Annotated in this window: 111 protein-coding genes and 1 pseudogene (2 of these 112 cut by a window edge); 48 read left to right on the top strand and 64 right to left on the bottom strand. The window is 60.8% G+C overall.

Annotation, left to right across the window (positions count from 1 at the left end; translation table 11 throughout):
• The 4 genes from V9L13_RS25570 to V9L13_RS25555 all read right to left on the bottom strand — a co-directional run.
• Window positions 1–572, bottom strand: partial view of an HlyD family secretion protein gene (locus tag V9L13_RS25570; RefSeq protein WP_338800856.1) — the 5' portion only. It extends 295 nt beyond the left edge of the window; only the first 572 of its 867 coding nucleotides appear in the window; the start codon lies at window positions 570–572; its stop codon lies beyond the left edge, outside the window.
• 10 nt (window positions 573–582) lie between these two features.
• Window positions 583–783: a DUF1656 domain-containing protein gene (locus V9L13_RS25565; RefSeq protein WP_003221811.1), complete on the bottom strand. Its 201-nt coding sequence runs from the start codon at window positions 781–783 to the stop codon at window positions 583–585.
• Window positions 773–2,965 (bottom strand): FUSC family protein, encoded by a 2,193-nt coding sequence (locus V9L13_RS25560; RefSeq protein WP_338800855.1) that lies wholly within the window; start codon window positions 2,963–2,965, stop codon window positions 773–775. Before V9L13_RS25560 ends, V9L13_RS25565 begins: the two co-directional genes overlap by 11 nt.
• 171 nt (window positions 2,966–3,136) lie before the next feature.
• On the bottom strand, window positions 3,137–4,636 hold the full coding sequence (locus V9L13_RS25555) for an efflux transporter outer membrane subunit (RefSeq protein WP_338800854.1): 1,500 nt from the start codon (window positions 4,634–4,636) through the stop codon (window positions 3,137–3,139).
• A 274-nt stretch (window positions 4,637–4,910) separates the two neighbouring features.
• Here V9L13_RS25555 and V9L13_RS25550 point away from each other — a divergent pair, with 274 nt between their 5' ends.
• From V9L13_RS25550 to V9L13_RS25540, 3 genes are all read left to right on the top strand, one after another.
• The gene (locus V9L13_RS25550; RefSeq protein WP_045122300.1) at window positions 4,911–5,879 is read left to right on the top strand and encodes a LysR family transcriptional regulator; all 969 of its coding nucleotides are present in this window, start codon (window positions 4,911–4,913) and stop codon (window positions 5,877–5,879) included.
• 861 nt (window positions 5,880–6,740) lie between these two features.
• A complete protein-coding gene (locus V9L13_RS25545; RefSeq protein WP_338800853.1) occupies window positions 6,741–7,715 on the top strand; it encodes a D-glycerate dehydrogenase in 975 nt (324 codons plus the stop codon).
• 149 nt (window positions 7,716–7,864) lie between these two features.
• Entirely contained in the window at window positions 7,865–8,374 is a 510-nt protein-coding gene (locus tag V9L13_RS25540) for a DUF2165 domain-containing protein (RefSeq protein WP_338800852.1), read from the top strand.
• Window positions 8,375–8,398: 24 nt separating this feature from the next.
• Here the strand turns inward: V9L13_RS25540 and V9L13_RS25535 are convergent, their stop codons facing one another.
• Entirely contained in the window at window positions 8,399–9,301 is a 903-nt protein-coding gene (locus V9L13_RS25535; protein WP_338800851.1) for a DMT family transporter, read from the bottom strand.
• Between the two features lie 254 nt (window positions 9,302–9,555).
• On the opposite strand from V9L13_RS25535, the gene V9L13_RS25530 reads away from it, so the two are divergent.
• A complete protein-coding gene (locus V9L13_RS25530; RefSeq protein ID WP_338800850.1) occupies window positions 9,556–10,431 on the top strand; it encodes an AraC family transcriptional regulator in 876 nt (291 codons plus the stop codon).
• A 143-nt stretch (window positions 10,432–10,574) separates the two neighbouring features.
• Here the strand turns inward: V9L13_RS25530 and V9L13_RS25525 are convergent, their stop codons facing one another.
• The 6 genes from V9L13_RS25525 to V9L13_RS25500 all read right to left on the bottom strand — a co-directional run bounded on the left by V9L13_RS25525 (window position 10,575) and on the right by V9L13_RS25500 (window position 16,989).
• Window positions 10,575–13,004 (bottom strand): TonB-dependent receptor, encoded by a 2,430-nt coding sequence (locus V9L13_RS25525; RefSeq protein ID WP_338800849.1) that lies wholly within the window; start codon window positions 13,002–13,004, stop codon window positions 10,575–10,577.
• Window positions 13,005–13,217: 213 nt separating this feature from the next.
• Window positions 13,218–14,207: a FecR family protein gene (locus V9L13_RS25520; RefSeq protein ID WP_338800848.1), complete on the bottom strand. Its 990-nt coding sequence runs from the start codon at window positions 14,205–14,207 to the stop codon at window positions 13,218–13,220.
• Window positions 14,204–14,770 carry an RNA polymerase sigma factor gene (locus tag V9L13_RS25515; protein ID WP_003221797.1) on the bottom strand — a complete coding sequence of 189 codons (567 nt, stop codon included), beginning with the start codon at window positions 14,768–14,770 and terminating at the stop codon, window positions 14,204–14,206. Before V9L13_RS25515 ends, V9L13_RS25520 begins: the two co-directional genes overlap by 4 nt.
• 1 nt (window position 14,771) lies before the next feature.
• Window positions 14,772–15,098, bottom strand: coding sequence for a DUF3325 domain-containing protein (locus tag V9L13_RS25510; protein WP_103485828.1), 327 nt, complete (start codon window positions 15,096–15,098; stop codon window positions 14,772–14,774).
• Window positions 15,098–16,687, bottom strand: a complete 1,590-nt coding sequence (locus V9L13_RS25505; RefSeq protein ID WP_338800847.1) for a PepSY-associated TM helix domain-containing protein — start codon at window positions 16,685–16,687, stop codon at window positions 15,098–15,100. The genes V9L13_RS25510 and V9L13_RS25505 overlap by 1 nt, the downstream gene beginning before the upstream one ends.
• Entirely contained in the window at window positions 16,684–16,989 is a 306-nt protein-coding gene (locus V9L13_RS25500; protein ID WP_095139564.1) for a DUF3649 domain-containing protein, read from the bottom strand. Before V9L13_RS25500 ends, V9L13_RS25505 begins: the two co-directional genes overlap by 4 nt.
• A 179-nt stretch (window positions 16,990–17,168) precedes the next feature.
• Here V9L13_RS25500 and V9L13_RS25495 point away from each other — a divergent pair, with 179 nt between their 5' ends.
• The 3 genes from V9L13_RS25495 (at window position 17,169) to fecA (ending at window position 21,061) form a co-directional block, all read left to right on the top strand.
• Entirely contained in the window at window positions 17,169–17,657 is a 489-nt protein-coding gene (locus V9L13_RS25495) for a sigma-70 family RNA polymerase sigma factor (RefSeq protein WP_103485826.1), read from the top strand.
• Window positions 17,654–18,586 carry a DUF4880 domain-containing protein gene (locus tag V9L13_RS25490; protein WP_338800846.1) on the top strand — a complete coding sequence of 311 codons (933 nt, stop codon included), beginning with the start codon at window positions 17,654–17,656 and terminating at the stop codon, window positions 18,584–18,586. The genes V9L13_RS25495 and V9L13_RS25490 overlap by 4 nt, the downstream gene beginning before the upstream one ends.
• A 144-nt stretch (window positions 18,587–18,730) precedes the next feature.
• Complete coding sequence (fecA, locus tag V9L13_RS25485) at window positions 18,731–21,061, top strand: TonB-dependent Fe(3+) dicitrate receptor FecA (RefSeq protein WP_338800845.1); 2,331 nt, start codon at window positions 18,731–18,733, stop codon at window positions 21,059–21,061.
• A gap of 212 nt (window positions 21,062–21,273) precedes the next feature.
• Here fecA and V9L13_RS25480 read toward each other — a convergent pair whose 3' ends face one another.
• Together V9L13_RS25480 and V9L13_RS25475 are read right to left on the bottom strand one after the other, a co-directional pair.
• Window positions 21,274–21,678 (bottom strand): HPF/RaiA family ribosome-associated protein, encoded by a 405-nt coding sequence (locus tag V9L13_RS25480; protein ID WP_007968091.1) that lies wholly within the window; start codon window positions 21,676–21,678, stop codon window positions 21,274–21,276.
• Between the two features lie 200 nt (window positions 21,679–21,878).
• A complete protein-coding gene (locus V9L13_RS25475; protein WP_103369604.1) occupies window positions 21,879–22,826 on the bottom strand; it encodes a LysR substrate-binding domain-containing protein in 948 nt (315 codons plus the stop codon).
• Between the two features lie 135 nt (window positions 22,827–22,961).
• Between V9L13_RS25475 and V9L13_RS25470 the strand changes: the two genes are divergently transcribed.
• The 3 genes from V9L13_RS25470 to V9L13_RS25460 all read left to right on the top strand — a co-directional run bounded on the left by V9L13_RS25470 (window position 22,962) and on the right by V9L13_RS25460 (window position 26,359).
• Window positions 22,962–24,338: an L-serine ammonia-lyase gene (locus V9L13_RS25470; protein ID WP_201135770.1), complete on the top strand. Its 1,377-nt coding sequence runs from the start codon at window positions 22,962–22,964 to the stop codon at window positions 24,336–24,338.
• Window positions 24,339–24,424: 86 nt separating this feature from the next.
• Window positions 24,425–25,726, top strand: coding sequence for an HAAAP family serine/threonine permease (locus V9L13_RS25465; protein WP_338800844.1), 1,302 nt, complete (start codon window positions 24,425–24,427; stop codon window positions 25,724–25,726).
• Window positions 25,727–26,041: 315 nt separating this feature from the next.
• Entirely contained in the window at window positions 26,042–26,359 is a 318-nt protein-coding gene (locus V9L13_RS25460; RefSeq protein WP_003221777.1) for a DUF3509 domain-containing protein, read from the top strand.
• Here the strand turns inward: V9L13_RS25460 and V9L13_RS25455 are convergent.
• On the bottom strand, window positions 26,356–26,856 hold the full coding sequence (locus V9L13_RS25455; RefSeq protein ID WP_003221775.1) for a phosphate-starvation-inducible PsiE family protein: 501 nt from the start codon (window positions 26,854–26,856) through the stop codon (window positions 26,356–26,358). The genes V9L13_RS25460 and V9L13_RS25455 overlap by 4 nt on opposite strands.
• Window positions 26,857–27,182: 326 nt before the next feature.
• On the opposite strand from V9L13_RS25455, the pseudogene V9L13_RS25450 reads away from it, so the two are divergent.
• A pseudogene (locus V9L13_RS25450) lies at window positions 27,183–27,440 on the top strand (YebG family protein); the annotation flags it as partial.
• A 172-nt stretch (window positions 27,441–27,612) separates the two neighbouring features.
• Here V9L13_RS25450 and V9L13_RS25445 read toward each other — a convergent pair.
• Window positions 27,613–28,632, bottom strand: coding sequence for a Glu/Leu/Phe/Val dehydrogenase dimerization domain-containing protein (locus V9L13_RS25445; RefSeq protein ID WP_003221772.1), 1,020 nt, complete (start codon window positions 28,630–28,632; stop codon window positions 27,613–27,615).
• Window positions 28,633–28,804: 172 nt separating this feature from the next.
• On the opposite strand from V9L13_RS25445, the gene V9L13_RS25440 reads away from it, so the two are divergent.
• Window positions 28,805–29,608 (top strand): transglutaminase family protein, encoded by an 804-nt coding sequence (locus V9L13_RS25440; protein ID WP_338800843.1) that lies wholly within the window; start codon window positions 28,805–28,807, stop codon window positions 29,606–29,608.
• A gap of 54 nt (window positions 29,609–29,662) precedes the next feature.
• Here V9L13_RS25440 and V9L13_RS25435 read toward each other — a convergent pair whose 3' ends face one another.
• The 4 genes from V9L13_RS25435 to hmgA all read right to left on the bottom strand — a co-directional run bounded on the left by V9L13_RS25435 (window position 29,663) and on the right by hmgA (window position 34,440).
• Window positions 29,663–31,033 (bottom strand): aromatic acid/H+ symport family MFS transporter, encoded by a 1,371-nt coding sequence (locus tag V9L13_RS25435; RefSeq protein ID WP_338800842.1) that lies wholly within the window; start codon window positions 31,031–31,033, stop codon window positions 29,663–29,665.
• Window positions 31,034–31,179: 146 nt separating this feature from the next.
• Entirely contained in the window at window positions 31,180–31,815 is a 636-nt protein-coding gene (gene maiA / locus V9L13_RS25430; protein ID WP_201135773.1) for a maleylacetoacetate isomerase, read from the bottom strand.
• A gap of 12 nt (window positions 31,816–31,827) precedes the next feature.
• Entirely contained in the window at window positions 31,828–33,132 is a 1,305-nt protein-coding gene (fahA, locus tag V9L13_RS25425; protein WP_003221764.1) for a fumarylacetoacetase, read from the bottom strand.
• Between the two features lie 3 nt (window positions 33,133–33,135).
• A complete protein-coding gene (hmgA, locus tag V9L13_RS25420) occupies window positions 33,136–34,440 on the bottom strand; it encodes a homogentisate 1,2-dioxygenase (RefSeq protein WP_338800841.1) in 1,305 nt (434 codons plus the stop codon).
• 164 nt (window positions 34,441–34,604) lie between these two features.
• Here hmgA and V9L13_RS25415 point away from each other — a divergent pair, with 164 nt between their 5' ends.
• Window positions 34,605–35,399, top strand: coding sequence for an IclR family transcriptional regulator (locus tag V9L13_RS25415; RefSeq protein ID WP_103521452.1), 795 nt, complete (start codon window positions 34,605–34,607; stop codon window positions 35,397–35,399).
• 24 nt (window positions 35,400–35,423) lie between these two features.
• Here the strand turns inward: V9L13_RS25415 and V9L13_RS25410 are convergent, their stop codons facing one another.
• The 6 genes from V9L13_RS25410 to V9L13_RS25385 all read right to left on the bottom strand — a co-directional run bounded on the left by V9L13_RS25410 (window position 35,424) and on the right by V9L13_RS25385 (window position 42,784).
• Window positions 35,424–37,820 (bottom strand): DUF6543 domain-containing protein, encoded by a 2,397-nt coding sequence (locus tag V9L13_RS25410; RefSeq protein WP_338800840.1) that lies wholly within the window; start codon window positions 37,818–37,820, stop codon window positions 35,424–35,426.
• Between the two features lie 971 nt (window positions 37,821–38,791).
• The gene (locus tag V9L13_RS25405) at window positions 38,792–39,703 is read right to left on the bottom strand and encodes an SDR family oxidoreductase (RefSeq protein ID WP_338800839.1); all 912 of its coding nucleotides are present in this window, start codon (window positions 39,701–39,703) and stop codon (window positions 38,792–38,794) included.
• Window positions 39,704–39,905: 202 nt separating this feature from the next.
• On the bottom strand, window positions 39,906–40,808 hold the full coding sequence (locus V9L13_RS25400) for an alpha/beta hydrolase (RefSeq protein ID WP_338800838.1): 903 nt from the start codon (window positions 40,806–40,808) through the stop codon (window positions 39,906–39,908).
• Window positions 40,808–41,590: a class II aldolase/adducin family protein gene (locus tag V9L13_RS25395; RefSeq protein ID WP_338800837.1), complete on the bottom strand. Its 783-nt coding sequence runs from the start codon at window positions 41,588–41,590 to the stop codon at window positions 40,808–40,810. Before V9L13_RS25395 ends, V9L13_RS25400 begins: the two co-directional genes overlap by 1 nt.
• A 131-nt stretch (window positions 41,591–41,721) precedes the next feature.
• Window positions 41,722–42,408 (bottom strand): LrgB family protein, encoded by a 687-nt coding sequence (locus V9L13_RS25390; RefSeq protein WP_103485812.1) that lies wholly within the window; start codon window positions 42,406–42,408, stop codon window positions 41,722–41,724.
• Window positions 42,398–42,784: a CidA/LrgA family protein gene (locus V9L13_RS25385; RefSeq protein ID WP_007968058.1), complete on the bottom strand. Its 387-nt coding sequence runs from the start codon at window positions 42,782–42,784 to the stop codon at window positions 42,398–42,400. Before V9L13_RS25385 ends, V9L13_RS25390 begins: the two co-directional genes overlap by 11 nt.
• 94 nt (window positions 42,785–42,878) lie before the next feature.
• On the opposite strand from V9L13_RS25385, the gene V9L13_RS25380 reads away from it, so the two are divergent.
• Window positions 42,879–43,766 (top strand): LysR family transcriptional regulator, encoded by an 888-nt coding sequence (locus V9L13_RS25380; RefSeq protein ID WP_045122297.1) that lies wholly within the window; start codon window positions 42,879–42,881, stop codon window positions 43,764–43,766.
• Here V9L13_RS25380 and V9L13_RS25375 read toward each other — a convergent pair.
• Window positions 43,756–44,211, bottom strand: a complete 456-nt coding sequence (locus V9L13_RS25375) for a flavodoxin (RefSeq protein WP_338800836.1) — start codon at window positions 44,209–44,211, stop codon at window positions 43,756–43,758. The genes V9L13_RS25380 and V9L13_RS25375 overlap by 11 nt on opposite strands.
• A 153-nt stretch (window positions 44,212–44,364) precedes the next feature.
• On the opposite strand from V9L13_RS25375, the gene V9L13_RS25370 reads away from it, so the two are divergent.
• Window positions 44,365–44,841, top strand: coding sequence for a PAS domain-containing protein (locus tag V9L13_RS25370; RefSeq protein ID WP_338800835.1), 477 nt, complete (start codon window positions 44,365–44,367; stop codon window positions 44,839–44,841).
• A gap of 55 nt (window positions 44,842–44,896) precedes the next feature.
• Window positions 44,897–45,502, top strand: a complete 606-nt coding sequence (locus V9L13_RS25365) for a hypothetical protein (protein ID WP_003221742.1) — start codon at window positions 44,897–44,899, stop codon at window positions 45,500–45,502.
• 3 nt (window positions 45,503–45,505) lie between these two features.
• Here V9L13_RS25365 and V9L13_RS25360 read toward each other — a convergent pair whose 3' ends face one another.
• Window positions 45,506–46,465 (bottom strand): MerR family transcriptional regulator, encoded by a 960-nt coding sequence (locus V9L13_RS25360; RefSeq protein ID WP_338800834.1) that lies wholly within the window; start codon window positions 46,463–46,465, stop codon window positions 45,506–45,508.
• A gap of 210 nt (window positions 46,466–46,675) precedes the next feature.
• Between V9L13_RS25360 and V9L13_RS25355 the strand changes: the two genes are divergently transcribed.
• The 6 genes from V9L13_RS25355 to V9L13_RS25330 all read left to right on the top strand — a co-directional run bounded on the left by V9L13_RS25355 (window position 46,676) and on the right by V9L13_RS25330 (window position 49,785).
• Window positions 46,676–47,245: a hypothetical protein gene (locus V9L13_RS25355; RefSeq protein ID WP_003221739.1), complete on the top strand. Its 570-nt coding sequence runs from the start codon at window positions 46,676–46,678 to the stop codon at window positions 47,243–47,245.
• A gap of 179 nt (window positions 47,246–47,424) precedes the next feature.
• Window positions 47,425–48,135 (top strand): dihydromonapterin reductase, encoded by a 711-nt coding sequence (folM, locus tag V9L13_RS25350; protein ID WP_338800833.1) that lies wholly within the window; start codon window positions 47,425–47,427, stop codon window positions 48,133–48,135.
• A gap of 21 nt (window positions 48,136–48,156) precedes the next feature.
• Window positions 48,157–48,717: a GTP cyclohydrolase I FolE gene (folE, locus tag V9L13_RS25345; RefSeq protein ID WP_003221735.1), complete on the top strand. Its 561-nt coding sequence runs from the start codon at window positions 48,157–48,159 to the stop codon at window positions 48,715–48,717.
• The gene (gene folX, locus V9L13_RS25340) at window positions 48,718–49,089 is read left to right on the top strand and encodes a dihydroneopterin triphosphate 2'-epimerase (protein WP_003221732.1); all 372 of its coding nucleotides are present in this window, start codon (window positions 48,718–48,720) and stop codon (window positions 49,087–49,089) included.
• A 68-nt stretch (window positions 49,090–49,157) separates the two neighbouring features.
• Window positions 49,158–49,454 carry a DUF1244 domain-containing protein gene (locus V9L13_RS25335; protein WP_003221730.1) on the top strand — a complete coding sequence of 99 codons (297 nt, stop codon included), beginning with the start codon at window positions 49,158–49,160 and terminating at the stop codon, window positions 49,452–49,454.
• The gene (locus V9L13_RS25330; RefSeq protein WP_003221728.1) at window positions 49,447–49,785 is read left to right on the top strand and encodes a HopJ type III effector protein; all 339 of its coding nucleotides are present in this window, start codon (window positions 49,447–49,449) and stop codon (window positions 49,783–49,785) included. Before V9L13_RS25335 ends, V9L13_RS25330 begins: the two co-directional genes overlap by 8 nt.
• A 181-nt stretch (window positions 49,786–49,966) precedes the next feature.
• On the opposite strand, the gene trxB is transcribed toward V9L13_RS25330, so the two are convergent.
• Window positions 49,967–50,929 (bottom strand): thioredoxin-disulfide reductase, encoded by a 963-nt coding sequence (gene trxB, locus V9L13_RS25325; RefSeq protein ID WP_003221727.1) that lies wholly within the window; start codon window positions 50,927–50,929, stop codon window positions 49,967–49,969.
• Window positions 50,930–51,240: 311 nt separating this feature from the next.
• Between trxB and cysZ the strand changes: the two genes are divergently transcribed.
• Window positions 51,241–51,993, top strand: coding sequence for a sulfate transporter CysZ (gene cysZ, locus V9L13_RS25320; RefSeq protein ID WP_007968036.1), 753 nt, complete (start codon window positions 51,241–51,243; stop codon window positions 51,991–51,993).
• A 53-nt stretch (window positions 51,994–52,046) separates the two neighbouring features.
• Window positions 52,047–53,246: a glycosyltransferase family 1 protein gene (locus V9L13_RS25315; protein ID WP_338800832.1), complete on the top strand. Its 1,200-nt coding sequence runs from the start codon at window positions 52,047–52,049 to the stop codon at window positions 53,244–53,246.
• Between the two features lie 326 nt (window positions 53,247–53,572).
• Here V9L13_RS25315 and V9L13_RS25310 read toward each other — a convergent pair whose 3' ends face one another.
• The 3 genes from V9L13_RS25310 to V9L13_RS25300 all read right to left on the bottom strand — a co-directional run bounded on the left by V9L13_RS25310 (window position 53,573) and on the right by V9L13_RS25300 (window position 55,910).
• Window positions 53,573–54,676 carry an NADH:flavin oxidoreductase gene (locus V9L13_RS25310; protein ID WP_338800831.1) on the bottom strand — a complete coding sequence of 368 codons (1,104 nt, stop codon included), beginning with the start codon at window positions 54,674–54,676 and terminating at the stop codon, window positions 53,573–53,575.
• A gap of 141 nt (window positions 54,677–54,817) precedes the next feature.
• Window positions 54,818–55,300 carry a glutathione peroxidase gene (locus tag V9L13_RS25305; RefSeq protein WP_103486179.1) on the bottom strand — a complete coding sequence of 161 codons (483 nt, stop codon included), beginning with the start codon at window positions 55,298–55,300 and terminating at the stop codon, window positions 54,818–54,820.
• Between the two features lie 124 nt (window positions 55,301–55,424).
• Complete coding sequence (locus V9L13_RS25300) at window positions 55,425–55,910, bottom strand: peptidylprolyl isomerase (protein WP_003221719.1); 486 nt, start codon at window positions 55,908–55,910, stop codon at window positions 55,425–55,427.
• On the opposite strand from V9L13_RS25300, the gene V9L13_RS25295 reads away from it, so the two are divergent.
• The 3 genes from V9L13_RS25295 to V9L13_RS25285 are packed head-to-tail and all read left to right on the top strand — an operon-like array spanning window position 55,879 to window position 59,271.
• Window positions 55,879–56,205, top strand: a complete 327-nt coding sequence (locus V9L13_RS25295) for a DUF3565 domain-containing protein (protein ID WP_103486182.1) — start codon at window positions 55,879–55,881, stop codon at window positions 56,203–56,205. The two genes, V9L13_RS25300 and V9L13_RS25295, sit on opposite strands and share 32 nt — an antisense overlap.
• A 60-nt stretch (window positions 56,206–56,265) precedes the next feature.
• Window positions 56,266–58,365 (top strand): phosphate acetyltransferase, encoded by a 2,100-nt coding sequence (gene pta / locus V9L13_RS25290; RefSeq protein ID WP_338800830.1) that lies wholly within the window; start codon window positions 56,266–56,268, stop codon window positions 58,363–58,365.
• Window positions 58,366–59,271, top strand: coding sequence for an acyltransferase (locus V9L13_RS25285; protein WP_003221717.1), 906 nt, complete (start codon window positions 58,366–58,368; stop codon window positions 59,269–59,271).
• Window positions 59,272–59,944: 673 nt separating this feature from the next.
• Here V9L13_RS25285 and cysN read toward each other — a convergent pair.
• The 3 genes from cysN to V9L13_RS25270 all read right to left on the bottom strand — a co-directional run bounded on the left by cysN (window position 59,945) and on the right by V9L13_RS25270 (window position 63,785).
• Window positions 59,945–61,843, bottom strand: a complete 1,899-nt coding sequence (cysN, locus tag V9L13_RS25280; RefSeq protein ID WP_338800829.1) for a sulfate adenylyltransferase subunit CysN — start codon at window positions 61,841–61,843, stop codon at window positions 59,945–59,947.
• A 9-nt stretch (window positions 61,844–61,852) separates the two neighbouring features.
• Complete coding sequence (cysD, locus tag V9L13_RS25275) at window positions 61,853–62,770, bottom strand: sulfate adenylyltransferase subunit CysD (protein ID WP_003221715.1); 918 nt, start codon at window positions 62,768–62,770, stop codon at window positions 61,853–61,855.
• Window positions 62,771–63,026: 256 nt separating this feature from the next.
• A complete protein-coding gene (locus tag V9L13_RS25270; protein ID WP_003221714.1) occupies window positions 63,027–63,785 on the bottom strand; it encodes a Nif3-like dinuclear metal center hexameric protein in 759 nt (252 codons plus the stop codon).
• Window positions 63,786–63,888: 103 nt separating this feature from the next.
• Here V9L13_RS25270 and algW point away from each other — a divergent pair, with 103 nt between their 5' ends.
• Window positions 63,889–65,043: a Do family serine endopeptidase AlgW gene (gene algW / locus V9L13_RS25265; RefSeq protein WP_045122296.1), complete on the top strand. Its 1,155-nt coding sequence runs from the start codon at window positions 63,889–63,891 to the stop codon at window positions 65,041–65,043.
• A 122-nt stretch (window positions 65,044–65,165) separates the two neighbouring features.
• Here the strand turns inward: algW and hisC are convergent, their stop codons facing one another.
• From hisC to V9L13_RS25215, 10 genes are all read right to left on the bottom strand, one after another.
• Window positions 65,166–66,218 (bottom strand): histidinol-phosphate transaminase, encoded by a 1,053-nt coding sequence (gene hisC / locus V9L13_RS25260; protein ID WP_338800828.1) that lies wholly within the window; start codon window positions 66,216–66,218, stop codon window positions 65,166–65,168.
• Window positions 66,219–66,220: 2 nt separating this feature from the next.
• A complete protein-coding gene (gene hisD, locus V9L13_RS25255) occupies window positions 66,221–67,558 on the bottom strand; it encodes a histidinol dehydrogenase (protein WP_003221712.1) in 1,338 nt (445 codons plus the stop codon).
• Between the two features lie 125 nt (window positions 67,559–67,683).
• Window positions 67,684–68,319, bottom strand: a complete 636-nt coding sequence (hisG, locus tag V9L13_RS25250; RefSeq protein WP_003221711.1) for an ATP phosphoribosyltransferase — start codon at window positions 68,317–68,319, stop codon at window positions 67,684–67,686.
• A gap of 126 nt (window positions 68,320–68,445) precedes the next feature.
• On the bottom strand, window positions 68,446–69,711 hold the full coding sequence (murA, locus tag V9L13_RS25245; protein ID WP_045122295.1) for a UDP-N-acetylglucosamine 1-carboxyvinyltransferase: 1,266 nt from the start codon (window positions 69,709–69,711) through the stop codon (window positions 68,446–68,448).
• A 22-nt stretch (window positions 69,712–69,733) separates the two neighbouring features.
• Window positions 69,734–69,973, bottom strand: coding sequence for a BolA family protein (locus tag V9L13_RS25240; RefSeq protein ID WP_003221710.1), 240 nt, complete (start codon window positions 69,971–69,973; stop codon window positions 69,734–69,736).
• 116 nt (window positions 69,974–70,089) lie between these two features.
• Window positions 70,090–70,395 carry an STAS domain-containing protein gene (locus tag V9L13_RS25235; protein ID WP_338800827.1) on the bottom strand — a complete coding sequence of 102 codons (306 nt, stop codon included), beginning with the start codon at window positions 70,393–70,395 and terminating at the stop codon, window positions 70,090–70,092.
• Complete coding sequence (locus tag V9L13_RS25230) at window positions 70,392–71,045, bottom strand: ABC transporter substrate-binding protein (protein WP_226500637.1); 654 nt, start codon at window positions 71,043–71,045, stop codon at window positions 70,392–70,394. Before V9L13_RS25230 ends, V9L13_RS25235 begins: the two co-directional genes overlap by 4 nt.
• An 11-nt stretch (window positions 71,046–71,056) precedes the next feature.
• Complete coding sequence (gene mlaD / locus V9L13_RS25225; protein WP_007967220.1) at window positions 71,057–71,524, bottom strand: outer membrane lipid asymmetry maintenance protein MlaD; 468 nt, start codon at window positions 71,522–71,524, stop codon at window positions 71,057–71,059.
• Window positions 71,524–72,321: a lipid asymmetry maintenance ABC transporter permease subunit MlaE gene (mlaE, locus tag V9L13_RS25220; protein WP_003221704.1), complete on the bottom strand. Its 798-nt coding sequence runs from the start codon at window positions 72,319–72,321 to the stop codon at window positions 71,524–71,526. The genes mlaD and mlaE overlap by 1 nt, the downstream gene beginning before the upstream one ends.
• Window positions 72,321–73,130, bottom strand: coding sequence for an ATP-binding cassette domain-containing protein (locus tag V9L13_RS25215; protein ID WP_003221703.1), 810 nt, complete (start codon window positions 73,128–73,130; stop codon window positions 72,321–72,323). Before V9L13_RS25215 ends, mlaE begins: the two co-directional genes overlap by 1 nt.
• Before the next feature lie 275 nt (window positions 73,131–73,405).
• Between V9L13_RS25215 and V9L13_RS25210 the strand changes: the two genes are divergently transcribed.
• The 10 genes from V9L13_RS25210 (at window position 73,406) to V9L13_RS25165 (ending at window position 80,435) form a co-directional block, all read left to right on the top strand.
• Complete coding sequence (locus V9L13_RS25210) at window positions 73,406–74,380, top strand: KpsF/GutQ family sugar-phosphate isomerase (RefSeq protein WP_103520210.1); 975 nt, start codon at window positions 73,406–73,408, stop codon at window positions 74,378–74,380.
• Window positions 74,380–74,904, top strand: a complete 525-nt coding sequence (locus V9L13_RS25205; protein ID WP_003221699.1) for an HAD family hydrolase — start codon at window positions 74,380–74,382, stop codon at window positions 74,902–74,904. Before V9L13_RS25210 ends, V9L13_RS25205 begins: the two co-directional genes overlap by 1 nt.
• Window positions 74,905–74,912: 8 nt before the next feature.
• Entirely contained in the window at window positions 74,913–75,485 is a 573-nt protein-coding gene (gene lptC / locus V9L13_RS25200; protein ID WP_103485944.1) for an LPS export ABC transporter periplasmic protein LptC, read from the top strand.
• Entirely contained in the window at window positions 75,472–76,020 is a 549-nt protein-coding gene (lptA, locus tag V9L13_RS25195) for a lipopolysaccharide transport periplasmic protein LptA (RefSeq protein WP_201135789.1), read from the top strand. Before lptC ends, lptA begins: the two co-directional genes overlap by 14 nt.
• On the top strand, window positions 76,020–76,745 hold the full coding sequence (lptB, locus tag V9L13_RS25190) for an LPS export ABC transporter ATP-binding protein (protein WP_003221693.1): 726 nt from the start codon (window positions 76,020–76,022) through the stop codon (window positions 76,743–76,745). The genes lptA and lptB overlap by 1 nt, the downstream gene beginning before the upstream one ends.
• Before the next feature lie 186 nt (window positions 76,746–76,931).
• Window positions 76,932–78,425: an RNA polymerase factor sigma-54 gene (locus tag V9L13_RS25185; protein WP_201135790.1), complete on the top strand. Its 1,494-nt coding sequence runs from the start codon at window positions 76,932–76,934 to the stop codon at window positions 78,423–78,425.
• Window positions 78,426–78,498: 73 nt separating this feature from the next.
• Window positions 78,499–78,807 (top strand): ribosome-associated translation inhibitor RaiA, encoded by a 309-nt coding sequence (raiA, locus tag V9L13_RS25180; protein WP_003221690.1) that lies wholly within the window; start codon window positions 78,499–78,501, stop codon window positions 78,805–78,807.
• A gap of 12 nt (window positions 78,808–78,819) precedes the next feature.
• A complete protein-coding gene (gene ptsN / locus V9L13_RS25175; protein ID WP_003221688.1) occupies window positions 78,820–79,284 on the top strand; it encodes a PTS IIA-like nitrogen regulatory protein PtsN in 465 nt (154 codons plus the stop codon).
• A 2-nt stretch (window positions 79,285–79,286) separates the two neighbouring features.
• Window positions 79,287–80,144, top strand: a complete 858-nt coding sequence (gene rapZ, locus V9L13_RS25170) for an RNase adapter RapZ (protein ID WP_226500639.1) — start codon at window positions 79,287–79,289, stop codon at window positions 80,142–80,144.
• Window positions 80,145–80,159: 15 nt separating this feature from the next.
• Window positions 80,160–80,435, top strand: coding sequence for an HPr family phosphocarrier protein (locus V9L13_RS25165; protein WP_226500640.1), 276 nt, complete (start codon window positions 80,160–80,162; stop codon window positions 80,433–80,435).
• A 37-nt stretch (window positions 80,436–80,472) separates the two neighbouring features.
• Here V9L13_RS25165 and V9L13_RS25160 read toward each other — a convergent pair whose 3' ends face one another.
• The 6 genes from V9L13_RS25160 to pmbA form a co-directional block, all read right to left on the bottom strand.
• Window positions 80,473–81,366, bottom strand: coding sequence for a ZIP family metal transporter (locus V9L13_RS25160; RefSeq protein WP_103485941.1), 894 nt, complete (start codon window positions 81,364–81,366; stop codon window positions 80,473–80,475).
• Between the two features lie 30 nt (window positions 81,367–81,396).
• Window positions 81,397–82,008, bottom strand: coding sequence for a superoxide dismutase (locus tag V9L13_RS25155; protein WP_103521622.1), 612 nt, complete (start codon window positions 82,006–82,008; stop codon window positions 81,397–81,399).
• Window position 82,009: 1 nt separating this feature from the next.
• A complete protein-coding gene (locus V9L13_RS25150) occupies window positions 82,010–82,450 on the bottom strand; it encodes a hypothetical protein (RefSeq protein WP_003221677.1) in 441 nt (146 codons plus the stop codon).
• Window positions 82,451–82,477: 27 nt separating this feature from the next.
• Window positions 82,478–83,854 carry a class II fumarate hydratase gene (locus V9L13_RS25145; RefSeq protein WP_338800826.1) on the bottom strand — a complete coding sequence of 459 codons (1,377 nt, stop codon included), beginning with the start codon at window positions 83,852–83,854 and terminating at the stop codon, window positions 82,478–82,480.
• Window positions 83,835–84,242, bottom strand: a complete 408-nt coding sequence (locus V9L13_RS25140; RefSeq protein ID WP_103521624.1) for a FagA protein — start codon at window positions 84,240–84,242, stop codon at window positions 83,835–83,837. The genes V9L13_RS25145 and V9L13_RS25140 overlap by 20 nt, the downstream gene beginning before the upstream one ends.
• Window positions 84,243–84,490: 248 nt before the next feature.
• Window positions 84,491–85,843: a metalloprotease PmbA gene (gene pmbA, locus V9L13_RS25135; RefSeq protein ID WP_193774873.1), complete on the bottom strand. Its 1,353-nt coding sequence runs from the start codon at window positions 85,841–85,843 to the stop codon at window positions 84,491–84,493.
• Between the two features lie 102 nt (window positions 85,844–85,945).
• Here pmbA and yjgA point away from each other — a divergent pair, with 102 nt between their 5' ends.
• Window positions 85,946–86,470, top strand: coding sequence for a ribosome biogenesis factor YjgA (yjgA, locus tag V9L13_RS25130; protein WP_003221672.1), 525 nt, complete (start codon window positions 85,946–85,948; stop codon window positions 86,468–86,470).
• Between the two features lie 51 nt (window positions 86,471–86,521).
• On the opposite strand, the gene tldD is transcribed toward yjgA, so the two are convergent.
• The 8 genes from tldD to mreB form a co-directional block, all read right to left on the bottom strand.
• Window positions 86,522–87,964 carry a metalloprotease TldD gene (tldD, locus tag V9L13_RS25125; RefSeq protein ID WP_007961588.1) on the bottom strand — a complete coding sequence of 481 codons (1,443 nt, stop codon included), beginning with the start codon at window positions 87,962–87,964 and terminating at the stop codon, window positions 86,522–86,524.
• A gap of 4 nt (window positions 87,965–87,968) precedes the next feature.
• On the bottom strand, window positions 87,969–88,829 hold the full coding sequence (locus V9L13_RS25120) for a carbon-nitrogen hydrolase family protein (RefSeq protein WP_003221670.1): 861 nt from the start codon (window positions 88,827–88,829) through the stop codon (window positions 87,969–87,971).
• A gap of 58 nt (window positions 88,830–88,887) precedes the next feature.
• Entirely contained in the window at window positions 88,888–92,691 is a 3,804-nt protein-coding gene (locus tag V9L13_RS25115) for a YhdP family protein (RefSeq protein ID WP_338800825.1), read from the bottom strand.
• 75 nt (window positions 92,692–92,766) lie between these two features.
• Window positions 92,767–94,224 (bottom strand): ribonuclease G, encoded by a 1,458-nt coding sequence (gene rng, locus V9L13_RS25110; RefSeq protein ID WP_025109471.1) that lies wholly within the window; start codon window positions 94,222–94,224, stop codon window positions 92,767–92,769.
• A gap of 58 nt (window positions 94,225–94,282) precedes the next feature.
• The gene (locus V9L13_RS25105; RefSeq protein WP_338800824.1) at window positions 94,283–94,879 is read right to left on the bottom strand and encodes a Maf family protein; all 597 of its coding nucleotides are present in this window, start codon (window positions 94,877–94,879) and stop codon (window positions 94,283–94,285) included.
• Between the two features lie 44 nt (window positions 94,880–94,923).
• Entirely contained in the window at window positions 94,924–95,415 is a 492-nt protein-coding gene (gene mreD, locus V9L13_RS25100; protein ID WP_003221660.1) for a rod shape-determining protein MreD, read from the bottom strand.
• The gene (mreC, locus tag V9L13_RS25095) at window positions 95,415–96,539 is read right to left on the bottom strand and encodes a rod shape-determining protein MreC (RefSeq protein ID WP_080593219.1); all 1,125 of its coding nucleotides are present in this window, start codon (window positions 96,537–96,539) and stop codon (window positions 95,415–95,417) included. Before mreC ends, mreD begins: the two co-directional genes overlap by 1 nt.
• Before the next feature lie 141 nt (window positions 96,540–96,680).
• Window positions 96,681–97,718 carry a rod shape-determining protein MreB gene (mreB, locus tag V9L13_RS25090; RefSeq protein WP_002555108.1) on the bottom strand — a complete coding sequence of 346 codons (1,038 nt, stop codon included), beginning with the start codon at window positions 97,716–97,718 and terminating at the stop codon, window positions 96,681–96,683.
• A gap of 211 nt (window positions 97,719–97,929) precedes the next feature.
• Between mreB and gatC the strand changes: the two genes are divergently transcribed.
• The 6 genes from gatC to V9L13_RS25060 all read left to right on the top strand — a co-directional run bounded on the left by gatC (window position 97,930) and on the right by V9L13_RS25060 (window position 103,193).
• Entirely contained in the window at window positions 97,930–98,217 is a 288-nt protein-coding gene (gene gatC, locus V9L13_RS25085) for an Asp-tRNA(Asn)/Glu-tRNA(Gln) amidotransferase subunit GatC (protein ID WP_003221657.1), read from the top strand.
• Between the two features lie 16 nt (window positions 98,218–98,233).
• A complete protein-coding gene (gatA, locus tag V9L13_RS25080) occupies window positions 98,234–99,685 on the top strand; it encodes an Asp-tRNA(Asn)/Glu-tRNA(Gln) amidotransferase subunit GatA (protein ID WP_003221655.1) in 1,452 nt (483 codons plus the stop codon).
• A 10-nt stretch (window positions 99,686–99,695) separates the two neighbouring features.
• A complete protein-coding gene (gene gatB / locus V9L13_RS25075) occupies window positions 99,696–101,141 on the top strand; it encodes an Asp-tRNA(Asn)/Glu-tRNA(Gln) amidotransferase subunit GatB (protein ID WP_103521629.1) in 1,446 nt (481 codons plus the stop codon).
• A gap of 192 nt (window positions 101,142–101,333) precedes the next feature.
• On the top strand, window positions 101,334–101,708 hold the full coding sequence (locus V9L13_RS25070; RefSeq protein ID WP_003221651.1) for a septal ring lytic transglycosylase RlpA family protein: 375 nt from the start codon (window positions 101,334–101,336) through the stop codon (window positions 101,706–101,708).
• 46 nt (window positions 101,709–101,754) lie between these two features.
• On the top strand, window positions 101,755–102,816 hold the full coding sequence (locus tag V9L13_RS25065) for a calcium/sodium antiporter (RefSeq protein ID WP_003221649.1): 1,062 nt from the start codon (window positions 101,755–101,757) through the stop codon (window positions 102,814–102,816).
• Window positions 102,813–103,193 carry a carboxymuconolactone decarboxylase family protein gene (locus V9L13_RS25060; protein WP_027610831.1) on the top strand — a complete coding sequence of 127 codons (381 nt, stop codon included), beginning with the start codon at window positions 102,813–102,815 and terminating at the stop codon, window positions 103,191–103,193. The genes V9L13_RS25065 and V9L13_RS25060 overlap by 4 nt, the downstream gene beginning before the upstream one ends.
• A gap of 134 nt (window positions 103,194–103,327) precedes the next feature.
• Here V9L13_RS25060 and V9L13_RS25055 read toward each other — a convergent pair whose 3' ends face one another.
• The 5 genes from V9L13_RS25055 to kdgD all read right to left on the bottom strand — a co-directional run bounded on the left by V9L13_RS25055 (window position 103,328) and on the right by kdgD (window position 110,007).
• Window positions 103,328–104,269, bottom strand: a complete 942-nt coding sequence (locus tag V9L13_RS25055; protein WP_103485933.1) for an AEC family transporter — start codon at window positions 104,267–104,269, stop codon at window positions 103,328–103,330.
• A gap of 233 nt (window positions 104,270–104,502) precedes the next feature.
• Window positions 104,503–106,056 (bottom strand): galactarate dehydratase, encoded by a 1,554-nt coding sequence (garD, locus tag V9L13_RS25050; protein ID WP_338800823.1) that lies wholly within the window; start codon window positions 106,054–106,056, stop codon window positions 104,503–104,505.
• 11 nt (window positions 106,057–106,067) lie between these two features.
• Window positions 106,068–107,432: an MFS transporter gene (locus tag V9L13_RS25045; RefSeq protein ID WP_003221643.1), complete on the bottom strand. Its 1,365-nt coding sequence runs from the start codon at window positions 107,430–107,432 to the stop codon at window positions 106,068–106,070.
• A 158-nt stretch (window positions 107,433–107,590) separates the two neighbouring features.
• The gene (locus tag V9L13_RS25040) at window positions 107,591–109,036 is read right to left on the bottom strand and encodes an aldehyde dehydrogenase family protein (RefSeq protein ID WP_338800822.1); all 1,446 of its coding nucleotides are present in this window, start codon (window positions 109,034–109,036) and stop codon (window positions 107,591–107,593) included.
• A gap of 59 nt (window positions 109,037–109,095) precedes the next feature.
• Window positions 109,096–110,007: a 5-dehydro-4-deoxyglucarate dehydratase gene (gene kdgD / locus V9L13_RS25035; RefSeq protein ID WP_338800821.1), complete on the bottom strand. Its 912-nt coding sequence runs from the start codon at window positions 110,005–110,007 to the stop codon at window positions 109,096–109,098.
• A 237-nt stretch (window positions 110,008–110,244) separates the two neighbouring features.
• Here kdgD and V9L13_RS25030 point away from each other — a divergent pair, with 237 nt between their 5' ends.
• The 3 genes from V9L13_RS25030 to V9L13_RS25020 all read left to right on the top strand — a co-directional run bounded on the left by V9L13_RS25030 (window position 110,245) and on the right by V9L13_RS25020 (window position 112,369).
• On the top strand, window positions 110,245–111,549 hold the full coding sequence (locus V9L13_RS25030) for a phospholipase (protein ID WP_338800820.1): 1,305 nt from the start codon (window positions 110,245–110,247) through the stop codon (window positions 111,547–111,549).
• Between the two features lie 11 nt (window positions 111,550–111,560).
• The gene (locus tag V9L13_RS25025; protein WP_103485928.1) at window positions 111,561–111,749 is read left to right on the top strand and encodes a hypothetical protein; all 189 of its coding nucleotides are present in this window, start codon (window positions 111,561–111,563) and stop codon (window positions 111,747–111,749) included.
• A gap of 266 nt (window positions 111,750–112,015) precedes the next feature.
• A complete protein-coding gene (locus tag V9L13_RS25020; RefSeq protein WP_338800819.1) occupies window positions 112,016–112,369 on the top strand; it encodes a hypothetical protein in 354 nt (117 codons plus the stop codon).
• Window positions 112,370–112,373: 4 nt separating this feature from the next.
• Here the strand turns inward: V9L13_RS25020 and V9L13_RS25015 are convergent, their stop codons facing one another.
• Window positions 112,374–112,507 carry the 3' end of a FadR/GntR family transcriptional regulator gene (locus tag V9L13_RS25015; RefSeq protein ID WP_103485926.1) on the bottom strand. The gene runs 613 nt beyond the window's last position, so the window shows 134 of its 747 coding nt (coding positions 614–747); its start codon lies beyond the right edge, outside the window; its stop codon occupies window positions 112,374–112,376.

The raw sequence follows: 112,507 nt of genomic DNA, 5'->3' as shown, positions 1-112,507 counted from the left end.
CCGTAGACCCAGAACGAGTTCATGTCGACCACGGCCATTTTCGCTTCGCCGATGCGCGCGTAGTCGCCGCGATGCACGTTGAGGTTGGTCACGTAGCCGTCCACCGCCGCACGCACTTCGGTGCGTTTGAGGTTGAGTTCGGCGGCTTCCAGTTGGGCTTGTGCGTGTTGATAGTCGGCCTGCGCGGCGTCGGCGATGTTGCTGGCGTCGTCGCGGTTTTCCTTGGAGATCACCAGATTGTCGAGGTCAGCGCGGCGATGGGCGTTGACCTTGCGCATCTCCCACGTCGACTTGCGCGAAGCCACCAGCGACTGCGCCTGCTTCACCGCGAGACGGTAGTGCTCGGGGTCGATCTGCATCAGCAGGTCACCCTTCTTCACCAACTGGTTGTCGCGCACCGGTACGTCGACCACTTCCCCGGTGACGTCGGCGGCGACGTTGATGATGTCCGCCCGCACCCGGCCGTCACGGGTCCACGGGGTATTCATGTAGTGCTCCCACAGGGTCCGGCCGATCCACAGCGCCAGGGCCAGCACCAGCAGGGTCGCGAGCAGGCTGAAAAACTTTTTCATCAGAACGTTCTCAACGGTAGACAGTCAGCGCCATCGCGCCGAACAGACAGGTAAACAGACTCAGGCGCAGCAGCGCCGGGTGCCAGAAAAAACGGTACAGGTCGAACCCCGAGAGGAACCGGTCCAGCGCCCAGGCCAGCGCCGCAGCGACAAAAAACATCAGGGTCATGGTCGGCATGTACACGCCGTGGAAGGCGATTTCACGAGGCATGGGCAAGTCCTTCGGGCTTGGCGACGGCGTAGGCAGCGAGTGGTGATTGCGGGTCGAGCAACGAGGTGCGGATGAAGTGCAGATAGCTCTTCACCCGACGCAACGCGGACGTGTCGAAGTGCGGCGCGAACGGCTCGTCGGTCGCGGCGACCCGACTGATCGCGTGATCGACCGCCACCAGCGCGCGTTCCAGGTTGCTCGGGTTCGGTTGCAGAAACAGTCGCACCAGCGCCCGGCCCATCACGCGGATCGCCTGCCGCCACGGCTGCGATTCGGCGTACGCCGGGTGCACCGGGAGGATCGCCTGTTCCTTGCGCAACTCGATGATCGCGTGGCCGACTTCGAGCACCACGAACATCCAGCGCAGCAGGTTCTTCTGCACGGTCGGCTGCCCGGCGGCTAGACCATAAGCCTGATGCAGCAAATCGCGGGTACGGCTCTCGAAACTCGACGCCAGGCCCTTGAGTTTGCCGCTGATCGCGTAGACAACCTGGCCGCGCAGATCCTGCTCCAGGCGCTTCCACAACCAGCGGCTGTTGGGCGGCAGAATGATTGCGCCGGCAGCGGCGCAGACCAGCATGCCCATGACCATGGCGATGTAGTCGTTGATGAAGGTGTAGGGGTTGTAAATGGTCAGGTTGTCCGGCACCGAACCGGTGCTGAAGAAGATCAACAAACCGAGACCGACACCTGCGTATTGCGGTCGCGAAGCGAGGAACGAGCCGAGCACGATGACTGGCGCGAGCATCACGCACAGCAGCGGAAAACCGTCGATCCACGGAAAGATGAAAAACATCTCGACGAAGCCGATCAGCGCCCCGAGAAACGTGCCGCAGGCCATTTGAAAAGCCATGCGTTTCGGATTCGGCGTGGCGGCGGACAGGCCCACGGTCGCGGCAGCAATCAGGGTCATGGTCGCACCGCTCGGCCACGCGGTGGCGACCCAATAGCTGCCCAGCACCATCAGGATGAACGAGGCGCGAATCCCCGAGGCCGCCGCGGCCCACCAGTTGGTTTGCGGGGTGAACGGCTCGTCCCAGCGCTCACGCTCGTGGCGGTGATCGGCCAGCGAGGCGTGGGTCTGTGCATAACTGTGCAAGTCATCGACGAAGCGATAGAGCAGTTCGTACGCGGTGTGAAAATCCAGTTGCTCGGCGTCGCTAGGGTCAGTCTCCTGAAAGGTTGCACGCAGGCTGCGCACCCGCGCCGGCAGGCCTTCCTTGTACGTCGCAAGTGCCGTCGCCAGGCGTGCGGCGTCCGGGCTGGTGAGGGCGCGGCCACTGAAGCCGTCGAGCACTTCGGCCAGATCCTGCAGGCCCGGTCTGATCGCCGCCACCACGTGTTCTTCGTCGTTCACGCGCAAGCGTTCGAGCAACTGATGCAGGGCGTTGAAGCGGGTGGTGATGCCCATGAACTCGCTGTTCAAACGACTGAGGCGACCGTTGCGCCGACGCATGTGCGGGTCTTCGAAAACGGTCACGCTGCGCAGCCCTTCGAGGCCCACGGCTTCGGCAATGAAACGCACATTGCTCGCTTCGAACGACTCGGCTTTGCTGCGTCCGCGCAGGCCATCGGTGACGAACAACGCGAACACGCCGAAGCGCTGATACAGGGCGTTACGCATCGCCGCGCTGGCGGTTTGCGGCAGGATCGCGGCGCTGACCACCGTCGAGCAGAGAATCCCCAGCGAGATCTCCAGCACCCGCCAGACGGCGGCCATGAATGCACCGTCCGGATGCGCCAGCGCGGGCAGTCCGACCATCGCCGCGGTGTAGCCGGCGAGGACAAAACCGTAGGCGCGGAAGTTACGGCAACGCGCCGCACCCGCCGAGCAGATACCGACCCAGATCGCCAGCGAACCGAGGAACAGTTCGGTGTTCTGCGCGAACAGCGAGATCAGCGTAACCATCATCGCCGACCCGGCCAGGGTGCCGAGGAAACGATAGAAACTCTTGGCGAACACATGGCCGCTTTGCGGCTGCATGACGATGAACACGGTGATCATCGCCGTACGCGGCTGCGGCAACTCCAGGCGCATCGCCAGCCACAGCGTGAGGAACGCGGCGAGCAATACCTTGAAGATGTAGACCCAGGTCACGCCATCGCTGCGCGCCCAGTCAAACAAACCCCGACGCCATTCCAGGGAGTAGAGCCAGCGTAGAGGTGCGGGCAAGGGAGTCATTTGGTCTTGCTCAATAAATGAAGAAAAAGTCTGTGGATCACGCAATTCCTGTGGCGAGGGAGCTTGCTCCCGCTTGAGTGCGCAGCGCTCACAAGATCTTTGGGGCAGCTGCGCAGCCCAGCGGGAGCAAGCTCCCTCGCCACAGGTTTGCGCATGCCGTCGGGATTGTGTTCACCGCAGCAGGGCCGGGGTTTTCGGGGCTGCTGTTTGCTCCGCAGTGGGCACGTCATTGCCAGCCCCGAGGCCACCACCCAACGCCGTCACCAACTCCGCATGCGCACTCAACCGCGCCGCCTGCACCTGCTGCTGCACTTGCTGTTGCTTGAACAGCAAGGTCTGCGCATTGAGCACGTTGAGGTAATCGGTGAGGCCACGCTGATAGGCGATCATCGCGATGTCGTAAGTCTTCTGCGCAGTGGCCACCGACTCGGCGGCGAAGGCTTGCTGTTTGTCCATCGACTCGCGGCGGATCAACTGGTCGGAGATGTTCTTCAGTGCATTGATCAGGGTCTGGTTGTAATGCGCCACGGCGATGTCATACCCGGCGGACGCTTCGCCCAACTCGCTGCGCAAACGCCCACCGTCGAAGATCGGCAGCGAGATCGCCGGGCCGACGTTGTAGTTGAGCTTCTTGCCAGTCAAAAACTCTAGCGCCCCGCCACCGGTCGCCATGTAGCCGAGGCTGCCGACCAGATCGACGTTGGGATAGAAACCGGCGTGCGCGACATCGATCCCGCGTGCCTGCGCCGCCACTTGCCAGCGACTGGCAACCACGTCCGGGCGCTGACCGAGCAACTCGGCAGGCAATGCCGACGGCAGTTTCAATGCTGCCCCCAGCGCCAGCGTCGGCCGCTGCAACTGCGCACCCGCGCCTGGGCCTTTACCGGCCAGTGCGGCGATCTGGTTGCGGCTGAGGGCGATTGCTTCGTCCAGCGCATCGAGTTGCCGATGGGTTTCCGGCAGCGGCGTTTCGGCCTGACTGACTTCAAAGTGCGTGCCGATTCCGCCGTTCAGGCGCTTCTGCGCCAGCTCGAGAATCTGCTGTTGCTGCTTGAGCGTCGCGGCGACGATGTCGCGCTGGGCGTAATGCAGCGACAGTTCGATGTAGGCGCGCACGAGGTTGTTCTGCAATTCCAGCTGCGCCAGCCGCGCTTCGGCGGCGCTCATGTGCGCCAGATCCACCGCGCGTTCGCTGGCATTGCTTTCCCGCCCCCAGAGGTCGAGGGCGTAGCTGAAGCCCAGCGCGGCATTGTTGTCCCAGGTGGTGGTGTTGGCCAGCTCGCCCGGGCCGTAGAACTGGTCGGTCGGCCAGTTGTGGCGCTTGAGCGTTGACTCACCATTGATCTGCAACGACTCGGCGGCCTCGGCGACACCGGCCAGCGCCTTGGCCTGCCGCACCCGAGCAGCGGCCATGGCCATGGTCGGACTGCCCTGCACGGCGAGGTCGATCCAGCGATTGAGTTGCGGGTCGCCGTAGGCTTGCCACCATTGTGCGGTGGGCCAGTTGGCGTCTTTGGCGGCGTGGGCGATGGCGTCGTCAGTGGCCAGAGCGTCGGCTTCCAATGCCTTGCTATGCGGGGCAATTCCTTGCGTTGAGATGCAGCCGCTGAGACCCAGGGTAAAAGCCAGAACACTGAGCGGCAAAAGCGCTCTGTTGATGCGACGCGGCACAGCTGCGAATTCCTGAAAAAGGGGAAGAACCGAGGCCCTGTGGGAGCGGGCTTGCTCGCGAAAGCGCTCTGTCAGAAGACGCCGCGTTGAAGATGAAATCGCTTTCGCGAGCAAGCCCGTTCCCACAACGGCGCAATTCTAGGTGGGCGCCTTGGTGGCGATAAGCTGGGATTCCTGTGAATCTTTGTTACCGTTAACGAGATAATCCCTTGGTCGGGGGTCTCAGCCCCTGAAACTTCGTGTCACAATTTGCCATCTCCCTTGAGAGCACCCCATGGACACATTGCAAAACATGCGCGCCTTCAGTTGTGTGGCCGAAGCCGGCAGCTTCACCGCCGCCGCCGTGCAACTCGACACCACCACGGCCAACGTCTCGCGCGCGGTCTCCAACCTGGAAGCCCACCTGCAAACCCGCCTGCTCAATCGCACGACCCGGCGCATCGCCCTGACCGAGGCCGGCAAGCGCTACCTGCTGCGCTGCGAGCAGATCCTGGCCTATGTCGAAGAAGCCGAAGCCGAGGCCAGCGAAGCCCACGCCCGCCCCGCCGGCCAGCTGAAAGTGCACACCATGACCGGCATCGGCCAGCACTTCGTGATCGACGCCATCGCCCGCTACCGCAAGACCCACCCGGACGTGACCTTCGACCTGACCATGGCCAACCGCGTGCCGGACCTGCTCGACGAAGGCTACGACGTGTCCATCGTGCTGGCCCGCGAACTGCCGGACTCGGGCTTCGTTTCGCAACGCCTGGGCATCACCTACAGCATCGTCTGCGCCTCTCCGGCCTACGTGAAAGCCAACGGCTGCGCGCAAAAACCCAGCGACCTGCTGAACCACGCCTGCCTGCGTCTGGTGAGCCCGGTGATCCCCCTGGAAAAATGGGCCTTCGACGGCCCCGAAGGCCAGGAAATGGTCACCATCAACAGCTCGCCCTTCCTGGTGAACTCCGCCGACGCGATGAAAACCGCAATCATCAGCGGCATGGGCGTCGGCGTCCTGCCGGTCTACGCCGCCATCGAAGGCCTGCGCAACGGCACCCTGGTGCGCGTCATGCCCAACTACCGCTCGCAGGAACTCAACCTGTATGCGATCTACCCTTCACGGCAATACCTGGATGCGAAGATCAAGACGTGGGTCGAGTATTTGCGCGGGTCGCTGCCGGAGATATTGGCGGCGCATCAGGCGGAACTGGCGGCTTATGAATTGAGTGGCAGCCTGGCGGGTGCTCGGGTGGCGACCTGAAATTGGCGTCCATCAGACGGCGACGACGTTGTGTACGTTTACGACAGCTCGCGTCGATTGCCCCCTCGCCAGTGGAGTCGCAGGCCTCGGCAAGTCAGGACCAGCGACATTGCTGCTGACGTCGATCCGCCACAGCAGACTACGATTCTGGCGATTCAGCAAATCATCACGCTGGCTGAACTGGCGGTGAATCGGGTGCTGGATAATGTGGAAATCACCCAATCTGCGGCACACAGCTGAGCCATAGTGGGAGCGGGCTTGCTCGCGAAAGCGTCAGCACATCAAACACTTGCGGTGACTGACGCACCGCTTTCGCGAGCAAGCCCGCTCCCACAGGGAGATTGGGGGGAATGAGTTAGAGACTGGTCGGCTGTCAGGCCGCCATCGCTGGCAAGCCAGCTCGCACAGAAAAGCAAAGCAGTCCAGACAGACCGCATGCTTTTCACCACTCAAATGGCCGAGTGTCAGCTCGCCGAAAGCTCTTGATCTTGCCGTGCCGGCCCCATCGGCAGGCTGAGTGGAGGGGTTTATCCGGGGGTAGGCGCGCAGCGCCATGCGGCGAAGCCGCATACATCGAGAGGAGGTGCAGCGAAGCAAACCGGAGGCGATGCCCCCGGATGAACCCCGCAACGAAGGAACCCGAGCCTAAGCGAGGGCCGTACGCCGGGGCCCAGCGTTTTGGTTACTTTTTGGCGTCTGAAAAAGTGACTCGCCGTAAGGGCGAAACCGCCAGCCGCGACACCCGAAGCAACGGATAAACACCCCAAACCCCAAGAGCATGGTCGGCCCAAAGGCCGCCAAGACAACCCAAAACAGAAATGTTAGCGTGCTTGGCAATCAAGACAGCCGAGCCCAAGCCCGATGAAAAAAACAGTCCTGGCCTTCAGCCGCATCACCCCGCCCATGATCGAACGCCTCCAGCAAGAGTTCGACGTCATCGTCCCCAACCCCAAGAACGGCGACATCAACGCCCAGTTCAACGAAGCCCTCCCCCACGCCCACGGCCTGATCGGCGTCGGCCGCAAACTCGGCAAGGCCCAACTCGAAACCGCGACAAAACTGGAAGTGGTCTCAAGCGTGTCGGTCGGCTACGACAACTACGACCTCGCCTACTTCAATGAACGCGGAATCATGCTCACCAACACCCCGGACGTGCTCACCGAAAGCACCGCCGACCTCGCCTTCGCCCTGATCATGAGCAGCGCCCGCCGCGTCGCCGAACTCGATGCCTGGACCAAGGCCGGACAGTGGCAGGCCAGTGTCAGCGCCCCGCTGTTCGGCTGCGACGTGCACGGCAAGACCCTGGGCATCGTCGGCATGGGCAACATCGGCGCCGCCGTCGCCCGCCGCGGACGCCTGGGCTTCAACATGCCGATCCTCTACAGCGGCAACAGTCGCAAGACTGAGTTGGAACAGCAACTCGGCGCACAGTTTCGCAGCCTCGACCAACTGCTGGCCGAAGCCGACTTCGTCTGCCTGGTAGTACCGCTCAGCGACAAGACCCGTCACCTGATCAGCCACCGCGAACTGGCGCTGATGAAACCGGGTGCGATCCTGGTCAACATCTCCCGTGGCCCGGTGGTCGACGAGCCGGCATTGATCGAAGCCCTGCAAAACAACCGCATCCGCGGCGCCGGTCTGGACGTCTACGAGAAAGAACCGCTGGCCGAGTCGCCGCTGTTTCAGCTGAAAAACGCAGTGACATTGCCGCACATCGGCTCCGCTACGAATGAAACCCGCGAAGCCATGGCCAATCGCGCAATGGCCAATTTGCGCAGCGCTTTGCTCGGCGAGCGTCCACAGGATCTGGTGAACCCACAGGTCTGGCGCGGTTAAAAAACATCGGGCAAGTATCAAAAGATACTTGCCCGACAAGTTTTTCCCCGCACATGTTTTGAAATTCAACCCTGCACCGAAATAAAAACACCCGCTATAAACTCTCCTGACTTGTCGACTTCTCGATAAACATCATGGAGAACACTCACTTGAACACTCTGACCACGGATAAAATCATCCGCTTCAGCAAAGTCATACTGATGAGCTATATCAGTTTTTTTGGCTTGCTGGTGATGTACAGCAACTTCACTGACTATGCTTCAAACTATGAGTATGTCGGGCATGTTCTGAGCATGGACACCACCCAACACAACCTCAGCATCCGCTATCGTGCGATCACTTCCCCCATGCTTCACCACCGGATCTACTGGCTCATTATCACGCTGGAAGTGACCTACACCGCTTTTTGCCTGTTAGGCACTTATCATCTGTTGAAAAACATAAATGCTTCGAAAGAAAAATTTCACGAAGCAAAGCGGTTTTCAATCATCGGTTTATTGATCGCGCTGTTTATCTACTACTTGTGCCTGCAAGTAATCGGCGTTGAATGGTTTGACATGGATACTTCACAAACCTGGAACGCCAAGGACTGGGCCCGACACATTGTCGACGTCATATTTCCGCTGCTGATTTATATCGTCATAAGAGTCGAGCGCTGAAACAGCGCCCGACTCAATTCACCATCAGGCCAACTTTCCCTGAGCCGGCACCTGTATTGCACGAGGTCTGCGGAACACCAGAACGTTTCCGAGCATGACCAACACCAGTCCGACCAGCGCCGGCGCAGTCCATTGATACCCTTCGGCAAACGCCGAAACGTTCAACGCCACCACCGGGAACAGCACCGTGCAATAGGCTGCGCGCTCCGGGCCCATGCGCCCGACCAGCGTCAGGTAGGCGGTGAAGCCAATCACCGAACCCGGGATCACCAGATACAGTAACGCCCCGATGTAACGCGGCGACCAGTCCATGTCGAACGGAATCCCTTTGACCAGGCACCACACCGACAACATCGCCGCGCCGTAGGCCATGCCCCAGGCATTGGTGGTCAACGGTTTCAGACCGGCCTTCTGCTGCAGGCTCGAGAGCATGTTGCCCGCAGAGAAACACAGGGTGCCGCACAGCGCCAGACCAAGCCCGAGCAACGTTTCCGGGCTGGCGTGATGGCCAGCCAGTTCCGGCCAGAACAGCATCCCCAGACCGAACAGGCCGAGCGCGCCACCCATCAGCACGTTACGGGCGATGCGCTGACCGAAGAATACCCGTGCATTGAGTGCGTTCCACAAAGTGGCCGTGGAAAACACCACCGCGACCAGTCCGCTGGGAATCCACTGGCTGGCCGTCAGGAAACACATGAAGTTGACGCAAAACAGGCACAACCCCTGCGCCACGCAAATCAGATGCCCGCGCCGATTCATCGGTTGCAGTCGCCGACTGAGCAGCAGCAATACGAACAGCACCAACGCAGCGAGGCCAAAGCGATAGACGATCGACACCGGAATCGCCACCACACCGAGTTGCCATTTCAGGGCAATCCAGGTGGTGCCCCAGATCAGCACGGTCAGCAGATACAGCGAAAGGTTCATGACGAGACTCCTGAGGACACGGGACACTTCGTGGCGAGCGAGCTTGCTCGCGCTGGGCTGCGAAGCGGCCCCGTTCATGAGTGCTGCGCACTCAGCGGGAGCAAGCTCCCTCGCCACAGGTTTTACGTTTAACAGCGATTCAGGGTGCGGCAGCAAGGGTCGGGGCGCTTGCAGATTCTTGCGCTTTTGTCGCCCGACAGGCTGGCAGCGCGACGTCTACGGAGTAGGATGCAAGGCGTTGGAGAGAACCGAACATGGCCGCTATCGATACCCTGCAAGTCTTTCAAGCCCTCAACCGCTCGCCGAACGCACGCCTTGTGCACAGCGCCGAGCTCGGTGACGGCTTGTCTGCGGCCCTGTGGACCAACCACCACGACGCCCAGGAATACGAAGCGCCGAGCCATCACACCCTGTCCTGCTACATCGCCGGCGGCACCGGCACTTTTCGTCGCGGGCAACCGGGGCACAAGGGTGGGCCGGACAAGCTGTGCATCCTGCCGGCGGATCACGAATCCGGCTGGGTGATCAACGGTGATATCCGCCTCGCTCACCTGTATTTCAGCGCCGAACAATTTGCCCTCGGTTGCGTCACGCTGCTTGATCGCGAGCCGCGGGAGATGCAACTGCGCGAGCAGACCTTTCTGGAGGATCCGCAGCAGGCGCGACGTTTTCGCCAGTTACTGACGCTGAATTGGGAAGAGCCTGCCGAGCGCGTGCTGACCAGCAGCATTGCCCATGAATTGATCAGCCATACCTTGCTCAGCCAGGTCGGCGCCCGTCAGGGGGTGCGCCTCAAGGGTGGACTGGCGCCGCATCAGCGTCGGCAGTTGGTCGAGTTCATCGACAGTCAGTTGGCCGAGCCGATCAGCCTCGGACAACTGGCCGGATTGTGTGCGCTGTCGGAATACCACTTTGCCCGAATGTTTCGCGTGAGCTTTGGTTTGCCGCCGCATCAGTACGTGCTGGCGCGACGCTTGAGCCGGGCGCGGGAGTTGTTGCGCGGGACGGCGTTGCCGTTGGGGGAGATTGCGCTGGCGTGCGGGTTTGCCAGTGCCAGTCATTTCACCAACCGGTTTCGGCAGGTATTGGGTGGGACGCCGGGGGAATATCGACAGGCGTTTTTGCGCTAGAGGCGGGATTTTTATTGCCTGTTCGGGCCTCTTCGCGAGCAAGCCCGCTCCTACAAGGTCTGCGGCCGTTCAAGACGTTTGTGTCCGACCGGGGAACCTGTGGGAGCGGGCTTGCTCGCGAAGAACGATGACGCGGTTGCGGATCAGAATTCCAATGTGCTCGACAACGAAATCTGCCGCGAATCGCCCATCGACACAAAGAACCGGCTCGCCGCCGAGGTGTAGTAGGTGCGGTCGAACAGGTTCTTCACGTTGAGCTGAAACTTGACCTTCTGTCCTTCAAGTTTCGTGTCGTAAGTGGCGAACGCATCGGCCACGGTGTAGCTCGGCAGGTCGAAATCATTTACCGCGTTGCCCGCGCGCTCGCCGACATACCGCGCCCCGGCACCGACCCGCAGTTGATCGCCACCCATCACACTGCCGAAGTCATACACCGCCGACAACGAGCCGCTGTTCTTCGCCACGTTTTGCAGACGATTGCCTTTGTAGTCCGGGTCTTCGGTGACCTCGGCATCGGTGTAGGCATAGGCGCCGATCAGGCTCCAGCGGTCGGTCAGCTGGCCGGTCAGGTCCAGTTCCAGACCACGGGAACGCACCTCGCCCGCCGCGCTGTAAATAGTGGTCGGGCCTTCAGAATTGGCCACCAGCACGTTGCGTTTCTTGATGTCGAACAGCGCGATATTGCCGGTGATGCGTCCCGGCATATCCAGGCGCGCACCCAGCTCCCAAGACTTGGCTTCCTCCGGCGCGATGCTGCCGTCGAGCACGGTGCTGCTGCCGCTGAGCGGGGCAATGGTCGAGTTGGGTTTGAACGATTCGGTGTAGCTGCCGTAGAACGACAACTCGTCGGTGTAGCGATACACCAGACCGGCGCGCGGTACGAATTTCTGCCCGTTGCTGTCGGTGTTGGCCTTGAACGGCACGCCTTTGCCGGCGTACTGGTCGTACTCCTGGAAACGCCCGCCGGCGACCAGAATCCACTGGTCATTGAGGTGGATCGAGTCCTGCAGGAACACCGAATCGCTGCGCAGCAGATCGGTCTGCGCACTGTCCGCCGGGCTGACGGTGGTGCCTTCGACTTCGCGACCGTAGACCGGGTTGACGTAGCTGAAGGTGCTCAGGCTTTTCTGGCGGATCAGGTCGGCGCGGTAGATCTTGCGGTACTCGTCGTCGACGCCGAACACCAGGTCATGTTGCATGCCCAGCACGTTGACCTTGCCTTCAAGGCTGGCGGTGGTGAAACGGTCGGTGCTGATCGCGCCTTGGGTGCCGTCCATGCTGCGGGTCAGCGTGCCTTTTTTGGTGTCGATGGCGGTCACGCGCACCTGGCTGGCGTCGTAGGTTTCGCGGTTCCAGCTGTAGCCGAAGTGGGCTTTCCAGTCGTCGTTGAGTTCGTGGTCGGCCTCGAAGTGGTACAGGTCGGAACGACCTTCCATGTCGTTGAACGGCTCGTCCAGACGCTCGTTGCGCGAGATCTCCAGCGGATGGTTGGTGCGCGGATCGATCAGCGTGCCACGGTCGAACGGCGTGAGAAACTCGCGGTGTTCGTAGGAGAACAGCAGCTTGGTACGCTCGCCATACCAGGCCAGCGATGGCGCGATCAACGTTTCGCGATGGGTGCCGAAGTTGCGCCAGTAATCTTCGTCTTCGTGATCCAGCACCATGCGATAAGCGAGGCCGGAATCGCCCAGCGCACCGGTACTGTCGAAGCTGCCGCCGCTGCCATTCTTGCCGTCGCCGTAGGTCGAGCCGCGCAGGGTCAAAGCGTTGTATTGGATCAGTTCCGGCTTCTTGCTGACCAGATTGACCACGCCGCCCGGGTCCTGAATCCCGTACAGCAGTGAGGCCGGGCCCTTGAGCACTTCGACACGATCAACGGTCTCGTTCATCCCGCGCCCCTGCACGATCGGCATGCCGTCGCGCATGATCGAGCCGTTGCGGTTGTCGCCAAAGCCGCGAATCATCACCGAATCCTGAGTGCTGCCCAAGGTATTGGCCTGGGTAATGCCGCTGATATTGGCCAGCGCATCGTCGAGATTGCGCGGGGTCTGATCGCGAATGACCTGAGCCGGGATCACGTTGACGGTCTGCGGGATTTCCTGCAGCGAAGCCGAGGAGCGCATCACCGAACTGGTTTGCGGCGGCTGGTAGCTCATCGACTCGTCGCGCATCGAGGTGATGGTGGTGGCGCCGAGATTGAGGGCGCCCGCGGTGGGTTGCGGCTCGAGCGCGAAGGTGTGGCTGTCGGTGCGGCGAAAGGTCATGCCGGAGCCGCTGAGCAAGCGTTGCAGCGCCTGTTCGGCACTCATCTGGCCGCTGACCGCCGGGGCGTTGAGGCCGTACGGCGCTTCATCGGTGTAGACCACGCTTTGCCCGGTGATACGGCTGAAGTCGCTCAGGGCCTGGGGCAGCGGTTTGGCGCTCAGGGAAAAACTGAACTGCTTTTGCGCCGGGCTGCTGACGGGTTCAGCGGCGAGCGCCACGCTCATCGGCAACAGCGCCAATGCGCAAAAACTCAATGCCGAAACACCCAACCACTGTTTGACCGAACCCGATTTTGCCCTGGACTTCATTGCTCAATGACCTGTGTAGAACCGCAACGGATGCGAATGACTCGCAGTTTCAGTCACTACACGGATGGGCCTGTGGTTTACCTCACCACAATTTTGAAAATATTTTTCGGGAGCAGCGTCGGTAGTTCCGACGCCTTCGCGAGCAAGCCCGCTCCCACATCTGGAATACATTCCCCTGTGGGAGCGGGCTTGCTCGCGAAGAGGCCAGTAGACCTAGCGCAAAATAATCAGATGCCCCAACACTTGATGCTGCTCAAACCCCATCACCCCTTGCAGCGAACTCAACACAGCCTGCGGATCCCTGCTCGGAAAACTGCCGCTGACCTTGCGCGCCGCCAGCTCATCGTTGAGTACAACGATCCGCCCCGGGTAATAGCGCCGCAAATCCTGCACCACATCGGCCAGTGACGCCTTGTAATAATTCAGCCAGCCCTGACGCCAAGCCAGTTGCGCTTCGCTGTCCACCGCGTGCAGTTTTTCCGCAGTGCCCTGCCCGTAGGCCACTTGCTGGCCGGCCGTCAGAATCTGCTGCGGCGCGTCGCGATCCGCCGTCACGCCGACGCGTCCGGACAATACTGTGACTTGCGCGCCACCGGGTTGCAGACGCACTTCGAATTGCGTGCCGAGTACCCGCGCCTGACCTTTCTCGGCCTCGACCACGAACGGCTCGCCGGTATGCGTGACACTGAAAAACCCGGCACCGCGACGCAGTTGCACATGCCGCTCGCCCTGGCTGAAATCCACGGCGATGGCGCTGTCGGCATCCAGCGTGACTTGCGATTGATCGGCCAGCGTCACGGTGCGGATCTCGCCCGGCGCCGAAACGTAATCGGCGCCCAGATCATCGACCCAGCGCTGCGGCTGCCAGCCCGTGCCGAGACTGATCATCAGCATCAGACACGCGGCCATCGCCAGCGCGCCCGACCAGCGCACAAGCGCTGAGCGACGCGGGCGATCCATCGCATTGAGGTAACCCTGCAACGCAAACGCATCTTCATCGGCCAGGGTGCGCGCCGGACTTTCGCTTAGCTCCCACAGCACTTGCGCCTGCGCGTAGGCCTCGGCGTGGGCCGGGTCGGCGCGCAGCCACTGGCTGAAGGTCAGTTGATCGCCGCTGCTCGGGCGGTCATGCAGAAGACTCAGCCAAGCGAGTGCGGCCTGTTCCTGAGTCGGCGTCGGAGTGACGCGGTCGGTGTGATTCACGGTGCTTTCCCTGGCAAACGTGGCGCGGGTTCGCGCAGGCTGGCCTTGCAGGCCTCGAGGGCGCGCATCATATGTTTTTCCACGGCGCTTTGGGACAAGCCCATGGCCTTGGCGATGTCCGCGTACTTGCGACCGTGGATGCGATTGAGCAAAAAGATCTGCCGAGTGCGTTCGGGCAAGGCGCGCAACGCCGCTTCGACATGGCGCAGATCATTGCCTGCTTCGAGCGCAGCTTGCGGTTCACTGCCGTGGCTGTCCGGCGCGTCCGGTTGCCAGCCCTCATTGACCCGCACCCGCGTACCTTCGCTGCGCAAATGATCGATGGCGATGTTGCCGGCGCAACGCAAAAGATAGGTACTGAGCTCTTCGACCTGCACCAGTGGCCGACGCCAGAAACGCAGGAACAGATCCTGCACCAGATCTGCCGCCGTGGCCCGGCAGCCGACGCGCCGGTTCACCAGCGCTTCCATCTGCGAGCGCTGCGACAGGAACACCTGGAGAAAATGCGCACGCGCGCCGTGTGGCTCGTCGTCGCGGGATTCCGGAGGATGACCGATCAACATGTCAGCACTGCGCCCAGGCGGCGACCGGGCTTGCCAGCAGACTCAAAGCGGCCAGCACCAAGGCCAGTTTCGGTCGATACGGCATCAGCAGTACCAACGCCAGCGCACTGCACATCAGCACCGCGAACCAGTCGACCAGACCCAAGCCCCACCCGTTGGCAGCCACGGTGGCCCAGAGTGACAGGCCCAGCATGAGCCAACCGAAGAGTTTCAGACCCCGACCACGCCGGGCTGAAGGTTTGCGCCCCAGCAGTTCGTCGTGATGCCGTGGCATCGACAGGCACAACGCGGTGAATCCGGCATAGCACAGCAGCAACGCCAGCAGCATCAGTTCGTCCCCTGCTCGAGCGTGATTGGCCGCGCCCTTTCGCGGGGCGTTTTTTTCACTCGCACACTATGCCCGGCGCGCTGCATCTTCCAGGCGGCCCACGTCAAAAACAGACCGGCGCCGAGACAGGTCAGGTCGAAACCGGCCAGCGCCCAGTCACCTTGTGCCAGCGTGACGCCGAGGTGATGCGAAGTGGTCAACGCATTGAGCAACGGCACCGTGACGAACAGCAGCGCTGCCAGCACCAGTTGTTCGACCCAAGCCTTGCGCCCAGGCCTGAGCAGTGCGTGCACCACGCTCAAGCCCCAGGCGATGAAGAAGGCGTTCACCTCCCAATCGGCCCGCCCATCGAGACTCGACGGCAACAGACGATTGCTCCAGAAGAACACCGCAACCGCGTTGACCAATCCCGCCATGCTGGCAATGTTCAGCACTTCGACCAGCCGTAACTCGAACGGCATCACGCCACTTTTTGCGTGCTTGAGCTGACGCTTGCCGAGCCAGATCACCAGCCCGGTGCCGATCATCGCCGTAGCGGCCAGGCCGCAGAGGAAGTACAGCCAGCGCAGTACCGGACCGGCGAACCGGCCGATGTGCAAACCGTAAAAACTCCCGGCAATCGCCATCGGCAGCGGCTTGTCCGCTGTGGCGCCGAGCAACTGCCCGGTCACGCCATTGAAGGTCACATCGCTACCGTACTCGTAGGTGATCTTGTCGGAACTGGCACGGGAAAACTGCACAGAGGCATTGGCATCGCCGGGGTTAGTGACCGTCACCCGTGTCGCGTGGCCGCCGACCCAGTGCTCACTGGCGCGCGTCATTAGCGCAGCCATCGGCGGCAATGTCGCTGGCTGGCCGGCGCGCTCCGGCAGCGGCGTTTCAGGAAATACTTCATCGTAGAACGCACCGAGGTTGTTGCCGTAAGTCGCCAGAATGCTCGCCGGCATAACCATCGCCATGAAAATCACCAGGCTGCTGTAGGTGATCATCAGGTGGAACGGCAAAACCAGCACACCCACGGCGTTGTGGCCGTCGAGCCAAGTGCGCTGGCCCTTGCGTGGGCGGAAGGTGAAGAAATCCTTGAAGATTTTCTTGTGGGTGATGATGCCAGTGATCAACGCGATGAACATCACCATCGCCGCACTGGTCGCCAGCCAGCGGCCCCACGGATAGGGCATTTGCAGCTGGAAATGGAAACGGTAGAAGAATTCGCCGCCCATGCTTTCCCGGGGTTCTACTTCGGCTCCGGTTTGCGCGTCGAGCGTCTTTTCAGTGAACTTGCCGCGCTTGCCAGGGCTGGCCGGAGTGTCTTGCCAACTGACGGAAAGGCCGGGTTCGCGGGCGCTGGGCAGGCCGATCCGCCAGCGTGAAGCATTCGGCGCCCGTTGTTGCAGATAGTTTTGCGCCAGCGTCAGGCTCGCTTCGGCGTTGAGCGGGCGCAAAGGGATTTCCGGCTGCATCCAGTGCGTGGTTTCGTCCTTGAAATAGGCCAGTGTCCCGGTCAGGAAAATCGCAAACAGCAGCCAGCCGAACACCAGTCCCGTCCAGGTGTGCAGCCAGGCCATCGACTGGCGAAAGCCCTCTTTCATGCGAAGCCCAAGCCCCGTGCGGCCCCGGACACCGTCGCCAGAATCACGCTCGGCACCAGCAATCCGACCCACGCCGACCATGCCGTGCGACAAGCGAAACACCACAGCACCGCAACCAGATAGACCAGAAAGGAAATGGTCATGCCCGTCACTACAGCTTCGGCGCGGCTCAACGGCAACCACATCGTCAGAGCCACGCTGGCCAGCGCCGCGACCAGATAGCCGCCGAACACCGCCGCCAGCACCCGCGAGGTGACGGCCAGACGATAAGACATGGGAAGTGAGGCGAGTTTGCCTTTCATGTTTCGACCCTGAAACGAAAAAACGTCCGACCGACGAGGCCGGACCAACAGGCGAGCAATATTAATGATAAATATTCTCATACGCAAAAGCATCTGATTGCCGGACACCCTCGCCCGCCCCTACAATGCGAACAGTTCTTGTTCTCTAACGCATCGATCATGCGCCCGGAGTAATACCGTTGCCGTCCGCCCATCCCGTCGAATCGCTCTACCAAGACCACCACAGCTGGCTCACCGGCTGGTTGCGGCGCAAACTCGGCTGCCCGGACAGCGCAGCGGATCTGGCGCAAGACACGTTCATTCGCGTGCTCAGCGCCCGCGAACCCGCGGTGATCATCGAACCGCGCGCCTTTCTCACCACCCTCGCCAAACGCGTGCTGTTCAATCATTACCGTCGTCAGGATCTGGAACGCGCCTACCTCGACACCCTGGCGCAGATGCCGGAAATGCTCGCGCCATCGGAAGAAGACAAAGCGATCATCCTGCAAACCCTGATTGAGCTGGACCAATTGCTCGATGGTTTGCCGCGACCGGTCAAACGCGCGTTTTTGTTGGCGCAGGTCGATGGCCTGACCTATCCGCAGATTGCCGCCGAGCTGGGCATCTCGGTGGCCACCGTCAAACGTCACCTGCAAAAAGCCGCCCTGCGCTGCTACTTCGCCCTGTGAACCGCGTTCCGGATTTTTCTGCGCAAGTGGCCGAACAGGCCGTGCACTGGCTGATGGAAATGCAGCAAGGCACGCTCTCCCCGCGTCAGCAACAGGCCTGGCAACACTGGCTGGACGCCCACAGCGAACATCGTCGGGCGTGGGAGCACATGCAGCGGGTCAACCAGCGCTTGCGCGGTGTGGCTTCGCCATTGGCGCATGCCGCGTTGAACGGGCCGAAGTCTTCCAGTCGACGTCAGACCCTCAAGTTGCTGCTGCTTCTGGGTGCCGGTTCCGCCGTCACCTGGGGCATGCGTGAGCACAATCCGCTGCCGACGCTGCTCGCCGATTACCGCAGCCCGGTGGGGGAGCGCCGCAAAGTTACGCTGGGTGCGGGCAGTCATTTGCAGCTCAACACCGCGAGCGCAGCGGACGTGGACAGCACGCAACGGCTGATTCGTCTGCTGGAAGGCGAGATTCTGCTCAGCACCGTACAAGCGTTCGAAGTGCGCACGGCACAAGGGCTGTTGAAAACCGCTGCTGCCCGGCTCAACGTCCGGCAATTTGCCGATCGCACGCAGGTGGCGCTATTCGAAGGCCAGGTCGAATTGACCCGCCCCGGGCGCGAGCCGATGTGGTTGCCCGTTGCCCGTCAGCTGAGTTTCAGCGCCACCTCGGTCAGCGCAGCCCAGCCACTGGACGCCAACAGCGGCGCCTGGGCCGACGGCATGCTGATCGCCGCGCACATGCGCCTGGGCGACTTCCTTGAAGAGCTCGGCCGCTACCGTCGCGGCCAGTTGCATTGCGCTGCGAAAGTGGCCGACCTGCTGATCTCCGGGACTTATCCACTGGACGACAGCGAACGGATTCTTGATCTGCTGCAAATCAGTCTGCCGGTGACCGTGCGGCGCTTTACCCGCTATTGGGTCAGCGTCGAGGCGCGGGTTTAACAGAAAACTGTGGCGAGGGAGCTTGCTCCCTCGCTACAAAATCAGTCATTCAAAAAAATATTCGTAAACCGTGAGCCGTTTTTCAGATCTGGCGTGACAGAGAAGGAAAGCCCCCTTGATTCAACCTTCTCAGGATCAACCTTCATGCACCCCACTCGCCTCACGCCGCTGGCCCGCAGTCTGCGCAACCTCGTACTGGGCGCCAGCCTGAGCTTCAGCGCCCTGCCGGTCATGGCTGCCGAAACCAAGGTTTACCACATCGCCCCGTCGTCACTGGAAAACGCCCTCAACCAGTTTGGTCGTGAAGCCGGCGTGCTGATTTCCTTCGGCTCGCAGATCACCAGCGGCGTGCAAAGCCGTGGCCTCGAAGGCAGCTACAGCGCCGAACAAGGTCTCGATGCGCTGCTCGAAGGCACCGGCCTGCAAGCCCGCGCCGAGGGCAACAATGCCTTCAGCCTGCAACCGGTCGGCGACACAGCGCTGGAGCTGGACACCTCGAAAGTCGTCGGCGACTGGCTCGGCGATGCGGCGCAGGTCAACGTCTTCGAGCATCCGGGCGCCCGCGATGTGATCCGCCGCGAAGACTTCGAACGTCAGGGTGCGACCCAGGCCCGCGATGTGCTCAACCGCATCCCCGGGGTCAACGCTCCGGAAAACAACGGCACCGGCAGCCACGACATGGCGCTGAACTTCGGCATTCGCGGCCTCAATCCGCGCCTGGCCGCGCGCTCGACCGTACTGATGGACGGCATTCCCGTACCGTTCGCACCGTACGGTCAGCCGCAGTTATCGTTTGCGCCGATCAGCATGGGCAACATGGATGCCGTGGACGTGGTGCGTGGCGGCGGCGCCGTGCGTTACGGCCCGCAGAACGTCGGTGGCGTGGTCAACTTCGTGACCCGCGCCATTCCCGACGCGCCGACGGTCAAGGGTGGTTTCCAGACGGAAACCAGCCCGTCGTCGAGTCACGATGGCTTCAAGACCAGCGCCAACCTGCTGGCCGGCGGCACCAACGAAAATGGTCTGGGCGGCGCGCTGCTGTACTCCGGCACCCGTGGCGGCGACTGGCGTGAACACAGCGACAGCGAAATCGACGACCTGATCCTCAAGGGCAAATACCAACTCGACGAGGCCAACAGCTTCAACGCCATGGCCCAGTATTACGAAGGCAAGGCCGATATGCCCGGCGGCCTCAGCGTTGCCGATTACGACGCCGATCCGTATCAGTCGACACGCCTGAAAGATCAGTTCTGGGGCCGTCGGACGATGTTCAACTTCGGCTATCGCTATCAGGAAGATCGCCGCGAATTCACCGCCAACACTTTCTTCACCAAAACCCTGCGCAGCGGTTATCTGGATCAGGGCTCGTTCCTCTCGCTGTCGCCGCGCGAGTATTGGGTGCGCGGTTTCGAAACCCGTTTCGCCCAAGGCTTCGACCTCGGCCCGACCAGCCACGAAGTCGGCGTCGGCTACCGCTACATCAACGAGGCCGGCCACGAATTGCGCTATCGCACGCCGATCAGCAGCAACCAATACCCGACCACCGACAGCCGCAACGACCGCGATACCCGCGGCGGCACCGAAGCCAATGCGTTCTTCGTCGACGATCGCATCGACATCGGCAAATGGACCATCACCCCGGGCATGCGCTACGAGATGATCGAGTCGCAGCAGACCAACAACCTGACCGACGTCAAATACAAGGGCGACTACAACACCGCGCTGCCAGCGCTGAACGTGCTGTATCACCTGAGCGACAGCTGGAATCTGTACGCCAACACCGAAGGTTCATTCGGCAGCGTGCAGTACAGTCAGATGCCCAACCGCGTGAGCAGCGGCGAAGTGAAACCGGAGAAGGCGCGCACCTGGGAACTCGGCACCCGTTATGACAACGGCGCACTGCGCGCGGAGATCGGTGCGTTCCTGATCAACTTCGACAACCAGTACGAAAGCAACCAGACCAACGACTCGGTGATCGCCCGTGGCGAGACCCGTCATCAGGGCATCGAGACCAGCGTCAACTACGCGCTGGATGACTTGAGCCCGGCACTGGCCGGATTCGATGTGTACGCCACTTACGCTTATGTTGATGCGACCATCCGCGAAGACGGACCGAACAAGGGCAATCGCGTGCCGTTCTCCTCGAAACACAAAGGCACGATAGGCGTCGGTTACACCGAAGGGCCGTGGAAGCTCAACGTCGACAGCAGCTTCCAGAGCAACCAGTTCGCCGACAACGCCAACACCTCGAAAGAAAGCGCCGACGGCAGCACCGGCAAGATCCCCGGCTACATGCTGTTCAGCAGCCGCGCCGGTTACGACTTCGGCCCGCAGTTGTCGGATCTGAACGTGGCGGTGGGGGTGAAGAACATCTTCAACACCCAGTACTTCACCCGCTCGTTCGATGACAACAACAAGGGCAAGTACGTGGGTGAACCGCGTACGGTATATGTACAAACGTCTGTGGCTTTCTAAAAAAAGTGGCGAGGGAGCTTGCTCCCGCTCGGCTGCGAAGCAGACGTAAATCCTGCTAATGCGGTCTGGCTGTTGAACGCCTTTGCAGGTTTTGGGGCCGCTTCGCAGCCCAGCGGGAGCAAGCTCCCTCGCCACACTGTTCAGCAACACAAACAAAAACGGGCCTGCTTGCGCAGGCCCGTTCTCATTGGGTGGCTTGAAAAATCAGCGCATCAACTGTTGATCGCTGCCTGTTCGTTCTCCAGAAACTCTTCTTCCAGCAATGCGTCATTCGCCTTGCTGAATGGCACGATGGCGGCGCGGGGTTTGCCTCGCAGTTTGCCAAACAGGTGCTCCAGCGCGTGTTCCAGTTTTTCGGCTGCACCGTCGATCGCCTGTTCCAGCGAATCGGCCTTATGGGTGACGGAAATCGGTTGATGGCCTTTTGGCCGCGCTTCCAGTTGGCAGCGCAAGTCATGGGGACCTGGTTTGTCGCCGTTCTCGTCGCTCAGGTGGACTTCGACACGGGTCAGGTCTTCTTCATAACGGTCGAGCGTGCTCTCAATAGTTGTACGTACCCACTCCTCCAGTCGTTTACTGCTTTGAATATGGTTATCGCTGTTGACTTGGATTTGCATAGTTCATCCCTTATTTCAGCTAGCTCGCGAGAGGCCTCGAATTGAATTTCCTGACCTCTTGGTTACAACAATCGGCCCGACCGGCGAACATTTCAACCCCTGAAAAAAGATAAATATTCATTCGCAAAAAAAGCCGGACAACCGGGCAAGTCACTGGTAAGGTCGGGAGTTGGGTTGCCTCGCTACCCAGCAAGATTTGGTCACAATTGCCCGTCATTCAACGGGTGCAAGCTGCGGAAAATCCCCGCCTCCTCCACCAGCCAGTCATGCACCGCGCGCACGCCCGGATGGCTCAACGCCCCCGGCGCATACAGCAGCACGTAGCGTTTGTGGTTGGGCACCGACAGGCCGAACGGCACAATCAGCGTCCCACGCTCCAGCTCATCGTTGAGCAGCGTGCGCCGGGCAATTGCCACACCCATACCGGCGATCGCCGCTTCGATCGTCAAATGATTGCGATTGAACGTGTGCCCACGCCGCACGTCGGCGCCCTCGAAGCCAATCGCATTCAGATAGAACTCCCATTCCGCATATTCATAACTGCCGCGCCACGCGGTGATGTCGTGCAACAACGGAAAATGCACCAGGTCCACCGGCCCATGCAGCGGCGGACGTCCACGCAACAGGCTCGGCGCGCACACCGGGAAAATCTGTTCGTCGAGCAAGGCTGTGGATAACAGCCCCGGATAGCTGCCGTCATTCAGGTCAATCGCCAGATCAAAATCGCCCTCATGCAACGGCACGCTGCTGTCCTCGGCCACCAGGCGCAATTGGATGTCCGGATAGCGCTGTTGCAGACGCGGCAAACGCGGGGTCAGCCATTTGCTGAGGAACGATGGAATCGAACGCACCCGCAGAATCCCGCTGATCATCCCGGCATCCAGACGGCGCAATTCAGCATCGATGCTGCCATAGGCCTCGTTGACCGTGATGGCCAGTCGCTGGCCTTCCGCACTCAACTCGACACCCCGCGCTCGTCGATGGAAAAGGCGAAAACCCAGACGCTCTTCCAATTGGCGAATCTGCTGGCTGACCGCCCCCGGAGTGATGTGCAGCTCTTCCGCACAACGGGTGAACGACAGGTGCCGCGCGGCACAGGAAAACACCTGCAGCCAGACGTAGGTCTGGGCATGCAATTGACGACTCATCGTTTAGTCCTGCTAAAGGCTTTCTTAGGAAGTTTCGTTGGTCACGTAAGACCGAGATAGGCAGTATCGCCGACATTGCGCTTGTCCTACAAAAAATGGCAGCGATTCCTACTCCATTGCTTGTAAGGGTTTAGCATGGCTATCAGTGTTTTCGATCTATTCAAAGTCGGCATCGGTCCGTCCAGTTCCCACACCGTCGGCCCGATGCGCGCCGCCGCAACCTTCGCCCAGGCGCTGATCGACCAACGGTTGCTCAACGATGTGCGTCGCGTGGAAATCCGCTTGTACGGTTCGCTGTCGGCCACCGGTGTCGGCCACGCCACCGACCGCGCCACGGTCATGGGCCTGATGGGCGAATGGCCGGACAGCATCGATCCGGCGACCATCGACCCACGCATCCAGCAACTGCGCGAAACTGGTCTGCTGTCTCTGGCCGGTCACAGAGAAATTTCCTTCAACTGGCAGCGCGATCTCCTGCTGCTGGACGAAAGCCTGCCCTACCACCCCAACGCCATGTCGCTGACAGCCTTCGGCGAAAGCGCCGAGCTGTTCACGCAGACGTACTACTCGATTGGCGGCGGTTTCATCATCGAAGCCGCGGAAGCCGAGTCCGGTGTGGCACCGGCCGGCGACGTGGTGCTGCCGTACGATTTTTCCAGCGCGGCCGAACTGCTGAGCCTGTGCAAGCAGCACAACTTGCGCGTGTCGGAACTGATGATGGCCAACGAACGGGCCTGGCGCAGCGACGCTGAAATCCGTAACGGCCTGCTGCACATCTGGTCGGTGATGCGCGAGTGTGTCGAGCAAGGCCTGCGTCACGAAGGCATTCTGCCCGGTGGGCTGAACGTGCCGCGCCGCGCCGCGAAATTGCACCGCAGCCTGCTGGAAATCGGCAAGCCTAACGTGATCAGTTCGACGCTGTCGGCGATGGAGTGGGTCAACCTGTTCGCCCTCGCCGTCAACGAAGAGAACGCCGCCGGCGGACGCATGGTCACCGCGCCGACCAATGGCGCGGCCGGGATCATTCCGGCGGTGCTGCACTACTACATGAAATTCAATCCGGACGCGTCTGACGATGATGTGGTCGCTTTCTTCATGGGCGCCGCCGCCGTCGGCATTCTGTGTAAGAAAAATGCCTCGATCTCCGGCGCCGAAGTCGGCTGTCAGGGCGAAGTCGGTTCGGCCTGCGCCATGGCCGCAGCGGGCCTCGCTGAAGTGCTCGGCGCGACCCCGGAGCAACTGGAAAACGCCGCCGAAATCGGCCTGGAACACAATCTCGGCCTGACCTGCGACCCGGTCGGCGGCCTGGTGCAGGTGCCGTGCATCGAGCGCAACGCCATCGCCGCCGTGAAGGCGATCAACGCCACACAAATGGCCCTGCGCGGCGACGGCAAACACTTCATTTCTCTCGACCGGGTGATCCGCACCATGCGTGATACCGGCGCCGACATGCACGACAAATACAAAGAGACTTCACGGGGCGGCCTGGCCGTGAGCTGGGTGGAATGCTGACGCGCATTCCCTGAGCGCCCCGGCAGGCCGACACCCGCGGCCTGCCAACCGTGAGCCCGAGCAAAAATAATAACGAGGCAAAAACGATGACCGATGTACGTACACCTGCTGCCGAAAATCCCGCTGTAGATCGCACAAGCAAAACCGAAATTGCCCACAAGGGCTGGAGCAAATCCGACACCACCTGGATGCTCGGTCTGTACGGCACCGCCATCGGTGCCGGCACCTTGTTCCTGCCGATCAATGCCGGTGTCGGCGGTTTCTGGCCGTTGCTGATTCTGGCGCTACTGGCGTTCCCGATGACTTTCTTCGCCCACCGCGGCCTGACCCGCTTCGTGCTGTCCGGGCGTTCGGGCGACATCACCGAAGTCGTCGAAGAACACTTCGGCATCGGTGCCGGCAAGCTGATCACCCTGCTGTACTTCTTCGCGATCTTCCCGATTCTGCTGGTGTACAGCGTGGCGCTGACCAACACCCTGAGCAGTTTTCTCGAACACCAATTGCACATCACCCCGCCACCCCGGGCGATCCTGTCGCTGGCGCTGATCCTCGGCCTGATGGCCATCGTGCGTTGCGGGCAGAACGTGATCGTCAAAGCCATGAGCGTGCTGGTCTATCCGTTCGTCGCCGCGCTGCTGTTGCTCGGCCTCAGCCTGATCCCGAATTGGAACGGTGCGTTCTTCGCCAGTGCCAAGGAGGCGATGCCGCTGTCGACGTTCCTCAAGACGATGTGGCTCGCGATCCCGGTGATGGTGTTCTCGTTCAACCACTCGCCAATCATCTCTGCGTTCGCGGTTGACCAGAAGCAACGCTACGGCGCCGAGGCCGAACGCAAAAGCAGCGGTATCCTCGCCATGGCCCACGGGATGATGGTGGTGACGGTGATGTTCTTCTGCTTCAGCTGCGTGCTGGCGCTGTCGCCGGCGGATCTGGCAGCGGCGAAGGCGCAGAACATTTCGATCCTGTCGTACCTGGCCAACCACTTCCAGACCCCGGTCATCGCTTACGCCGCGCCGCTGATCGCGCTGGTGGCGATCACCAAATCCTTCCTCGGCCACTACATCGGCGCCAGCGAAGGCTTTCAGGGCATGATCGTCAAGAGCCTACGCGGTCGTGGCAAGGTGATGTCGGCGAGCTGGCTGAACCGTGCGACCGCGCTGTTCATGATCCTCAGTTGCTGGGCCGTTGCGACCTTCAACCCGAGCATTCTGGGCATGATCGAAACCCTCGGCGGACCGGTGATTGCCTGCCTGTTGTTCCTGATGCCGATGTACGCCATCCGCCGCGTGCCAGCCTTGCGCCAGTATTCGGGTCAGGCGTCCAACGTGTTCGTGGTGCTGATCGGCCTGATTGCACTGTCGGCGATCATCTATTCGGTTCTGCCCTGAAACGGGCCACAAATGACAAAGGCGAGCCGTATGCTCGCCTTTTTTGTGCCGTATCCATTGTCCAACAATTTTCCCGGCACAGCCCTTGCTATGACCTGTGCAGGAGCTGTGTAGGAGCTGTCGAGTGCAACGAGGCTGCGATCTTTTGATCTTCATGACCGAAGTCAAAACAGCGCAGATCAAAAGATCGCAGCCTTCGGCAGCTCCTACAAAACGCAACACCACAGGCCACGGAATGGCCGATGGTCCGGTATGGCGAACCAACCCGATCACGGCCGGTCAACAACTGCACGTTCAATCAGGCGGTGACGCATCATGGACAACCCTTTTCAGATCATTACCGATGCCTTCGCGCCGGACTATCAGATCAACCTGAGCATTCAGGGACTGGACGGCAGCATCATGCTGACCCTGTCCAACAACGGCCGGATCGTCGCCAAAAGGATGATCAGCGCCGAACAGCGCAACGATCCTGTAAGGCTCAAACGGCTGGTGCAAAGCATTCAGTTCGGCATCGCCATCGAACAGGGCCACAGCGCCATGGCGATCCTTGAAGCGATGACCAGCGGCGACGGGCTGCCCCCGCCACCGCAACAGAGCACCGGCCAGCCTCGGCCGTCGCTGGGACTTTAAAGCTCGCCCTTCTCGATCTCGGGGTGCTCACCGGAACCGGCGCCGAGCTTGCGTTGTGGTTTCTCGATCTTCACCGACGGAAATTGCGACGAGGCGTAACGCACCACCAGGATCGAGAACGCCAGCAGCAGAATGCCTCCGCACAGGTAGATGATGCCCATGTCCGGCGGGTTGTGGTGCGAGACGTTGGAGATCAGCAGGCGCGTCAACGCAGTGATCGCCACGTAGATCAGGAAGCGCACCGGCATGTGGTTGGTCTTGAAATAAATCCCGACCATCGCCCCCAGTTCCAGATAGATGAACAGCAACAGAATGTCATCGATCTTGATGTGACCTTCTTCGAGCATGCCGAGAAATTCCATCACCGCCGCCCACGCGGTCACCGCACCAATGGCAAACAGTGCCAGGTAGTGGAAGGTCTCGACGAACAGGTTGCCCAGGGACTCGGCCAGTTGATGCACGTTTTGCCGCAGTTTCTCGGCCCAGTTTATTTTCACGATGATGTTCCTTAGCCCGACTCGGGCGGATGATGCGTGTTGGACGTGACGGTTTTCTGCACGTCTTGAGTTACATGCAGAAAAGAGGCCACGCCATCATGGCGAGCCAGCACCAAACCCGCGCCGTGGCGTTTGGTCGCAGACCCGAGCAATTGTGGCAGCGAGCCTGCTCGCGAATGGCCGCACTGCGATCCCACTGACAAATCCCGAATCCGGTCTACATTGAAAAGCCACTACCCAAAGCGCAGGGATTCGCTTATCCTTTCGCTGTATATAAATACAGTAGTCGCTAAGACAACTAAATGTGAAGGCATGTGAGGTGGTGAATGGCCGTCGAAGTGGTATACCGCAGCAGCCGAGATCTGGAGCGCTTGTTCATGGATAAAGCCGAAGCTGACCGTCATGACAAAATGCTCGAACTGGCCGAGATGCTGTCCGAAGTGTTGCAAAAAGCCGTTCCGTCGCTGAACGAGCAGCAGGTTGAAGAAGTCGGAATCTACATGGCGAAGAACCGCGATGTATTTGCCAAGGCGTTCAAGAGCCAGCCTGATGCGCTGTCGGAGCTGATCAATGCATCGGCAGAAGTCGTCGAAAAAGCCGAAGTGGCCGAGCCGGAAGAGGCTCCAGTGAAGCCGGTTAAAGCGGCGAAAGCTGCCAAGTAACAACGTTTGAATCGAAAAGATCGCAGCCTGCGCCAGCTCCTGCATTGGAATACGTTTCCTGTAGGGGCTGGCGCAGGCTGCGATCTTTTGCTTTTCAGCGATACAAGACTTTCTCTGCCAATTCATCCGCTACCCGCGCCGGCGAACGCTTCTCGGCCTGCGCATGGGCGAATACTTCGGTCAGCCGCGAACTGATCTTCGACAGGTGCGCAGTAATCGTCCCCAACTCTTCGCCGCGATGCTTGAGCGAGACATAAATCAACCCGCCCGCGTTGATCACGTAATCCGGTGCATAGAGAATCCCGCGCCGCTCCAGTTGATCGGCCACGTCCAGATGCGTCAGTTGATTGTTGGCCGAGCCAGCCACCGCCGAGCAGCGAAGTTGCGTCACCGTATGGCTGTTGAGCACGCCACCGAGCCCGCACGGCGCAAGGATGTCGCAGGGGGTGCTGAGCAACGCGTCGTTGGCGATCGGATGCGCGTTGAGTTGCTCCATCGCCAGTTGCACCTTGCCGTGATCGATGTCGCTGACCAGCAATTCGGCCCCTGCCGCATGCAGCTGCTCGGCCAGTGCATAACCGACGTTGCCCAGACCTTGAATTGCCACGCGCAAACCTTCGAGGTTGTCGCTGCCCAGCCGCGCCATGGCGGTAGCGCGAATCCCGGTAAACACGCCCATCGCCGCATGCGGTGCCGGATCGCCGGCCGAGGTGGTGCTGGTGACATGCTGCGTCTGCTGGGCGATGCAATCCATGTCAGCCACCGAAGTGCCGCTGTCGATGGCGGTGATGTAGCGACCGTCGAGCTGATCGATGCAACGGCCAAACGCTTCGAACAGCGCGGCGCGGTTTTCCACATGCGCCGGGCGCACGATCACCGCCACTCCGCCGCCCTGATCGAGCCCGGCCAGTGCCGCCTTGTAGCTCATGCCCTGCGCCAGGCGAATGGCGTCCTCGACCGCGGATTCGTCGTTGGGATAGGCAAGATAACGGCATCCGCCCAGGGCAGGGCCGAGGCGACTGTTATGAATGGCAATGACCGCCTTCAACCCGGTGATCGGGTCAACGCTGAGGTGCAGCGATTCCAGGCGAGTGCTTTGCATGAGAGCGAACATCGGCAGGCTCCCGAATCACTTCTGGTAGACGCCAGTATAGGCTTGCGCCCAAAAATTGCTGAAGCGCACCGGAATAAGCGCCAGCGGCAACGGTGACTTTGCGGCATAACCTGACCGGTACTGGACGAATGGCGCGGACGGGGCTAAAACGAGGCATTCCCCGGAGATTGCAATGAGCCCGCGCCAACGTTTTTTCGAGTGTCTGCACCGTTCACCGCCCGCGTTGTTCGACGCGGCGCTGTGGATGGCTGCCGAGCACGAAAAAGGCCTCGATGTCGAAGCGCTGCAGCAAGACTTCAAGGAGCTGCAGCAGCGCGTCAGCTACGGCTTGCCGATGCTGCCGGTCAGCGAACTGGCGCAGCCATTGCTGCGGCGGATGAATGACCTGGGGTTCGCCCAGGACGATTTTCTGCCGCTACGCCCGCAGGTCGCGTTGTTGCACAAAGTGTTGCAGACCCGTCGCGGCCAGCCACTGACCCTGTCCTTGATTGCCTTGGAACTGGCGCGCCGTCTGGAAATCCCGCTGGTCGGGGTCAACTTCCCCGGGCATTTCCTGCTGCGGGTACCCGGTGCCGATCACCTGCTCGACCCGTGTGGTGGCCGGCGTCTGTATCCCAACGATTGTCGCGAGTTGTTGCAGCGTCAGTACGGCGCGCACCTCAAACTCAAAGCCGATCATCTCGCCACCGCCACCCCGCAGCAAATGCTCCAGCGCCTGTCACGCAATCTGCGTCAGTTGCATCTGGCCCATGAGGATTACATCGCCGCATTGATCGACGCTGAACGCGTACTGGAACTGGGCACCGCCAGCGCTGCCGATTATCTGGCCCGCGCCAGCCTGTACCAACGCCTCGACTGCCCGAACGCCGAGCGCTTCGATCTGGAACATGCGCTGCTGCTCAGTGACGATCCGGTGCAGCGCCTGCGCCTGACTGAACGGCTTGGGCACCTGCCCCCAAACTCCGTCGTGCACTAAACGCTTTTTGTAGAAGTGAGCCTGCTCGCGATACAGGCGCCGCCGTTTTTTCTGTCAGACCGCGTTATCGTTCTTCGCGAGCAAGCCCGCTCCCACAGGGGGTTGTGTGGCGTCCGAGGGTGAGCGCACCTGGATGATCAGCAGTGCCGCGATGACCGCCGGAATCGCGCAGAAGAAGAAAATCTGCGCCACCGGGATGTGCATCGCCAGCAGCATGCTGCCGAACAGCGGCCCGAGGATCGAACCGAAGCGCCCTACTCCCAACGCCCAGCCAGTGCCTGTGGCCCGCACATGGGCCGGGTAGAAGTTACTGGCGAAGGCGTTCAGCGTCAGTTGGCCGCCGATGATGCAGAACCCGGCGGCAAACACGCAGGCCACCAGATAGCGTGGATTGTCGTGGTTCAAACCCAACAGAATCGTGCACAGCGCCGCCCCGGCCAACACCGCGCAGAGCAAGCGCACCTTGCGTTGCAAACGGTCGGCAAACCAGGCCATGCACACCGCGCCCAAGGTGCCGGCGAACAGGAACATCGAGGTCACCAGGTTGGCTTCATTGAGTTTCAGGCCGCTTTCCAGCAACAGCGTCGGCAGCCAGCTGATCATGAAATACAGCAGAATCAGGCTGACAAAAAACGTCGCCCAGATCAGCAGGGTCGGTCGCGCATAACCGTTGCGGAACAACTCGACCACCGTCAGTTTGCTGCCCTGCTCGCGCTCGTTCTGTTCGAGCGAGGCGGCCGGCGGTTGCCAGTCCGGCAGCATCCGCGCGGTGACTTTGCGCAGCCGCGCATAGGGCGGTGCGTCACGCAGTAACCGTGGCAGCGATTCGGGCAGCATCCACCACAGGAACGGGAACAGCAGCAGCGGCGTGACGCCACCGGCGAGGAACACCGCTTGCCAGCCAAAGCGGTCGATGAAGCCTGCGGCGACAAAACCACCCGCCGCACCGCCAAACGAAAACCCACAAGCGGCCAGTGTCACCATCAATGTGCGCAGACGCGGCGGTGAGTATTCCGACATCAAGGCCATGGCACTGGGCATCGCCCCGCCCATGCCGATGCCGCAGATGAAGCGCGCGATCATCAGGGTATTCAGCGAATCGGCGAACACCATCAGCACTGTCAGGCTGGCGTAGATCAGCACACAGGCGAGCAGGATCCGTCGTACGCCGAAGCGATCGGCCAGCGGCGTCACCGCGAGCGAACCTAGGGTCAGACCCAACAGGTTGGCGCTGAAAACCGGCCCGAACGCGGCTTTTTCCAGGCCCCAGTCCTGGGCCAAGGCCGGCACCACGTAACCGAGCACCTGAGCGTCATAGCCGTCGGTGACCAGCAGCAAGGCGAGCAGGATCAGGAGCAACCACTGATAGCGGGACACAGGACGGGCGTCGAGTGCCGCGCGGAAGCTGGCAATCTGGTTGTGCATCGCAAGGTACCTGTTTTGTTTTTATGATTTTTTAGGTGCAACACGGACTACAGGTGGGAGCGGGCTTGCTCGCGAAAGCGGTGTGTCAGTCAACATCCCCGTAGCTGACACTCCGCTTTCGCGAGCAAGCCCGCTCCCACAGGGTCTTACGGTGTATCCGGCTGGTTGGCCGGATGCGCCTTGATGAACGCCGGATGCTCAGCCGCCAACGCCGCCACCCGCCGAATCCGCGGATAAGCCTCGAGCGAAACACCGAACCGCTCCGCCGCATACAACTGCGGGATCAGATAAACGTCAGCCACACACGGCCACTCGCCGAAACAGAAACCGCTGTCACCGATCAATTGCTCGACGGTCGCCAGCCCCTGACTGATCCAGTGCGCGATCCATTCCACCACCTGCGGCTCTTCGTGGCCCAACTGGCGCAGGCGATTGAGCACGCTAACGTTATGCAGCGGATGCACATCGCAGCCGATCACCGCCGCCACACCGCGCACATGAGCACGGGCAGCGAGGTCTTCGGGCAGCAATGGCAGCTGAGGATAACGCTCTTCCAGGTACTCGATGATCGCCGGCGACTGAATCAGCAACTCGCCGTCATCGGTGCGCAAGGCCGGCACCCGGCCCTGCGGATTGATCGCCAGATACGCCGCCTGCCGATGCTCGCCCCCCGACGGCGCGATCAGGTTGACCGGCAACGCGGTGTAGTCGAGCCCTTTCAGCGCCAGGGCAATGCGCACCCGGTATGACGAGGTCGAGCGGTAATAGGTGTAGAGATCCATGATCCGCTCCTGTCAGCGCGCCGCCAGCACTTTGCCGCGGCATTCGCCGAAGCCGATCGAGGCGAAACCGTCACGGGCGCAGCGCGCACGCAGAATGATTTCGTCGCCGTCCTCAAGGAATTTGCGCACTTCGCCGGAGGCCAGTTCGATCGGCTTTTTACCGCCCTCGGTGATTTCCAGCAGGCTGCCGAACTGACCGCTTTGCGGGCCGGACAAAGTCCCCGAACCGAACAGGTCACCGGCCTGCAACTGGCAGCCGTTGACGCTGTGGTGCGCGACCATTTGCGCGACGGTCCAGTACATGTAGCGGGTGTTACTCAGAGTCAGGCGATGGGCCGGCAGATTCTGTTCGCGCATGGCTTCGGTGAGCAGCAGCACTTCCAGTTCAATATCGAATGCGCCAGCGTCCTGATCGCGTTTGTCGAACAGGTATGGCAGCGGCTGCGGATCACCTTCCGGGCGCGCAGGTTGTGGGGTGCGGAATGGCTCCAGCGCTTCGGCCGTCACCACCCACGGCGACACACTGGTGATGAAGCTCTTGGAGAGGAACGGGCCGAGCGGCTGGTATTCCCAGGCCTGGATATCGCGGGCCGACCAGTCGTTGAGCAGGCAGAAACCGGCGATGTGTTCGGCGGCGTCACCGATGGCGATCGGCTCGCCCATTTCGTTGCCCTGGCCGATCCAGATGCCCAGCTCCAGTTCGTAGTCGAGACGTGCGCAAGGGCCGAAGGTCGGCTCGCTCGCACCGGCCGGCAGGGTCTGGCCTTTCGGACGACGCACGTCGGTGCCGGAGGCGCGCACCGTGGAGGCGCGGCCGTGATAACCGATCGGCACGTGTTTGTAGTTTGGCAGCAGCGGGTTGTCCGGACGGAACAGTTTGCCGACGTTCTGCGCGTGCTCGATGCCCACGTAGAAGTCGGTGTAATCGCTGATGCGCGCCGGCAGGTGCAACTGGCAATCGGCAGCCAGTGGCAGCAGTTTCGCGCCTTGGGCTTCGATGGCGCCGCGATGGCTGCTGCCCTCGCTGAACAATTCCAGCAAGCGGCTGCGCAAGGCTACGCGGGCTTCGCGACCGAGGTCGAAGAAGGCGTTCAGCAGACCGCCGTGCATGGCTTCGACCGCGCTGCGTGCCGCGCCGTCGAACAGCCCGGCTTCGAGCGCCACTTGCAGATCGAAAATGTGCTCGCCGATCGCCACGCCTGCGCGCGGCGCCGCGCCATTGAGACTGAACACGCCCAGCGGCAGGTTCTGCAACGGGAAATCCGCGTGGCCGTTGGCCGAAGCAACCCAACTGCGGGTGATGGAAGTCTGAGTCATGGGTTATCTCCGGGTCGGGTCGAACGTGGCGGGCAGCGTGGCCCAGCAGGCGTCGTAATTGGATTGCAGTTGCGGGCAGTCGAGGGCGAAGCGGCTTGGGCGCAGCACCTGACTGGTCTCGAACATGAAGGCCATGGTGTTGTCGATCTTCGCAGGCTTGAGGTCGGCGTTGATCGCTTTGGTGCAGGATTCGCCGTCCGGGCCGTGGGCGCTCATGCAACTGTGCAGGGACGCACCGCCGGGCACGAAACCTTCAGCCTTGGCGTCGTACTCGCCCTGGATCAGGCCCATGAATTCGTTCATCAGATTGCGGTGGAACCACGGTGGACGGAAGGTGTTCTCGGCGACCATCCAGCGTGGCGGGAAGATCACGAAGTCGAGGTTGGCCAGACCGTGCACGCTGGTCGGCGAAGTCAGCACGGTGAAGATCGACGGATCCGGGTGATCGAAGCTCACGGTACCGATGGTATTGAAACGGCGCAGGTCGTATTTGTACGGCACGTTGTTGCCGTGCCAGGCCACCACGTTCAACGGCGAATGATCGAGCTCGGTGCCCCACAACTGGCCGAGGAATTTCTGCACCAGCGTGGTCGGCTGCTGCAGGTTTTCGTAGGCGGCGACCGGGGCGAGGAAGTCCCGCGGATTGGCCAGACCGTTGCTGCCGATCGGCCCCAGATCCGGCAGGCGCAGCGGCGCGCCGTGGTTCTCGGCGACGTACCCGCGCGCTTGCGGATCAAGCAGTTCAACGCGGAATTTCAGACCGCGCGGCAGCACGGCGATTTCCAGCGGCGCGACTTCGAGCACACCGAGTTCGGTGGCAATCCGCAGCCGCCCGAGTTGCGGCACCAGCAGCAGCTCGCCGTCGGCGTTGTAGAACACCCGCTCCATCGAACGGTTGGCGCAATAGTTGTAGATGCTGATGCCGGCCGGTTTTTCCGCCGCCGAATTGGCGACCATGCCGACCAGACCGTCGATGAAATCGGTCGGCTCAGCGGGGATCTGCAGCGGATTCCAGCGCAGGCGATTGGGCGTCACTTCACCCAGCGGGCCGCCGGCCAGTTGCCGCTCCAGTTTGACAAACGCCGGGTGATTGGCCGACGGCTGAATGCGATACATCCAGGTGCGCCGGGCTTCACTGCGGGCCATGGTGAATGCAGTGCCGGAGAGCAATTCGGTGTAGAGGCCGTAGGGGGCTTTTTGCGGGGAGTTCTGGCCGATGGGCAAGGCGCCGGGCAACGCTTCACTGCTGAATTCGTTGCCGAAACCGGACTGGTACGCCAGCTCCGACGCGTTTGAATCGAGGTTCATGGAGCCTCCTGAACAGGGAGTCGGCAGTGGCCCATCGCTCTGGCTCAGAGGTTTGCGCACGCCGGGGTTGTTATTATCGTAATTCGATTACGCATAACGTAATTTGCTCGCTATCCAGCGTCAAGCTATAAAGACGCCCATTCGTTTTGGAACCCGGCCGCACCATGGAAAAAACCAGCGACAGTAACGGCAAACAGAAAGTCCGCTCCGCCGAGGTCGGCACCGACATCCTCAAGGCGTTGGCCGAGTTGTCGCCGTCCACCTCGCTGTCGCGTCTGGCCGAACATGTGCAGATGCCGGCCAGCAAGGTGCACCGCTATCTCCAGGCCCTGATCGCCAGCGGCTTCGCCGAGCAAAACGCCGCCACCAACCATTACGGCCTCGGTCGTGAAGCGTTGCGCGTGGGCCTCGCAGCCTTGAACAGTATGGACGTACTCAAAGTCGCCGCCCTGCCCCTGTCCGAGTTGCGCGACGAACTGAACGAAACCTGTTTTCTCGCGGTGTGGGGCAATCAGGGCGCGACCGTGGTGCACATCGAACCGGCGGTGCGCGCGGTGACGGTGGTGACGCAATTGGGTTCGGTATTACCGCTGCTCAGTTCGTCCACCGGGCTGGTGTTCAGCGCCTACCTGCCACATCGCGAAACCGATGAATTGCGCGAGCAGGAAACCGCCGTCGCCAATCATCCGCTGGCCGATGAAAAAACCTATTCGGACCTGTGCGAACAGATCCGCGCGCGCAGCCTGCATCATGTGCATGGCTTGCTGATGCCCGGTGTGGACGCGCTGTCGGCGCCGGTGTTCAACGCGGTCGGGCAGATCGCCGCCGTGCTCACCATCGTCGGCCCGACTTCGCTGTTCCACGCCGATGAAAACGGCCCGGCTGCCCAGCGTTTGCTGGCGGCAGCGCGAGCCGTCAGTTGGCGAATGGGCTATCAGGCCGACGACCTCCATCCCTGAAGCGCCGCCGGCCATGTCTCGCAATCAGGCGAGGGTGGTTTTGCTGGCGGTGCTCTGCGGGTCATCAAGGATCTCTTGAATCACCTCCAGCAAGCGTTTGGGCAATCGAGTCTGACCGGACGCTTCGGCCACCAGCTTCTCGATCACGTAAGCATCGCCTATCAGCCCGATGACGTTTTTCTGCACTTGGGTCACCGACGCCTTGGTGAACCCGGCCTTGCCCAGGGATGCCAACTCGATCAGCGCGTCCTTGAAATGCCCGATGGCGCGCGCCCGGTCGCCCAACCCATAAGCCTCGAACCCTTGCACCATCGCTTTGGTGAACAACACGGCCGTGAGGGCGATGCCGACGGGCGCGAACACAATACTGATGGCTCCCGCCGCCGCGACCACCGCGTCGAACAGCAGACCGCCGATGATTTCCTTGAGGCTTCGGGTCTTTTCATCCACATCGGCAATCACCTTGTGCAGAACGCTTTCGTAACACTCGTTGAAGTCGGTGATGTGAATCCTGCCATTGAGCGTTGGGGCCTGCGTGGCTCTGGACGATTCTTCAAGCTCACGCAGATAGCTCCCCACCTGCAGCTGATGCTTCACGTAGAGCCGCTGATGCAGGTAGTCGCCCAGGCCTTGTGTCTTGACCGCGCTGACAAACTCGTTGAACGGTCGCAACTCGCGGCCATCCGGAGCGTCGGGGGTAAACAGGTATTCGATGACCTGCCCCTGCAGACGCAGCCTGAACACATAGACCCCCACGACCGGCCGCAACAACAGATGCAACTGATGCAGAACACTGTGCCCGACGTTGCCGAAGGCGTCGGCCTGCCGGGTGATCTGTCGCGGATCATTTTCGACGTACAGGTTGACTACCCCGAGCAAGGCCTCAACGTGCGCCTGCGGCAGTTGCCCATTGAACTGTCCCTGCATGATCGCCACCCGCATCCGTCGTTGCAGGATGGCCAGTGCAATGCCTCGCTTGAGCAGCCCCTCGGAATTGGCTGGATTGAGGTCAACGGCGCGTAGCTGACCGATGTATTGCTCCCCCGGACGCAAGGTTCTCGACCAACTGGCGATGTCACGGATGTCCAGCCCAGTGAACGGCGGATGCCCGTCCAGCAGCACGAAACGCGGGTATAGCGGCTGCCCCGTTTGATCGGCATAAAACGCGACCTCACCCACGATCAACTCATGCAAGGTCATCCTCTGTCGCTCGTCGATCTGCACCTCGATCAGGTCCGGATCGATGACAAACTGCCGGCCCCGTTGCAACAAGACTTCTTCTACCCGCGCCTTGATCAGATCACGGCAAAACTTTTCATAGGATGCAAAACCGCACTGGCGTATCTGGATGGTCTGCAGCGCCTTGAGTTCGCAGTTGATCCGGGTGAAGCCCTGACGCAACGTTTCATCCGCCGTGCGGTAGCCGTATGGCGTCTGACCTTCTTCCTGCGACACCCGCCAGGCGCGCTCGTTGAAAACCAGAGGGTCGAGCACTTCGGCACCGCCAGAGTGCGCGGGCGCGAGCGTCAGGCCGATCCAGGCATCGCCGCGCTGAGAAGCCTGCTTGAGATAACCAGTGATTTGCTGGCGATCCAGGGCATGGGACTGCCAGGTGAGATAGTCACGTCCACGCTCGGTGGCCGCCCAGGCCGCTACTTCAAGATTGAGGATTCGGAAGGTGTGTTTCTCATACCAATCCCGACCGTCGGGCGACCCCGGGGCATACAGCAGCCAGCTATCCTCGCCCGCGCCGCGACTGCCGACGGCCACCAGATCCTTGAGCGCGCGGACGTCCGCACGCAGCTGCAAAGGGGCAATCGTCAGCGCCGCGTCCCCGGCGACGGCTCTTTGAATCCGCTGCAAATCGGCGTCACTCAAATGTCCCTGACACTTCGCGGCAAAAGCACTCAGCAGCAATTGATCACGGATGAGACTGTTCAAGGCTGCCAGCACGCCCTGGCGTTCGTACGCCTTGCGCAAGCGGACACCGTATTCGGCGCGAACACTGCTGGTGACGATTTTTTCCAGCCATGGCTGGTTCAGACCCGCGGGCAGTCCGTCCCCGGAAAAGCTGATTCGCCCGCGCATGCCCGGCTCATGCAGGCCTTGCAGCAACAGATCCGTCAACGAGCGCCTGTCCTCCTGAATCACCGTGCGCCCCGCCGCCTGGAATACATAACGGCTGTGAGTGACGATCAAATCGGGATCCAGTGGGTTGCCGAAGTCCTGCTCCAACTCCCGACTCATCAGTGAACGGGCGAAAGCGCGCAAACTTGCGGCGTCCTCCAGTTGCCGATCCAGCTCGATCTGGCTATCGACCCACTGCTGTTCCAGCTCGCAGTACTTAAGTTTCTCTTTCGCCCCCACTCGGCTCAGCCATGTCGGCGCAGTGCTGTCTTGAGTGGAAATATGTGTGTTCATGACGTTCATTGAAATGCCCTTATGAGAAGTCGATCAGCCAATTCCAAAAATTGGCAACCCAATCTAAATAAGGACAAACCAACTCCCAACCTCACAACCAATACCAAAATCCAGAGAACATGACCGCATATGACACAGCGTTAATGTCGAAACATAAATGTGATTTGACCCACACTGCACTCGACTGACGTCTAGTGCCTCTGCCCTGTATTGGTTATTCAGCCATCCCATTGAATAGAGGCGCCAGGATCGACAACTTCACATCGTGCAAAAGAAACAGCATTGCTGCGGCAATATATTGATCAAAATAAGCGTCGACCGCTCAGTGGTGCCACGACAGGGACTGCACGCGGATGCCCTCTGGCGAAGGGGCAATGCCCTCATTGAGCCCTTGGACTGTTGCATGCCCCGTAACAGTGCATGTCCGGAATCGCTATTTTTCCTTCGGGTCGAACCCCTTATTCTGAGCGGGCTTTCACGGCAGTCGCCGCGAAGCAGGAAGCCTTGGCTGCTGAGCCCCTCGCGCCATCGCTGACCGTTTTCAGATCAATCGAATCTTCGGATTGATCGCCCCGGTGTTCACTGACGTTGATTTGTAGCTCCTTGATCCAACGTCTTACCTTGGCCGCTGCGTTTGCAGCGGCCTTTTTTATGCCTGACAAAAAGCAAGCGTACCCTCCTGAAAGAAAACTCCGAAAAACCCATCGAACACTTCTTATTGCGTAGAAGTACACAACCCTGCGATTAAAGAAAATTCGAAAGCGCACTCAATCAAACAAGCTTTAATTCATGGAGTGTTCAGACTTTGAATTCAGGCCTTGTCGCAACTTAAAACGACTCAAGCATCGCCTCTCGACAAGGATCGTATTGCCGACCGTCAAGGCACGGCGTGCTGCCAATGGAAAGCCCGGATTCAAACTTATAAATAAAAAAACGAGCAAACACTTTGTGCCTGCTCGTTATTTTTCCTGTTAAAGCGAATACTTCTGCAAATTCGCCATCATTTCCTTCAATGCTTCAATGTTGTCCTTGGGATGCGCCGCGCCCTCGAAGTCGCAGATCTGCTGCCAATGCGCCGCGACATCTTCCGGCGAAAAACCGCTACGTGGATCGAACCCGGCGCCGAGGCTGCGCTCCCAGCGCACCTTGCCCATCCAGCCGCCACCGACTTCAAACAGGCCGGAGGTTTCCTGGCACTGCTCGCTGGCCAGATACACCACCAGCGGGCTGACCAGTTCCGGTTTGAGCTGTTCGAACACTTGCGGCGGGATCAGGCCTTCGGTCATGCGCGTGCCACCGGTGGGGGCGATGGCGTTGACCAGGATGTTGTTCTTGCGTCCTTCGATGGCCAGGGTACGGGTCAGTCCGTAGAGGCCAAGTTTGGCCATGCCATAGTTGGACTGGCCGAAGTTGCCGTAGATGCCCGAAGTCGAAGCCGTGAAAATCACCCGACCGTAGCTTTGCTCGCGCAGGTGCGGCCAGGCGGCGCGGGTGACTTTGTAGGCGCCTTCGACATGGACGCGATAGACCAGATCCCAGTCGGCGTCGTCCATCTTGTGAAAGGTCTTGTCGCGCAGGATCCCGGCGTTGTTCACCACCACGTCGACACGGCCAAAGACATCGAGGGCGTTTTTCACCAGTTTGTCGCCGTCAGTGACCGAATCGTGGTTGGCCTCGGCGATGCCGCCGGCTTCGCGAATTTCCGCCACCACACGGTCGGCGGCGGAAGCGTTGGCACCTTCACCCTGGGTCGAGCCGCCGAGGTCGTTGACCAGCACTCTGGCGCCGTGCCGGGCGAACAGCAAAGCGTGCGCCCGACCGAGGCCACCACCGGCCCCAGTGACGATCACGACTTTATCTTCGAAACGTACGGACTCATTCATCGCGGGAACTCCAGCTGGCCTGAGGGACAATAATCCCGAGTGTCAGGCACGGGGCGTTAGGTCACAACGAACAGGGCTGGGGCTGAATGGTGGGCGATAAGGCTGGGGGATGATGAACAGCAAAATCCATAGATCGCAGCCTGCGGCAGCTCCTACAGAAGGTTGGTGCAGGAGCTGCCGTAAGCTGCGATCTCTTGATCTTTCAGGAACACGCGACCTTACGCGGCGGCAACTCCAGGCGCTCACGAAACGCCAGATAATGCTTGAGCACCTGCACCGGCGCTTCGATCTGCGGATAGTGGCCGATGCCCGGCAACAGTACGGTGTCGGCATCGGTAATCAGCTTGCGGTAACGCTCGACCATGTGCGCACCGGAGATCGGATCGACTTCGCCATCGATCACTCGCAACGGCACATCTCCACGTTGCATCGCCGACACCCAGCGGTCACGTTGCACCCGACGCTCCGGGATATAGCCGATCAATTTGTGCAGGATGCGCGGGCCGCGATGGGTCTCGATCAGACTCCAGAAATCATCCAGTTCGCTTTCGCTGGGCCGGGTCTGCGGGCCGAAAATCTGCCGAAAACTTTTCACCAATGCATCACGGGTAAACGCACGCCCGATCATCCAGCCCAGCGGACTGAGCAGCAGCTTTTGCATCAACACCGGTCTATGGGTTTCCGGGAACAGGCCGCCATTGAGAAAGACACAACTGGCGACCTCGATACGATTTTCGTGATGCCGGGCGAGCAGTTCCTGGGCAACGCTGTCGCCATAATCGTGGGCCAGCAGGTGCACCGGTTGCTCGACCTGAAGATGCGCCAACAGCGCCTGCTGCAGGTCGGCCTGTTCCAGCAGGCTGTAGCTGTGATTCAGCGGTTTGGCCGAATCACCGAAACCGAGCATGTCGCAGGCGATCACTCGGTAACGCTGGGCCAGCGGCTGCCACAGGTAGTGCCAGTCCCAACTGGCCGTCGGGAAACCATGGATCAGCAGCAGCGGTTCACCCTGCCCCGCCGTCCAGTAACGGATCGACTGGCCGCGAAAGACAAACGTCCGGCTGCGTTTGCGCCAGACACACAGAGGAATCTCGGCAAGAGGCATTAGAGTTTATATCCGGGGTCTTGTTTATCGAGTTTGCGCAGCAGTGCCGGCCAAGCCAGCGCGCCGCCCATGCCTTGAGCACTTTTGGTCACGCCGGCGATCATCGCCTTGGCGCCCGCGAGGATTTGCGGTTCGATGGCGATCAGTTCAGCACCGCCGGTTTGCGCCATGACCTGAATGTCACAGGCGCGCTGGAAGGTGAACATCATCAGAAAGGTGTCGGCGATGGTGCCGCCACAGGTCAACAGACCGTGGTTGTGCAGCATCAGGAAATTGTTATCGCCCAGGTCGGCCTGCAAGCGCGCCTTCTCTTCGTGATTCAGCGCCACGCCTTCGTAGGCGTGATAGGCCAGGCTGGACAGCACGAACAGCGACTGCTGGCTGATCGGCAACACACCCTGTCTTTGCGCGGAAACGGCTACACCGGACGCGGTGTGGGTATGCAGCACACAAACCACATCGTGCCGTACCTCGTGCACGGCGCTGTGGATGGTGTAACCGGCGGGATTGATTTCGTAGGGACTGTCCATGAGCTTGTTGCCGGCCTGATCGACTTTGACCAGGCTCGAGGCGGTGATCTCATGGAACATCAACCCGAACGGGTTGATCAGGAAGTCTTCGGTGCCCGGAACCTTGGCGGAAATGTGGGTGAAGATCAGGTCATCCCAGCCATGCAGCGCCACCAGTCGATAGCAGGCGGCCAGATCGACCCGGGTCTGCCATTCCGCGGCACTGACCTGGTCTTTGACATCAAGGGGCGATTGGACGGGGGCTACGCTCACTGTATGCACCTCTGCGTTCTTATTGTTTTGCACGTGTCAGCAGTCTAGTCAGCTCCCACAATTCACGTAGTTGCATTGCCAGCCAGCTTGATGACTGAGCGGGTCAGCAATGCAAACAGCTTGGATCCATGTCAAAGCAACGACGCCAACAAAGGCGCGGCGAACAGATTGAGCAGCCCGGTCAGCACCATCACCAGCCCCGCCACCGAGCCTTCCTCACCGCCCACTTCATGCGCCCGACTGACGCCCGCGCCATGCGCGCCAACCCCAAACAACGCACCACGCGCCAAGGCACTGCGTAGCGGCAGCCACTTGAGCAATACGCCGCCGAGCATCGCGCCGAACACGCCGGTAAACATCACGAACACGGCAGTCAGTTCCGGCACGCCACCGAGATCCTGCGCCAGCGGCATGGCGAATGGCGTGGTGATCGAGCGCGGCACCAGCGACATCGTGACTGAGGTGTCCAGCGCCAGCGCCCTGGCCAGTCCGAACGAGGTGGCGATCGACGCCGCGCTGCCGGCGAGCATACCCAGCAACAGCGCTGACCAGTGCCGTACCAACAAGCGCCGCTGTTGCCAGATCGGCACGGCGAAGGCGACCGTCACCGGCCCGAGCACCAGCATCAACCAATGGGTGTTGCTCGAATATTCGGCATACGCGGTGTGCAGCGGCACGGCGAGCGCCAGCAGCAGTGCCGGCACCAGAATCAGCGGCGACAGCAGATAGCGCCCGGTGCGCCGGTAAATCCAGCGACTGAACAGGTACGCCAACAGGGTAAAGGCGAGCCAGAACATCGGCATCCATTCAAGCTTCATGGGACCGCCTCAGACGCACGGCCAGCTCTACGGTGAACGCGGTCACCAGCATCACCATCAGGGTACTGGCGCCGATCACCAGCAGAATCCGCCAGCCGTCATTGCGTAACAGCGCGCCGTAGTCGAGCAGGCTCATCAGCGCTGGAATAAAGAACAGCAGCATCTCGGCCATCAGCAATCCGGCCCCCAGTTGCAGCGCCGCCGGTTTGACCCAGCCGAACGCGAACGCCAGCAGCAACAAGGCCATGCCGATGACTCCGCCGGGAATCGGCCAGGCCAGCCACGCGGCGATCTGGCAGCCGAGCAGGTAGAGACCGAGCAACACGGCCAGCTCGGCGAATAGACGGGAAAGATACTTGAGGGATGCGGCGTTCATGATGGGCTCCTGACAGGGGCTTATTTTACGAAACGGCCTGTCATCCCAGAAGCGAATTGTTAGACTCAGCACTATTCCAAAATGGAATCGGATCATGGAATTCAAACAGCTGCGCAGTTTTGTCGAAGTCATGCATCAAGGTGGCTTCACCCAAGCGGCGAGAACCCTGCACATCAGCCAGTCGGCGGTGAGCAAGCAAGTCGCACAACTGGAGCAGAGCCTCGGCACGCCGTTGCTCGAACGGCTCGGCTCGCAACTGCGCCTGACCGCCGCGGGCAGCGTGGTGCTGCAGCGGGCCGAAGGCATGTTGCGTTTGCGCAATGAGTTGCTGAGTGAGCTGGATGATCTGAGCCAACTGGCGCGCGGCGAATTGCGCCTCGGTCTGCCGCTGCTGGGCAGTGATGCGTTATTCGCCGGACTGTTCGCCGAGTATCGGCGGCGCTATCCGAATATCAGCATTCAATTACTTGAGGGTGGCAGTCGCAACGTCGAGCAGGCGGTACTCAGTGGCGAACTGGAGTTGGGCGGCAGCCTGTTGCCGAAAGATCCGCAGTTCGATTTTCAGCCGTTCTGCGACGAGAAACTCGATGCGTTACTGCCGGTGGATCATCCGTTGGCGGCACGCGGCGAGATTGCTCTTGAGGAGTTGGCCGACACGCCGTTCCTGCTGTACCAGCGCAGTTTCGTACTCAATGACCGGTTATTGCAGGCCTGCCAGCAAATGGGTTTCACCCCTAAAGAGGGTGGGCGCAGCGGCCAGGCGGACTTTCTCGTGGCACTGGTCGCCGCTGGGCAAGGCGTGGTGCTGCTGCCCAGCGTGGTCGCCCGGGCACTGGAGCGTCCGGGCGTGGTGCGCCTGACGTTGCGCGCGCCGGATTATCTGCGCTGGGACATCGCGTTCATCTGGCGTCAGGGCGCCTATCTGTCGAAAGCCGCCCAGGCCTGGCTGGCCTTGCTGCGCGAACGCGCGATCAGCCCTTGAGCGTGGCAATCAGTTGCGCCAGCCATGGCTCGGCATCGGCTTCCGGGGTCACGCTTTCGCTGGCGTCCAGACGCAGCATGTCCTGCACTTCGCGCACGCCCAGCTCGGCGAACAACTCGCGCATCAGTTCGCCGCCGCCGCAGAACGTATCGCCGTAACTGGCATCGCCCAAACCGATCACCGCGCCGGGCAAACCTCGCCAGGCCATCGGCAACTGATCGCGAATCGTCGAATACAGCGGCATGAGGTTATCCGGCAACTCGCCCATGCCGGTAGTCGAGGTCACGGCAAGCAGCGCTTCAGGGCCGAAAGACAGCAGATCCGCCAGGCTGGCACGTGGGTTATAGAAGGTTTCAAAACCGGCGGCTTTCAACAGGTTCTGGGCATGGCGAGCGACTTCTTCGGCAGTGCCGTAGACCGAACCGGAGAGAATGGCGACTTTCATCAAACGGATCCTGAAACGAAAAAAAAGAGCCGCGATAGTACCAGCCCGAAGGATGAAGTTGCGATTGGCTCTCAACGGATACTGATGGCCTATAGACAGCGCCGGTTGATCTTCTAGAATGCGAGCCATCGACAATGCTGAAAGGATTCACAGATGATCAATGCCAGTCTGCTGCAAATGGTGATCAACGCGTCGAACGATGGAATTGTGGTGGCAGAGAAAGAAGGCGAGCAGGACAACATCCTGATCTATGTAAATCCGGCCTTCGAACGCCTGACCGGCTACACCAGCGAAGAAATTCTCTATCAGGACTGCCGTTTTCTGCAGGCCGGAGACCGCGATCAGGCGAGCCTGGCGCGGATTCGCGAGGTGCTGCGCAACGGTGGATCGTGTCGGGAAACACTGCGCAACTACCGCAAGGACGGCACGCCGTTCTGGAATGAACTGTCACTGTCGACGGTGAAAAACGCGGATGACGGGATGACTTACTTCGTCGGCGTGCAGAAGGATGTGACCGTTCAGGTCAAGGCCCAGCAACGTGTGGCACTGCTGGAAGCCGAGGTCGCCGCACTGCAGGCGGAGCTGGCAGCTTTGAAAGCGACGAACGGCGCAAACAAAACTGCGAACTAAGTGTCATTAACTACAATCACCAATGACTTTGTAACTATTTCTTTCGAGCCAGGCCATGCAACGCGACGCACTCCTGACCCAGGATGAGCTGGATTTCATCCAGACCATGCAGCATAACCCGCAGCTTAATGTGCGGGATGCGACGTCGAGCCTGTTGGTCAACGGTGGTTCGCAAATCCGCGATCTGCTCACGCGCCTCGCTGCTCACGAACAAGTTACCATTCAGGCCAACTTCGAAAACCAGCAGATGACTTTCCCACTGCATCTGGTGGAGGACGAATTCCACGCGCTGCATCTGCGTCTCGGTGTACCCAGCATTTACGAAGACGGCCCGATGATCCGGCCATGGCGTCTGACGCTCGAGGAACCGGTGGCACTGGAAAACGCCAAGGGCCAGCCGGGGGCGATGTGGGTTCACGAGGTATCGCACAAAGGCCTGCTGCTGGAGATGCGCAACAAAACCAAACCGCCGAGGCATTTCGCCCTGTGGTTCAGCCCGTCAGGGTATGAGCGGATCTCCCTGCGTGGCAACTTCGAGCGAGAGACCGAACAGGGTTTCTTTGCCTATGAACTCAGCCAGACCGATGCCGACGAAACCGAACGCCTGCGCCAGTTCATCCTGCAGCAACATCGCCTGACCCACCCTGCCCTGCACACCTGAAATTCACGTATCCAGTTTGCCCGCGAGGAACTGCGTCATGCGCTGACGCATTGTCGCCCCTTCGTTGCCCAGACAGCCAATTGAAGAACCCGCCAAGCTGTCCTGCGCCAGATCCGCGGTATCACCGGCCAGCATCACCTGACAATCGAGGCTCAAGGCCAGACGGTTCAACCGTCGCGGCAAATCGGCTGTCGGAGCGTGATTGGAAAACAGCACCAGCGCCTGCGGCTTGATCCGCTCGCACACCAGCGCCAACTCATCGAATGGCTGACCGGTGGTCAGCACCCGCACCCCGGCGTCATTGCCGCTGAGAAACAACGCGGCGACCAGCAACTCGAGCTCCCGGCACTGACCGGCCAGCGCGCTGACGACCACCTTGCGCGGCTGCGTGCCGCGCAGCACGACGATGCGCTGCAAGACCCGCGCACGCAGAAAGCCATCGAAAAACAGCCACTCGCTGGTCTGGCCGAAGGCGTCCTGGCGCTGCAGCATCTGCAGCCACAAAGGCATGAGGATGTCGTGAAACACCACCGGCAACGCGTAGGACGAGAAGATCTGGTTGTAGACCTGATCCAGCGCCCGGTCGTCAAATGAACTGACGGCGAGTTGCACCTGCTGCTGCCACTGCGCGTAATCAGCCTGTACCAGATCATCGGAAATGATATGGGCCAAGGCTTTCAACGGCTCGGTCCTGGCGAGGATCTTGCCGACCTTGCTCACGGCCACGCCGCGATCAATCCAGTCGACAATGCTGCGCACACGCTCGATTTCGGTCATCGAATACAGACGATGCCCGCTTTCGGTGCGCGTTGGTTGAATCAACCCGTAGCGACGCTCCCATGCACGTAGCGTGACGGGATTCACGCCCGTCAGCCGCGAAACCTCACGAATGGGAAACAGCTCTTCACGCTCGAGCGTGACAGAGGCCTGCGAGGCAGGGTGAATGTCCGTTTTGACAGGCATTGTCCGATCAATGTCCTTGATGGTTCTTGGATCCCATTCTATATCCGATGCCCCATCAGCGTTCAAGCAATGATCTGCGACGAACGTCTCTGGTTTAATCACGAAAATCAGGAATAATCCTTGCTTGTTGAAAAGCGCAGGCTCCTACCCCCGCCTGCGTATTGCGAAGTTCCTACCCGGAGCGACGCACTCGGAATACGGAGATACATAATGTCTACTTCCCCCGTCACGCTGATGGTTGCGCGTCGCGTCGCCGACGGCCGCTATCAGGACCTGATGGCCTGGCTGCGCGAAGGCGAACAACTGGCCACAGACTTTCCCGGTTACCTGGGTTCCGGCGTGCTCGCTCCGCCACCCGGTGACAACGAATTCCAGATCATTTTCCGCTTCGTCGACGAGCAGACCCTGCACGCCTGGGAGCACTCGGCCTCGCGTACCGCGTGGCTGGCCCGTGGCAGCGATCTGTTTGCACACCCCAAAGAGCACCGCGTCAGCGGCATCGAAGGCTGGTTCGGCGCGGCCGGTCAACGGCCACCGCGCTGGAAACAGGCCGTGGCGATCTGGCTGGCGTTCTTCCCGGTGTCGCTGCTGTTCAACTTTGTCCTCGGGCCATTGCTCGGCGAGATGAGCCTGCTGCCGCGGGTGTTGATCAGCACGGCGTGCCTGACGCCGTTGATGGTGTATTTCTTTATTCCGTTGTCGACGCGGTTGCTGGCGAACTGGCTGAACAGTGTTCCAGCACCTCGACTGCCTGTTGAACCAGTGTCTCAAAACCGCTGAGCGCCCATGTGGGAGCGGGCTTGCTCGCGAAAGCGTCGTGCCAGTTGATGCATCCGTGCCTGGCACACCGCCTTCGCGAGCAAGCCCGGCTCCCACAAAAGCACAGCACCCGTCTTGCGATAGGTGGGCACCCCGCGTCACTGTTATAGTTTTTACTCCCACCGCGACGCGAGCCGTTCATGACCACTTCTTCCGCCCCGATCCTCATCACCGGTGCCGGCCAGCGTGTCGGTCTGCACTGCGCGCAGCGTTTGCTTGAGGACGGCCATCGGGTCATCTTTACCTACCGCAGCGAACGTCCCGGCGTGCAAACCTTGCAGGATCTGGGCGCTATCGGCGTGTTCGCGGACTTTTCCAGCGAAGCTGCCATCCTTGCCTTCATCGATGAACTGAAGACCCGCACCGATAGCCTGCGCGCCATCGTGCACAACGCCTCCGAATGGCTGGCGGAAACCCCGGGCAGTGAAGCCGAGGCCTTCACACGCATGCTCAATGTGCACATGCTCGCGCCGTACCTGATCAATCTGCACTGCGCCGCCCTGCTCAAGCGCTCGACGCCGGCCGACATTATCCACATCAGCGACGATGTCACGCGCAAGGGCAGCAGCAAACACATCGGTTATTGCGCCAGCAAGGCCGGGCTCGACAGCCTGACCCTGTCCTTCGCCGCGCGCTATGCGCCGGCAATCAAGGTCAACGGCATCGCACCGGCCCTGCTATTGTTCAATCCCGACGACGACGCGGCGTACCGCGCCAAGGCGCTGGCCAAATCCGCGCTGGGCATCGAGCCCGGCAGCGAAGTGATCTACCAGAGCCTGCGCTATCTGCTCGACAACCCCTATGTCACCGGCACGACCCTGACCGTCAACGGCGGACGTCACGTCAAATAAGTTGCTGCGCGAGGATCTGCCATGACCCGTTCCCTGCCCGAGAATTACCGCGAGATCCTCATCGGCCTCGGCGAAGATCCCGACCGCGAAGGCTTGCTCGACACGCCGCTGCGCGCGGCGAAAGCCATGCAGTATCTGTGTCATGGCTACGAACAGAGTGTGGATGAGATCGTCAATGGCGCGCTGTTCGCTTCCGACAGCGACGAGATGATCATCGTCGCCGACATCGAGCTCTACTCGTTGTGCGAACATCACCTGCTGCCCTTCATCGGCAAGGCCCATGTGGCTTATATTCCGACAGGCAAGGTGCTGGGCCTGTCGAAGATCGCGCGACTGGTGGACATGTTCGCCCGGCGCCTGCAGATTCAGGAAAACCTCACCCGGCAGATTGCCGATGCGGTGCAACAGGTCACCGATGCCGCCGGCGTCGCGGTGGTCATCGAGGCCCGGCACATGTGCATGATGATGCGCGGTGTCGAGAAACAGAATTCGACCATGAACACCTCGGTCATGCTCGGCGCCTTTCGCGAGTCGAGCAACACCCGCCAGGAGTTCCTGCAATTGATTGGACGGAGCAAGTAAATGTCACAACTTCAACCGGGAATGGCGCGCATCCGGGTCAAGGATCTGCGCCTGCGCACCTTTATCGGGATCAACGAGGACGAGATCCTCAACAAGCAGGATGTGCTGATCAACCTCACCATCCAGTACGCCGCGCAGGAAGCGGTGCGCGACAACGACATCGACCACGCGCTGAACTATCGCACCATCACCAAGGCGATCATCGCCCACGTCGAGGGCAATCGCTTTGCGCTGCTCGAACGCCTGACCCAGGAGTTGCTGGACCTGGTGATGACCAATACCGCGGTGCTGTACGCCGAAGTCGAAGTCGACAAGCCGCATGCGCTGCGGTTTGCCGAGTCGGTGTCGATCACCCTCGCTGCCAGCCGCTGAGCATGTCTGGCGCATCGCGTGCCAGACTTTTATCATCCGCGCCACGAATAGACTGCACAGAGCCCATCATGACCGAGCAACAACGCCTCGAACTCGAAGCCGCCGCCTTCCGCCGGCTGGTCGCCCACCTGGACAGCCGCAAGGACGTGCAGAACATCGACCTGATGAACCTCGCCGGGTTCTGCCGCAACTGCCTGTCCAAGTGGTACAAGGCTGCCGCCGATGAGCAGCAGATCGAGGTCAGCCTCGATGACGCCCGCGAAGTGGTTTACGGCATGCCTTACGCCGAGTGGAAAGCCCAATATCAGCAAGAAGCCAGCGCCGAGCAACAAGCGGCGTTCGCCAAAGGAAAACCCAATGAGTGATCTGAACACCCTGCGCGCCAGCCTCAAAAGCGGCGAGCACGCTTTCGCCGACACCCTGGCTTTCATCGCCGCCGGTTACGACTATCAGCCTCAGGCGTTCAACAACGGTGGCGTGGAAAACGCCGCCGGGCAGAACGAAGGCTCGTGCAAGACCCTGGGCCTGGCACTGCTGGAAGGCCTGAGCGATGAAGAAGCGCTGCTGGCGTTCGGTGAACATTACCGTTCGGTGGTGGCGACGCCTGAGGGCAGCGACCACGGCAATATCCGTGCGCTGATCAAGCACGGTCTGGCGGGTGTGAAGTTCGAAACGCAGCCCCTGACCCGCCGCTGATATCAGATCTAACACCATTCCCTGTGGGAGCGGGCTTGCTCGCGAAGGCGCCGTGTCAGGCGACTTTTCTTTGTCTGAGACAACGCTTTCGCGAGCAAGCCCGCTCCCACAGGGTTATGCGGTGTAGCGGAAACACGGGCACAAAAAAACCGGCCGAAGCCGGTTTTTTTGTGTCTGCGATTTAGAACGAAGCGTTCTGCAGACCGTCCAGGTAACGCTCGGTGTCCAGTGCCGCCATGCAGCCGGCGCCGGCCGAGGTGATGGCCTGACGGTAAACGTGGTCGGCCACGTCACCGGCAGCGAAGATGCCTTCGACGCTGGTTGCAGTCGCGTTGCCGTCACGGCCGCCCTGCACCACCAGGTAACCGTCTTTCAGGGTCAACTGGCCTTCGAACAGCGAAGTGTTCGGAGTGTGGCCGATCGCGATGAATACGCCGTCGACCTTGATTTCGTCGAAGCTGCCGTCGTTGTTCTTCAGACGCGCACCGGTCACGCCCATGTTGTCGCCCAGCACTTCGTCGAGGTTGGCGTTCAACTTGAGGATGATCTTGCCTTCGGCCACACGGGCGTTGAGCTTGTCGATCAGGATCTTTTCGGCGCGGAAGGTTTCGCGACGGTGGATCAGGGTCACGGTGCTGGCGATATTGGCCAGGTACAGTGCTTCCTCAACAGCGGTGTTGCCACCGCCGACCACAGCCACTGGCTTGTTGCGGTAGAAGAAACCGTCGCAGGTCGCGCAGGCCGAAACGCCTTTGCCCATGAACGCTTCTTCCGACGGCAGGCCCAGGTAACGAGCGCTGGCGCCGGTGGCGATGATCAGGGCGTCGCAGGTGTAAGTCGCGCTGTCGCCGGTCAGGGTGTATGGCTTGGCAGCGAAGTCCACGGCGTTGATGTGATCGAAAACGATCTCGGTTTCAAAGCGCTCGGCGTGCTCGCGCATCCGCTCCATCAGCGCCGGACCGGTCAGGCCGTGAACGTCGCCTGGCCAGTTGTCGACTTCGGTGGTGGTGGTCAATTGACCGCCAGCCTGCATGCCGGTGATCAGCAGTGGCTTGAGGTTGGCACGGGCGGCGTAGACCGCAGCGCTGTAACCGGCAGGGCCGGAACCGAGAATAATCACTCGCGAATGACGGACTTCAGACATGACCTGCTCCTGTTGACCGAGCCGAAAGACTGGCGCGGAACGCCGGACTGCCGGCGGGAATAAAAAAGGACTGTGGATAACCTTGGGGAAGGCATGAGCTCGACAGTCCTGTAAAAAGTTGGGTGCAGCGTATCGAGGGGGGCAAGATTAAGGAAATACGGTTTAACAATCCAGCTCATAGGTGGTCTCTATGCGCAGACTCCGACCAGATCGACGTCTTTGTTACAGTGAATGTCGATCGCTCTGCCGCGCTTTCGCACGCAGTGCAAAGCCGGTAAGGTCGGCGCGTTTTCCCTTGCTCGGAGCACCTTATGCCCGCACCTGTTCTGTCCGGCCCGCAATACCTGCGCGAAGGCCTCAAACTGGTTCTCAGCCCCGGCCTGCGCCTGTTCGTGTTGCTGCCACTGGCAATCAACCTGGTGCTGTTCGTCGGATTGATCTATCTGGCCGGCCATCAGTTCAGCCTGTGGGTCGACAGCCTGATGCCATCGCTGCCCGACTGGTTGAGTTTCCTCAGCTACATCCTCTGGCCGCTGTTCGTGGTGCTGGTGGCGTTGATGGTGTTCTTCACCTTCACCATGCTCGCCAACGTGATCGCCGCGCCGTTCAACGGCTTCCTCGCGGAAAAAGTCGAAGTGGTGGTGCGCGGCACCGATGATTTCCCGGCCTTCAGCTGGGGCGAGCTGATCGCTATGATCCCGCGTACCCTCGCCCGGGAAATGCGCAAACTCGGCTACTTCCTGCCCCGGGCGATCGGCCTGTTCATCCTCTCGTTCATCCCGGTGGTGAACATCGTCGCCGCACCGCTGTGGCTGCTGTTCGGCGTGTGGATGATGGCGATCCAGTACATCGACTACCCGGCGGACAACCACAAACTGGGCTGGAACGAAATGCTCGCCTGGCTGCGCCAGAAGCGCTGGCAGAGCATGAGTTTTGGCGGGATCGTCTATCTGGCGCTGCTGATTCCAGTGGTCAACATCCTGATGATGCCGGCCGCTGTGGCCGGGGCAACATTGTTCTGGGTGCGTGAACGGGGTGCGGAGAACCTCGTCACGCAGCGATAGGCCGCCCCAGACAGCCAGTCACAAATCCATCATCCGAACGTCACAGGCACGACATGGCCTCAGCCGACACTGAGGTCATGACGACAGCTCTGCATATCACCCTGATCAGCGAAACCTTCCCACCGGAAATCAACGGGGTGGCCAATACCCTTGGCCGCTTGTGCGATGGCTTGCGCGCGCGTGGACATCAGGTGGAGCTGGTGCGACCGCGTCAGGCGGGCGATCCGCAGCGCGTCGAGGACGATGCCTTGCTGTTGTGTCGGGGCTGGCCGTTGCCGGGTTATCCCGGACTGCAATGGGGTCAGTCGTCGATGCACAAGCTGCTGCGGCGCTGGAAACGTCAGCGCCCGGACGTTTTGTACATCGCCACCGAAGGCCCACTCGGTTTGTCGGCGTTGCGCGCGGCGCGACGTCTGGGGATCTCGGTGGTCAGCGGCTTTCACACCAATTTTCAGCAATACACCAACCAATACGGGCTGAGTTTGCTGACGCGCTTGCTCACGCATTATCTGCGCTGGTTTCATAACCGCTCGGCAATGACCCTGGTGCCCAGTGTCAGTCAGCGCCTGGAACTGGAGCGTCGGCATTTCGATCGCCTCGCCCTGCTGTCCCGTGGCGTGGACAGCCAGTTGTTTCATCCGGCCAAGCGGTTGAACGGCTTGCGTGAACAATGGGGTTTGTCCGAGCAGGACATCGCGGTGGTTCACGTCGGACGTCTGGCCCCGGAGAAAAACCTCGGCCTGCTCAAGCGCTGCTTCGACACCCTGTGCAGCACTTATCCACAGCGCAATCTGAAGCTGATCGTGGTCGGCGACGGACCGCAACGTCTGGCGCTGGAAAAGGACATTCCGCAAGCGATCTTCTGTGGTTCACAACGAGGCGAAGCTTTGGCAGCGCACTATGCGTCCGGCGATATCTTTCTGTTTCCGAGCATGACCGAAACCTTCGGCAACGTGGTGCTTGAAGCACTGGCGTCCGGTCTGGGGGTGGTGGCTTACGATCAGGCTGCGGCGGCGCAGCACATCCGTCACGGCTACAACGGCGTGTTGGCGATGCCCGGTGATGAGGAAGCGTTTTGCGATGCGGCGGCGTGGTTATTGGAAGAGGACGAGCGCTTGCGCTGTGTGCGTCTGAATGCGCGGCAGCATGCCAGTCGCCAGGGGTGGGCGGCGATCATCGAGCAGTTTGAAAAGCATTTGCGTGGGGCGTGTGTGCGGGAGCAGGTGTTGCCGAATGCGCAGACATTGCCTTAGATAATCGTCGACTCTGATGCCCTCTTCGCGAGCAAGCCCGCTCCCACATTTGGAATGCATTTCAAAATGTGGGAGCAGGTGGTGCCGAATGCGCAGACATTACCTTAGATAATCGTCGACTCTGATGCCCTCTTCGCGAGCAAGCCCGCTCCCACATTTGGAACGCATTTCAAAATGTGGGAGCAGATGGTGCCGAATGCGCAGACATTGCCTTAGATATCGTCGACTCTGATGCCCTCTTCGCGAGCAAGCCCGCTCCCACATTTGGAATGCATTTCAAAATGTGGGAGCGGGCTTGCTCGCGAAGGGGTCGGTAATGGCGACGCTTAAACCAGGGTCATCAACGCCTCACGGCTGAACGGCAGAATGTCCTGCTCACGCCCTTCACGGACTTTCAGCGCCCAGTCCGGATCTACCAGCAGCGCACGGCCCACCGCCACCAGATCGAACTCGTCGTTGTTCAGACGCTCCAGCAGTTTCTCCAGGCTCGCCGGTTGCGCGACTTTATCGGTGTTGACCATGAACTGCAGGAACTCGCCGTCCAGACCGACGCTGCCCACGGTGATGGTCGGTTTGCCGGTCAGCTTGCGCGTCCAGCCCGCCAGGTTCAGCTCGGAACCATCAAATTCAGGCTCCCAGAAACGCCGCGTCGAGCAGTGGAAAATGTCCACCCCGGCGTCGGCCAACGGCTTGAGGAATTCGCCCAGCGCCTCCGGGGTCTGCACCAGACGCGCGGTGTAATCCTGCTGCTTCCACTGCGAAAAACGGAAGATGATCGGGAAGCCTTCACCGACTGCCGCACGCACCGCTTGAATCAACTCGATGGCGAACCGCGAACGGTTGGCCAGGCTGCCGCCGTATTCATCGGTACGCTGGTTGCTGCCTTCCCAGAAGAACTGGTCGATCAGATAGCCGTGGGCGCCGTGGATTTCCACGCCGTCCATGCCGATGCTTTGCGCATCCTTCGCCGCTTGGGCGAAAGCACCGATCACCTCCTGAATGTCCTGTTTGGTCATGCCGTGCACCACGACCTGGCCATCCTTGAGTTTTTCCGTCGGGCCGTAAGCCGGGACGCTGGCGTCCGGCTCGGTGCCGATGCGGCGCACGCTGCCGACGTGCCACAGTTGCGGAACGATCTTGCCGCCCTCTGCGTGTACCGCATCAACCACCTTCTTCCAGCCCGCCAGTGGCGCTTCGCCGAAGAACTGCGGCACGTTCGGGTAACCGTTGGAAGCCTTGTGACCGACGGTGGTGCCTTCGGTGATGATCAGACCAACACCGGCCGCAGCGCGGCGACGGTAGTACTCGATCACTTTGGAATTGGGTACGCCACCTGGGGAAAACGAGCGGGTCATCGGCGCCATGACCACACGGGTCGGCAGTTCGAGGGCACCGAGGTGGAACGGTTTGAACAGGGCTTGAACCGGCATTGGAAGGCTCCACAGGGAATGACTTTATGACGGCGATAATATGAACAGTCCGTGCCTTTGAACAGCACTATTGATCTGAATGATTAAGGGTCAAAAGTCAGGCAAAAAAAATCGCAGCTCAATGGCTGCGATTTTTGTGTTTCAGCCCAGCGCTTTTTCAATCGCGTGGACAATGGTCGGATCATCCGGCGGCGTGCGCGGCGAGAATCGCGCCAATACCCGGCCATCCTTGCCGAGCAGGAATTTCTCGAAGTTCCAGGTGATATCCCCCGGAAACTCTGCGCCCTCGCCCGCCAGCAAGCGGTACAGCTGATGACGATCATGGCCGTTGACTTCAAGCTTGCTCGACAACGGAAACGTCACACCATAGTTCAGGCTGCAGAACTCCTGGATTTGCTGTTCGGTACCTGGCTCCTGACCGGCAAACTGATTGCACGGCAGGCCCAGCACACTGAAGCCTTTGTCTTTGAATTGCTGATAGAGGTTTTCCAGTGCCGCGTACTGTGGGGTCAAGCCGCATTTGGAGGCGACGTTGACCACCAGCACGACTCGGCCCTTGAAAGGCGCCAGCGGTAGCTCCTGACCATCCAGGGCTGTCAACTTAAGGTCGTGAAAAGCACTCATGACGTACTCCAGGGATTCCCGTGTTCTACTCGAAACAGCCACTTGGCGAGGCCACCAAGGACAGCCGCGGACTAAAAAGGCGCCCGCAGGCGCCTCTCCAGTACTCGAAGCTTAGCGCAGAAAATCAGTGGTGATGGCCACCTTCGCCATGGACGTGGCCATGAGCGACTTCTTCCTGGCTGGCATCACGAACGGCAACGACCTTCACTTTGAAGTTCAGGCGCTGACCGGCGAGTGGGTGGTTACCGTCGACGGTGACGTCGTCGCCGTCCAGGTCACGGATGGTCACGATCTGCATCTGGCCGTCCGGCGCCGAAGCGTGGAACTGCATGCCGACTTCCAGCTCGTCAACGCCTTCGAACATGCTGCGGCTCAGGGTGCTGACCAGTTCAGCGGCGTATTCGCCGTAAGCGTCTTCCGGCTCAACGGAAACTTCCAGCTCGTCACCGACAGCTTTGCCTTCCAGAGCTTTTTCCAGGCCCGGGATGATGTTGCCTGCGCCTTGCAGGTAGACCAGCGGAGCGCCGCCGGCGGAGCTGTCGATGACCTCACCAGCGTCGTTGGTCAGGGTATAGTCGATGGAGACAGCCTTATTGGCGGCGATCAGCATGGGGCGAGACCTTTTGCATAAGAATATAGAAAGGCCAAGTTTAGCGAAGCAATCGCGCGAAAGCGAACACAACCCGGACAAACGGGATTCGACGCTCACCGGCTTCCATCAGGATGAAGACGGTCACTGGGTGGCCGAGCTTTCCTGTGGCCACACCCAGCACCTGCGTCACCAGCCGCCGTGGCAATCGCGGGCCTGGGTTCTTGATCCGGCGCAACGTATTGAAAAAATAGGCCAACCCTTTGCCTGCGGTTGGTGCGCACAAGGCTCGGTTAGCGATAACCTTGGCGACTGAATTGCGGTAGGCGGTCACGTATAGATCGCCACCATTGCCATGCACCCTTAGAGAATCCGCATGCAAACTTTTTTTATCGCACCCACCGATTTTGGCGTGGGTCTGACCTCCATCAGCCTCGGGCTGGTGCGTACCCTGGAGCGGGCCGGTCTGAAAGTCGGCTTCTTCAAACCGATTGCCCAGCCGCATCCGGGCGATACCGGCCCTGAGCGTTCCACCGAACTGGTGGCGCGCACCCACGGCCTGAAACCGCCGCAGCCACTGGGCCTGGCCCACGTCGAGCGGATGCTCGGCGACGGCCAGCTCGATGAGTTGCTCGAAGAAATCATCGCCCTTTATCAGCAAGCCGCCATCGGTAAAGACGTGCTGGTGGTCGAAGGCATGGTGCCTACTCGCAGCGCCAGTTACGCCGCGCGGGTCAACCTGCACCTGGCCAAGAGCCTGGATGCCGAGGTGATTCTGGTCTCGGCGCCGGAAAACGAAGTGCTCGCCGAACTCTCCGGCCGCGTCGAATTGCAGGCGCAACTGTTCGGCGGCCCGAAAGACCCGAAAGTCCTCGGCGTGATCCTCAACAAGGTCAAGACCGATGAAAGCATGGACGCCTTCGCCACACGTCTGAAGGAGCATTCGCCGCTGTTGCGCAGCGGTGATTTCCGCCTGCTCGGCTGCATTCCGTTCCAGCCGGAACTCAATGCGCCGCGCACTCGTGACGTCGCCGACCTGATGGGCGCGCAGGTGCTCAACGCCGGCGATTACGAAACCCGGCGCATGACCAAAATCATCATCTGCGCCCGTACCATGCGCAACACCGTGGAGCTGCTCAAACCCGGCGTGCTGGTGGTGACCCCGGGTGACCGCGACGACATCATTCTTGCGGTCAGCCTCGCGGCGTTGAACGGCGTACCGCTGGCCGGCCTGTTGCTGACCAGCGATACCCTGCCCGATCCGCGCATCATGGACTTGTGCCGTGGCGCGTTGCAGGCCGGTCTGCCGGTGTTGTCGGTGAGCACCGGCTCCTACGACACCGCCAACCTGCTCAATGGCCTGAACAAGGAAATCCCCATTGATGACCGCGAGCGCGCGGAGATCATCACCGACTTCGTCGCCAGCCACCTCGACGCCAAGTGGCTGCATCAGCGCTGCGGCACCCCGCGGGAAATGCGCCTGTCACCCGCGGTATTCCGCTATCAACTGATTCAACGGGCGCAGTCGGCGAACAAACGTATCGTCCTGCCTGAAGGCAGCGAGCCGCTCACCGTGCAAGCGGCAGCAATCTGCCAGGAGCGCGGCATCGCCCGTTGTGTCTTGCTGGCCAAACCCGAGGACGTCGAGGCGGTGGCCCGCGCGCAAGGTATCGAGTTGCCGCCGGGGCTGGAGATTCTCGATCCGGATTTGATCCGCGAGCGCTACATCGAGCCGATGGTCGCCCTGCGCAAAAGCAAAAGCCTCAACGCGCCGATGGCCGAACAGCAACTGGAAGACACCGTGGTGATCGGCACCATGATGCTCGCGCTGAATGAGGTCGACGGTCTGGTCTCGGGCGTGATCAACACCACCGCCAACACCATCCGCCCGGCCCTGCAACTGATCAAGACCGCACCGGGCTGCACGCTGGTGTCGTCGGTGTTCTTCATGCTGTTCCCCGAAGAAGTGCTGGTCTACGGCGACTGCGTGATGAACCCGCACCCGAGCGCAACAGAACTGGCCGAGATCGCTCTGCAAAGCGCCGACTCGGCTGCCGCATTCGGCATCACCCCGCGCGTGGCGATGATCAGTTACTCCAGCGGCGAATCGGCCAGCGGCGAAGAAGTCGAGAAAGTCCGCGAAGCCACCTTGCTCGCCCACGAGCAACAGCACTCGCTGCTGATCGACGGCCCGCTGCAATACGACGCTGCTGCCAACGCAGACGTCGCCCGGCAACTGGCACCGAACAGCCAGGTGGCCGGTCGCGCCACGGTGTTCGTCTTCCCCGACCTGAACACCGGCAACACCACCCACAAAGCCGTGCAGCGCAGCGCCGACTGCGTCAGCCTCGGCCCGATGCTGCAAGGCCTGCGCAAACCGGTGAACGACCTGCCGCGCGGCGCGCAGGTCGACGACATCGTCTACACCATCGCCCTGACCGCGATTCAAGCCGCCAACCGACCTATGGATGTGTAAATGCTGGACTTCCTGCCCGCCCCGATTCGCGGCGTAATCGCCGCGCTGCTGTTGGCGCTCAATACGATTCTGCTGTGCTCGTTCCTGTTCTGCGTGGCGCTGATCAAAGTGCTGCCCTTCGACCTCGCCCGCCGCGCCTCACTGTGGCTGATGAGCCACACCCACGAAGCGTGGATCAGCAACAACAAAGCCTGGATGAACCTGGTGCGCCGCACGCGCTGGCACATCAGCGGCCTGCAAGGTCTGGACTACCAACACTCGTACCTGATCACCAGCAACCACCAGAGCTGGGTCGACATCCTGGTGCTGCAATACGTGCTCAACCGCCGGATCCAGCCGCTGAAGTTCTTCCTCAAGCAGGAGCTGATCTGGGTCCCGGTGATCGGTCTGGCGTGGTGGGCGCTGGGCTTCCCGTTCATGAAGCGCTACTCCAAGGCCTACCTGGAGAAGCACCCGGAAAAGAAAGGCAAAGACCTCGAAACCACGCGCAAGACCTGCGCGAAATTCCGCAACAACCCGGTGGGGATTTTCAACTTCGTCGAAGGCACCCGCTTCACCGAAGGCAAACATGCGCAACAGCAGTCACCGTTCAAATACCTGCTCAAACCCAAGGCCGGCGGCATCGCGTTTGTGCTCGATGCCATGGGCGAACAGTTGGAATCGATCGTCAACGTAACCATTCACTACCCGGGCGGGCGCCCGGGTTTCTGGGATCTGCTGTGCGGCAACGTGCGCGACGTGGTGGTGCACTTTGAAGAACTGAAAATCCCCCCGGCATTCATCGGCAAGAACTACGACCAGGACGGCGAATATCGCCTGCAATTCCAGGGCTGGATCAACCAGCTGTGGCAGGACAAGGATGCGCTGCTGGAACAGATGCACCGCGAATTCGCAGACAAACGTTAATCCCCTGTAGGAGCGAGCCTGCTCGCGATAGCGGTGGATCAGCCACTCCCCATGTTGAACGACATACCGCTATCGCGAGCAGGCTCACTCCTACAATTGGATGAGGTGCATTCAGTTAGGGATTGGTCGGCTGGCAAGCCAGCTCCCACAAAATCAAGATCAAAAGATCGCAGCCTGCGGCAGCTCCTACAGGGAAGATAATTACAACCCGCACGCGGCGCATGCCGCCCCACTCCAGGATGAGCGCAAGCTCGGCTGTCGCTCTTGATCTTGATCTTGATCCACAGGCGACATCGGAAGGCTGAGCGGAGGGATTGATCCGGGGGTGGGAGCGCAGCGACCGTTTGGCGCAGCCAAACACAGCGAGAGGAGGTGCAGCGAAGCAAACCGGAGGCGCTGCCCCCGGATCAATCCCGCAGCGAAGGGACCCCGAGCCCCAGCGAGCGGGCCGAACGCAGGAGCAAGCCTTTTTGGTTACTTTTTCGGCGTCTGGAAAAAGTGACCCGCCGTAAGGGCGGAACCCCAAGCAGCCGTTACCGCAGCAACGGATATACACCCAAAATCCAAGAGCATGGTCGGCCCAAAGGCCGCCACCGCCAAAAACCAAATACCCCCCAATAAAAAAGCCCGCCGATGATCACTCATCCACGGGCTCTTCATTTCCAGCTAACGCTTAAATCGCTCCACGCTGACGCAGCAGATCCAGCACTTGCTTAACGCTTTCTTCCAACGACAACGACTGCGTGTCGATCACCAGATCAGCATTCAGCGGCACGTCATACGGGAACGACTCACCCGGAATATTATCGCCACCCGCAGCATACAAGCCCTGCGGATCACGCTCGGCACACACCGCCGGCGAAGCCTGCACATAAACCGTCAGCAGACGCTCCTTACCGATCAGATCCTTGGCCTGTTCGCGACCTTCAGCACTCGGCGCAACAAACGCCGCCAGGGTCAACAGACCGGCCTCGTTGAACTGACGCGCCACATGCGCGGCACGCCGCCAGTTCTCGGTGCGGCCAGCACGATCCTGCGGCAGCCCCTTGTTCAGGTCGTGACGCAGATTCTGACCATCCAGCACAAACACCGCACGGCCCATGTCGAACAGCTTGCGCTCGACCGCATAGGCCAGCGTGCTCTTGCCCGCGCCCGACAGACCGCTGAACAACACGGTAGCCGGCTGCTGGCCGAAGCGCTGGGCACGTTCCTCAGTGGCAACGTGAGCCAGTTTGCCGTGGTGCGAGGCAGTCCCGTGAGCCACTGGCTGAGCGATGATCATGCCGGCGCCGACGGTGCCGTTGGTCAGACGATCGATGACGATGAACGCGCCAGTGGTGCGGTTGCTGTCGTAACCCTCGAGGGCGATCGGCGCGTCGAGCGCGATCTTCACCTTGCCGATTTCGTTGAGCTGCAACGCGCTCGCCGGGCCTTCTTCGAGGGTGTTCACGTCGACCTTGTTGACGATGCTGGCGATCGAGCCCGGCACATAACTGGTCGCACGTTTGATGTCGTATTTTTTGCCCGGCAGCATCGGCTCTTCAGCCATCCACACCAGCATCGCTTCGAAGCTGTCGGTGACCGGCGGCACGTTGTCGGCATGCACCAGCAGGTCGCCGCGGGAGATGTCGATTTCGTCTTCCATAGTCAGCGTCACCGCTTGACCCGGGCCGGCCTGCTCCAGCTCACCTTCGAAGGTGACGATGGATTTGACGCGACTGCTCTTGCCCGACGGCAGAACCACCACTTCGTCGCCCTTGTGCACGATGCCACTGGCGAGGGTGCCAGCGAAACCGCGGAAGTTCAGGTTCGGACGGTTGACGTACTGCACCGGGAAACGCAGATCGGTGAAGTTGCGGTCGCCCGCCACTTCCACGGTCTCGAGGATTTCCATCAGCGACTGGCCTTTGTACCAAGGCGAGCGCTCGGACTTGTTCACCACGTTGTCACCCTTGAGGGCAGACATCGGCACGAAGTGCATGCTGGTCGGCTTCATCTTCAAGCCTTCGGCGAACTTCAGGTAGTCGGCCTTGATCGACTCGAACACGCCTTCATCGAAGTCCTTCAGGTCCATCTTGTTGATGGCGACGACGATGTGCTTGATGCCGAGCAACGAGGCGATGAAGCTGTGGCGACGGGTCTGGGTCTGCACGCCGTAACGGGCGTCGACCAGGATGATCGCCAGGTCACAGGTGGACGCACCGGTGGCCATGTTGCGCGTGTACTGCTCATGGCCTGGGGTGTCGGCGATGATGAATTTGCGCTTGGCGGTGGAGAAATAGCGGTAGGCGACATCGATGGTGATGCCCTGTTCACGCTCGGCCTGCAGGCCGTCGACCAGCAATGCCAGGTCGATGTCGTCACCGGTGGTGCCGACTTTCTTCGAATCGCGGGTGATGGCTTCCAGGTGATCTTCGTAGATCATCTTGGAGTCGTGCAGCAGGCGCCCGATCAGGGTGCTCTTGCCGTCATCGACGTTACCGCAGGTCAAAAAGCGCAGCAGCTCTTTACGCTCGTGCTGGCCCAGGTAGGCGAGGATGTCCTCGCTGATCAAATCAGATTGGTGCGACATGACAACCCCTTAGAAATAACCCTGACGTTTCTTGTCTTCCATCGAGCCTGCGCCATCGTGGTCGATGACCCGGCCCTGGCGCTCGGAAGTTCGCGTCAGGAGCATTTCCTGAATGATGTCCGTGAGGGTTTCAGCCTCGGACTCCACCGCGCCCGTCAACGGGTAGCAGCCAAGGGTACGGAAACGCACTTTCTTTTTGACGATGCGTGCCTTGTCCTCGTCGGACAGGTGTTCGAGGATACGGTCGTCGTCGATCATGATCAGCGTGCCGTTCTTCTCGATCACTTCACGCTCGGCGGCGAAGTACAGCGGCACGATCGGGATGCCTTCGAGGTAGATGTACTGCCAGATGTCCAGTTCGGTCCAGTTCGACAACGGGAATACACGAATGGATTCGCCCTTGTTGACCTTGCCGTTGTAGACGTTCCACAGCTCCGGACGCTGGTTCTTCGGGTCCCAGCGATGCTTGCTGTCGCGGAACGAGTACACACGCTCCTTGGCGCGGGACTTCTCTTCATCGCGACGGGCACCGCCGAACGCGGCGTCGAAACCATGCTTGTCGAGTGCCTGCTTCAGGCCCTCGGTCTTCATGATGTCGGTGTGCTTGGCGCTGCCGTGGGTGAACGGATTGATGTTCTGCGCCACGCCATCGGGGTTGATGTGAGTGATCAGGTCCAGGCCCAGCTCTTCGACCATCTTGTCGCGGAACTTGTACATCTCCTGGAATTTCCAGCGAGTGTCGACGTGCATCACCGGAAACGGCAGTTTGCCCGGGAAGAACGCCTTGCGTGCCAGATGCAGCATCACGGCGGAGTCTTTACCGATGGAGTACAGCATCACCGGGTTGTCGAACTCGGCGGCCACCTCGCGGATGATGTGGATGCTTTCCGCCTCCAGCTGTTTCAGATGCGTCAGTTTGTCGACCATGGCTACTCACGAAAGCTTTCTTATGAACGGCCAGCGGGCCGTGTTCGAGCGGGGAATCCTAGCACAGCGACCTCTTCTAATCAGGACGCCTACTAGATCGAAAGGGCATATGAATATGCCCACCAGTTCGGCCGTGAAACGCTGTTCCTGTGGGAGCGGGCTTGCTCGCGAAGGCGGAGGATCAGTCAAAATCATTGTTGAATGACACACCGCTTTCGGGAGCAAGCCCCCTCCCACACTGGACAGATGTTTAGTCTCAGATCGGGTTCGGGCAGTCGATGAAGATGTGTTCGAGGGCAAAACGCTTCGCCAGATAATCGCCCAGCGCCTGCACGCCATAGCGCTCGGTGGCATGGTGGCCGGCGGCGATAAAGCTGATGTCGTTTTCCCGAGCGCTGTGAAAAGTCTGCTCGGAGGCTTCACCGCTGAGGAACAGATCAACACCCGCCGCTACGCCCTGGTCGATATAGCCCTGCCCGCCACCGGTGCACCAGCCGACCCGACGGATCATCGCACTGCCTTCGACCAGCAGCGGTTCGCGGCCCATGACCTCTTGAACCTTGCGCGCGAAATCACGCGGGGTCATCGGCTCATTCAACGAGCCGACCAGCCCGACAATCTTCAGATTGTCCGGGTCCAGCGGCCCTTCGACGGTAATGTCCAACTGACGCGCCAGTTGCACGTTGTTGCCGACTTCCGGATGCAGGTCCAGCGGCAGGTGATAGGCGAGCAGACTGATGTCGTGCTTGAGCAGCGTCTTCAGGCGCCGCTGCTTCATGCCGGTGATGCACGGGTTCTCGCCCTTCCAGAAATAGCCGTGATGCACCAGCACCAGATCGGCCTCGGCTTCCACCGCGGCATCGAGCAACGCCTGACTGGCAGTCACGCCGCTGACGATACGCATCACCTGCGGACGGCCTTCGACCTGCAGGCCGTTGGGGCAGTAATCGGCGATTTTCGCACTGCCGAGGTAACGGTCGGCTTCTTCGACCAGGGTGCTGAGGGCGACGGCCATGAAAGACTCCTAAATATCCCGTTCAGAGGCACGCGCGGCCTCGTATAATGCGCGACATTATGGGCGGTCTGACCCCGCCTGCAACTTTTCCAGGACGTGCTTAATGCTCAAGGCGCTGCGTTTTTTCGGCTGGCCGCTGTTGGCCGGTGTGCTTATCGCTCTGTTGATTATTCAACGTTACCCGCAGTGGGTCGGGCTACCCAGCCTCGACGTCAACCTGCAACAGGCCCCGCAAACCACCAGCGTGCAGCAGGGGCCGGTGTCCTATGCGGACGCAGTGGTCATCGCCGCACCGTCGGTGGTCAACCTCTACACCACCAAGGTCATCGCCAAACCGGCGCATCCGCTGTTTGAGGATCCGCAGTTCCGGCGTTTCTTCGGTGACAACTCGCCGAAGCAGAAACGCATGGAATCGAGCCTCGGCTCCGGCGTGATCATGAGCCCGGAAGGCTACATTCTGACCAACAACCACGTGACGACGGGCGCCGACCAGATCGTGGTGGCGCTCAAGGACGGTCGTGAAACCCTCGCCCGCGTCATCGGCAGCGACCCGGAAACCGACCTCGCGGTACTGAAGATCGACTTGAAAAACCTGCCGGCAATCACCGTCGGCCGCTCCGACAGTATTCGCATCGGCGACGTCGCGCTGGCCATCGGCAACCCGTTCGGCGTCGGCCAGACCGTGACCATGGGCATCATCAGCGCCACCGGGCGTAACCAGTTGGGCCTGAACAACTACGAAGACTTCATCCAGACCGACGCGGCGATCAACCCGGGCAACTCCGGCGGCGCACTGGTCGATGCCAACGGCAACCTCACCGGGATCAACACCGCGATCTTCTCCAAGTCCGGCGGCTCGCAGGGCATCGGTTTTGCGATCCCGGTGAAACTGGCGATGGAAGTGATGAAGTCGATCATCGAGCACGGTCAGGTGATTCGTGGCTGGCTCGGTATTGAAGTGCAGCCGCTGACCCAGGAACTGGCCGAGTCGTTTGGCCTGTCCGGGCGTCCGGGAATTGTTGTGGCGGGAATCTTCCGCGATGGCCCGGCACAGAAGGCCGGCCTGCAACTGGGTGACGTGATTCTGAGTATCGACGGCGAACCGGCCGGTGATGGCCGCAAGTCAATGAACCAGGTGGCGCGGATCAAGCCGACCGACAAGGTGACCATCCAGGTCATGCGCAACGGCAAGGAACTGAAGCTGACCGCTGAAATCGGCCTGCGTCCGCCGCCGGCGCCGGTCAAAGAAGAAGAGTAAGCGCCTTCCCAAAACAATGTAGGAGTGAGCCTGCTCGCGATGGCGCCGGGTCAGTCAGCATAAATGTTGAATGTCCGTCCGCTATCGCGAGCAGGCTCACTCCTACAGGGGGCAGCGCTGTATCAAAGGTCGCCGAGGCCGTCGATAAGCGCCTGGTTCTGCTCCGGCGTACCGATCGAAATCCGCAGGAACTGGGCAATCCGCTCCTGCTTGAAGTGACGCACGATCACACCCTGCTCGCGCAGTTTGGCTGCCAGCCCTGCTGCATCGTGTTGCGGGTGACGGGCGAAGATGAAGTTCGCCGCCGACGGCAGCACTTCAAAGCCTTTGGCCTGCAACTGGGCGATCACCCATTCGCGACTTTCGATGACCAGACGGCAGGTCTTGTCGAAATACTCGCGATCCTCGAACGCCGCCGCCGCACCGACAATCGCCAGGCGATCCAGCGGATAGGAGTTGAAGCTGTTCTTGATCCGCTCCAGCGCTTCGATCAGATCCGGATGACCCACCGCCAGACCGACGCGCAGCCCGGCCAGCGAGCGCGACTTGGACAGGGTCTGGGTCACCAGCAGATTCGGATAACGATCCACCAGACTGATCGCGGTTTCGCCGCCGAAGTCGATGTAGGCCTCATCCACGACCACCACCGAATCCGGGCTGGCCTTGAGGATCTGCTCGACCGCTTCCAGTGCCAGCAGGCAACCGGTCGGTGCGTTCGGATTGGGAAAAATGATCCCGCCGTTCGGTTTGGCGTAGTCGGCCGGGTTGATCTGGAACTGCGCGTCCAGCGGCACGGCATCGAACTGGATGCCGTACAGACCGCAATACACCGGATAGAAGCTGTAGCTGATGTCCGGGAACAGCAGCGGCTGCTCGTGTTGCAGCAGACCGTGGAAGATGTGCGCCAGCACTTCGTCCGAACCGTTGCCGAGGAACACCTGATTGCTCTGCACGCCGTAGTAGTGGGCGACAGCGGTTTTCAGCAGATCGCTGTTCGGGTCCGGGTACAGGCGCAGGTTGTCGTTGAGCTCGGTCTGCATCGCTGCCAGTGCTTTGGGCGACGGGCCGTAGGGATTTTCGTTGGTATTGAGCTTGACCAGTTTGGTCAGCTTCGGCTGTTCGCCCGGCACATACGGCACCAGATCCTTGACGAACGAGCTCCAGAATTTACTCATGTTCACTCCCCCTGCCCTTGCAGAAAGTCTGCATCTTTAATGCGATATTCGGCGCTGCGTGCGTGCGCGCTGAGGGATTCGCCGCGCGCCAGCACCGAAGCGGTCTTGCCCAGCTCGGAAGCACCGGCCTCGGAGCAGAAGATGATCGACGAACGTTTCTGGAAGTCGTACACACCCAGCGGCGAGGAGAAACGCGCGGTGCCGGAGGTCGGCAGCACGTGGTTCGGACCGGCGCAGTAGTCGCCCAGTGCCTCGGAGGTGTGGCGGCCCATGAAGATCGCGCCGGCGTGACGGATCTGCGGCAACCACGCTTGCGGGTCGGCGACCGACAGCTCCAGGTGTTCCGGGGCGATGCGGTTGGCGACTTCGATGGCTTGCGCCATGTCACGCACGTGGATCAGCGCACCACGGCCATTGATCGAGGTTTCGATGATGGTCGCGCGGTCCATGGTCGGCAGCAGTTTGTCGATGCTGGCGGCGACCTTGTCGAGGAACTCGGCGTCCGGGCTGACCAGAATCGCCTGGGCGTCTTCGTCGTGCTCGGCCTGGGAGAACAGGTCCATGGCGATCCAGTCCGGATCGGTCTGGCCATCGCAGACCACGAGGATTTCCGACGGGCCGGCGATCATGTCGATGCCAACCTGACCGAACACGTGACGCTTGGCGGTGGCGACATAGATGTTGCCCGGGCCGACGACCTTGTCCACCTGTGGCACGCTTTCGGTGCCGTAAGCCAACGCGGCAACCGCTTGCGCGCCGCCGATGGTGAACACCCGGTCAACGCCGGCAATGCAGGCCGCCGCCAGCACCAGCTCATTGATTTCACCGCGCGGGGTCGGCACGACCATGACCACTTCGGTCACGCCGGCGACCTTGGCCGGAATCGCGTTCATCAACACCGAAGACGGGTACGACGCCTTGCCGCCCGGCACATACAGGCCGGCGCGATCCAGCGGCGTGACCTTCTGCCCGAGCACGGTGCCGTCGGCTTCGGTGTAGCTCCAGGAATCCTGTTTCTGTTTTTCGTGATAGCTGCGCACCCGCGCCGCGGCCTTTTCCAGCGCCTCGCGCTGTGCCACGGTGATGCGAGTCAGGGCCAGTTCCAGACGCTCGCGCGGCAGGATCAGGTCGGCCATCGACGCCACTTCGAGGCCGTCGAACTTCTGGGTGAACTCGACCAGCGCCGCGTCACCGCGCTCGCGCACAGCCTTGATGATGTCCAGCACGCGCTGATTGACCGAGTCGTCAGACACACTTTCCCAGCTCAGCAGATGATCCAGATGATGCGCGAAATCCGGGTCAGCAGCGTTGAGTCGGCGAATTGCAGTCGGTGCGGTCATAGCGAGAGCCTCATAGGAATGGCAAAAACTCAGGCGCCCTAACTTAGCAGTCGTTTCCGCTTGGGCACCTGAGATTCTGGCTATGAGGCGGATAGACGGGCGCGACTCAAGGTCGCGCAGGTACATCAGCCGCGGTGTCGCGATTCCACTGCCTTGCGCAGGGTATCGATCAACGCCTGGATTCGGGCGTGTTGCATTTTCATCGAAGCCTTGTTGACCACCAGGCGCGAGCTGATCGTGGCGATCAGTTCCTGAGGCTCCAGGCCGTTGGCGCGCAGGGTGTTACCGGTGTCGACCACGTCGATGATCTTGTCGGCCAGGCCGATCAGCGGCGCCAGTTCCATCGAGCCGTAGAGCTTGATGATGTCGACCTGACGGCCCTGCTCGGCGTAGTAACGCTTGGCGACGTTGACGAACTTGGTCGCCACGCGCAGACGGCCCTTGGGCTCGGCCGCGCCAATCTTGCCGGCGGTCATCAGCTTGCACTGGGCAATCTGCAGATCCAGCGGCTCGTACAGGCCCTGGCCGGTGTATTCCATCAACACGTCTTTACCGGCGACGCCGAGATCGGCCGCGCCATGCTCGACATAGGTCGGCACGTCGGTGGCACGCACGATCAACAGACGTACGTCATCCTGAGTGGTGGGGATGATCAGCTTGCGGCTCTTGTCCGGATTCTCGGTCGGCACGATGCCCGCTTCAGCGAGAAGCGGCAGGGTGTCGTCAAGGATGCGGCCCTTGGACAGTGCGATGGTCAACATGGGAAACGTCAGTCCTTATCAAGGTACTCATGTCCGGTCGCAATCGGCGCCGGACACACATCGAGCCGGATACCGGCTCGACTCGAAACGAATTCAGTGGACACTTCCCTGTGCCCAGTGCAGCTACTAGCCCGGAACGCGACGGATCTTGGCGCCCAGCATCTGCAGTTTTTCCTCGATGCACTCGTAACCACGGTCGATGTGGTAGATGCGGTCGATCAGGGTGTCGCCTTCGGCCACCAGTGCCGAGATCACCAGGCTGGCCGAAGCACGCAGGTCGGTGGCCATCACTGGCGCGCCCTTCAGGACTTCAGTACCGGTGACGATCGCAGTGTTGCCTTCGACCTGGATCTTGGCGCCCATGCGGTGCAGTTCGTAGACGTGCATGAAACGGTTTTCGAAGATCGTCTCGATCACTGCGCCGGTGCCTTCGGCAATCGCGTTGAGCGAGATGAACTGTGCCTGCATGTCGGTCGGGAACGCCGGGTACGGCGCGGTGCGCACGTTGACCGCTTTCGGGCGCTTGCCGTGCATGTTCAGCTCGATCCAGTCTTCACCGCTGGTGACTTCAGCGCCGGCTTCACGGAGCTTTTCCAGAACGGCTTCGAGGATGGTCGGATCGGTGTCCTTGACCTTCACGCGGCCACCGGTGACCGCAGCGGCCACCAGGTAGGTGCCGGTTTCGATACGGTCAGGCATGACCTTGTAGAAGCACGACCCCAGACGCTCGACGCCATCGATGGTGATGGTGTCGGTGCCGGCGCCGGAAACCTTGGCGCCCATGGCGTTGAGGAAGTTCGCCAGGTCAACCACTTCAGGCTCGCGCGCGGCGTTCTGCAGGACGCTGCGGCCCTTGGCCAGGGCAGCTGCCATCATGATGTTTTCGGTACCGGTCACACTGACGGTATCGAAGAAGAAGCTGGCGCCGCGCAGGCCGCCTTCAGGCGCCTTGGCCTTGATGTAGCCGCCTTCGACGTCGATCACCGCGCCCATGGCTTCGAGGCCACGGATGTGCAGGTCGACCGGACGCGAACCGATGGCGCAACCGCCAGGCAGGGCGACTTCGGCTTCGCCGAAACGCGCAACCATCGGGCCCAGTACCAGGATCGAGGCACGCATGGTTTTCACCAGTTCGTACGGTGCGATCAGGGTCTTGATGGTGCGTGGATCGATTTCGACGCTGAGTTTCTCGTCGATCACAGGCTCGATGCCCATGCGACCGAACAGCTCGATCATGGTGGTGATGTCGTGCAGGTGCGGCAGGTTGCCAACGGTCACCGGGCCATCGCACAGCAGGGTGGCAGCCAGAATCGGCAGGGCGGAGTTCTTCGCCCCGGAGATACGGATTTCGCCATCAAGACGAACGCCACCGGTAATAATCAATTTATCCATAAGAATCTCGACGCCCTTGGGCTCAGGTGCGCTCGGCCCAGGCCGCGCGGCTGAAAAATTTCATAGTGACCGCATGGATGCTGCCATCGGCGATCCACGGGTTCAAATGGGCATAGATGCTCTGCTGACGCTTGACCGGGCTTAACGCCGCCAGTTCATCGCTAATCACGTTCAGCTGAAAGTTGCAGCCTTCGCCTTCGACTTCCACCTGCGTTCCTGGCAGCTTCCCTTCAAGGAAGCTCTTCACTTCTACGGCCTGCATGCTCAACCTCAATCGGCGCCCTGTGCGCACGGGTCGGACATCATACAAAAAAGCCCCGCGCCTGCGAACCCCGCATTGGCAGGACTCTGACGGGGGGCTTTTTTATCGATGCGGGTTCAGGGGTGCGCCAGCAACTCGGTCAGCTCACTGACCTGAGCGATTTCGCGCATGTCTTCCGGCATCGCGCGGATGCTGACAACCTTGCCGGCCGCCTGGGCATCGCGCATGAAGCACAGCAGCAGGGACAAGCCGACGCTGCTGGACTTCTTCACTGCCGAGCAATCGATGACCAGCGACGACGCCTTGCTGGACTTGATCAGCGCCTGGCCTTCCTTGCGCAGGTCGGGGCCTGTGCGGTAATCCAGTACTCCACTGAGCAATAGCTCGTCGACGTCACTCATACGTATTGCCGCCTCACTCATTGCGCTGGCTTCGCGGCAGCTTTGTCGGTTTCTTCCTTGGCCTTGGCCACTTCACCGGCCCAACCATTGATGGTCTTGTCCAGATCGTTGCCATTGCGCTGCATCGCATCGGCGAACTGGTCACGGAACAGCTTGCCGATGTTGATACCGTTGATGATCACGTTGCGCAGCTTCCACTCGCCGTTGATCTTCTCCAGCGTGTATTGCACTGGATAGACCGCGCCGTTGTTGCCCTTGACGGTCATGCCGACGCTGGTGCGATCGCCGGACTCATCCTTGGCAGGATCAACGGTAATGCCCTGGTTGTTGTACTCGAGCAAAGCGTTGCCATAGAACTGGAACAGACCACGTTTGAAGTTTTCCTGGAACGTCTGCATCTGCGCAGGCGTGGCCTTGCGCGAATACTTGACGGTCATGATGCTCTTGGAAATGCCCTCGGCATCCACCACGGGACCGACAATGGTGTTCAGCGCCGTGTAGAAGTCCTGCGGATCCTTCTTGTACTTCTCTTTATTGGCCGACAGGTCGGCCAGCATCCGGTTCGTGGTGTCCTGAACCAGATCGTGCGCCGACTGTCCAGGCGCAGCGTTAGCCAGCAGTGGCAGTGTCGCGAGCAACACCAACAGGCCACGTCGCAAGGTAGAGATCATTCAAAAGCTCCTCATTTGGCGTCTTTGCTAACGGTATTGAGCAGGAATTTACCGATCAGGTCTTCCAGTACCAGAGACGACTGCGTGTCGTGGATGGTTCCACCATCCTTCAGACGGGTGTCTTCCCCGCCCACGCTGATACCGATGTACTTCTCGCCCAACAGGCCAGCGGTCAGGATAGACGCTGTGGAGTCGGTCGGCAGGTTGTCGACCTTTTTATCCACTTGCAGGGTTACCCGCCCGGTGAAGCTGTCGCGATCCAGATCGATGGCCGTGACCTTGCCGATGGTCACACCGGCCATGGTCACTTTGGCTCTGACCGTCAAACCGGCGATATTGTCGAAGTAGGCATACAGTTTATAGGTGTCGGTGGTCGAAGTCGGAGACAGGCCACTGACCCGCAGGGCAAGCAGCAACAAGGCCAGGATCCCTGCCAGCAGGAACAGGCCGACACCGATTTCCAGGGTGCGGTTTTGCATCAGAAATCTCCAAACATCAAAGCGGTCAGAATAAAGTCCAGGCCCAGTACCGCCAGCGAGGCGAATACCACGGTCTTGGTGGTGGCGCGACTGATGCCCTCGGAAGTGGGCTCACAGTCATAGCCTTGGAATACGGCGATCCAGGTCACGACGAAGGCGAAAACGATACTTTTGATGACGCCGTTGAGCACATCGCTGGTGAAGTTCACGCTGTTCTGCATGTTCGCCCAGTAGGAACCTTCATACACGCCAAGCCAGTCGACAGCCACCCACGAACCGCCCCAGATCCCCACCACGCTGAAAATCATCGCCAGCACCGGCAGGGAAATGAAACCGGCCCACAGACGCGGGGCAATAATGTATTTGAGCGGATCGACACCGATCATTTCCAGGCTGGAAAGCTGCTCGGTGGACTTCATGTTGCCAATTTCCGCGGTCAGCGCCGAACCGGCACGCCCGGCAAACAGCAAGGCGGTCACCACCGGACCCAGTTCACGCAGCAACGTCAGGGCCACCATCTGTCCCACCGCCTGCTCCGAACCGTAGCTCGACAGAATACTGAAGCCCTGCAGCGCCAGCACCATGCCGATGAAAATCCCGGACACGACGATGATCACCAGCGACATGACGCCAACCGAATGCAGCTGCTTGACCAACAGGCCAAAACCGCCGCTGATGCCGCCACGACCGAGCAGGGCGTGGAACAGGAACAGGGTCGCACGACCAAACACCGCAACGGCGTCGATCGCCGCCTCGCCGAAACGGCGTACGCGTTCTATTAATGAAATTCTGCGCATCAGCGCTTCCCCAGAAGATCTGCGCGGTAATCCGTCGCTGGAAAATGATACGGCACCGGGCCATCGGGGTTGCCGGTCATGAACTGGCGAATACGCGGCTCATCCGAATTCATCAACTCGTCCGGCGTGCCCTGCCCCAGCACCTGACCATCACCCACTACATAGATGTAGTCAGCGATGCTCGCGGTTTCGGCCAGATCGTGGGAGACCACGATACTGGTGATCCCCAGCGCATCGTTGAGCAGACGGATCAGGCGTACCAGCACGCCCATGGCGATCGGGTCCTGACCGACGAAAGGTTCGTCGTACATTAGAATCTGCGGATCGAGCGCAATTGCCCGGGCCAGCGCCACGCGACGCTTCATGCCGCCGGACAGTTCGTCGGGCATCAGCTCGATGGCGCCGCGCAGACCGACCGCCTGCAATTTGAGCAGAACGATGTCGCGGATCATTTCGTCCGGCAATTGGGTATGAACGCGCAGGGGGAAAGCGACGTTCTCGAAGACATCGAGATCGGTAAACAGCGCGCCGCTCTGAAACAGCACGCCCATGTGCTTGCGCGCATCGAACAGATCACTGCGCGACAGCGTCGGCAGGTTCTGGCCGTTGACCCAGACTTCGCCGCTGGAAGGACGCAACTGTGCACCCATCAAGCGCAACAAAGTGGTCTTGCCGCACCCGGAAGGTCCCATGATGCCGGTAACCTTGCCACGCGGGATGCGAATATCGACGTTATTGAAAATGCTGCGCGCACCGCGCTTGAAGGAGACTCCCTTCAGCTCGACCGCGTAGGCGTTATCGGCACTCATCTAAACTCCTTGCGATGCAGCCTCTCACTCGGACGCCTGGCTTTCCGCAGAAAGCACATACCTCCCGGGCAGGCCGAACTGGCGGCGAACTATATCACTGCAAAGGCCAAGCGCCCAAGGCCCATGCCCCCCTGTGTTCAGCGATATGACAGGCGCGGCCGCGCTTTTTCAGGGTTTTGGTTACGAGGAATGACAAAGCACAACGAACTTGCGTGAGGCTTTTCAACATAACCGCTATAATCGCCGCCTTTTCATCGGGCTATACGATTTCTGACATGAGCCAATCCAGCGACCTGATTCAATCGGCACAACGCACCATCCGCCTCGAAGTGGAAGCCGTACAAGGCTTGTTGCCCCATATCGACGCCGATTTCGTACGCGCTTGCGAGATGATTCTGGCCAGCAAAGGCCGTGTGGTCGTGGTCGGCATGGGCAAATCCGGGCACGTCGGCAACAAGATTGCCGCGACCCTGGCCAGCACCGGCACCCCGGCATTTTTCGTCCACCCGGCCGAAGCCAGTCATGGCGACATGGGCATGATCACCCGTGACGACGTGATTCTCGCCCTCTCCAACTCCGGCTCGACCAACGAAATCGTCACCTTGCTGCCCCTGATCAAGCGCCTGGGTATCCAGTTGATCAGCCTGACCGGCAATCCGCAGTCGCCGTTGGCCAAGGCCGCCGAAGTCAATCTCAATGTTCACGTCGAGCACGAAGCCTGCCCGCTGAACCTGGCGCCGACTTCCTCGACCACCGCAGCGCTGGTCATGGGCGATGCCCTGGCCGTGGCGCTGCTGGAAGCGCGTGGCTTCACCGCCGAAGATTTTGCTTTTTCCCACCCGGGCGGTGCCTTGGGTCGACGCCTGCTGCTGAAAGTGGAAAACGTCATGCACGCTGGGCAAGAGCTGCCGCAGGTACAACGCGGCACCCTGCTCAAGGACGCGCTCATGGAAATGACCCGCAAGGGTCTGGGCATGACCGTCATCCTTGAAGCCGATGGCAAGCTGGCCGGGATCTTCACCGACGGCGACCTGCGCCGCACCCTGGATCGCAGCATCGACATCCGCAGCGCCACCATCGACCAGGTCATGACCGCACACGGCAAGACCGCACGGCCCGAGATGCTCGCCGCCGAAGCGCTGAAAATCATGGAAGACCACCGAATCAACGCACTGGTGGTCGTGGACGAAGAAGATCGCCCGATTGGCGCCTTCAACCTCTCCGATCTGCTGCGTGCAGGAGTGATGTAATGACAAGCGATCTGCTGCAACGCGGCAAAGCGATCAAACTGGCAGTGTTCGACGTCGACGGCGTCCTCACCGACGGGCGCCTGTACTTCCTTGAAGACGGCAGCGAATTCAAGACGTTCAACACCCTCGACGGCCAAGGCATCAAGATGCTGATGAATGCTGGTGTCGAGACGGCCATCATCAGTGGCCGCAAGACGCCGGTGGTTGAGCGTCGAGCGAAGAACCTCGGCATCCCGCATCTGTTTCAGGGCCGCGAAGACAAATTGGTGGTTCTGGACGGTCTTCTGCAGCAACTGGGCCTAAGCTATGAACAGGTCGCCTACCTCGGTGACGACTTGCCTGACCTGCCGGTGATCCGCCGCGTAGGTCTGGGCATGGCCGTCGCCAATGCTGCCGATTTCGTGCGCGAACACGCCCATGGCGTCACTCGGGCCCGTGGTGGCGAAGGTGCCGCCCGCGAATTCTGCGAATTGATCCTGCGCGCCCAGGGCCGCCTCGATGCGGCCAACGCCGCGTACCTGTGAGCCAAATCATGTTTAGCAAAAAATTTCGCAACTTCCTGCTGTTCGGCTGTATCGCTGCCATGTTTGCAGCGGTCGGCTACTGGAATATCAGTCCGGAACGCTTTCTCGACAAGCCTGCAGCCAAGGCCGAAGACACTGCCATCGACTGGTACGCCACCAATACCCACACCTTTCAGTACCTCCCGGACGGCAAGCTGCAATACGAGATGACGTCGGACAAGGCCGAGCATCTGAAAGCGACGGATGTGACGCTTGTCACCAAACCCGACCTGAACATGTTCCGCGGCACCGAGTTTCCGTGGCACGTGACCAGCGAGCGCGGTGAAGTGAATTCAGGCGGCACCGAGGTCGAACTGATCGATTCCGTACGCGTCAAGCGTACTGACGAAAAGAACCGCGACACCTTGATCACCAGCACACGCATGACAGTGTTCCCGCAGCAGCAATATGCGCAGACCGCGCAACCCGTTAGAATCGACGGCGCTGGGGGTGTATCGACTGGCGTGGGAATGAAGGCGTATTTGAAGGAAAGCAGGATACACCTGCTATCTAACGTAAGAGGACAGTATGAGGCTCGTTAAAACCCTCCCTATTTTGCTCAGTCTGGGCGCAGCACTGGGAAGCGTGAGCGCCTGGGCTCTGCCGAACGATCAAGAGCAGCCCATTCGCATTCAGGCCGACGATGCCCAGATGGACGACAAGAATGGCGTTGCCACCTATAAAGGTGACGTGATCATTACCCAGGGCTCGATGAAGGTGACCGGTAATACCGTGACCCTGACTCGCACCCCGACCGGTGATATCGACGTGGTGACCTCAGTCGGCAACCTCGCCTACTTCGAACAGCTGCAGACTGCCGGCGACAAAAAACCTGTGCAGGGCTGGGGCGTGACCATCCAGTATCACGCGCAGCAGAATCGCGTCGTGCTGATCGACAAGGCCAAGGTTGTCGACAAGGACAACAACACCACTCAGGGCGAAAAAATCGTCTATGACACGGTGAAAAAACTGGCCAGCGCCGGCCGCGCTACCGGCAGTAAGGTCACCGAGGCGCGTCCGCGCATCGACATGGTGATCCAGCCGAAGCCGAAAAACGACGAGAAAAAGGCCCAGTAATGGCAACTCTGAAAGCTCAACACCTGGCCAAGGCCTATAAAAGCCGCCAGGTTGTGCGCGACGTCAGCCTGTCGATCGACAGTGGCCAGATCGTTGGCCTGCTCGGCCCGAACGGCGCCGGCAAGACGACCTGCTTCTATATGATCGTCGGCCTGGTGCAGGCCGATCAGGGCCGCGTGTTGATCGATGATCTGGACGTCAGCCATCAGCCGATGCACGGCCGCGCCAAGGCCGGTATCGGCTATCTGCCGCAAGAAGCGTCGATCTTCCGCAAACTGTCGGTGGCCGATAACATCATGGCCATCCTCGAAACCCGCGCGGAACTCGACAAGGCCGGTCGTCGCAAGGAACTGGAAAGCCTGCTGCAGGAATTCCACATCAGCCACATCCGCGACAACCTCGGCATGAGCCTGTCCGGTGGTGAACGCCGCCGGGTGGAAATCGCCCGCGCACTGGCGACCGCACCGAAATTCATCCTGCTCGACGAACCGTTCGCCGGTGTTGACCCGATCTCGGTCGGCGACATCAAGCAGATCATCCACCACCTCAAGGCCAAGGGCATCGGTGTTCTGATCACCGACCACAACGTGCGTGAGACCCTGGATATCTGCGAAACCGCCTACATCGTCAACGACGGTCAACTGATCGCCGAAGGCGATGCTGCGACCATCCTTGCCAACGATCTGGTGAAGGAAGTGTATCTGGGCCACGAGTTCCGCCTGTAAGCACCAAGGCACTTGACCAGCCTCCGGGTGCTGTATCGATGAAGCAGGCTTTTATACGCTTTTATTGTTACAGCGCTCTAGGCAAACACGACAGTTTCAGGCATATAATTTGCTTAAGTTTGGCGCTTCGGCGCCCTGTAGTGGATGGCGCATGCGCGCCGGCGAATAAGGTGTTAAGCCCCTGCCATGAAACCATCGCTAGTCTTGAGAATGGGCCAGCAGCTGACGATGACACCGCAGCTGCAACAGGCCATCCGCCTGCTCCAATTGTCGACCCTGGACCTGCAACAGGAAATCCAGGAGGCCCTGGAATCCAATCCGATGCTCGAACGCCAGGAAGAAGGCGACGACTTCGACAACTCCGATCCTTTGGCCGACAACGCCGAACAAAAGCCCAACACCGACATTCAGGAACCGTCATACCAGGAAACCGCCCCGACGGTGGACAACCTGGAGGAAGGTGAATGGAACGAGCGCATTCCCAACGAGCTGCCGGTCGACACTGCCTGGGAAGATGTCTACCAGACCAGCGCCAGCAGCCTGCCCAGCGGCGATGACGACGAGTGGGACTTCACCACCCGCACCTCTGCCGGGGAAAGCCTGCAGAGCCATTTGCTCTGGCAATTGAACCTGGCGCCGATGTCCGACACCGACCGCCTGATCGCCGTGACCCTGATCGATTGCATCAACAATCAGGGCTACCTCGACGAAACCCTCGAAGAAATTCTCGACGCCTTTGATCCGGAACTCGACATCGAGCTGGACGAGATCGAAGCCGTCCTGCACCGCATCCAGCAGTTCGAACCCGCCGGCATCGGCGCCCGCAACCTCGGCGAATGCCTGTTGCTGCAACTGCGCCAGCTCCCGGCCAAGACTCCGTGGCTGAACGAAGCCAAGCGTCTGGTCAGCGATTACATCGATCTGCTCGGCAGCCGCGACTACAGCCAGCTGATGCGGCGTATGAAGCTCAAGGAAGATGAGCTGCGTCAGGTCATCGAACTGGTGCAGAGCCTGAATCCGCGCCCGGGCTCGCAGATCGAATCGACTGAAGCCGAGTACGTGGTGCCGGACGTCATTGTGCGCAAGGACAACGAACGCTGGCTGGTCGAGCTGAATCAGGAGTCGGTGCCCCGTCTGCGGGTCAACGCACAGTACGCCGGTTTTGTCCGTCGCGCCGATACCAGCGCCGATAACACCTTCATGCGCAATCAGTTGCAGGAAGCGCGCTGGTTCATCAAGAGCCTGCAAAGCCGCAACGAAACCCTGATGAAAGTGGCGACCCAGATCGTCGAGCATCAGCGCGGTTTCCTGGAGTACGGCGACGAAGCCATGAAGCCGTTGGTCCTGCACGACATCGCCGAGGCGGTTGGTATGCACGAATCGACGATTTCCCGCGTCACTACCCAGAAATTCATGCATACCCCACGGGGCATTTATGAACTGAAATACTTTTTCTCCAGCCACGTCAGCACCTCCGAAGGCGGCGAATGCTCGTCCACGGCGATTCGCGCGATCATCAAGAAACTGGTTGCGGCGGAAAATCAGAAAAAGCCGTTGAGTGACAGCAAGATCGCTGGTTTACTGGAGGCACAAGGCATTCAGGTGGCTCGCCGCACCGTCGCCAAGTACCGCGAATCCCTCGGGATCGCGCCTTCGAGCGAACGCAAGCGGTTGATGTAAGCCACGTTACAGCGTTCCAGTGGCAGGCTCTTCGGCCTGCCGCTTTATGCACTGGCAACGAAGGAGAAGCTGTATGCAAGTCAACATCAGTGGACACCAACTGGAAGTGACCCAACCTCTGCGTTCCTATATCGAGGAAAAACTCCAACGACTGGAGCGCCATTTCGACAAGATCACCAACGTGCAGGTCACGATGTGCGTCGAAAAGCTGAAGCAGAAAATCGAAGCCACCTTGCATATTCCCGGCAGCGAAGTGGTCGCCAACGCAGAAGATACCGACATGTACGCTGCGATCGACGCACTGACCGACAAGCTGGATCGCCAACTCAAAAAGCATAAGGAAAAGACCCAGAGCCTCCTCCAGGGCGCGACAGGTCGTTAACACCCCCAACCCATGATCCGACTTGAAAGTATCCTGACCCCCGGCCGTTCCCTGGTGAACGTGCCGGGCGGCAGTAAAAAGAAAGCCCTCGAACAGATTGCCAACCTGATCGCCCGCGAAGTGCCGGGTCTGGAGATGCAAGATGTCTTCGAGGCGCTGATCGCCCGTGAGAAACTTGGCTCCACCGGTTTCGGCAACGGCATCGCCATTCCCCACTGTCGCCTCAAAGGCTGTGAAGCGCCTGTCAGCGCTTTGATGCACCTTGATGCGCCTATCGATTTCGATGCCATCGACGGTGCGCCGGTTGACCTGCTGTTTGTCCTGCTGGTCCCGGAAGCTGCCACCGATGCCCACCTGGAATTACTGCGCCAGATCGCCAGCATGCTCGATCGCAAGGAAGTGCGCGAAAAACTGCGCAGCGCACCGAGCAACGAAGCCTTGTATCAGGTCGTCCTGAGCGAGCAAAACGGGCATTAATCATGCGCTTGATCATCGTCAGCGGCCGCTCCGGCTCGGGTAAAAGCACTGCCCTGGATGTCCTTGAGGACAACGGCTACTACTGCATCGACAACCTGCCGGCCGGTCTGCTGCCGGAACTGGCCGAACGCGCGCTGATCCACACCGAACTGGCCCAGCCGCTGGTGGCGGTGTCGATTGATGCGCGCAACCTGCCAAGCCACCTGTCGCGTTTCCCCGAGTTGCTGGAAGAAGTCCGCGCCCGGCACATCCAGTGCGATGTGCTGTATCTGGATGCCGACGAAGAAACCCTGCTCAAGCGCTTTTCGGAAACCCGCCGTCGTCACCCGCTGAGCACGGCCAACCGCTCGCTGGCCGAAGCGATCAACGACGAGACTGCCCTGCTCGGGCCGATTGCCGACCTGGCCGACCTCAAGGTCAACACCACCAATCTGAACCTGTACCAGTTGCGCGACACCATCAAGCTACGCCTGCTGAACCAGCCGGAGCCGGGCACGGCCTTCCTGGTCGAGTCGTTCGGCTTCAAGCGCGGCATGCCGGTGGATGCGGATCTGGTGTTCGACGTGCGCTGCCTGCCCAATCCGTACTGGAAGCCTGAATTGCGCGCACAATCCGGTCTCGATGCACCGGTCGCCGAATATCTGGCGGCGCAGCCGGAGGTTGACGAGATGTTTCAAGACATCTACGGCTACCTGAATAAATGGCTGCCGCGTTTTGCCGCGAGCAACCGCGCCTACGTCACCATTGCCATTGGCTGCACCGGCGGGCATCACCGCTCCGTTTACCTGACCGAACGTCTGGGTCAGGCCCTGCAGAAAACCCTGAAGAACGTCCAGGTTCGCCACCGCGACCTCACTTAAAGGATTCACACCGCGATGCCTGCTCTGGAAATCGAAATCATCAATAAGCTGGGCCTGCATGCCCGAGCGTCGGCCAAATTCGTCGGGGTAGCGGGTAAGTTCCCGGATTGCACGATCAGAGTGGGGCGCACACCCGAAACCACAGTTGATGGCAAAAGCATCATGGCGATGATGATGCTGGCCGCCGGCAAAGGCACCAAGATCTATCTGAGTACCGAAGGCCATCAGGAGCAGGAAGCGCTGGATGCGCTGGTGGCATTGATCAACAACTACTTCGATGAAGGTGGTTGATCCTGCATGGAGGGGGAGCTTGCTCCCTCTCTGCCAATCAGCCCAGCGCCGTATCCATCACCATCATCAGACAGAACCCGATCAGCAAGCCAAGACTGGCAAGCTTGTCATGACCATTGCGTCGCGACTCGGGGATCACCTCATGCGTCACCACCAGCAACATCGCCCCCGCCGCCAGCGCCAGCCCCAACGGCAACAACAGCTCCGCCAGACTGACCAGCCACGCACAGAGCAGCGCAAACACTGGCTCGACCAGCCCTGAAGCCGCCCCGATCAAGAACGCCCTGACCCGCGACATCCCCGCCCCGGCCAGCACCAGCGCAATCACCAATCCTTCTGGCACATCCTGCAAGGCAATGCCCATCGCCAGACTGTCGGCATCCGGCATGCCACCACCTGCAGAGACACCCACCGCCATGCCTTCCGGGATGTTGTGGGCAATGATGGCGAAGACGAACAGCCAGATCCGCGGCGCAATCACCGGGTGCTCAGGGGTACCGACGAGCATTTCCGGTGAGGCGCCGGACAGTTTCAGGTCCACCAGATACAAGCCGAATGCACCGAGCATGATGCCGAAGCAGATCAGCCCGCTGGCCGCCCACGGTGTCAGGCCCAGAGTTTCGGCGGCACCAATGCCCGGCACGATCAGCGAAAACGCAGTCGCTGCCAGCATCACGCCGGCGCCGAAACCCAGCAGCGTATCGCTGAGCATCTGCGGCATGCGCCGGATCACCAACACCGGCACCGCGCCGAGCGCCGTGCCGAGGGCGCAGATCGCCCCACCCTGCAAGGCCCGCGACAGCTTCGGCTGCAGATCCAGCCATTCCAGGCCGTGCGCCGCAAGCAGAGTCATGCCCGCCAGCAGCAACAGCGACCCGACCGCGTAACGAAACATGCGCCCACCGCCAATCGACAGTGTTTCAGTGCCCATAGTCAGCCCTGGATTGTTTTTATAGATGGCTTAAACCAGTGCGGCCTGATAACGCGCGGCGACTTCAGGCCAATTGATCACGTTGTAGAACGCGTTGATGTATTCCGGACGGCGGTTCTGATAACGCAGGTAGTAAGCGTGTTCCCAGACGTCCAGACCGAGAATCGGCGTATTGCCATTCATCAGCGGGCTGTCCTGATTGCCGCTGCTTTCCACGATCAGTTTCTTGTCGGGAGTGACGCTGAGCCAGGCCCAGCCGCTGCCGAAACGGGTCAGTGCGGCTTTGGTGAAGGCGTCCTTGAAACTGTCGAGGCCGCCCAGTTGCTCATCGATCGCCTTGGCCAACGCGCCATCTGGCTTGCCACCGCCATTGGGCACCATGACTTCCCAGAACAGCGAGTGGTTGGCGTGGCCACCGCCCTGGTTGATCACCGCTGCGCGGAGTTTTTCCGGCAACTGCTGGACGCTGGCGACCAGTTTTTCCACCGGCCACTCGGCGTACTCAGTGCCTTCGACGGCGGCATTGAGGTTGTTGATGTAGGTCTGGTGGTGCTTGGTGTAATGAATCTCCATGGTTTGCGCATCAATGTGCGGTTCCAGGGCGTCGTAGGCGTACGGCAAGGCAGGCAAGGTAAAAGCCATTTCAGTGGACTCCATGGTGATGTGAGGCAGGCGCGCGGCGCGCATTGCCGGTATCCGGGTGCAGCAGGCGCTGGGTGCGCGGGTATTCGCCGTGCTCGCTGATGAAATTCAGCAGTTCGACGTAGGTCTTGCTGCTCTGGCGTAGCGCCGCTTCACGCAGGGCCGGACGCAGGCGTTCGTCCTGCATGGTTTGCAACAGCCGTTGATGAATCGCGCAGAGGTACTCTGCGCTCTCCTCCGGCTGATTCAGGCGCAGGTGCAGATCCGCCAGGTTGTGGTGGGAGATGACGCAGGCCGCCACCGCTTCGTCGGCATCGGCCCAGCGCTCGAACAGCACTTGCGCCAGGGCCAGGGCCTGCAGATAAGCTTCACGGGCATCAATCAGCTCGCCCAGCATGAAGCAGCGATTGGCCCGTTCGATCGTGCGTTTCCAGTGCTCCATGGTGAACCTCCAAAGCGGTTGCGGGATTTACACGCCGCCGGCGGTGAGTTTCTCGGGGTTGAGCAACTCTTCCAGTTGGCTGCGCGACAGATCGGTGTGTTCCAGCGCGACGTCGATCACCGGACGCCCCTGTTTGTAGGCCTGCTTGGCGATTTCGGCGGCCTTCTGATAGCCGATGATCGGGTTGAGCGCGGTGACCAGAATCGGGTTGCGCGACAGTGCTTCCTTGAGCCGCGACTCATTGACCTTGAAGCTGGCGATGGCCTTGTCGCCGAGCAGACGACTGGCATTGGCCAGCAGTTCGATGCTGCTGAGCAGGTTCTGGGCGATGATCGGCAGCATCACGTTCAGTTCGAAATTGCCCGACTGGCCGGCGATGGTGATCACCGAGTCGTTGCCGATCACTTGCGCGGCGACCATCGCAGTGGCTTCCGGAATCACCGGGTTGACCTTGCCCGGCATGATCGACGAACCCGGTTGCAGCCCTTCGAGCTCGATCTCGCCGAGACCGGCAAGCGGCCCTGAGTTCATCCAGCGCAGGTCGTTGGCGATTTTCATCAGCGACACCGCGGTAGCCTTGAGCTGGCCGGAAACGGCGACGGCGGTGTCCTGCGAGCCGATCAGCGCGAACAGATCCTTGCCCGGAGTGAATTGCACATGGGTCAGCTGGCTCAGTTGGCGGCTGAAACGTGCGGCGAACTCAGGATGCGCATTGATCCCGGTACCTACCGCCGTACCGCCCTGTGCCAGCGATTGCAGGCTCGGCAGCAAATCCTGCAGGTGACCGATATTGGCCTTGAGCTGTTGCGCCCAGCCATTGAGCACCTGGCTCATGCGCACCGGCATCGCGTCCATCAAATGGGTGCGACCGGTTTTGACGTGGTGATGGACCTGTTCGGCTTTGTTTTCGATCACCTGCACCAGGTGCAGCAACGCCGGCAACAGCTGTTCGTGCAAAGCCAGGGCAGCGCTGACGTGGATGGTGGTCGGAATGATGTCGTTGCTGCTCTGTCCGCAATTGACGTGATCGTTCGGGTTGACCGGCTCGTCGAGCAGACGGCTGGCGAGGGTCGCGATCACTTCGTTGGCGTTCATGTTGGAGCTGGTGCCGGAGCCGGTCTGGAAGATATCCACCGGAAAATGCTGCATGAAGTCGCCTTCGAGCAGGCCTTGGGCCGCATCGCTGATGGCTTTGCCCTGTGCGGCGCTGATCTGGTTGAGCTCGACGTTGGCCCGGGCGGCAGCGGCTTTGGCGAGGATCAGCGCACGGATGAATTGCCTCGGCATCGGTTGGCCGCTGATCGGGAAGTTATCCACTGCACGCTGGGTCTGCGCGCCGTAGAGAGCGCCCACCGGCACCTGCAATTCGCCCATGCTGTCGCGCTCAATACGTGTCTTGGTCATCTGAAAATCCTTGCACCAGTTCAATAAGAGGAATCGAAGGAAGCAACTCGCAGGTCGCCAGTTGCCAGGTGTAGCGCTGCCAGCGCTGGAGCCGGCAGTTGCACAGCGACAGGCGCTCCATTTCACGCAGCGGGCGCCAGGCTTGATCGAGACACAGGCTGCGCCAGTGCCACGGCAACGCGATGTCGGTGGCTGTGTCGAGCAGCAGACGGAAGGAGGTTTCAGCGATGGTCCACGGGGAAGTCGCCGTACAGCAGGCCAGATAACGGCCTTCGGCCAGGTAATGTTCGATCAGGCGTGGTTCGTCAGGATCCATCGCGCAACGGATCTGGCGACTCATCCAGCGCCAGCTTTCGAGGTACGGCTGCTCGTGCAAGGCAGAACTCATGATCCGGGACTCGTTCGGAGATGAGATTTATTATTAGATGATAATGAGAACCAAAACAAGAGTACCTGATTACACAGACTCCATTGTGGGAGCGAGCCTGCTCGCGAAGGCGTCGTGTCAATCGCCGCTGCGGTCGGCTGTGAAATCGCTTTCGCGAGCAGGCTCGCTCCCACAGGGTTTTGTGGGGAGCCAAGAAAAAAGGCGCGCCACCCGATTGGGTGGCGCGCCTTTTTTGATGCCGCCGGGTTTTAGCTACCCGCGACAGTCATCCGCTCGATCAACACCGAGCCCGTGCGAATATTGCTGCGCAGCTCCAGATCATTACCGACTGCGACGATCTGCTTGAACATGTCGCGCATGTTGCCAGCGATGGTCACTTCCTGCACCGCGAACTGGATTTCGCCGTTTTCGACCCAGAAACCCGCCGCCCCGCGCGAATAATCGCCGGTGACCATGTTCAAGCCATGGCCCATCAATTCGGTGACCAGCAGCCCACGGCCCATGCGCTTCAACAGCGCCGCCTGGTCTTCGTCACCGTGAGTGACGAACAGGTTGTGCACGCCACCCGCGTTGGCAGTGCTCGGCATGCCGAGTTTGCGCCCGGAGTACGTGCCGAGGATGTACGACACCAGTTCGCCCTTCTCGACGAACGGCTTGGCGTAAGTGGCCAGACCATCGCCGTCGTAGGACGCACTGCCCATGGCGCGCATCAGGTGCGGACGCTCGTCGATGGTCAGCCATTCCGGAAACAGCTTCTGCCCCAAAGTGCCTTCGAGAAACGACGATTTGCGGTACAGGCTGCCGCCAGAAACCGCCGACAGGAAGCTACCGAACAACCCGCCCGCCAGCTCGGCGGAAAACAGCACCGGCACTTCGCAGGTCGGCACCGGACGCGCGCCCAGGCGGCTCGCGGCGCGTTGCGCGGCACGCTGGCCGATGCTCACCGGATCCGCCAGCAAGCTGCCCTGACGGTTCACGTCATACCAGTAATCGCGCTGCATCTGGCCATCGGCTTCGGCGATCATCACGCAGCTCAGGCTGTGCCGGGTCGACGCGTAACCGCCGATGAAACCGTGGCTGTTGCCATACACACGGCAGCCCTGATGCGTGCTGAGGGTAGTGCCGTCGGCGTTCTTGATCCGCGCATCGGCGTCGAACGCGGCCGCTTCACAGATCAGCGCCTTCTCGATGGCCTGCTCAGGGGTGATGTCCCACTCGTGAAACAGATCGAAATCCTGCTGATCCCTGGCCATCAGTGCCGCATCAGCGAGGCCCGAAGCTTCGTCTTCAGAGGTGTGTTTGGCGATGGCCAGTGCAGCGGCAACGGTTTCGCGAATCGCGTCAGGGCCGGTGGCGGAAGTGCTGGCCGAGCCTTTGCGCTGGCCAACATACAAGGTGATGCCAAAACCCTGATCGCGATTGAACTCGACCGTCTCGACCTCACGCTGGCGCACCGAAGTCGACAAACCTTGCTCCAGCGACACGGCGACTTCGCAGGCGCTGGCGCCCTGACGCTTGGCTTCGGCGATGATCTGCTCGACCTGTTCCTGCAGTGCCGGCAATGCCTGCGGGCCGACGCTTTGAACTGCACTCATGCTCATCTCCACTCAAATTCTGCTTTCGGCTGGGGTCATCGAGCGACCGGGCCGGACAAGCGGCCCCCGACTGGTTATCATGGCGGCGTTTCTTTGCGGACTGCCACCATGGTTGATTCTTACGACGACTCCCTCGATACGGGAGAAAAAAGCAAATCTCAGGTCAAACGCGAGCTGCATGCTCTGGTTGACCTTGGCGAGCGCCTTACGACACTCAAGCCCGACTTGCAGGCAAAACTGCCATTGACCGACGCTTTGCGCCGGGCCCTGGCCGATGCGCCCAAGCACACCGCGAACATCGCGCGTAAACGGCACCTGCAGTTCATCGGCAAACTGATGCGCGATCAGGACACTGACGCGATTCTGGTATTGCTCGATCAACTCGATGCCTCCACCCGTCAGTACAACGAGCGTTTCCACAACCTCGAACGCTGGCGTGACCGCCTGATCGCCGGTGACGATGCCGTGCTGGAGAAATTCGTCGTCGAGTACCCGGACGCCGATCGCCAACAACTGCGTTCCCTGATCCGTCAGGCTCAGCACGAGGTTGCGCAAAACAAACCTCCTGCTTCCAGCCGCAAGATCTTCAAGTACATCCGTGAGCTGGACGATACGCAACGCGGCCTGCGTTGATAGTCGTCAGCGGGTGGCCGCAATGCGCGCCACCCGAAGCTCCACCTCTTCTTAGGCGCCCGTGCCACCCACGGTGATCGCATCGATTTTCAGCGTCGGCTGACCGACACCCACCGGCACCGACTGCCCATCCTTGCCGCACGTGCCCACACCGCTGTCCAGCGCCAGATCGTTACCGACCATCGACACCCGGCTCATCGCCTCGGGACCGTTGCCGATCAACGTCGCGCCCTTGACCGGCGCAGTGATCTTGCCGTCCTCGATCAGGTACGCCTCGCTGGTGGAAAACACGAATTTGCCGCTGGTGATGTCGACCTGACCGCCGCCAAGGTTGGCGCAGTAGATGCCTTTCTTCACCGAAGCGATGATTTCCGCCGGATCGCTCTCGCCGCCCAACATGTAGGTGTTGGTCATGCGCGGCATCGGTAGATGCGCATAAGACTCGCGACGACCGTTACCGGTACGGGCCACGCCCATCAGGCGCGCATTGAGCTTGTCCTGCATGTAGCCCTTGAGCACGCCGTTCTCGATCAGCGTGGTGCACTCGGTCGGGGTGCCTTCGTCGTCGACGCTCAGCGAACCGCGACGACCGCTCAACGTGCCGTCATCGACAATGGTGCAGAGCTTGGAAGCGACCATTTCGCCCATCCGCCCGCTGTAGGCCGAACTGCCCTTGCGGTTGAAGTCGCCTTCCAGACCGTGACCGACCGCTTCGTGCAGGAGCACGCCGGACCAGCCCGAGCCGAGGACGACAGGCAAGGTGCCGGCCGGTGCCGGAATCGCTTCGAGGTTCACCAGGGCCTGACGCAGCGCTTCACGGGCATAACCCATGGCACGGTCTTCGGCGAGGAAATAACGGTAGTCGGTACGCCCGCCGCCGCCATGCCCACCGCGCTCGCGACGACCATTCTGCTCGACGATCACGCTGACGTTGAAACGCACCAGCGGTCGCACATCAGCGGCCAGGCCTCCGTCGGTGGACGCCACCAGAATCCGCTCCCAGACCCCGGCCATGCTCACGCTGACCTGCTGAATCCGTGGGTCGAGGGCGCGGGTAGCGACGTCGATGCGCTTGAGCAGCTCGACTTTCTCGGCGCGGCTCAACACTTCCAGCGGATTGTCCGGCGCATACAACTGCGCGACATCCTGAGTGCTGAACGCCTGCACCGTGCCGTTCTGCCCGGCGCGGGAGATCGAACGCGCGGCACGAGCCGCAGCGCCCAGCGCTTCAAGGGTGATCGCGTTGCTGTAGGCAAAACCGGTCTTCTCACCGGACTGCGCACGAACGCCAACACCCTGATCGAGGTTGAAGCTGCCTTCCTTGACGATGCCGTCTTCCAGCGACCACGACTCGGAGATCTGACCCTGGAAATACAGGTCGGCAGCATCGATGCCCGGGCCTGCCAGATCGCCGAGCACGCCTTGCAGGCTCTCGATCGTCACGCCGCCGGGCGCCAACAGGTGATCACTGACTGAGGACAACAACTCGCTCATAGGTTTACGCCTTAAATTCATGTTCTGAAGCAGGCCGCTGTGCGCCCTGCGAGAAAAACCGCCGATGACTCGTCACCGGCATTCGCGCCCTGATGGACGCTTGTTCATCACTGTCGCGTTCGGCCAACAACACCGCTTCGCCTTGATCCTGATGCGCCAGCACGCGGCCCCACGGGTCGACAATCGCCGCATGACCGAAGGTTTCCCGCGGCCCCGGATGGGTTCCGCCCTGCGCTGCTGCCAACACATAACACTGGGTCTCGATGGCCCGGGCGCGAATCAGCACGTCCCAGTGCGCCGCACCGGTCACCGCGGTAAAGGCCGATGGAGCGGTGATCAACTCGGCACCGGCGGCGCGCAGTTCACTGTACAGCTCCGGGAAGCGCAAGTCGTAACACACGCTCAGACCGACGCGGCCGACCGGCGTATCCGCCACCACCACGCCACTGCCATAAGCATAGTCATCGGATTCGCGATACCGCCCGCGATTGTCCGCCACATCGACATCGAACAGGTGCAGCTTGTCATACCGCGCGACGGTTTCACCCTGATCGTTGACCAGCAGCGAACAGGCGTGGGACTTGGCCTGCGGTTGCCCGAGCGGCGGCAACGGCAAGGTACCGGCCACTATCCATAACTTGAGGTCACGGGCGGTCTGTTTCAACCACGGCAGGATCGGCCCTTCGCCGAGCGCTTCGGCGCGGCCGATGTCGGCGATATCGCGACGGCCCATGGCAGCGAAGTTTTCCGGCAGCACCGCCAGCTTCGCGCCGCCGGCCGCGGCCTGTTCGAGCAGGCGTCGAGCCTGCGCCAGATTGGCCAGCACATCACTCTGGCTGACCATTTGAATCACCGCTAAAGACATGGCGCGCTCCGCAACAGGTATGCGGCCATGCTACTCCATAGGCTTGGGATATGGCTGTTCAAAAAGGCTTGTCGAAGGTGATTTTCGGTTCTTTCCACGGGCCTTTGACGGTGTACTTGACGCTGGCGAAGCGTGCCACACGGTCACCGATCAGCTTATCGATCAGGAACAACGCCCCGCCCACCGCCGGCGCGCCGACAATCAACGCGGCAATCGGCAGGTTGTTGGTCACCGGCAAGGTCACCAGCAATTTCGCATCGACCTGCTCACGCACCAGATCCAGCGTACCGTTGAGTTCGAGATTGCTCGACGGCCCGGTCAGGCGAATCGGCTCGCGAGTGTCATAGACACCGGCGTTGGCCACCAGCAGGCCCTTGACCCGGTCGTAGCTCAGGCCCTTGCCGAACAAGTCGGAGAAATCCAGACGCAGGCGGCGGCCGATGGAGTTGAAGTTGAGCAGACCGAACACCCGCAACGCCTGCGCGCCGCCCTCCACTTCAACGAACTGACCTTTATTGAGCGAGGCATCCAGCGTGCCCGAGAAACGCTTGGTCGCCAGCCATGCCGGCGAACCGGGCCAGCGGCCATCGACGTCCATGTGAAACTCTTCACTGGTCACGCTCGGGGCAAAGCCCCAGCCCTTGAGCACATCGGCGAGGTTCTTGCCGCTGATCCGGCCCTTGAACCAACTGTTGGTCGACCCCGGCGTACCTTCCCAGCCGCCATTACCCTGCAACAGGATGCCCTTGAGGCCCATGTCCATATTGTTCAGGGCAATGCCTTTGGCCGTTGGCCGCACCTTGAGCGACCAGCCGCCCACTAGATCCGGGCCGAGGTACAACTGATTGATGGTGATATCCAGCGCAGGAATCTTCGTCGGGTCGACCGAAACCAGCGGGTCGGGCGAGTTCTCGTCAGCCTGCACCGTCGGATCCGGCGCCGGCAGGCGCACGTATTGCAGATTGACCCCAATCGGTGCGCCCTTGGCATCAGGCAGGCTGGCCGAGCCCTTGGCCTGCTGGCTGTCGAGCGACAGATTCCAGGCCCACGGTTTGCGGTTGACCTGCACTGCCGCCTGATCGAGCGTGGTGCCAAAAGCGGTGAGCTTGCCCACCTTGAAGTCGGCACTGTTGAGCAGTTGCTTGGCGCTGCCACCCGGGTCGTTGCCGGCGTATTTGCTGACCAGATCCTGCCACGGTGCGACGTCCAGCTCCGACAGCACACCACGAATGCGCAAACCCTTGGCCTCCGGCAGAACCGCATCGCCCGTACCGAGGAACAATTCGCCGCGGCCATCGGCGAAATTGCTCGGTGGCGCCGCGAAAGTGAAACTGGCCAGCTGATCGTAGCTGACCCAGTAGCGCCGCTCCGGACCTTGCAGGGTCATGCGGAATACCGTGTCCCGGCCCTGCTGGGCCGACATGCCGAACGGTGCCGGCAGATCCACCGCCACACCTTTCATGTTGGAGCCGACCGTCAGCTGGCTGTCGCTGCCGTCGAGGTTGACCTGCAACTGATAGGGAATGGTCCCGGACACCGGCAACGGCTGAGTCACGCCCAGCCAGTCAGTGAGTTTTTTCACCTCAACCTGCCCAGAGGCGGCGACCCGGGTCTTGATCTTGTTGGCGCTGCCATCGGCAAAAATCTGCGCGGTCACTGGCTTGTCGAACGCCTGCGCCGCGATGTTCTGCCCGCTCAGCCCCTTGGCGCTGTCAAAACGGAAATCGCCTTTGAGCTGGCTCAGTTCAAGTTTCGGCTCTGCCAGTTTCAGGCGCGCATTGGCAGTCTTGAAGTCGACGACAATCTTCGGCTGATCACCCTTTTCCAGCGGAATATCGAGTTTGACCTTGCCCTGCAGATCGCCCTCGCCTTCCCAGCCGGCGAAGGTTTCGCCGGTGCCGATCGGCGCGGTCTGCAGTATTTTCAGTCCGTCGCCCAGCCCACCGGAAAAACCGCCGTCGAGAAACAGATGGGTATGTTGTCCGGCCTGCACATGGGGAATGTTGACGAAGACGTCACTGACCTGCGTGTCGAGCAACTGGCCCTTGTCGGCCACGATGCGCACGCCGCTGTCCTCGATGAACACGTCGCCGCTGACCTTGCTCACATGCGGCCAGCCCGGCTGGAACGCCAGTTCGGCGTCATGCACCTTGAAGAACAGGCTGATGCTGCGATCGACATCCTTGGCATTTTTGTTCAACGAGCCCTGGTACTGGAAGAACCCCTGGTCCACGGCGCCTTTGAGGATCGCCGTGCGTAACCACTCGTCGAGGGCCGGGCTCAAGACTTCGGGCAGGTATTTGGCGGTGTAGCGACCGTCGCCATCGACCAGCCCTACGCGCAGGTCCATGTAGTCTTCCTGGCTATGGTCGAAGTGCAGGCGGATCAGGAAGTCGCCGGCAATCTTGCCCTCTTCGCCCAGCACTTTCAGGTAAGGCGCGATCAGGGTGAAACCGTCTTTGTCGAGTTTCCAGGTCAAGCGGGCGTTGGCCTGAATGTATTGCCATGGCTTGGCGAAGATCGGGTCGAGGTGCAGGACGAAATCCTTACTGTCCATGCGCAGTTCACCGCCGTCGAGGTTGCCGCTGAGACTGCCACTGACGTTTCGCGCCGCCGGGGCACCGTGATAGGCATCGAAACCGACATTATCGAGGTTGGCAGCGAAGCCGAATTTCGAGCCGTCGGTGGCGTTCGGGCGAAAATCCAGCAGCACGTTGCGCAGTCCGCCCGTCACCTTCAGGTGGTCGACGACCGTGGCGACGCTTTCGGGCAACGGCCCCAGCGCATTGAGCAACGGCGTGAGCGGTGTCAGATCAAGGCGATCGGCCTGCAAGTGCCACAGTTCATCGGCTTTATCGGTGGCCAACGTCTGCTTGAGCTGCACATGGGATTCCCAGCGGGTCTCGCCGAAATTCATCGCCAACGAATCGAGGGTAACGATCGCGCCCTCGTCATCCCGCTGGTAATAACCGTTGAGCGCCAGATTGCTGATCTTGATCGGTTTACGCTCGGCATAAGCGCCGGTCACCTGCGGCGCATTCAAACGCACGGCGGCGCTTTGCAGGGCGCCGTCGTTCCAGTTCACCCACAGCTCGCCGCCGGCCTTGATCTGGGAAAAATTCCACTGCTGGGTCAAGCTCTCGGGCAGCCACTTTGACCAATCGCTTTGCGGCAGGCTGACATAACCCTCCACCGAACTGTCGGGCAATTGAGAGGGGCGAATCCGTGTACGCAGGCTCATCGCCACCGGCTGCCCGTCGGGCAAGGTCAGACGGGCGTCGAGACGCTGACGGCTGCTGCCGGTTTTCAGATTGAGGCCGACGTAGGTAAAGGTCATCGGCGCCTGATCCAGCGGCTGCACGGTCACCTGACTGTCGAGCACCGACAGTTGCTGAATGATCTGCGAGCGATTGAACAATTGTTCGGGATCAAGCGGCTGGTCGTTCTGCACTGGCAGGCCTTCCAGTGCCCAGGTGCCGTCCTGCGTTTGCTTGACGCTGATCTTCAGGCCGTTCAGTTCCAGGTGGGCGATGCGTACTTCGCGCGCCAGCACACTGGCCCAGAGATCAGGCACCACGCGCACCCGATCCAGGCGCAAGGCATTGGCACCGTCACCGACCATCACATCGTGGGCCAGCAGAATCGGCGCGAATCCGCTCCAGCTGCCTTCCAGTCCGCCGATCTGCAATGGCATGCCGAGCGCGGCCGTGGCCTTGTCTTCGATATCGGTGCGGTATTCCGCCACCAGCGGCGTCAGTTCCCGACCGAGGCTGACGTACAACGCCATCAGCACCAGAACCAACGCGCACAGGCCCAGCCCCCAGCGGGTCAGTGCGGCCAAAATGCGTGTCAGACGCTCCATGTCAGTTGGCTCCCATGGCAATAAAACTACTAAAAGCTGAGGCCAGCCGTTGTGGATTAAATGTGCTGCAGGGGTTCAGAGCAGCACCACGTCATATTGTTCCTGGGAATACATGGTTTCGACCTGAAAGCGTATGGTGCGGCCGATGAACCCTTCAAGCTCGGCGACGTTACCGGATTCTTCGTCGAGTAGCCGATCCACCACTTTCTGGTTCGCCAATACCCGATAGCCCTCAGCCTGATAGGCCCGGGCTTCACGCAGAATCTCGCGGAAAATCTCGTAACAGATGGTTTCCGGAGTCTTCAACTTGCCACGCCCCTGGCAACTGCTGCACGGCTCGCACAGCACTTGTTCAAGACTTTCACGGGTGCGCTTGCGGGTCATCTGCACCAGGCCCAACTCGGTGATGCCGATGATGTTGGTCTTGGCGTGATCACGTTCGAGCTGTTTTTCCAGGGTGCGCAGCACCTGACGCTGATGTTCTTCATCTTCCATGTCGATGAAGTCGATGATGATGATCCCGCCCAGATTGCGCAGGCGCATCTGCCGGGCAATCGCGGTGGCCGCTTCGAGGTTGGTCTTGAAGATGGTTTCTTCGAGATTGCGGTGGCCGACGAACGCGCCGGTGTTGACGTCGATGGTGGTCATGGCTTCCGCCGGATCGACCACCAGATAACCGCCGGACTTGAGCGGCACTTTGCGCTCAAGGGCTTTCTGGATTTCGTCTTCGACGCCATACAGGTCGAAAATCGGCCGCTCGCCCGGATAGTGTTCCAGACGATCGGCGATTTCCGGCATCAGTTCGGCGACGAACTGCGTGGTTTTCTGGAAGGTTTCCCGGGAATCGATACGGATCTTCTCGATCTTCGGGCTGACCAGATCGCGCAAGGTGCGCAGGGCCAGACCGAGGTCTTCGTAGATCACACTCGGCGCGCCGATGGTCTGGATCTGCGCATTGATCTGATCCCACAGACGGCGCAGGTAGCGGATGTCCATGAGGATCTCATCGGCCCCGGCCCCCTCGGCGGCAGTACGCAGGATGAAGCCACCGGCCTCTTTGATCCCTTCCTTGGCCACACAATCGCTGACCACTTGCTTGAGGCGTTCGCGCTCCGCTTCGTCTTCAATTTTCAGGGAAATGCCGACATGGGCGGTGCGCGGCATGTACACCAGATAACGCGACGGAATCGACAGCTGAGTCGTCAGTCGTGCACCTTTCGAGCCGATCGGATCCTTGGTGACCTGCACCACCAGACTCTGGCCTTCGTGCACCAGCGAACTGATGCTTTCCACCGCCGGGCCTTCGCGCAGGGAGATTTCCGAAGCGTGAATGAAGGCCGCACGATCCAGACCGATGTCGACGAATGCCGCCTGCATACCCGGCAGCACCCGGACAATCTTGCCTTTATAGATGTTGCCGACGATCCCGCGCTTTTGCGTGCGCTCAACATGGACTTCTTGCAGCACACCGTTTTCGACCACCGCCACGCGCGATTCCATCGGCGTGATGTTGATCAGAATCTCTTCACTCATGGCAGGGTCTCGTTCAGGCATGTTCACGATAATGGCCGCATCTTGATTCGTACGACGCTCATTGCGCGTTCAGGTTTTGCCAACAGGGTATGCCGAAATGGCCCAACAGTTCTGCGGTTTCGCAAACCGGCAGCCCGACCACCGCCGAATAGCTGCCATTGAGCCCGGCGACAAACACCGCGCCGAGGCCCTGAATGCCATAACCGCCGGCCTTGTCCCGGGGTTCGCCACTGGCCCAGTAGGCCGCCGCTTCTTCGCGGCTGATCGGGCGGAACCGCACCAGACTGCGCACCACGTGCGACTCACAGCGCTCGCCTTCCAGCACGGCGATGGCGGTCAGCACTTCATGCTCCTTGCCGGACAACATCATCAGCATGGCGCATGCATCGGCTTCGTCCACCGGTTTGCCAAGAATTTTGCCGTCGAGCACCACCGCGGTGTCCGCGCCCAGAACGCAAAACGCCGCCTCGGACACCCGCGTGCGTCGACCGGCCTCGGCCTTGCCACGCGCGAGGCGCTCGACATAGGCCGAGGGCGATTCTTCGGGAAGCGGGGTTTCATCGATGTCCGCACTGATGGCGGCGAACGGCACGCCGATCTGCGTGAGCAACTCACGCCGACGCGGCGAACCAGAGGCGAGGTAAAGCGGCTTCATCAAGACATCTCCCTTGTCGAGGTGCGGGCACATGCCTGACCGAATCAGTTGATTTTGTAGCGGCGGCGCAATCCACGCAAAGCAAAGCTGACCCAAGGCCAGAGCAAGGCGCTGGTCAAGGCTGGCAGCACCAGCGCCAGAGTTGGCTGGCGGTTGCCGGTCAGGGCACTCAGCCACAGTTGAACCAACTGAGCGAGGCCGAAGATCACCAGGATCACCAGGCATTGCTGCCACATCGGGAACATCCGCAGGCGTTGCTGCAAGGACAGCACCAGGAAGGTGATCAGGGTCAGGATCAAGGCGTTCTGCCCAAGCAGCGTGCCGTACAGCACGTCTTCGGCCAACCCCAGGCAAAACGCCGTGACCATGCCCACGGTTTGAGGCAGGGCCAACGCCCAGAATGCCAGCAGCAGCGCCAGCCAGAGCGGACGCAGGATTTCCATGAATTGCGGCATCGGCGACACGCTGAGCAGCAGACCGATGAGAAATGTCAGCCAGACCATCCAGCCGTTACGGGAAGCAGTAGCCCCAACCATTATTCTTGTCTCCCGGTATTGGCCGGCGCGGTGACCGGCGGTTTCGCCGCCGGACGCGCAGCAGGCTGGGACGCCGGCGGTTTACTCGCTGCCGCAGGCTTGGTCGCAGGCGGTTTGCTCGCTACCGGTTTGGCCGGCGTAGTGCTGGCCGCGGCGGCAGGTGCTGCGGGGGCGGTTGTTGCTGCAGCGGCAGCCGGGCTGTTGACGATTTTCGGCACTGTGGCCGGAAGCACCGGGCCACCGCCCTGCGCATCAAGATTTTCCTGGGCCTGCGCCGCATCGTTGGCGCGCTCTTCGGCGGTGCGGTTGTCGCTGAACACCAGCAGCAGATAACGGCTGCGGTTCAGCGCAGCGGTCGGCACCGCGCGGACAATCGCGAAAGGCTGGCCTGAATCGTGGATGACTTCCTTGACCGTCGCCACCGGATAACCGGCCGGGAAGCGCTGACCGAGGCCGGAGCTGACCAACAGGTCGCCTTCCTTGATGTCGGCGGTATCGGCAACGTGCCGCAGTTCCAGGCGTTCCGGGTTGCCGGTACCGCTGGCAATCGCCCGCAGACCGTTACGGTTCACCTGTACAGGAATGCTGTGAGTGGTGTCGGTCAGCAGCAGCACCCGGGAGGTGTACGGCATCAACTCGACCACCTGGCCCATCAGACCGCGTGCATCGAGCACCGGCTGACCGAGCACCACGCCATCGCGCTCACCTTTATTGATGATGATGCGATGGGTGAAGGGATTGGGGTCCATGCCGATCAACTCGGCCACTTCGACCTTTTCGTTGACCAGTGCAGAGGAATTGAGCAACTCGCGCAGCCGCACGTTCTGCTCGGTGAGGGCGGCAAGCTTTTGCATGCGGCCCTGCAACAGCAGGTTTTCGGTCTTGAGTTTTTCGTTTTCGGCGACAAGCTCGGTACGACTGCCGAACTGACTGGCGACCCCTTCCCACAGCCGTCCGGGCAGGTCGGTGATCCAGTAGGCGTCCATCAACACCAGCGACGCTTGTTTGCGCGCGGGTTTGAGCAGGTCGAAGCGGGCATCGACCACCATCAGCGCGACCGACAGCACGGCCAGCACCAACAGGCGCACACCCAACGAAGGGCCTTTGGCGAAAAGCGGTTTAATAAGCCGCTCCTCCCAGGCAAATGTTCTGTTTATTCATACGGCATCAAACCGGCCTGGATGAAGACTGACAGAAGATAAACGCCAACAGGCAGCACTGCAAAGTGCTGCCTGTGCGCTCACCCACGTATTGCAACCCAGCGCTTATTCGCTGGAGAGCAGGTCCATGGTGTGCTTGTCCATCATTTCCAATGCACGGCCACCGCCGCGAGCAACACAGGTCAGCGGATCTTCGGCAACGATCACCGGCAGACCGGTTTCCTGAGCCAGCAGCTTGTCGAGGTCACGCAGCAGCGCGCCACCACCGGTCAGCACCAGGCCACGCTCGGCGATGTCGGAAGCCAGTTCCGGCGGCGATTGCTCCAGCGCGCTTTTCACCGCCTGAACGATAGTAGCCAGCGACTCTTGCAGAGCTTCCAGCACTTCATTGGAGTTCAGGGTGAATGCGCGTGGAACGCCTTCGGCAAGGTTACGACCGCGAACGTCGACTTCGCGCACTTCGCCGCCCGGGTAGGCCGTACCGATTTCCTGCTTGATGCGCTCGGCAGTCGATTCACCGATCAGGCTGCCGTAGTTGCGGCGCACGTAGGTGATGATCGCTTCGTCGAAGCGGTCGCCGCCGACGCGGACGGATTCGGCGTAGACCACACCGTTCAGGGAGATCAGCGCGATTTCAGTGGTACCACCACCGATATCGACGACCATCGAACCGCGTGCTTCTTCAACCGGCAGGCCGGCACCGATCGCAGCAGCCATTGGCTCTTCGATCAGGAACACTTCACGGGCACCGGCACCAAGGGCCGATTCACGGATGGCACGACGCTCGACCTGGGTGGATTTGCATGGAACGCAGATCAGCACACGAGGGCTGGGCTGCAGAAAGCTGTTTTCGTGCACCTTGTTGATAAAGTATTGCAGCATCTTTTCGCAGACGCTGAAGTCGGCGATCACGCCGTCCTTCATCGGACGAATGGCAGCAATGTTGCCCGGCGTACGACCGAGCATGCGCTTGGCTTCGGTGCCGACAGCTACGACACTTTTCTGGTTACCGTGTGTCCGAATGGCCACAACCGATGGCTCATTCAGGACGATACCGCGCTCGCGCACGTAAATAAGGGTGTTGGCAGTGCCCAGGTCAATGGAAAGATCGCTGGAAAACATGCCACGCAGTTTCTTGAACATGGGAAAGGGACCCTAGGCAACGCGTGGGTAAAAAAGTGCGGCAAACTCTAACAACGACAGGGATTTTGGGCAAGGCGCCAATATGTTAAATTGGCCGCTTTTCTGTGCACCAAGCCCCACAATCGCGGCCTTATGACCGTAGAAGTGCGGTAGTGTTCCGACAATCTAACACACGGACGCCGTCCGTTCTGTTTTCCACTGGAGAATCCCGATGGCGCTAGAACGCTCCGACGTGGAAAAAATCGCACATCTGGCCTGCCTTGGCCTGAATGATGCCGATCTTCCGCACATTACTTCCGCCCTCAACAGCATTCTCGGGCTGGTCGACGAAATGCAGGCCGTTGATACCGACGGTATCGAGCCTTTGGCCCACCCGCTGGAAGCCAGTCAGCGCCTGCGCGCCGACGTCGTGACCGAGACCAATCACCGCGAGGCCTATCAGTCCATCGCACCAGCGGTCGAAAACGGCCTGTATCTGGTTCCGAAAGTCATCGACTAAAGGGAAAGAGCCTGCAATGCATCAAATGACTCTGGCCGAGATCGCCCGCGGTCTCGCCGATAAAAAGTTTTCCTCCGAAGAGCTGACCAAAGTCCTGCTGGCGCGTATTACCCAGCTCGACCCGCAGCTCAACAGTTTCATCAGCCTCACCGAAGAGCTGGCACTCGAGCAGGCGAAAGCCGCCGACGCGCGCCGGGCCAACGGTGAGAGCGGCGCCCTGCTCGGCGCGCCGATCGCCCACAAGGACCTGTTCTGCACCCAGGGCATCCGCACCAGCTGCGGCTCGAAGATGCTCGACAACTTCAAAGCCCCGTACGATGCCACCGTGGTCGCGAAACTGGCCGCTGCCGGTGCCGTGACTCTGGGCAAGACCAACATGGACGAATTCGCCATGGGTTCGGCCAACGAGTCGAGCTGGTACGGCGCGGTGAAAAACCCGTGGAACCTGGAACACGTGCCGGGCGGTTCGTCCGGTGGTTCGGCAGCGGCAGTTGCCGCTCGTCTGTTGCCGGCGGCCACGGCCACCGACACCGGTGGTTCGATTCGTCAGCCAGCTGCATTCACCAACCTCACCGGCCTGAAACCGACCTACGGTCGTGTTTCGCGCTGGGGCATGATCGCTTACGCCTCCAGCCTCGATCAGGGCGGCCCGTTGGCGCGCACTGCCGAGGACTGCGCAATTTTGTTGCAAGGTATGGCCGGGTTCGACCAGAACGATTCCACCAGCATCGATGAGCCGGTTCCGGATTACTCCGCCAGCCTCAACACATCGCTGCAGGGCCTGCGCATCGGCGTGCCGAAGGAATACTTCAGCGCCGGTCTCGACCCGCGCATCGCCGACCTGATCCAGAACAGCATCAAAGAGCTGCAGAAGCTCGGTGCCGTGATCAAGGAAATCAGCCTGCCGAACATGCAGCACGCGATCCCTGCGTACTACGTGATCGCCCCGGCCGAGGCCTCCTCGAACCTGTCGCGTTTCGACGGCGTGCGTTTCGGCCATCGCTGCGAGAACCCGGAAAACCTGATCGACCTGTACAAGCGCTCGCGTGGCGAAGGCTTCGGGCCGGAAGTGCAGCGCCGGATCATGGTCGGTGCCTACGCGCTGTCCGCCGGTTACTACGACGCCTACTACCTGAAAGCGCAGAAGATCCGTCGCCTGGTGAAGAACGACTTCATGGCGGCCTTTAATGAAGTCGACATCATCCTCGGCCCAACCACGCCGAACCCGGCCTGGAAGCTCGGCGCCAAGAACAGCGACCCGGTCGCTGCCTATCTGGAAGACGTCTACACCATCACCGCCAACCTCGCGGGCCTGCCAGGCCTGTCGATGCCGGCCGGTTTTGTCGACGGTCTGCCGGTTGGCGTGCAGTTGCTTGCGCCGTATTTCCAGGAAGGCCGTTTGCTCAATGTTGCGCACCAGTATCAGTTGAACACTGACTGGCACACCCGCACCCCAACCGGCTTCTGAGGAGACACACATGCAATGGGAAGTCGTGATCGGGCTGGAGATTCACACTCAGCTCACTACCCGGTCGAAAATCTTTTCCGGTAGTTCCACTCAGTTCGGCTCCGAGCCGAACACCCAGGCCAGCCTGATCGACCTGGGCATGCCCGGCGTATTGCCGGTGCTGAACCAGGAAGCGGTGCGCATGGCGGTGATGTTCGGTCTGGCGATTGACGCCGAGATCGGTCAGCACAACGTGTTCGCCCGCAAAAACTACTTCTACCCGGATCTGCCGAAAGGCTACCAGATCAGCCAGATGGAATTGCCGATCGTCGGCAAGGGCCACCTGGACATCGCACTGGAAGACGGCACCGTCAAACGTGTCGGCATCACCCGCGCGCACCTGGAAGAAGACGCCGGCAAGAGCCTGCACGAAGAATTCAACGGTGCCACCGGCATCGACCTGAACCGTGCCGGCACACCGCTGCTGGAAATCGTTTCCGAGCCTGACATGCGCAGCGCCAAGGAAGCCGTGGCTTACGTCAAGGCGATCCATGCGCTGGTGCGTTACCTGGGCATCTGTGACGGCAACATGGCCGAAGGTTCGCTGCGTTGCGACTGCAACGTGTCGGTACGGCCGAAAGGCCAGGTCGAGTTCGGCACCCGCTGCGAAATCAAGAACGTCAACTCGTTCCGCTTCATCGAGAAGGCGATCAACTCCGAGATCCAGCGTCAGATCGAGCTGATCGAAGACGGCGGCAAAGTGATCCAGCAGACACGTCTGTACGATCCGAACAAGGACGAAACCCGTCCGATGCGCTCCAAAGAGGAAGCCAACGACTACCGTTACTTCCCCGACCCGGACCTGCTGCCAGTGGTCATCGAAGAGTCGTTCCTCGGCGAGGTGCGTGCCACTCTGCCGGAACTGCCACCGCAAAAACGCGAGCGCTTCCAGAGCCAGTTCGGTCTGTCGGCCTACGACGCCAACGTGCTGGCCACCAGCCGTGAGCAAGCGGACTACTTCGAGAAAGTCGCCGCCATCGGCGGCGACGCCAAACTGGCGGCGAACTGGGTGATGGTCGAGTTGGGCAGCCTGCTCAACAAGCAAGGCCTGGACATCGAGGATTCGCCGGTTTCCGCTGAATTGTTGGGCGGCATGCTGCAGCGCATCAAGGACAACACCATCTCCGGCAAGATCGCCAAAGTGGTGTTCGAAGCGATGGCCAACGGCGAAGGCACGGCGGACGAGATCATCGACAAGCGCGGTCTCAAGCAAGTGACCGACACCGGCGCCATCTCGGCGGTGCTGGACGAAATGCTCGCGGCCAACGCCGAGCAGGTCGAGCAATACCGCGCGGCAGACGAAGCCAAACGCGGCAAGATGTTCGGCTTCTTCGTCGGTCAGGCCATGAAGGCTTCGAAAGGCAAGGCCAACCCGCAGCAAGTGAACGAACTGCTGAAAAGCAAGCTCGAAGGCTGACCACAAATGGAGCCAGCATTTGTTACTGGCTCTGATCCCCTGTGGCAAGGGAGCTTGCTCCCGCTGGTCTGCGCAGCAGACCCAAGTCGGCAACCGCACTCTTCCAGAAAGAATGTGGTTGCCGGTTTTGCGACCGCTTCGCGGCCGAGCGGGAGCAAGCTCCCTCGCCACAATTATTTTGGGAGCTTTCGAATGAAACGCCTGCTCGGCGCGTGCGCCCTGCTCTCCTTGCTCGCCGGTTGCGCCAGCAACGACATCATCGACCCGCACGGTTACGACCAGACCGGGGTCGCCTCCTACTACGGCGCCCAACACCACGGTAAACGCACCGCCAGCGGCGAAGCGTTCAACCAGCATTCCCTGACCGCCGCCCATCGCCAACTGCCATTCGGTACGCGGGTGAAGGTCACCAACCTGAAAAATGACAAATCCTGCGTGGTGCGCATCAACGACCGCGGACCGCATACCCGTGGCCGTCTGATTGATGTTTCACGCGAAGCCGCCGAACAACTCGGTATGCTCGGCAGCGGTACGGCACGGGTTCGCGTGCAGGCCCTCGACGACTGATGGAGCACCCGCCATTTTCGCGCTAGCCGATTTACCGCTGATCAACGTGATCGAACTGCTCAGTGGCCTGCTACTGCTGATCCTCGGCGCCGAACTGATGGTGCGCGCCGCCGTGCGTCTCGCCGCACGCTTGCATGTGCGACCACTGATCATCGGCCTGACCATCGTCGCCCTCGGCAGCAGTGCCCCGCAGATGGCAGTCAGCCTGCAAGCGACCCTCGCGCACAACCCCGACATCGCCGTCGGCAGCGTGATCGGCAGCAGCATCTTCAACATCCTCGTGACCCTCGGCCTGTCGGCACTGATCATTCCGTTGCGGGTTTCGCGACAACTGGTGCGTCTGGATATTCCGCTGATGATCGGCGCCAGTCTGCTGGTGTTCGTCCTCGCCTGGAATGAACAGATCAGCCGCTTCGACGGCGTCCTGCTGCTCGCCGCGCTGGCGTTGTATCTGGGCTTGCTGCTGCGCCAGTCGCGGCACTCGGCGCGCCCGCATTCGGAATTGCCGCAAACCCCGCAGGCGCCGTGGCTCAGCAGTCTGCTGATGATCGCTGTCGGGCTGGCGCTGCTGGTGTTCGCCGGGCATTTGCTGCTCGGCGCCGCCGTGGCGGTGGCGACCGATCTGGGCTTCTCCGAGCGGGTGATCGGCCTGACCGTGGTCGCGGTCGGCACCTCGCTGCCGGAACTCGCCACCTCATTGATAGCGGCACTGCGCGGGCAACGCGATATCGCCGTGGGCAACGTGATCGGCGCCAACCTGTTCAATCTGCTGGGAGTGCTCGGTATCACTGCGTTGATCGCGCCGACGCCGTTGTCGGTCTCGCCCAACGCGCTGGATTTCGACTTGCCGGTGATGCTCGGCGTCGCCGCGCTGTGCCTGCCAGTGTTCTATTCCGGCTACCGTGTGACCCGCGCCGAAGGTTTGTTACTGCTCGGTTTGTACCTGGCTTACGGGCTGCACGTGGTGTCGTTCACCACCGGCATGCCGCTGGCCGGCAAACTGGAAAAGCTGATGCTGTTTTACGTGCTGCCGACGCTGCTGGCGTTCCTGTTGTTCACGTCCGTACGCGCCTGGCGCCGCCAACACCACAAGAGGGATGTGCCATGACCGATTCGCAGAAAACCGGGGTTGAAATCCGCCGTCAGGTAATGGGCGATGCGTTCGTTGATCGCGCGCTGGGCAACGCCACCGAATTCACTCAGCCGTTGCAGGATTTCGTCAATGAGCACGCCTGGGGCGGCGTGTGGAATCGCGAAGGTCTGCCACTGAAAACCCGCAGCCTGATCACCCTCGCCGCGCTGACCGCGTTGAAGTGTCCGCAGGAATTGAAAGGCCACGTGCGTGGCGCGCTGAACAATGGCTGCACGGTCGAGGAGATTCGTGAAGCGTTGCTGCATTGCGCGGTGTACGCCGGGGTGCCGGCGGCGATTGATGCGTTTCGGGCGGCGCAGGAAGTGATCGATACCTATCAGAAACCTGAGTGACTGGACTGACGCCTTCGCGAGCAAGCCCGCTCCCACAGGGTTCTTTGGTGTTGTTGAAATCTGATTAACAACACAAAAACCTGTGGGAGCGGGCTTGCTCGCGAAGAGGCCCTGTCAGCCAGCGAAAATGTCAGTCAGATCCACCCACCCCACTGCAACAGAAAGATCCCGATATTGGTGGTCACCGCCGCCATCAGCGTGGTCATGACAATGATCGCCGCCGCCAGCTCATGATTGCCCTGCGCCGCCCGGGCCATGACGAAACTGGCTGCCGCCGTCGGGCTGCCGAAGTACAGAAACAGAATCCCCAGTTCCGCCCCCCGAAAACCCCACAGCCATGCACCGAGCGTCGCCAGCAGCGGCAGGCCGATCATCTTCACCAGGCTCGAACTCAGCGCCATGCTGCCGCTCTTGCGCAGCGCCGCCAGTGACAACGTGCCGCCAATGCAGATCAGCGCCAACGGCAAGGTGGTTTGTGCCAGATACTGCCCGGAGGTTTCCAGCCAGCCCGGCAGGCTGAGCTTGAACCAGGCAAACGGCGCCGCCGCGATCACGCTGATGATCAACGGATTGCTGAACACGCTTTTGCAGATGCTCCACGGATCGGACTTGATCACCGGGCTGTACACCGCGAGCACGATGGTCGACAGCGTGTTGTAGAACAGGATCACCAGCGCCGCGAGAATCGCCCCGAGGGAAATCCCGTAGTCGCCGTACATGCTCGCCGCCAGCGCCAGACCAATCACCCCGTTGTTGCCGCGAAACGCGCCCTGGGTGTAGATGCCGCGATCTTCACGCGGGCACTTGATGATCGCCCAGCCCCAGGCAAGGGCAAAACTCGCCAGCGTGGCGAGCGCAAAATAGATCAGCAGCGCCGGTTGCAGCGCGGCGTGCAGATCCGCATGCAGAATCCCCAGAAACAGCAGCGCCGGCATGCTGACGTTGAACACCAGCGCCGAGGCCGTGTGGATAAAGTTGTCGTTGATCCACTCGATACGCTTGAGCAACACCCCGAGGAACAGCATGGCGAACACCGGCGCGGTGATATTCAGAGTGTCGAGGAAGATTGCCAGCATGCCGGGGGAGCCTTTGGGTGAGCGTCGTCAGGGGCTAATGATAAGCCAGCGAGTCCTCCGGCGTCTGTCAGATTGCCTTCGCGAGCAAGCCCGCTCCCACAGAAAAACCACAGATCCAATGTGGGAGCGGTCACACCTGTGGCGAGGGAGCTTGCTCCCGCTGGGTCGCGAAGCGGCCCCAAAAGATGGGACTGCTTTGCAGTCCAGCGGGAGCAAGCTCCCTCGCCACAGGGTCAGGTAATCGGCGCCGGATTGAACAAGGTGATGTCGTTATGCAGCTTGTGCTTCTCCGCCCAGGTCTGCTGCTTGCCGCTCGCCACATCCAGGTAGTAGTGGAACAACTCCCAGCCCAATTCCTCGATGGTCGCGCGCCCGGTGGCGATCCGTCCGGCATCGATGTCGATCAGGTCCGGCCAGCGCTGCGCCAGTTCGGTCCGGGTCGAGACCTTGACCACCGGCGCCATCGCCAGGCCATACGGCGTGCCACGCCCGGTGGTGAACACATGCAGGTTCATCCCCGCTGCCAACTGCAAGGTGCCGCAGACAAAATCACTCGCCGGTGTTGCGCAGAAGATCAGGCCCTTGCGTTTGAAACGCTCGCCCGGGCCGAGCACGCCGTTGATCGCGCTGCTGCCGGATTTGACGATCGAACCCAGGGACTTCTCGACAATGTTCGACAACCCGCCCTTCTTGTTACCCGGCGTGGTGTTGGCGCTGCGATCTGCTTCGCCCTTGGCCAGATAGCGGTCGTACCAGTCCATCTCGCGCACCAGTTCCTGCGCCACGGTCTTGGTCTCGGCACGGGAGGTCAGCAGATAGATTGCATCGCGCACTTCGGTGACTTCGGAAAACATCACCGTCGCTCCTGCGCGCAGCAGCAAGTCCGAGGCATAACCCAGCGCCGGGTTGGCGGTGATTCCGGAGAACGCATCGCTGCCGCCGCACTGCATGCCGAGGATCAGCTCCGACGCCGGCACGGTTTCGCGGCGGCGCTGGTCGAGCTTCTTCAAACGGACTTCAGCCAGCGCCATGATCTGCTCGATCATCTCGGTAAAACCGTGGCTGGAATCCTGCAAGCGATAGAGCCACGGCTCGCTGAGATCCACCGAGGCGTCGTCCTCGTGCATCACCTGTCCGGCCTGCAATTTCTCGCAGCCCAGACTGATCACCAACGCTTCGCCGCCGAGGTTCGGGTTGCGCGCCAGATTGCGCACGGTGCGGATCGGGATGTACGCATCGGTGGCAGTGATCGCCACGCCACAACCGTAACTGTGGGTCAGCGCCACCACGTCATCGACGTGCGGGTATTTCGGCAGCAACTCGTCCTTGATGCGTTTCACCGCGTGATCGAGTACACCGGTCACGCACTGCACCGTGGTGGTGATCCCGAGGATGTTGCGCGTACCGACGGTGCCGTCGGCGTTGCGGTACCCCTCAAAGGTGAAACCTTCCAGCGGTGCCTGCGCGGCCGGTACTTCGGTGGACAGCGGCAGGCTGTCCAGCGGCGGCGCGGTCGGCATGCGCAGTTGATCTTCCTTGACCCAACTGCCGCGTGGAATCGGCTGCAACGCGTAGCCGATGGTCTGACCGTAGCGAATCACCTGACCGCCCTCGGGAATGTCTTCGAGGGTGACCTTGTGGCTCTGCGGCACAAAATCCACGGTCACCAGACCGTCCGGGAATTCGGTGCCGGCCGGTACGCCCTGGTCGTTGACCACAATCACTACGTTGTCCCGCTCATGCAGGCGGATGTAGCGCGGCGAGTCGGAATGTTCAATCAACTGCATGACGCCGCTCCTCAGGAATGCGCTTGAGACAATTTGCCGGTGATTTCAGAACCACCGTTGGTTGGCGGCTCTTTGAGCACCACACGTTTGATCGGACCGACGATCACCAGGTAGCTGAACACCGCCACCAGTGCGTTGGCGCCGACGAACACCAGTGCCCACTTGAACGAACCGGTGGAACTGATGATGTAGCCAATCACGATCGGTGTGGTGATCGATGCGATGTTGCCGAACATGTTGAACAAGCCACCACTGAGACCGGCGATCTGTTTCGGCGAAGTGTCGGAGACCACTGCCCAGCCCAGCGCACCCACGCCTTTGCCGAAGAACGCCAGGGCCATGAAGCCGACCACCATCCATTCGATGTCCACGTAATTGCAGGCGACGATGCTGCTCGACACCAGCAGACCGCCGATGATCGGTGCCTTGCGGGCGAAGGTCAGCGAATGTCCTTTGCGCAGCAGGTAATCGGAAATCACCCCGCCGAGTACGCCGCCGATGAAGCCGCAGATCGCCGGCAACGAGGCGATGAAACCCGCCTTGAGAATGGTCATGCCGCGCTCCTGCACCAGGTACACCGGGAACCAGGTCAGGAAGAAATAAGTGATGCCGTTGATACAGTACTGGCCCAGGTACACGCCGAGCATCATGCGGTTGGTAAGCAACTGGCGGATGTAATCCCACTTCGGCCCGTCCGACTTTTTGCCTTGCTTCTGATCCATGTCGACCATGCCGCCGTTGTCGGCGATGAACTGCACTTCGGCGTCGTTGGCCATCGGATGCTGGCGCGGGCTGTGGATAACCTTGAGCCAGATCAGCGAGAAGACAATGCCGAAACCGCCCATGACAATGAACACGTGTTCCCAGCCAAAGGTATAGACAATCCAGCCCATCAGCGGCGCGAACAGCACCGTGGCGAAGTATTGCGCCGAGTTGAAAATCGCCGAAGCGGTGCCACGTTCAGCCGTCGGGAACCACGCTGCGACAATTCGAGCGTTGCCGGGGAACGACGGCGCTTCGGCCAGGCCCACCAGAAAGCGCAGCATGAACAGCGCAACAATCGCCGTGGACATGCCGAACTCACCGACAAAGCCCTGCAGCACGGTGAACAGCGACCAGCAGAAAATGCTCAGGGCATAGACTTTTTTCGAGCCGAAGCGATCGAGCAGCCAGCCACCGGGGATCTGCCCGGCCACGTAGGCCCAACCGAAGGCGGAGAAGATATAACCAAGAGTGACCGCGTCGATGCCGAGGTCTTTTTGCAGGCTGGAACCGGCGATGGCGATGGTCGCGCGGTCGGCGTAGTTGATCGTGGTCACCAGAAACAACATGAGCAGGATCAAATAGCGGACGTGAGTCGGCTTGGACGGTTGCATGTAGATGTACTCCCACTGATTATTTTTATGCGCGGGTGAATCTTCTTTGGTGTTGCTTTTGTGGGAGCTGGCTTGCCGGCGATGGCATCACCGCGGTACGAGGACATATCGCGTCGTCCGCATCGCTGGCAAGCCAGCTCCCACAGGTATTGCGTGTATCAGGAACCGATGTAGCTGGTCTTCACGACCGTGTAGAACTCTTGTGCATAGCGGCCTTGCTCACGTGAGCCATAGGATGAACCCTTACGGCCACCGAACGGAACGTGGTAATCGACACCGGCGGTCGGCAGGTTGACCATGACCATCCCGGCTTGCGAGTGACGCTTGAAGTGGTTGGCGTACTTCAGCGAGGTGGTGGCGATACCGGCGGACAGGCCGAACTCGGTGTCGTTGGCCATCGCCAGCGCCGCCTCGTAATCGGCCACGCGAACAATGTTGGCCACCGGGCCGAAGATTTCTTCACGGCTGATGCGCATCGAGGCTTCGCTGTCGGCAAACAGCGTTGGCGCGAGGAAATAGCCCTCGGTGTCGCAGGTCACCAGACCACCACCGCTGACCAGACGTGCGCCTTCGCTCTGACCGATGTCGATGTACTTCATGTCCTGTTCCAGCTGCGCCTGCGACACCACTGGACCAATGTCGGTGCCGGATTTCAGCGCGTGGCCGACCTTGATCGACTTCATGCGTTCGGCCATCGCCTCGACGAATTTGTCGTGAATCCCGGCGGTGACGATCAAGCGGCTCGACGCCGTGCAACGCTGGCCGGTGGAGTAGAACGCGCTCTGCACCGACAGCTCGACCGCTTGCTTGAGGTCGGCGTCGTCGAGAATGATCTGCGGGTTCTTGCCGCCCATTTCCAGCTGCACCTTGGCCTGACGCGACACGCAACTGACCGCGATCTGCCGACCCACGCCAACCGAACCGGTGAAGCTGATGCCATCGACTTTCGGGCTGTTGACCAGCGCTTCGCCGACCACCCGCCCGCTGCCCATCACCAGGTTGAACACGCCGGCGGGGAAGCCTGCGCGGGAAATGATTTCCGCCAGTGCCCAGGCGCAGCCCGGCACCAGGTCCGCCGGTTTCAAGACCACGCAGTTGCCGTAGGCCAGCGCCGGGGCGATCTTCCATGCAGGGATGGCAATCGGGAAGTTCCACGGGGTGATCAGACCGACCACGCCGAGGGCTTCGTGGGTCACTTCGACATTGACGCCCGGGCGCACCGACGGCACGTAGTCTCCGGACAGACGCAGGCATTCACCGGCGAAGAATTTGAAGATGTTGCCGGCGCGGGTCACTTCGCCGATGGCTTCGGGCAGGGTCTTGCCCTCTTCCCGGGCCAGCAGGGTGCCGAGTTCTTCGCGACGGGCGAGGATTTCCGTGCCGACTTTATCCAGCGCATCGTGACGGGCCTGAATGCCGGACGTCGACCACGCCGGGAACGCGGCGCGGGCCGCATCGATGGCGGCGTGAACCTGAGTCAGATCAGCCTTGGCGTAGTCGCCGATGGTGTCGCTCAACTCGGACGGGTTGATGTTGGCCGAGTAATCGGCACCGGCGACCCATTCACCGTTGATGTAGTTGTCGTAACGCTTGAAATCAGCCACAGAAATTCTCCTCTCTACGCAAAAGCCGCTGATTGCTCAGCGGCCTTGTGGGTCCGTGTTTATTGCGCGCCTTGCTTGTCGATCAGCGCGGCGAGCATTTCGAATTCTTCGCCGGTCAGGTCGGTCAGCGGCGCCCGCACCGGGCCTGCGTCATAGCCGGCAATCTTGGCCCCGGCCTTGACGATGCTCACGGCGTAACCGGCTTTGCGGTTGCGGATGTCGAGGTACGGCAGGAAGAAGTCGTCGATGATTTTGCCGACGGTGGCGTGATCGTCGCGGGCAATCGCGTGGTAGAAATCCATCGCGGTTTTCGGAATGAAGTTGAACACCGCCGACGAGTAAACCGGCACGCCCAGCGCCTTGTAGGCGGCGGCGTAGACTTCAGCGGTCGGCAGGCCGCCGAGGTAGCTGAAGCGATCGCCGAGGCGACGACGGATCGACACCATCAACTCGATATCGCCCAGACCGTCCTTGTAGCCGATCAGGTTCGGGCAGCGCTCGGCCAGACGTTCCAGCAGCGCCGCGTTCAGGCGGCAGACGTTGCGGTTGTAGACCACCACACCGATGCTCACCGATTTGCACACGGCTTCAACGTGGGCGGCAACGCCGTCCTGACTCGCTTCGGTCAGGTAGTGCGGCAGCAGCAACAGGCCTTTGGCGCCCAGACGCTCGGCTTCCTGTGCGTATTCGATGGCCTGACGGGTCGAACCGCCGACACCGGCCAGAATCGGCACGCTGCTGGCGCAGGTATCGACCGCAGTCTTGATGATCTCCGAGTATTCGCTGGCTGCCAGGGAGAAGAACTCACCGGTGCCACCGGCGGCGAACAGTGCCGAAGCGCCATACGGGGCCAGCCATTCCAGACGCTTGATGTAGCCGGCGCGGTTGAAATCGCCCTGGGCGTTGAAATCGGTGACCGGGAACGACAACAGACCGGCGGAGAGGATGGACTTCAGTTCTTGTGGATTCATTTTTCGAACACCCTGGGTAGCAACATTTTTTGTGAGTTTTATGATTCAGCCAGCGCTGAAGTTGTAGGTCATCGTACAACTTAAAAGACAACCGTCAACTGCATTTCATCGTTGCCCCACGCTTTTTGTCGGACAAGATCCCTTCTTGACGTAGGAAAAATCTGGTCTAGGCTCGATTAGGCTGTATATCCATACAGTTAAAAATAAATCCATCGACGGCATATCAAGGAGCAAGAAATGTCCGGACCGCACCCAAAACCACAGGAAAGACCCAAACCGCTGATCGCTCGTTTCGATGATCTTTTCACGGAAAACGGCATCCACTTCAGCGCCGACAATCCGCATCTGGTGTTGCACATCGCCGACGCCCACAGCGATGTCGAACCGCTAAGCGCCCCGCCCGGCAACACCCTCAAAGGCAAGCCCAAACTGCGCTTCGAAGGTGGCGAGCACACGGCCATCGGCGACAACACCCTGCTGCGCCTTGCTGAAAACGCTGAACCGATCCGCGCGCAAAACGTGCCCTTGCACCTGCCCAACGGCCTCGCGCTGACCTACGGTCAGGTGCTGGCGCTGGGCGGTGATTTCTACGGCGTGGTTGATCGACCGATCAACGAAGGTGCGACCCCGGCCGATCGCCTGAACCGGTTCAATGCCGCCTTCGACTCCCTCGCAGTACTCCCGGCCTCGCGCGCCGAGGCCACGCAGATTCTCGCGGTCATGCAAAAAGAGATCGACGCGGTTAAACAAGCGATCCAGGACGGTAAACCGGCGCACGAAGCCTACGACGCACTGGGAGATACGTTGTCCGAAGAGTGGAACAGGATCACCGGTGGCGGCAGTTTCGTCTCCGCGCTGATCCCGCTCGGGCGTTATCTGAAACTGGCGGCGAACAACGCCGACCACTTCGGCGAATGGGCAAGACTGGCCTATATCGCCGGTCACACCGCCGCCCTGCAAACCGCCATCGCCGCCCGCGCCAGTCAGGATAAACAGCAAACGGAGCGCGCCTACGCGATGAACGCGTTTGCCGACCACTTCCTCACCGACCTGTTCTCATCCGGCCACTTGCGAGTACCGCGCAAGGAGCTTGCCGCGGTGGTGACCCCGAGCGATCTGGGTTCACTGATCACCCGTTTCATGCACGACGAGGACAGCAAATTCGGCCTCAAGGTGGGTAACGCCCATGGCGATCAATGGCGCGCGTACGGCGACAAGCGCTACTTCGAAGCCAGCGACGCGGACAACCGCACCCAGGTCAATCTGGCGGTGCAGGCCTCGGCGGATGAGGTGTTTGCCGCTTACTTGAGCGGCACGCTGCCCGCCCCGTCCACATTCGCCGCACTGCAACGCGTGCCCGACCTGACGGCGGTGCTGAATATTTCCAATAACTTCGCGCCGCTGTTCCGCGTCGAGGGCGGCAAAGTCTTGCGCCGCAAAGATGTGAACAACCTCAACGACACCGCCACCGTCGACAACTGGTGGGGCTGGAGCACCTACCTGCTGCTCAAGGACTATCACCCGAGCGGCAACGTCAATTAAGGAGAATGGGCATGACGATCAAATTGAAACTGGAACTGGCGTCGGGGCAATCGCTGCAAGGTGCGCCGCTGGAGTTGCTGGCCGATGGCAAGCCGATTGCGCGGGGGGTTGTGGATCAATCAGGCGAAGTGGCGTTTGCTGCCAAGCCGGGTAAAGCGAAACTGGCGGTGAGGGTGGATCGCTCGATATTGCCGCGCTGAATTCACCGGCCCCTTCGCGAGCAAGCCCGCTCCCACAGTTGAAATGCATTCCAGAGTGGGCGCGGGCTTGCTCGCGATGGCAGTTTTTCCGATAGCGCAAACCTCGAGTGATTACGACCGTTCGTCGAGACTGGTATTTCTTACAGGTGCCGGCGTAATCCGCTTCCGGCTTCAATGTTCAAGGAGTTAACGAACCGGCTCCGCCAGGTAACGCCGTAATCAGCGTGCCTTGAACGGTTTGATGGATATTGAAACGGAGTTTGATCATGACTGCACAAGCTAAAGCTTTGGCTGCGCCAAGTCTCAGGGAAGCAGAAGACGGAAAACTTTATGTTGGCAAACTGACGGGAGATGCCCACGGAGAAGTGCCGCCCTACCCTCATGCATCTGTCGGTGACGGAATTACTTTTCATGTAGTGACCACCTCCGGTACCACGTGGCAACACCATCACGTACTGACTGCGCCCGAGTTAGGAATGCAAATCACTTTCTCAATCCCCAAAGATGTTTTTGAAAAGAAACTGACTCCCGAAGCGACTGCCGATCTCCACTACATCACTAAACGTCTCAATCAGGAGCCTGAGAAATCACCGACTCTGCACATTAAACTGGAGCTGTAACCTTTCACCCCTGCGCCTGCGCCTCTTCATGGGCCTGGCGCAGTCTCTCGCGGCTGTTGGTCAAATGCAGACGCATCGCCGCCCGCGCCGCATCGGCATCCTGGCGGGCAATCGCTTCGTAGATTTCCTCGTGCTCGC

It is taken from the genome of Pseudomonas sp. RSB 5.4, assembly GCF_037126175.1.
Classification (GTDB): domain Bacteria; phylum Pseudomonadota; class Gammaproteobacteria; order Pseudomonadales; family Pseudomonadaceae; genus Aquipseudomonas; species Aquipseudomonas fluorescens_H.
Note: the sequence above shows the minus strand (reverse complement) of the source record. Positions and strands in the feature narration are given on the sequence as shown.

Excerpts from the sequence above, each read along its gene's own strand:
- V9L13_RS25565 (WP_003221811.1), bottom strand. The coding sequence starts at position 783 with ATGCCTCGTGAAATCGCCTTCCACGGCGTGTACATGCCGACCATGACC.
- V9L13_RS25560 (WP_338800855.1), bottom strand. The coding sequence starts at position 2,965 with ATGACTCCCTTGCCCGCACCTCTACGCTGGCTCTACTCCCTGGAATGG.
- V9L13_RS25550 (WP_045122300.1), top strand. The coding sequence starts at position 4,911 with ATGGACACATTGCAAAACATGCGCGCCTTCAGTTGTGTGGCCGAAGCC.
- V9L13_RS25545 (WP_338800853.1), top strand. The coding sequence starts at position 6,741 with ATGAAAAAAACAGTCCTGGCCTTCAGCCGCATCACCCCGCCCATGATC.
- V9L13_RS25535 (WP_338800851.1), bottom strand. The coding sequence starts at position 9,301 with ATGAACCTTTCGCTGTATCTGCTGACCGTGCTGATCTGGGGCACCACC.
- V9L13_RS25530 (WP_338800850.1), top strand. The coding sequence starts at position 9,556 with ATGGCCGCTATCGATACCCTGCAAGTCTTTCAAGCCCTCAACCGCTCG.
- V9L13_RS25525 (WP_338800849.1), bottom strand. The coding sequence starts at position 13,004 with ATGAAGTCCAGGGCAAAATCGGGTTCGGTCAAACAGTGGTTGGGTGTT.
- V9L13_RS25515 (WP_003221797.1), bottom strand. The coding sequence starts at position 14,770 with ATGTTGATCGGTCATCCTCCGGAATCCCGCGACGACGAGCCACACGGC.
- V9L13_RS25510 (WP_103485828.1), bottom strand. The coding sequence starts at position 15,098 with ATGCTGCTGGCGTTGCTGCTGTGCTATGCCGGATTCACCGCGTTGTGC.
- V9L13_RS25505 (WP_338800847.1), bottom strand. The coding sequence starts at position 16,687 with ATGAAAGAGGGCTTTCGCCAGTCGATGGCCTGGCTGCACACCTGGACG.
- V9L13_RS25500 (WP_095139564.1), bottom strand. The coding sequence starts at position 16,989 with ATGAAAGGCAAACTCGCCTCACTTCCCATGTCTTATCGTCTGGCCGTC.
- fecA (WP_338800845.1), top strand. The coding sequence starts at position 18,731 with ATGCACCCCACTCGCCTCACGCCGCTGGCCCGCAGTCTGCGCAACCTC.
- V9L13_RS25480 (WP_007968091.1), bottom strand. The coding sequence starts at position 21,678 with ATGCAAATCCAAGTCAACAGCGATAACCATATTCAAAGCAGTAAACGA.
- V9L13_RS25475 (WP_103369604.1), bottom strand. The coding sequence starts at position 22,826 with ATGAGTCGTCAATTGCATGCCCAGACCTACGTCTGGCTGCAGGTGTTT.
- V9L13_RS25470 (WP_201135770.1), top strand. The coding sequence starts at position 22,962 with ATGGCTATCAGTGTTTTCGATCTATTCAAAGTCGGCATCGGTCCGTCC.
- V9L13_RS25465 (WP_338800844.1), top strand. The coding sequence starts at position 24,425 with ATGACCGATGTACGTACACCTGCTGCCGAAAATCCCGCTGTAGATCGC.
- V9L13_RS25460 (WP_003221777.1), top strand. The coding sequence starts at position 26,042 with ATGGACAACCCTTTTCAGATCATTACCGATGCCTTCGCGCCGGACTAT.
- V9L13_RS25445 (WP_003221772.1), bottom strand. The coding sequence starts at position 28,632 with ATGTTCGCTCTCATGCAAAGCACTCGCCTGGAATCGCTGCACCTCAGC.
- V9L13_RS25440 (WP_338800843.1), top strand. The coding sequence starts at position 28,805 with ATGAGCCCGCGCCAACGTTTTTTCGAGTGTCTGCACCGTTCACCGCCC.
- V9L13_RS25435 (WP_338800842.1), bottom strand. The coding sequence starts at position 31,033 with ATGCACAACCAGATTGCCAGCTTCCGCGCGGCACTCGACGCCCGTCCT.
- maiA (WP_201135773.1), bottom strand. The coding sequence starts at position 31,815 with ATGGATCTCTACACCTATTACCGCTCGACCTCGTCATACCGGGTGCGC.
- fahA (WP_003221764.1), bottom strand. The coding sequence starts at position 33,132 with ATGACTCAGACTTCCATCACCCGCAGTTGGGTTGCTTCGGCCAACGGC.
- hmgA (WP_338800841.1), bottom strand. The coding sequence starts at position 34,440 with ATGAACCTCGATTCAAACGCGTCGGAGCTGGCGTACCAGTCCGGTTTC.
- V9L13_RS25415 (WP_103521452.1), top strand. The coding sequence starts at position 34,605 with ATGGAAAAAACCAGCGACAGTAACGGCAAACAGAAAGTCCGCTCCGCC.
- V9L13_RS25410 (WP_338800840.1), bottom strand. The coding sequence starts at position 37,820 with ATGAACACACATATTTCCACTCAAGACAGCACTGCGCCGACATGGCTG.
- V9L13_RS25405 (WP_338800839.1), bottom strand. The coding sequence starts at position 39,703 with ATGAATGAGTCCGTACGTTTCGAAGATAAAGTCGTGATCGTCACTGGG.
- V9L13_RS25400 (WP_338800838.1), bottom strand. The coding sequence starts at position 40,808 with ATGCCTCTTGCCGAGATTCCTCTGTGTGTCTGGCGCAAACGCAGCCGG.
- V9L13_RS25390 (WP_103485812.1), bottom strand. The coding sequence starts at position 42,408 with ATGAAGCTTGAATGGATGCCGATGTTCTGGCTCGCCTTTACCCTGTTG.
- V9L13_RS25385 (WP_007968058.1), bottom strand. The coding sequence starts at position 42,784 with ATGAACGCCGCATCCCTCAAGTATCTTTCCCGTCTATTCGCCGAGCTG.
- V9L13_RS25380 (WP_045122297.1), top strand. The coding sequence starts at position 42,879 with ATGGAATTCAAACAGCTGCGCAGTTTTGTCGAAGTCATGCATCAAGGT.
- V9L13_RS25375 (WP_338800836.1), bottom strand. The coding sequence starts at position 44,211 with ATGAAAGTCGCCATTCTCTCCGGTTCGGTCTACGGCACTGCCGAAGAA.
- V9L13_RS25370 (WP_338800835.1), top strand. The coding sequence starts at position 44,365 with ATGATCAATGCCAGTCTGCTGCAAATGGTGATCAACGCGTCGAACGAT.
- V9L13_RS25365 (WP_003221742.1), top strand. The coding sequence starts at position 44,897 with ATGCAACGCGACGCACTCCTGACCCAGGATGAGCTGGATTTCATCCAG.
- V9L13_RS25360 (WP_338800834.1), bottom strand. The coding sequence starts at position 46,465 with ATGCCTGTCAAAACGGACATTCACCCTGCCTCGCAGGCCTCTGTCACG.
- V9L13_RS25355 (WP_003221739.1), top strand. The coding sequence starts at position 46,676 with ATGTCTACTTCCCCCGTCACGCTGATGGTTGCGCGTCGCGTCGCCGAC.
- folM (WP_338800833.1), top strand. The coding sequence starts at position 47,425 with ATGACCACTTCTTCCGCCCCGATCCTCATCACCGGTGCCGGCCAGCGT.
- folE (WP_003221735.1), top strand. The coding sequence starts at position 48,157 with ATGACCCGTTCCCTGCCCGAGAATTACCGCGAGATCCTCATCGGCCTC.
- folX (WP_003221732.1), top strand. The coding sequence starts at position 48,718 with ATGTCACAACTTCAACCGGGAATGGCGCGCATCCGGGTCAAGGATCTG.
- V9L13_RS25335 (WP_003221730.1), top strand. The coding sequence starts at position 49,158 with ATGACCGAGCAACAACGCCTCGAACTCGAAGCCGCCGCCTTCCGCCGG.
- V9L13_RS25330 (WP_003221728.1), top strand. The coding sequence starts at position 49,447 with ATGAGTGATCTGAACACCCTGCGCGCCAGCCTCAAAAGCGGCGAGCAC.
- trxB (WP_003221727.1), bottom strand. The coding sequence starts at position 50,929 with ATGTCTGAAGTCCGTCATTCGCGAGTGATTATTCTCGGTTCCGGCCCT.
- cysZ (WP_007968036.1), top strand. The coding sequence starts at position 51,241 with ATGCCCGCACCTGTTCTGTCCGGCCCGCAATACCTGCGCGAAGGCCTC.
- V9L13_RS25315 (WP_338800832.1), top strand. The coding sequence starts at position 52,047 with ATGGCCTCAGCCGACACTGAGGTCATGACGACAGCTCTGCATATCACC.
- V9L13_RS25310 (WP_338800831.1), bottom strand. The coding sequence starts at position 54,676 with ATGCCGGTTCAAGCCCTGTTCAAACCGTTCCACCTCGGTGCCCTCGAA.
- V9L13_RS25305 (WP_103486179.1), bottom strand. The coding sequence starts at position 55,300 with ATGAGTGCTTTTCACGACCTTAAGTTGACAGCCCTGGATGGTCAGGAG.
- V9L13_RS25295 (WP_103486182.1), top strand. The coding sequence starts at position 55,879 with ATGGAGACAGCCTTATTGGCGGCGATCAGCATGGGGCGAGACCTTTTG.
- V9L13_RS25300 (WP_003221719.1), bottom strand. The coding sequence starts at position 55,910 with ATGCTGATCGCCGCCAATAAGGCTGTCTCCATCGACTATACCCTGACC.
- pta (WP_338800830.1), top strand. The coding sequence starts at position 56,266 with ATGCAAACTTTTTTTATCGCACCCACCGATTTTGGCGTGGGTCTGACC.
- V9L13_RS25285 (WP_003221717.1), top strand. The coding sequence starts at position 58,366 with ATGCTGGACTTCCTGCCCGCCCCGATTCGCGGCGTAATCGCCGCGCTG.
- cysN (WP_338800829.1), bottom strand. The coding sequence starts at position 61,843 with ATGTCGCACCAATCTGATTTGATCAGCGAGGACATCCTCGCCTACCTG.
- cysD (WP_003221715.1), bottom strand. The coding sequence starts at position 62,770 with ATGGTCGACAAACTGACGCATCTGAAACAGCTGGAGGCGGAAAGCATC.
- V9L13_RS25270 (WP_003221714.1), bottom strand. The coding sequence starts at position 63,785 with ATGGCCGTCGCCCTCAGCACCCTGGTCGAAGAAGCCGACCGTTACCTC.
- algW (WP_045122296.1), top strand. The coding sequence starts at position 63,889 with ATGCTCAAGGCGCTGCGTTTTTTCGGCTGGCCGCTGTTGGCCGGTGTG.
- hisC (WP_338800828.1), bottom strand. The coding sequence starts at position 66,218 with ATGAGTAAATTCTGGAGCTCGTTCGTCAAGGATCTGGTGCCGTATGTG.
- hisD (WP_003221712.1), bottom strand. The coding sequence starts at position 67,558 with ATGACCGCACCGACTGCAATTCGCCGACTCAACGCTGCTGACCCGGAT.
- hisG (WP_003221711.1), bottom strand. The coding sequence starts at position 68,319 with ATGTTGACCATCGCACTGTCCAAGGGCCGCATCCTTGACGACACCCTG.
- murA (WP_045122295.1), bottom strand. The coding sequence starts at position 69,711 with ATGGATAAATTGATTATTACCGGTGGCGTTCGTCTTGATGGCGAAATC.
- V9L13_RS25240 (WP_003221710.1), bottom strand. The coding sequence starts at position 69,973 with ATGCAGGCCGTAGAAGTGAAGAGCTTCCTTGAAGGGAAGCTGCCAGGA.
- V9L13_RS25235 (WP_338800827.1), bottom strand. The coding sequence starts at position 70,395 with ATGAGTGAGGCGGCAATACGTATGAGTGACGTCGACGAGCTATTGCTC.
- V9L13_RS25230 (WP_226500637.1), bottom strand. The coding sequence starts at position 71,045 with ATGATCTCTACCTTGCGACGTGGCCTGTTGGTGTTGCTCGCGACACTG.
- mlaD (WP_007967220.1), bottom strand. The coding sequence starts at position 71,524 with ATGCAAAACCGCACCCTGGAAATCGGTGTCGGCCTGTTCCTGCTGGCA.
- mlaE (WP_003221704.1), bottom strand. The coding sequence starts at position 72,321 with ATGCGCAGAATTTCATTAATAGAACGCGTACGCCGTTTCGGCGAGGCG.
- V9L13_RS25215 (WP_003221703.1), bottom strand. The coding sequence starts at position 73,130 with ATGAGTGCCGATAACGCCTACGCGGTCGAGCTGAAGGGAGTCTCCTTC.
- V9L13_RS25210 (WP_103520210.1), top strand. The coding sequence starts at position 73,406 with ATGAGCCAATCCAGCGACCTGATTCAATCGGCACAACGCACCATCCGC.
- V9L13_RS25205 (WP_003221699.1), top strand. The coding sequence starts at position 74,380 with ATGACAAGCGATCTGCTGCAACGCGGCAAAGCGATCAAACTGGCAGTG.
- lptC (WP_103485944.1), top strand. The coding sequence starts at position 74,913 with ATGTTTAGCAAAAAATTTCGCAACTTCCTGCTGTTCGGCTGTATCGCT.
- lptA (WP_201135789.1), top strand. The coding sequence starts at position 75,472 with ATGAGGCTCGTTAAAACCCTCCCTATTTTGCTCAGTCTGGGCGCAGCA.
- lptB (WP_003221693.1), top strand. The coding sequence starts at position 76,020 with ATGGCAACTCTGAAAGCTCAACACCTGGCCAAGGCCTATAAAAGCCGC.
- V9L13_RS25185 (WP_201135790.1), top strand. The coding sequence starts at position 76,932 with ATGAAACCATCGCTAGTCTTGAGAATGGGCCAGCAGCTGACGATGACA.
- raiA (WP_003221690.1), top strand. The coding sequence starts at position 78,499 with ATGCAAGTCAACATCAGTGGACACCAACTGGAAGTGACCCAACCTCTG.
- ptsN (WP_003221688.1), top strand. The coding sequence starts at position 78,820 with ATGATCCGACTTGAAAGTATCCTGACCCCCGGCCGTTCCCTGGTGAAC.
- rapZ (WP_226500639.1), top strand. The coding sequence starts at position 79,287 with ATGCGCTTGATCATCGTCAGCGGCCGCTCCGGCTCGGGTAAAAGCACT.
- V9L13_RS25165 (WP_226500640.1), top strand. The coding sequence starts at position 80,160 with ATGCCTGCTCTGGAAATCGAAATCATCAATAAGCTGGGCCTGCATGCC.
- V9L13_RS25160 (WP_103485941.1), bottom strand. The coding sequence starts at position 81,366 with ATGGGCACTGAAACACTGTCGATTGGCGGTGGGCGCATGTTTCGTTAC.
- V9L13_RS25155 (WP_103521622.1), bottom strand. The coding sequence starts at position 82,008 with ATGGCTTTTACCTTGCCTGCCTTGCCGTACGCCTACGACGCCCTGGAA.
- V9L13_RS25150 (WP_003221677.1), bottom strand. The coding sequence starts at position 82,450 with ATGGAGCACTGGAAACGCACGATCGAACGGGCCAATCGCTGCTTCATG.
- V9L13_RS25145 (WP_338800826.1), bottom strand. The coding sequence starts at position 83,854 with ATGACCAAGACACGTATTGAGCGCGACAGCATGGGCGAATTGCAGGTG.
- V9L13_RS25140 (WP_103521624.1), bottom strand. The coding sequence starts at position 84,242 with ATGAGTTCTGCCTTGCACGAGCAGCCGTACCTCGAAAGCTGGCGCTGG.
- pmbA (WP_193774873.1), bottom strand. The coding sequence starts at position 85,843 with ATGAGCATGAGTGCAGTTCAAAGCGTCGGCCCGCAGGCATTGCCGGCA.
- yjgA (WP_003221672.1), top strand. The coding sequence starts at position 85,946 with ATGGTTGATTCTTACGACGACTCCCTCGATACGGGAGAAAAAAGCAAA.
- tldD (WP_007961588.1), bottom strand. The coding sequence starts at position 87,964 with ATGAGCGAGTTGTTGTCCTCAGTCAGTGATCACCTGTTGGCGCCCGGC.
- V9L13_RS25120 (WP_003221670.1), bottom strand. The coding sequence starts at position 88,829 with ATGTCTTTAGCGGTGATTCAAATGGTCAGCCAGAGTGATGTGCTGGCC.
- V9L13_RS25115 (WP_338800825.1), bottom strand. The coding sequence starts at position 92,691 with ATGGAGCGTCTGACACGCATTTTGGCCGCACTGACCCGCTGGGGGCTG.
- rng (WP_025109471.1), bottom strand. The coding sequence starts at position 94,224 with ATGAGTGAAGAGATTCTGATCAACATCACGCCGATGGAATCGCGCGTG.
- V9L13_RS25105 (WP_338800824.1), bottom strand. The coding sequence starts at position 94,879 with ATGAAGCCGCTTTACCTCGCCTCTGGTTCGCCGCGTCGGCGTGAGTTG.
- mreD (WP_003221660.1), bottom strand. The coding sequence starts at position 95,415 with ATGGTTGGGGCTACTGCTTCCCGTAACGGCTGGATGGTCTGGCTGACA.
- mreB (WP_002555108.1), bottom strand. The coding sequence starts at position 97,718 with ATGTTCAAGAAACTGCGTGGCATGTTTTCCAGCGATCTTTCCATTGAC.
- gatC (WP_003221657.1), top strand. The coding sequence starts at position 97,930 with ATGGCGCTAGAACGCTCCGACGTGGAAAAAATCGCACATCTGGCCTGC.
- gatA (WP_003221655.1), top strand. The coding sequence starts at position 98,234 with ATGCATCAAATGACTCTGGCCGAGATCGCCCGCGGTCTCGCCGATAAA.
- gatB (WP_103521629.1), top strand. The coding sequence starts at position 99,696 with ATGCAATGGGAAGTCGTGATCGGGCTGGAGATTCACACTCAGCTCACT.
- V9L13_RS25070 (WP_003221651.1), top strand. The coding sequence starts at position 101,334 with ATGAAACGCCTGCTCGGCGCGTGCGCCCTGCTCTCCTTGCTCGCCGGT.
- V9L13_RS25060 (WP_027610831.1), top strand. The coding sequence starts at position 102,813 with ATGACCGATTCGCAGAAAACCGGGGTTGAAATCCGCCGTCAGGTAATG.
- V9L13_RS25055 (WP_103485933.1), bottom strand. The coding sequence starts at position 104,269 with ATGCTGGCAATCTTCCTCGACACTCTGAATATCACCGCGCCGGTGTTC.
- garD (WP_338800823.1), bottom strand. The coding sequence starts at position 106,056 with ATGCAGTTGATTGAACATTCCGACTCGCCGCGCTACATCCGCCTGCAT.
- V9L13_RS25045 (WP_003221643.1), bottom strand. The coding sequence starts at position 107,432 with ATGCAACCGTCCAAGCCGACTCACGTCCGCTATTTGATCCTGCTCATG.
- kdgD (WP_338800821.1), bottom strand. The coding sequence starts at position 110,007 with ATGAATCCACAAGAACTGAAGTCCATCCTCTCCGCCGGTCTGTTGTCG.
- V9L13_RS25030 (WP_338800820.1), top strand. The coding sequence starts at position 110,245 with ATGTCCGGACCGCACCCAAAACCACAGGAAAGACCCAAACCGCTGATC.
- V9L13_RS25025 (WP_103485928.1), top strand. The coding sequence starts at position 111,561 with ATGACGATCAAATTGAAACTGGAACTGGCGTCGGGGCAATCGCTGCAA.
- V9L13_RS25020 (WP_338800819.1), top strand. The coding sequence starts at position 112,016 with ATGACTGCACAAGCTAAAGCTTTGGCTGCGCCAAGTCTCAGGGAAGCA.